This window comes from Caulobacter sp. BE264 (genome assembly GCF_031457805.1).
Taxonomy (GTDB): Bacteria; Pseudomonadota; Alphaproteobacteria; order Caulobacterales; family Caulobacteraceae; genus Caulobacter.
Genome location: NZ_JAVDXI010000003.1, coordinates 221,664 through 333,756 on the forward strand (window position 1 = coordinate 221,664; position 112,093 = coordinate 333,756).

Consider the following 112,093-nt stretch of genomic DNA (forward strand, 5'->3'; position numbering starts at 1 on the left):
GATTGGCCGGCGCGGCGGCCAGCAGCTCATCGTCCTCGACATGGGCCCAGTCCAGACCGCTCATATCGTACGGCAGAGCGATCAGCGCCGCGTCCAGCGCCCCGGTCTTGAGCGCGCTGATCAGGCGATGGGTCAGGTCCTCGCGCAGGAACAGCTTCAGCTTGGGGAAGCGGTCACGCAGAACGGGCAACGCGCGCGGCAGAAGATAGGGCGCCACGGTCGGGATCACGCCCAGCCGGAACCGTCCGGCCAGCGGCTGGCCCGCGCCACGCGCGGCCTGCACCAGATCCTCAGCGCGGGCCAGGATGTCCTCCGCCCGTCGCACGGCCTCCTGGCCGGCGGCGGTCAGGATCACGCCGGATCGCGCACGGTCGACGACCGGCGCGCCCAGGATCTTCTCCAGCTCCTGGATGCCCGCAGACAGCGTCGGCTGGGTGACATGCGCGTTCTCGGCGGCGCGACTGAACGAGCCGTGCTCGGACAGAAGCTTCAAGTACTGGAGTTGGCGAAGCGTGGGTAGAAGCATGGCGTCACATATAGGCCAGATCTATTCACTTTCAAAAAACTATCGATTGGATCAGGGCCCATGCACAGGGCTAGGGTCTGCGTGTCGAAACGTCCGGTGATGTCTCCCCACCCCGACCCGGATGCCGGCGCCTCCCGGTCCGACCGCTTCCCCTCTCGCGGTTCGGACCGGGACGAACGCGCCGCCCGATGCTATCTCCCCCCAAGAGCGTGAAACCGAAACCGTGAACCGGCTTCGGCTTCACGCTCCATATGTTTGATGTGGGGCGATGGAGCATCACGTGTCGATCGAGGCCCTGCGCGCCCGCCTGCCCGAGTACGCCCGCGACCTGGGGACCAACCTCGCCCTGCTGGTCGAAGATCCCGCGCTGGATCCGGAGATGCGCTGGGGATGCCTGCTGGCCAGCGCCTGCGCCGTCGGCGAACCGCAGACGCTTCAGGCGATCGACGCGGCGGCCACGGCTGCGGGCCTGACGGCCGAGGGAAACCTCGCCGCCCGCAAGGCCGCTGCTATGATGGCGATGACCAATATCTATTTCCGCGCGCTGCACCTGATGGCGGCGCCCGAGTATCAGGCCTTGCCCTCCCGGCTTCGCCTGAACCCGCTCGACCACGCTGGGGCGGGGGTCGTGGCCTACGACCTGTTCTGCGTCGCGGTGTCGGCGATCAACGGCTGCGGCGCATGCCTCGACAGCCACGAAGCGGCGCTTCGTCGGCGGGACGTCCAGCCCGGTCAGGTGCAGGCGGCGCTGCGTATCGCGGCGGTTGTGTCGGCGGTCTCACGAACGCTCGCGGCTGAGGCGGCGCTTCGTCCCCAGAATTCGGACGCTTGAGCCGCGCCGCGACGCCCGGTCGCGGCGTCGGCCCCTCGACATTCATCTTGTCCGTAAACTAAGTTGTTAACCTCTGGGTAACAGATTCGCGGCGTCCGCCGAGCCGTCCCGTTCAGGACGCCGAGGACTCGCATGGGGCGAAGGTGGGCCGAATGAGACTGCTGTCGAAGAACGCGCGCGACACGAAGAACGGCAAGCCGACCGTTCTGGGCGATGAAGCCCGATCCGAGACCATGCAGCACCAGATCGAGTCCACCCAGGCCATCGGTCAACGCTACGAGACCATTCACGGCGGTCTCGACAGCATCGGCCGGGTCATGGAGCACCTGAAGGCGATCGAGCCGCTGATCGCCGAAATCCGCGGCCCCGTCAGCCAGGAGTTCGAGGCCCGCCGCGCCGAGCACGCCGAACTGATCGCCGTCCGCGCCAATCTCGACCAGGCCCAGCGCCAGATCGCCCTGATCCAGGCCGAGGAGCGCGAAGTGTCCGCCCGCCTCGCCGCCGCCGAAACCGCGCTCGGCGAGTCCGAAGCCCGACGCCAGACCCAGGACGCGGCTCTCGAGGACAACGCCCTCGAGATCGACCGCCTGCGCAACGCCCTGCTGCAGTCGGACCTCAAGGTCTCCAGCCTCGACGCTTCGCTGCGCGACGCCACCGCCCGCATCGAGCACCTGGTGCAAGACGTCGAGGGCCTGCGGATCCAGGCCCAGGACATCGACGCCCGTCGCGGCGACGCCGAGGCCGCTCTGGCCCGCGCCAACCAAGACAACGCCCTGCTGGGCGAGGAAGCCGCGACGCTGAAGAAGCGCGTCGACCAGGCCGGCCTGGACCTGGCCCGCCTGTCGCGCATCGAAACCGACCTCGAGGCCCAGCTCGCCGCCGAACGCGCGCGTGTGCAGGCCGTCGAGAACGCCCTGGCCGCTCACCAGGCCGACAGCGGCCGCACGATCCGCGGCCTGGAAAGCCAGGTCGAGGCCAACCGCGCCGAGATCTCGGCCCTGCAGACCCGCCTGGAGACCGCGACCGGTCGCGCCGACAAGCTGGAAGAGATGAACGGCCAGATTTCGGCCCGCCTCGCCGACTCCAGCGCCCAGCAAAAGGCGGTGGAGCGCCGCGCCGGCGACCTCAATGTCGCCCTGGAACGCGCCCTCGACCGGATCCGCGCCCTGGAAGAAGAGGCCGACGGCCTGCGCCAGCGTCACGCCGGCGTCGACACCGCCCGCGCCACGGCCATCGAGCGCGCCGACCAGCTGGCCAAGAGCGCCGTCGCCCAGGAAAAGGCGCTCAAGCGCGCCGAGGAGCGCGCCCAGCAGCTGCGCGCCCGTCTCGATGCGATGCAGGAAGCGCAGGACCAGGCCCGCCGCGATCACGAGGCCAAGGTCGCCGAACTGCAGGCGACCATCGAGCGCCTGACCTCCGAGGCCGCCCTGGCCGAAGGGGCTCTGGAAGCCGCCCGCCGCGACCGCTCGCGCCTGCAGATGGCCCTCCTGGGCGCCAGCGACGAGGGCGTGGCCGCGAGCGCCTAAGCCTTCGCGACTTCATGACAAGCAAAACGCCCGCGACCGAGAGGTTCGCGGGCGTTTCTTTTGATCTTGAGACGGCGCGCCTAGAGCATTTCACGACCTGACTGCGTCAGGCCGTGAGCTCTAATCTTATGTTTTGGCGCGTTTTTCTTCACGCGAACCGGAACCACTTCGCTCGAAAAAGGCTCTAGCGCGCCTCGACGGCGGCCTTGAGCCCCTGGACCTGCTGGCCCAGCACCATGTCGACGGGCGCGGACAGCTTATCGAGACCGCCTTTGAAATAGCCGCCGACGTCATAGGTGACCGTCACGGTCGTCGCGCCGTCCTTTTCCGTCAGGATGATGGTCATGGCGCCGCTCGCCCCCGACGACTGCAACGGACCAAGCCCCCCGCTCAGCACCAGCTTCTGGCTCGGCGCAGCGTGGACGGTGGTCATGTGCAGGACAGAGCCGCCGTTCGGCAAACGCTCGCAGAAGCAGCCGCCCGAGGCCGCGCCCAGGGACAGGTTGGCCGCCGAACCCGACCAGGTATGGGCCGACGACCACCACTTCGACGGCTGGACCAGCGCCGCCCAGACCGTAGCAGCGGGCGCGGCGATCGACGCCTGATGGCGCACCTGGAATCCGAACGGCTGAGCGTCCGTCACCTCGGCCCGCGCGCCGCCAGCGACCAGCAGCGCCAACGCGGCCACACCGATCATTGTCTTCATGTGCTTATCCTCCCGACACCAGCTTGGTCGGCGCAAGGTTCGGGCGTCAACACGCCACGCTATTCGACGGGCGAGGTGATCGTCGCGCCTCGGGCCTTGAGCCGATCCAGAACCCCGTCCGCCGGGAGCAGGAAGCCCAGATCCACCACCGCCACCGTGACCCCCGGCCGCTTGAGCGCCTCGGTCATCGCCTCGGTTGTCTGGACGAGGCCCTTCTCCAGCAGGGCCGCGCCGCCTGGAACATGGGTCAGGCACCGCTGGGCGGCGCTGGCGCGGTAACGCGCGCGCACCGAGGCCAGGTCGCCCTCGGCCCAATCCCGCCCGATCGTGGTGGAATGGGCGCCGTCATAGGCCACCTCGTCCAGGGCCACGCGCAGGCAATAGAGCTGGTCCTCGGGCGAGAGCTTGCCCGCGATGGCGGTGACCGCGCTCATCCGGTACTGCCCCACGGCCTTGACCTTCAGCTTCCGCGCCTTGGCCATGCGCTCGATCGTGCTGACCGGCTTGGCCTCGGAGAGACCGGCGGCCTGACGGAAGTCCGACAGCAGCAGGAACCCGGCCACCGCCGGCTTCCAGTTCCTGTATTCGCCGGCGCCCTTTCGCGCCTGGGTGCGGGACTCGACGAACCGCGCCTTCAGGTCCGGCGGCAGCTGGTCCTCCAGCGACTTGCCCAGCGGCTGGCGCAGACCGGCCCCAAACCTGAGGATGAAGCCCGCCATCTGGGTGACGCCGACGGCCGCCTCGGGCGGAACCAGAACGAGGCTGGCCTTGTCCAGCGCCTTGTTCAGGCGGGGGCTGTTCCATTTCAACTGATGTGGCAGCGGCGGGGCGGACCCCAGGATGTAGAGCTTGGCCCCGTCCTTCTCGACCAGCCACACCGCCGGCCCCGGCGGCTTGGCCATGATCGTCAGCTCGGCGACGACGGCGCTTTCGTCCGGCGCGGGGGCCTGGCCCAACGCGACGGTCGGCGCGGGCGTCGTCTGGGCGACGGCGGGGGCGGAGACGACCAGAGCCAAGGCCAGCGGCAGGTGCTTAAGCGCGATCATCGATACTCCTTTAGCCCCCGAGTCCTCTAGCGTGTGCTCCGTCGGGCGAGAAGGTACGGTCGTCGCGGCGAGGGCGCTTACAGAAACGCCGCGACGGCCGAAAGGCTGTCGCGGCGTTCCAACTTTTAGCGTGTCGCTCAAGCCCCTGGCGGAACCGGGAAGCCGCGCTTGCGCATCAGGGCGCCGATCTTCACGTCACGGCCTCGGAAGGCGCGGAACTGCTCGACCGGATCGATCGTGTTGCCCGCCGACATGATGTCCTCGTAGAGGCGCTTGGCGACGGCCTTGTCGTAGAACCCGCCCGGCGCCTCCTGGAAAGCCTCGGCGGCGTCGGCGGTCAGGGTGTCGGACCACAGGTAGCTGTAGTAGCCGGCCGAATAGCCGTCGCCCGAGAACACGTGACCGAACTGCGGCGTGCGGTGCCGCATGACGATCTCCTTGGGCATGTTCAGCTTGGCCAGCTCATCGCGCTCGAACGCATCCGGATCGATGTCCACGTCGCCGGCCAGGTGCAGCTTCATGTCGATCAGGGCGCTGGCCAGATACTCGGTGGTGCCGAAGCCCTGGCCGAACTTCCCGGCCGCCTCGATCTTCTTGACCAGCTCGGCCGGGATCGGCTTGCCGGTCTGATAGTGCAGGGCGAACTGGTTCAGCACCTGCGGCGTCGACAGCCAGTGCTCGTTCAGTTGGCTCGGGAACTCGACATAGTCGCGCGCCACGGCCGTGCCCGACACCGACGGATAGGTCGCATTGGCGTTGAGGCCGTGGATCGCGTGGCCGAACTCGTGGAACAGAGTCGTGGCGTCGTCCCACGAGATCAGCACCGGCTCGCCGGGCTTGCCCTTGATGAAGTTGGAGTTGTTCGAGACGATCGTGGTGATCTCGCCCTTGAACCGCTCCTGCGTGCGGTAGGCGTTCATCCACGCGCCCGAGCGCTTGCCGGGGCGGGCGTAGGGGTCGAAGTACCACAGGCCCACATGCTTGCCGCCGCGGGTCACCTCGTAGACCGTCACGTCCTCGTGGAAGACGGGAATGCCCGACAGCTTCTTGAACTCGAAGCCGTAAAGCTGGCCCGAGGCCCAGAACATGCCCTCGCGCAGCTTGTCCAGCTGCAGGTACGGCTTCACCTCGTTCATATCGAGGTCGTACTTCGCCTTGCGCACCTTCTCGGCGTAGAAGCGGTAGTCCCAGGGCTCGAGCTTGAAGCCGCCGCCCTCTTTATCAATGATCGCCTGCATGTCGGCGACGTCGATCGCCACCTGGGCGATGGCCGGCCTCCAGACCGCCTCCATCAGCGCCATAGCGTTTTCCGGCGTCTTGGCCATGGCGTTCTCGAGGCGCCAGTGGGCGTGGGTCTTGTAGCCCAGGAGCTTGGCCCGCTCGACGCGCAGCTTCAGGATCTTGCGGATGATGGCGTTGTTGTCGGTCGCCCCGCCGTTGTCGCCGCGATTGACGAAAGCGCGCCAGACCTTCTCGCGCGCGCTGCGCACTGGCGACTCGGTGAGGAACGGATCAACGCTGGAGCGGGTGTTGACGATCACATGCTTGCCCGGGAGCTTGCGCGTCGCGGCGTTCGAGGCGGCGGCGGCCTTGAGCCCCTCGGGCAGACCGACGAGATCGGCGTCGGAGAGCTCGATCCAGGTGTTCTCGTCGGCCAAGAGGTTCTGGCTGAACTTGGTGTAGAGGCCCGCCAGCTCGGTGTTAATCGCGCCGACCCGGGCCTTGGCCTCGGGCGAGAGCTTGGCGCCTGAGCGCACGAAGTTGGTGTAGTAGATCCACAGCACGCGCTGCTGTTCGGGCGTCAGCTTGGCCTTGTCCGGCGAGTCATAGACAGCCTGGATGCGGGCGAAGAGCGCGGCGTTCTGGTTGATCTTATCGTAGTGGGCCGACAGCGCCGGATCCATCACCTCCTCGACCTTCTGGAACTCGGCCGTGCTCATGTTCGAGCCCCAGATCCCGTAATAGGTCTGAACGTCGTTCAGCATCCGGCCGGCGTCTTCCAGCGCCGCGATGGTGTTTTCGAAGGTCGGCGCGGCCTTGTTGGCGGTGATCGCGTCGATCTCGGCCAGGTTCTTGGCCATGGCCGCCTCGAGCGCCGGCTTGAAGTCGGCGACCTTCACCTTGTCGAAAGCGGGCACGCCGCCGAAGGGTCCGGCCCACTTCTGGGTCAGGGGATTCATGGTCTCCGCGAGGGTCATGCTGGGATGGAGGACGGCCATGGCGCCGGTGACAGCGGCCGAGGCGAGAAAGGTACGACGTTGCACGGAGGATCTCCGGTGGAAGTGTTAGTCCCGAACCTAGGATATGGGCGGCCGGCCTGTCACATGACAGCCGCGTAACCTTCTTTCTTCACCCCGCCCTCCGTGGACGGGCCGAGGTTTGGCGGCTACAGCTTGGCGCCATGATCGGCGTCTTTGACTCTGGCGTGGGCGGCCTCTCGGTCCACCGCGCCCTCGTGCAGCGTCTGCCCCAGGCGGACTTCACCTATCTGGCCGACCAGGCCAACGCGCCCTACGGCGTGCGGACCGGCGAGGACATCGTCGAGCTGACCAAGGCCGGCTGCGTGCGCCTGTTCGAGCGCGGCGCCAGTCTGGTCGTTTTGGCCTGCAACACCGCCTCGGCCATCGCCCTGCGCCGCCTGCAGCAGACCTGGCTGCCCGGCTATCGCAAGGAAGTGGGCCGTCCGGTCAACATCCTCGGCATCATCGTGCCCACCATCGAGAAGGCCACAGGCCTGCCCTGGGAGCACGAGGCCGAGCGTCGCGGCGAAAAGGTCCAGGCTCTGGACATCCTGGGCGTCTTCGCCACCCAGGCCACGGTGCGCTCGCGCGTCTATGAGATCGAGATCGACAAGCGCAAGCAGGACCTGGCCGTCTTTTCGGAGGCCTGCCCGGAACTGGTCCCGCTGATCGAGGGCGACGCCAGCGTCGTCGAGATCGCCAAGGCGGTCGAAGGCCACGTCCAGGCGCTGAAGACCCGTATCGGCCGCTATCCCGACCGCGTCGTGCTGGGCTGCACCCACTACGAGATCATCGCCGACGTCTTCCGCGCCGCCCTGCCGGCGGGCACCCCGCTGATCCAGCAGCCGGCGGCCACCGCCGAGGGTCTGGCGCTCTATCTGGAACGGCATCCCGAGTATGATCCGGGGACGGGCGCAAGCCGCGTGTTCCTGACCACCGGAACGCCGGGCCCGCAAAACGGCCTGGTCCAGAGCTTCTGGGGCGCCCCGCTGGCGTTCGAGGCGGCTTAGGGCGCGGGCAGGTCCGCTTTCAGCGGCGATGTTTGAGACGGCTTTCGACCCCAGTCGGACGTTCGGAAAATCCTCCCCCCAGCGGGGGAGGAGGCCGAAGGCCGGAGGGGGAAGTGCTGCCGAGCCGGCTTCTTCCCCCTCCGTCGGCTTCGCCGACACCTCCCCCGCTGGGGGGAGGATTTGATCTGCCATCAACCATACTTGCCCCCTCCGCGCCTTCGGCGCTCCTCCCCCGGAGGGGGAAGAAGGAAGCGCACCTTCTGCCCCCTATGGGGGCGGACGACCATGCGAAGCATGGTCCGGTGGGGGCCTGCGGCCTGTCCGACTTCCACCCTTGGGCGACATCCGGAACGTCCGAATCGGGCGATGCCGCCTCAGGGTTCAAAGCGCCCCTGACGCGGGCTAACAGCAATTCCCCCCGCTCGACGGGCGAACAACGCCTCGGTGAATAAACATGTTTACGGGGATTGGCGGGCGCGAACGCTCGGAATTGGCGAAGTGGAAGCCAGCAAAATCAACGCCTTCTCACTTTTACGCGCCAACTTGTCCCCGGCGCTGAATCCTGCCGCACAATCATAGCCATCCCCGTCGCGGGGGAGGGCGTATGGATCCGGCCCAATACGGCGGCGGGGCTAGGTTGAGCGGGGCCGCGTGGTCTCGAAGCGGTTTCGACCGGGGTCTGTTCGTTGGATAGATCCGGGATCCCGGAAGAGGCCGCAGAGAGGCGAGCGCGGAGCGACAGGGCGGTGATCGTACAAGCCGCCTATCGTGGATCGTCGGGCTGGACACGGATGTAGCCGCTCCAGTTGGTCCGCGCCCGTCCGGGGGCTCCTGGGGTCCCGAGCTGAAAGACGCTCACGCCCCCCATCCTCACGGGCAAGAACAACCTGGCGGAGCGGACTGTCGAACCGAAACGCAAACACACACTCACGGTCTCCGGGTTCGCCCGGCCGCTCCGTCGCCTCCCCATGAGCCTTCAGCGGTCACGCCGCGTGAAGCGGCGGACGCACGCCCCAAATCCTCCCCCCCAGCGGGGGAGGTGTCGGCCCGGAGGGACGACGGAGGGGGAAGAGGCCGGGCCAGGAGAACTTCCCCCTCCGGTCCTGCGGACCACCTCCCCCGCGATGGGGAGGATTGTTCACCCCGCCCTTCCCCATCGAGGGGAAGGGAGCATTTCTTGAAGTCGCGACGTCATGACCGCCGTCCTAACGGACGTCGTAAACAGCCCTTAACGGTCTTGAGGCACAACATGGCGGTTCGACCGGTTCCACCGGTCCCGAGATACGACGTTGAGTTCGGAGACTTTTCATGGCGCGAGCCGCGCGGCGATCCACGACGGAGCTCCTTTGGGATGCGATCCGTTATGGCTGGGTCCAGCCCTGGACGGCCCGGTTCCGGGGCGGGATCGTCACCGTCGTCGGGGCGGTGCTGCTGCTGGCCATCGCCACCTATAACGCCACCGATCCGAGCTTCAACGCCGTCACGGACGAGCCGGCCCGCAACGCTTTGGGGGGCCTCGGCGCGGCGATTTCCGACATCCTGATGCAGTCTCTGGGCCTGTCGGCTTGGGGCATCGCGCTGTTGATGCTGGTGTTCGGAGTCACCCGGGTGGCCCAGGCCGACCCGGACGCCGAGCGCAAGGACCTGCGCCAGCGGGCGCTGGTCGGCGCGCTGGGCCTCTTGGCGCTGTCGGCCGTGCTGGCCGCGCCGCCGCCGCCGGCCATCTGGCAGCTGGAAAAGGGCCTGGGCGGCTTCTGGGGCGACTCCCTGCTGCACATGGTGGCGGCGGTTTTGAGCTTCGCCCACATCCCCGGCGCGACCATCATCTCGGCCATCCTGTTCGGCGTCGCCGCCATCGCCGCGCTCGGCTTCGCCATCGGCGTGCGCGAGGTCGATCCCGACGCGATCCACGCCGCCGTCAGCAACGCGCTGCAACCGCGCGCGCGCCCTGAGCCGGAACCAGAGCCTGCGCCCGTCGCCAAGCCGGCCCGCGCCAAGCGCGAGAAGGCTGAGCCCACCCCGAAGCGCGCCGGCCGCCTTCCGCCTCTGGAGGCCGAAGACGACGAGACCCCGATCGCGGCGCCGCAGGCCGCTCCCGCCCAGCGCGCCTATACGCCGCCGCCCGCCGTCCAGGACGACGAGGACGACTTCGAGGACACGCTGGACGCCCGGCCGATGGCGATCGCCAAGCCCAAGAGCACGCCCAAGGAGTCCGGCCGCGAGGCGCGCGAGCAGCAGAAGGCGTTCGACTTCGAGGAAGACGCCGGCTTCCAGCTGCCGGAACTAGCCATGCTGGCCAAGTCTAAGCCGCGTTCGTCCGAGGTGGACGCCGGCGCGTTGCGCCAGAACGCCCGCCTGCTGGAAAGCGTGCTGGCCGAGTTCGGCGTGAAGGGCCAGATCGACCAGATCCGTCCCGGCCCTGTGGTCACCATGTACGAGCTGGTGCCTGCGCCGGGCGTGAAGACCGCGCGCGTCGTGGCTTTGGCCGACGACATCGCCCGCTCAATGAGCGTGATCTCGTGCCGCGTCGCCGTGGCCCAGGGCCGCAACGCCATCGGCATCGAAATGCCCAACCAGCGCCGCGAGACCGTCTATCTGCGCGACCTGCTCTCCAGCGCCGACTACGAGAAGGCCAGCCAGATCCTGCCGATGGCGCTGGGTGAGACCATCGGCGGCGAGCCCTATATCGCCGACCTGGCCAAGATGCCCCACCTCCTGATCGCCGGCACCACCGGCTCGGGCAAGTCGGTCGGCGTCAACGCCATGATCCTGTCGATCCTGTACAAGCTGCCGCCCGAGAAGTGCCGCTTCATCATGGTCGATCCCAAGATGCTGGAACTGTCGGTCTATGACGGCATCCCGCACCTCCTGGCCCCCGTCGTGACCGATCCGAAGAAGGCTGTCGTGGCCCTGAAATGGACGGTCCGCGAGATGGAGGACCGCTATCGCCGGATGTCCAAGATCGGCGTGCGCAACATCGGCGGCTACAACGAAAAGGCCAACGAGGCCGCCGCCAAGGGCGAACACTTCGAGCGCACCGTGCAAACGGGCTTCGACGACGCCGGCCGTCCGATCTATGAGACCGAACAGATCCGCCCCGAGCCGATGCCCTATCTCGTCGTGGTCATCGACGAGGTGGCCGACCTGATGATGGTGGCCGGCAAGGACATCGAAGGCGCCGTGCAGCGCCTGGCCCAGATGGCCCGCGCCGCCGGCATCCACCTGATCATGGCCACCCAGCGCCCATCGGTGGACGTCATCACCGGCACCATCAAGGCCAACTTCCCGACCCGGATCAGCTTCCAGGTCACGTCGAAGATCGACGCCCGCACCATCCTGGGCGAACAGGGCGCCGAGCAGCTGCTGGGCCAGGGCGACATGCTCTACATGGCCGGCGGTGGGCGTATCACCCGCCTGCACGGTCCGTTCGTGTCGGACGGCGAGGTGGAGGCCGTGGCCAAGTTCCTGCGCGACCAGGGCATCCCGCAGTATCTCGAGGAAGTCACCGCCGGCGGCGACGAGGAGCAGGAAGAGGCCATCGAGGGCGCGTTCTCGGGCGAGGGCGGCGCCAACGATCTCTACGATCACGCCGTGGCCGTGGTCACCCGCGACCGCAAGGCCTCGACCAGCTACATCCAGCGCCGGCTGCAGATTGGCTACAACCGCGCGGCCTCGCTGATGGAGCGGATGGAGAAAGAGGGCGTCGTCGGGGCCGCAAACCACGCCGGCAAGCGCGAGATCCTCGCGCCGCCGCCGCCACCGCTCTAGGCAACCGCAGATGCGGCTACGGCGTTTCGGACGCTCCCAACCTGAACGCGGCTTCATCGGGCCGCCGGAAAATGGCCTTGCGGCGGCCTTCGCGGCGGCCAAGGTAGGGGCTAAGGAGTCCAGATGACGACACGCCGTACCCTCCTGGCGGCCGGCCTCGCCGCCGCCCTCGCCTCGCCCGCCCTGATCACGCCTGTATGGGCCCAGACCTCAACCGCCCCGGTTCCGGCCAAGCTGAGCGCCGAGCAGAAGGCCCTTCTGGACAAGGCGACCGCCTATATCCAGGGCCTGTCCTCGGCCAAGGGTCGCTTCGTGCAGACCGATCAGCGGGGAACCCAGACGCAAGGGACCTTCTATCTGCAGCGTCCCGGCAAGGCGCGGTTCGCCTATGACCCTCCGGCGGGCCTGCTGGTCGTCAGCAACGGCAATAACGTCAACATCTTCGACAACCGGCTGAAGACCTACGAGAGCTATCCGCTCAGCAAGACGCCGCTGAACCTCTTGCTGGCGCGCGAAGTGCGGCTGGATCGCGGCGTGGTGATCACCGATGTCCGCCCGCTGGCCGACGGCTTCACGATCGTGGCGCAGGACGCCAAGCGTCAGGCGCTGGGCCGCATCTCGATCGACTTTTCCAATGGCCCCACCGCCCTGATGGGCTGGACTGTGACTGACATCAAGGGCGGCCAGATCCGGGTCCGCCTGAGCGACTTCGCCGAGACCGCCGATCTTGATCCCAAGCTCTTCGTGCTGACAGATCCCCGCCGAAAGGTCGGCAAGCCCTAGCGGGCCCCGATTTGTGACATTCTCACAACAGGCAACAATCAACCGCGTTGCCGCTTGACTAAAAATTAGGACGTGGCATATTTAACACGCATGGCGAAGGGCGACCGACCCGCTCTTCGCGAACCGTGCCGGATCCTATCCCCTCCCGGCGGCGGCATGAGAGACTAGACTTTCGCCCAGATGCTCGATGCGTCTGGGCGTTTTTCTTTCCGGCTTTGGAAAACCGCGATACAGCCCGGCCATGCGCCTCCGTATCGCCACCTGGAACGTCAATTCCGTCCGTCTCCGCGCCGAGCAGGCCGCCCGCTTCGTCGACGAGCAGGCGCCGGACGTGCTCTGCATGCAGGAGATCAAGTGCCAGGAGGGCGAGTTCCCGCGGGAAGCCTTCGAGGCCATGGGCCTGCCGCACCTGAAGATCGCCGGCCAGAAGGGCTGGCACGGGGTGGCTATCGCCTCGCGCCTGCCGATCGAGGACGTTCCGACCCTGATGAACTGCCGCGAGGGCCACGCGCGCTGCGTGGCGGTCAAGGTGGCCGGCGTCGAGATCCAGAACTTCTACATCCCGGCCGGCGGCGACCTGCCTGATCGCCTCGCCAATCCGAAGTTCGACCACAAGCTCGACTTCTACGAAACGTTGACCGCCGCGCTGAAGCGACGCGACCCCAAGGATCCGCTGATCGTCACTGGCGACCTGAACATCGCGCCTGGCGAGAACGACGTCTGGAGCCACCGCCAGATGCTGAAAGTGGTCAGCCACACGCCGCCGGAGCTGGAAGCCTTCGACGCGCTGATCAAGTCGATGGACCTGCTGGACCTGCCGCGCCTGGCGACGCCGGAGCCGGAGAAGCTGTTCTCCTGGTGGAGCTACCGCGCCGCCGACTTCCGCAAGTCGAACCGAGGCCTGCGCCTGGACCACATCCTGGCCAGCCCCGGCCTGCGAGACGCCGCCATCCTCGACGGCAAGGTCTCCTCGCGAGTCCACGACGATGTCCGCGAATGGGAGCGCCCCAGCGACCACGCGCCGGTCACGGCCGACCTCAAAGTCTGACGTCGTCGACGCTCAGCGTTGACAGACGGGGCAATAGAACGTCGAGCGCCCCGCCTGGACCTCGCGGGCGATCACGCCCTTGCAGCCCGACGTCGGGCAGGGCTCGCCCTCGCGGTCGTAGACGCGGAACCGGTGCTGGAAATAGCCCAGCGCGCCGTCGGCGGCGGCGAAGTCCTTCAGCGTGGAGCCGCCGACCGCCACCGCCTCGGCCAGCACGTCCTTGATCGCCACGGTCAGTGGCCCGAGCCGCTTTTTGGCGATGCCGCCTGAAGGCTTGAACGGCGAAATGCCCGACCGGTGCAGGGCTTCACAGACATAGATGTTGCCCAGACCCGCGACCGTCCGCTGATCGAGCAGTAGGGTCTTGGGACCTTGCTTGCGGTTGGCGAAGGCCTTTTCCAGCGTGCCTGCGTCGAAACCCTCGCCCAGCGGCTCTGGCCCCATCGTTGCGAACCACGGGTGATGGGTGAGGCGGTCGGTCGGGATCAGGTCCATGAAGCCGAACCGGCGCGGGTCGAAGTAGGTGACCGTCGCCCCGCCCTCGGTCTGAAACACCACATGGGCGTGCTTGTCTTCGGGCGTGACCTCGCGGGCGAAATCGCCGGGCCTGACGGTCCCCTCCGGCGCGGCGATCTCGAAGCGACCGGTCATGCCCAGATGCATCACCAGGGTGTCGCCTCGATCGAGCGGAGCCAGGATGTACTTGGCGCGGCGATCCAGCCGCAAAATCCGCGCGCCCGTCAGTCGCTGCACAAAGCCGTCGGGTAGCGGAAACCGAAGGTCGGGCCGGTTGGCGCGGACGCTGGACAGGCGCGCGCCGGAAAGAACAGGCTCAAGGCCCCGGCGGACGGTCTCGACTTCGGGCAATTCAGGCACAGGGGACCTTCGGCGGATGACGGCGCGCGTGTCGCGGGCTAATAGCGGACCTACATATAGAAAGTCCGGCCCAAAGACGTCATGAGCAACACCTCCGCCAGCTTCGGTTTCAAGGATGTCGACGCCTCGCAGAAGGCGGGTCTGGTGCGCGGGGTCTTCGACCGCGTCGCCAAGAACTACGACATCATGAACGACCTGATGAGCGGCGGCGTCCACCGGCTGTGGAAGGACGCGGTCGCCGCGCGCCTCAACCCGCAGCCGGGCGAAGTGATCATCGACTGCGCCGGCGGCACGGGCGACATGGCCCGTCGGTTCGCCAAGATGGCCCGCAAGGCGCAGGAACGCCGGGGCGGTCCGGACGCGACGATCAACATCGTCGACTACAACGCCGAAATGATCATGGCCGGCATCGAGCGCGGCGGCGAACCCGAGATCACCTGGACCGTCGGCGACGCCCAGCGCCTGCCGCTGCCCGACGCCTATGCCGACGCCTATGTGATCTCGTTCGGCATCCGCAACGTGACCGATATCGACGCGGCCCTGCGCGAGGCGCGCCGGGTGCTCAAGCCGGGCGGCCGCTTCCTGTGCCTGGAATTCTCACGCCCGGTGACCGAGCCGCTGGCCAAGGCCTATGACGCCTATAGCTTCAAGGTCATCCCGCAGGTCGGCGAATGGGTGGCCAAGGATCGCGACGCCTACCAATACCTGGTCGAAAGCATCCGTCGCTTCCCCGACCAACGCACCTTCGCGGCCATGATCGAGGCTGCGGGCTTCAAGCGCGTCACCTTCACCAACTTTACGGGCGGCGTCGCGGCCCTGCACCAGGGATGGGCGATCTAGGATCGTGGCGACGCTCGAAGCCCTCTGGCGCCTGACCGGGGCGGGCTGGGCCCTGGTCCGGGCCGACGCCCTGATCCCCCGTGAACTGGAGCCGCTGCTCCCCCCCGGCGCCAAGCTGGCGGGGCGTGTCTTGCGCCTCTTCGCCGGCTCGGCCGCCCGCAAGGGACGCCCGGGCGAACGCCTGGCGGCGGTGCTGGAGCGGCAGGGGCCCGCCGCAATCAAGATGGGCCAGTTCCTGTCGACCCGGGCAGACATCTTTGGCGCGGCCTTCGCCGAGGACCTCTCGCGCCTCAAGGACCGACTGCCGGCCTTTCCGCTGAACGTCGCCAAGGCCGAGATCGCCCGCAACCTCGGCAAGCCGCTGGACGAAATCTTCGCCGAGATCGGCGAAGCCGTCGCCGCCGCCTCTCTGGCCCAGGCCCACCCCGCGACGCTGATTGATGGCCGCAAGGTCGCAGTCAAGGTTCTGCGCCCCAGCATCGAGCGACAGGTGGCCCGCGATAGCGCGGTTTTGCGACTCGCCGCGCGTCTCGCCGAAGCCCTCGCGCCCGCCTCGCGCCGACTGCGTCCGACCGAGTTCGTCGAGGTCGTGATCCGTGCGCTCGATCTGGAGATGGACCTGCGCTTTGAGGCCGCCGGTTGCGCCGAGCTGGGCGAGGCCATGGCCAAGGACCCCTATATGCGCGCCCCGGCCGTCTGCTGGGAAGGCGTGGGCAAGCGCGTCCTGACCCTGACCTGGGCGGAAGGCGCGCCCCTCTCCGATCCCGCCGCACTGGATCTGCCAGGCCTGGACCGTAAGGCCCTGGCCGAGAACGTCACGCGCGGCTTCCTGGCCCAGGCTCTGGACCACGGCCTGTTCCACGCCGACCTTCACGAAGGCAACCTGTTCGTGGCCGCGCCGTCGACGATCACCGCCGTGGACTATGGCATTGTCGGCAGGCTCGGACCCGGCGAGCGACGCTATCTGGCCGAGATCCTCTACGGCTTTCTCAATCGCGACTATGCGCGCGTGGCCAAGATCCATTTCGACGCTGGCTACGTACCCGCGCACCAGGACATGGACGCCTTCGCCCAGGCCTTGCGCGCGGTCGGCGAGCCGGTCTTCGGTCGCAATGCTCGCGAGGTCTCGATGGGACGTCTTCTGGCGCAACTGTTCGAGATCACCGCCCTGTTCGATATGGCGCTGCGTCCTGAACTGGTCCTGCTGCAGAAGACCATGGTGACGGTCGAAGGCGTCGCTCGCCGCATCGACCCGACCCACGATCTGTGGGCCGCCGCCGATCCCGTGGTGCGACGCTGGATCGGCCGCGAGCTTTCACCCGCCGCCAAGGCGCGCGATTTCGCTGAGGAAGCTCTGCGCGCCATCATGGCGCTGGCCCGCTTGGCCGACGCGCCTCCCGCTGCGCGAGTGATCGTCGAGCGACCGCACACCTGGCCGCTGATCTGGTTCCTCGTCGGGGCGGCAACCGCAGGCGCCGCGTTCGTCACGGGCCTGCTGCTGGCCCGATAGGCCTTCAGCCCAGTCCGGCGGGCTTGTCTCCCGTTCGCTGGGCCGTCGGCATCGTCGCCTCAACATCGAAGCTGCCGATGGTCGCGTCATACAGCGCCGCCCGAGGGCCTATCCCCTCGGCGGAGAGCGCGTTGGCGACGTGGCCCGCCATGTCAGCGAGGATGACGCCCCAGGCTGTGGTCTCCATCACTACCCCTTGGCCGGCATAGAGGCCGCACTTGAGCGAATAGTGGAGCCCCCTCCGCGATCCGGATCCGCGCCAGTCCGATCGCGCTCGAGTCGCGAAGCGCGGCGTACGGCATAATCCGTACGTCCGTCACAACCTATCCGAGAGATCACAAGCGATCGCGAGGCGAGACTAACCCTCCGCCTGATCTCGACTGCGCGCCTTCGACGCCGACGCCCGGCGGGCTTCTCGGGCCTTCTGCTCGTCCCAATAGGCGAGGCCCTCGTCGGGTTTGAACATCGTACGCGGCGCGCCTTCGCGCGACACCACCGCAAAGACGTTGGCCTTCGGATCGTAGATCAAGAGGTCGCCGTTCGCGCGCTTCAAGGTCTCAGCGCCTCTGGGCGGATCGCTGACGAAGGCGTGGACCTTGGAGACATAGTCATCAACCGACTTCGCGGAGAAAGTGGCCCCGTTTCGCTCGAAGGATCGTCGGGCGTTCTCGTCGGCGGAGCGGGTGCGGTTAGCGGCCCAGTACGGCTTGCCGGCGATCAACTTGACCGGTGCGTCCCGGGGATCATCCCGGCGGCTTTCCGTAGCCACGCCGGCGACAGAAACCGCCCCGGCGTCGGACGAAGCTCGGTCCCCGCCGGTGGGGGCCTTGACCGCTGACGCGCCGCTGTCGCAGGCCGCGAGTCCCAACAAGAGAAGGCTCGCCAGGGCCCCGGCGGATGCTTGCGTGATAACCTTCATGATCGCAAATGCCCCATTGCTCTACCTTGACGTTTAATGAACGAAAGCGGAACGCGAGTCGAGTCTCTTTTTCCCGCCACGATTGGCTCTGGCGCTTTGGCGCGCGGATGGGCATGTGCTGGAGCGTTCAAGCCAAGCGCGGAGCGAAACGTGGGCGAGAAGCGAGTTCTTCTGATCGTCGGCGGCGGCGTGGCGGCCTACAAGGCGCTGCCGCTAGCCCGGCTTCTGCGCAAGGCCGGCGTCGCCGTACGGCCCATTCTGACGAAGGGCGGCGCCGAGTTCGTCACACCGCTCTCCCTCGCGGCCTTGGCCGAGGACAAGGTTTACCAGGACCTGTTCTCGCTCACGGACGAACACGAGATGGGCCATATTGAACTGTCGCGGTCAGCCGATCTGGTGGTGGTCGCACCCGCGACCGCCGACCTGATCGCCAAGGCGGCGAACGGCCTGGCGGGCGATCTGGCCTCGACCGTCCTGCTGGCGACCGACAAGCCTGTGCTGATGGCGCCCGCGATGAACGTGCGCATGTGGTTGCACCCCGCGACTCAGCGCAACATCGCGACCCTCAAGGCTGACGGCGTGACCTTCGTAGGACCTGCGGACGGCGCCATGGCGTGCGGCGAGTTCGGTCCCGGCCGTCTGGAAGAGCCCGAGGAAATCTTCGCCGCCATCATGGCCGCGTTGGAGGGGTCCGCCGCGCGCCCTCTCGAAGGAAAGCGTGCGCTCGTCACCGCTGGCCCGACGTTCGAGCCCATCGATCCCGTGCGGGGGATCACCAACCGCTCGAGCGGAAAGCAGGGCTTCGCGATCGCCGAGGCCTTGGCCGGGCTCGGCGCTGAGGTGACCCTCGTCGCGGGCCCCGTCGCCTTGCCGACGCCGCCCGGCGTGCGCAGGGTTGATGTCGAGACCGCCCGGCAGATGCTGGCCGCCAGCCAAGCTGCGCTTCCCGCGGATGTCGGCGTGTTCGTCGCAGCCGTCGCCGACTGGCGGGTCGACGAAGCCTTCGGCAGCAAGTTGAAGAAGGAAAAGGGCGGCCCTCCCGCCCTGACCTTCGTGGAAAACCCTGACATCCTGGCGACGCTATCGGCGTCAGGCCCACATCGGCCCAGGCTGGTCGTCGGCTTCGCGGCTGAGACCGACCATGTCGAGGAGCACGCCCGCGCCAAGCTGGCCCGCAAGGGCTGCGACTGGATCATCGCCAACGACGTGACAGAGCCCGGTGTCATGGGCGGCGGCGAAAACGCGGTGCTTTTGGTGACGAAGTCTGGAACGGAACGCTGGGAGCGCGCCGCGAAGGATCGTGTCGCAGCTCAGATCGCGGCCCGGATCGCAGACGTCCTGTCTTAGCCTTCAGGATAGCCGGCAAATCAGCTACAGCCGGGGCGACCCCTCGAGGAGCCTCGCATGTCCGCCATTCCCGCCGGTCTCTCCATCCGTTTCAAGCGCTGGGAAGGCAATTCCGACCTGCCGGTCCCCGCCTACGCGACGGCGGGGGCGGCCGGGTTCGATCTTCGGGCGGCCGTACCGGAAGATGAGCCAATCGTCCTCAAGCCTGGCGCGCGGTGCATGGCCCCCACCGGCTTTTCTGTGGCGATCCCCGACAGCTATGAAATGCAACTGCGCCCGCGGTCGGGCCTAGCGTTCAAGAACGGCGTGACGGTCGTCAATGCGCCGGGCACCGTGGACAGCGACTATCGCGGGCAGGTCTGCGTGCTGCTGATCAATCTGGGCGAGGAAGACTTCATCATCCGCCGGGGCGACCGCATCGCCCAGGGTGTCATCGCCGCCGCACCGCAGTGGCCGATGGTCGAGGTTGACGACCTCGACGTCACCGAGCGGGGCGTAGGGGGCTTCGGGTCGACCGGCGTCTAGTTGATCAGCGGGCGCATGGTCCGAAGGCCAAGCACAAAATAACCGCCAAAGCCCGCCGCGAAAGCGACGGCGGCCATCCACAAGACCGGACGGATCATGTCGAGCGGCGTTTGGCCGATCGGAGACGAAGACTTCACGAGAACCTCCTGCGGCCAATAGGCGAGACCGGCGGACACACGCCGGAGGAGATACGCGCTCCCGGACCCTTGGTTGCGATGGGGAGCGGCTTTTAATCTGTCGTGATTCCGACGCAAGTGGAAATTGTGGCGCGGTGTCGCAGGTTGGCGGCCGAACAGCGCGCCGAGGTCGAGCGGGCCCGAGAGCTCACGGAGGCCGAGCGCCATAGCAACGCGCGCGAGCAGACCATCGTCGTCGGCCGTGTGGGCGAAGGGCTGGAAGCCCTTGCGGCGGGCGATCTGACCTACCGGCTGCATGAGGCGTTTCCGCCCGCCTATCAGAAGCTGCAGGCCGCCAGCCTCGAGGAGACGGCCGCCGCCCTGGACGAGATCACCGTGACGGTCCGAAAGACCGCGGAAGGCGCGGGCAGCGCCCGCCGCAACGTCGAGGCCGCGCGCCAGGACGCCGAGAAGGGCGGCGAGGTTGTGGAGCGCGCCGTGGCCGCCATGGGTCAGATTGAGGCCAGCTCCCATGAGATCGGGGCCATTATCGGCGTCATCGACGAAATCGCGTTCCAGACGAACCTTCTGGCTCTCAACGCGGGCGTCGAGGCCGCGCGCGCCGGCGACGCCGGAAAGGGGTTTGCGGTGGTCGCTCAGGGGGTGCGCGCCCTGGCGCAGCGCTCGGCTGAGGCCGCCAAAGAGATCAAGACGCTGATCTCGAACTCGACCAACCAAGTCAATGAAGGCGTCAGCCTGGTGGGCGAAACCGGGCAAGCTTTGCACCGCATCATCGCCGGCGTGCAGGATCTCAATCGCATTGTCGCGGAGATCGCCGCCTCGGCTAACGAGCAGGCGACAGGACTGCATCAGGTCAACACCGCCGTGAACCAGATGGATCAGGCCACACAGCAAAACGCGGCCATGGTCGAGCAGAGCACGGCGGCCAGTCACGCCCTGTCGAACGAGGCTCGCCAGTTGGGCCGTCTGGTCGAGCGGTTCCGCCTCACGGAAGACGGCAAAAAGCGTCGCGCGGCCTGAGACGAGAAATCGCCGCAGCCGTCGTTGATTTTTGGACGTCTGCGTCCATTTATCCCTTGAACCGCGCGCCAGACCCCTCTATCCGGCGCGCTTGTTGTCTTTTGACAAGGGTCTGGGCATGGCGGCCGAGAAGAAGAAGCTGGTTCCTCTAATTGTGGGCGGTGCGACGCTGGTCGCGGTCCTGGTCGGCGGAACGCTCTGGTTCCTGGACAAGCAGCACTTCGAAAGCACAGACAACGCCTTCGTACAGGCCGACACCGTGCAGGTGAGCCCGCAGGTGTCCGGCTATGTCGCCGAGGTTCTCGTCACCGACAATCAGCGCGTCGATCCGGGCCAGGTGCTGGCCAAGATCGACCCCTCCACCTTCCAGGCCAGGGTCGATCAGGCCGTCGCCAACGCCGCAGCGGCCGACGCCGCTGTGCGTTCGATCGACGACAAGAGCAATCTTGAATTGGCCGTGATCGCCCAGAAGGCCGCTGGCGTAACCAGCGCCCAGGCCGACGCCAGCCGGGCCAAGGCCGATTTCGACCGTTATAACGCCTTGGCCGGACAGGGCTGGGTCTCGCAACAGAAGGTCCAGACCACCAAAGCCGCCGCCACCCAGACCGCCGCCGGCGTCGCCAGCGCCCAAGCCGCGCTGGAGGCCGAAAAGCGCGCCGCGCAATCGCTGGGCTCCGCCAAGGCCCAGGCCGTGGCCCAGGCCGCCGCCGCCCACGCCGCGGTCGATCAGGCCAAGCTGGACCTCGAACGCACCGTCATTCGCGCCCCGGTCGGCGGCGTGGTCGGCGCCCGTTCGGTTCGTCCGGGCCAGTTGGTTCAGCCGGGCGTCGCCCTGATGTCGGTGGTGCCGCTGGGCCAGGCCTATGTTGTGGCCAACTTCAAAGAAACCCAGGTCGCGCGCCTGCGGATCGGCCAACCGGTCGAGATCAAGGCCGACGCGTTCGGTAAGCAAAAGATTATCGGCAAGGTCGACAGCTTCGCCCCCGCGACGGGCCAGGAGTTCGCCCTGATCCCGGTGGAGAACGCCGTGGGCAACTTCACCAAGATCACCCAGCGCCTACCGGTGAAGATCGCCGTCGACCGCAGCCAGCTTGGCGCGGCGCTGCGCCCCGGCCTGTCGGTTGAGATCAAGGTCGACGTCCGCGACCGTTCGGGCCTCTCATTCGCGGAAGCCGCCCAGGTGACGCCGCAGATGGCCCGACAGGGCGCGGCCCGCTAGTCGGTCCCGCCCGCCATGGCTGACGCCGCCCTCCCCGCCGACGCGCTCGGCAAGACAGCATCCGACGGCGCGACGGCCGCGCCGGTCGACTGGACCAAGCTGTTCCTCGGCTTCGGCGCCATGGTCATCGGCCAGTTCATGGCCATCCTGGACATCCAGATCGTCGCGGCCTCGTTGCCGCAGATCCAGGCCGGGGTCGGCGCCAGCACCGACCAGGTCAGCTGGATCCAGACCGCCTATCTGATCCCAGAAGTCGTGATGATCCCGCTCTCGGGATACCTGTCGCGGCTGTGGGGGACGCAGCGCCTATACCTAGCCTCATGCACGGGTTTCATCGTCATGAGCGTGCTGACGGGCCTGTCCACGTCGATCGACATGATGATCCTGACGCGGGCGCTGCAGGGCTTTATCGGCGGTGCGATGATCCCGACGGTTTTCGCCGTGGCCTTCACCGCCTTTCCGCCCGAGCGGCGGGTGACGGCCAGCGTGATCATGGGCCTGATCGTCACCCTGGCGCCGACGGTTGGTCCCACGCTGGGCGGCCATCTGACCGAGTGGCTGAGCTGGCGATGGCTGTTCTTCATCAACGTGCCGACGGGCCTGATCGTGCTGTTTGGCGTGGCGCGCTGGGGCGATTTCGACAAGGGCGATCCCAGCCTCGCCAAGGGCTTCGACTGGTTCGGGTTGGCCGTGATGGCGGTCTTCCTGATGAGCATGCAGTACGTGCTGGAGGAAGGCGCCAAGGAGGATTGGTTCTCCGACAGCCTGATCTTGTGGCTGACCGTCGTAGCGGTCCTCGGCGGGGTCGCGTTTGTGTGGCGGCAGCTGACCTATCGCAACCCGATCGTGGAGCTGCGCGCCTTTTCCAATCGCAATTTCACCGTCGGCGTCCTGATGACGGCGGTGTCGGGCGCGAGCCTGTTTGGCGGCACCTTCCTGCTGCCGCAGTTCCTGGGCCGCGTGCGGCAATACTCGGCGTCCGAGGTCGGCACGACCATGGTCATATCGGGCCTGTCGATGTTCCTGACCGGTCCCATCGCCGGACGCCTGGTCCGCAAGACCGATCCGCGCATTCCCATGTGCATCGGCTTCCTTCTGGCGGGCTTTGGCATGTACATGGCCCACGGCGTGACCAAGGACTGGGGTTTCTGGGAGTTCGCCAGCGTTCAGGCTTGCCGTGGCGTCGGCGTCATGATCGCCATGATCGCCACCCAGCAGATCACGATGAGCACCCTGCCCCCGCACATGGTCAAGAACGCCTCCGGGCTCGTGAACCTGTCGCGCAACACCGGCGGCGCGATCGGTCTTGCGCTGCTCGCCACCTCGATCACGCAACAGACGGCGCTGTACTATGACGACATGACGTCCAAGGTGATCCAGGGCAGTCCCGCGGCCGGCATGATCGCCGGTTTGACCGAGCGGATGATGCAGCTGGGCGTCGCCGATCCCGCCGGCGCGGCGCGCAAGGCGGTGAGCGGCATGATGCAACAGCAAGCCACGGTGATGGCGTTTGGCGACAGCTTCACGCTGTTGGCGATCGGCTGCTTCATCGCCGCAGCGGTTTCATTGCTGGCGTCGCCGGTCAAGAACGCCCCGCGGCCTCCGTCCGACGCCCACTGACGCCCGGAGTTTCCCGATGCCTCGCATTCCCGGACAGATCGATGTCGCCAAGACCGAGGCGATTCTGGACGCGGCCGTCGAGGTCATGGGCGAACGCGGTCTGGCCGCGCCCATGGCGGCGATCGCCCGCCATGCCGGGGTCTCCAAGCAGACGGTGTACAATCACTACGGCTCAAAGGCTGAGCTCATGCGGGCGCTGATGCAGCGGCGGGTCGAGAGCATCACCGCCTCGCTGCGCGAACCCGGCGCTGTCGACAATCCGACCGAGGCGCTCGAGGCCTATGCGCGGTCGGTTCTGGAGACGGTGATCACCACCAAGAGCTACTCGATGATGCGGGTGATCATTCTGGGCTCGGGCGAAATGCCCGACATCGCCCAGGAAGTCTTCGAGGCCGGCCCGCTGAACGCCCGTCGCCAACTCGCGGCCTTTCTGGAAACCGAAACGCGGCTGGGCCGGATGAAGGTGGAGGACTTCGACCAAGCGGCGGAGTTCTTCTCCGGCATGGTCATGGGCCACAGCCAGCTGCGGTCCCTCCTGCGCTTGCCGTCCGACAAGAGCCAGGAACAGTTCGGCCGCCTCGCACGGGAAGCGGCCGAACGATTCATGCGGGCCTACGCGCCGTAGGCCGGTTGGTGCACGCTTACGCTTCTTCGGCGTCAGGCATGCCCATCATGTGGAAGCCGGCGTCGACGTGGACGACTTCGCCCGTGGTCGACTTGCCAAGATCCGAAGCCAGCCACAGGGCGCAACCGGCGACGCCTTCCATAGAGGTGTCTTCCTTCATGGCGCTGAACGCGCGGCCCTGGGCGATCATGCCGCGGCCGCCCGCGATGCCCGCCAGGGCCAGGGTGCGCATCGCGCCGGCCGAGATGGCGTTGCAGCGGATGCCCTTGGGGCCTAGGTCACGGGCGATATAGCGGGTCGAGGCCTCAAGCGCGGCCTTGGCCACGCCCATGGTGTTGTAGTTCGGGATGGTCCGCTCGGAGCCCAGATAGGTCATGGTGATCAGCGAACCGCCGTTCGGCATGATCTTCGAGGCGCGCTTGGCGACGTCCACAAAGCTGAAGGCCGAGATGTTCATGGCCAGCAGGAAGCCCTCGCGGGTGGTGTTGTCGACGAACGAGCCCTTCAGCTCGTTCTTGTTGGCGAAGGCCACCGAGTGCACCACAAAGTCGATCGTCCCGAACGCCTTTTCGATCTCGGCGAAGGCGGCGTCCATCGAGGCGTCGTTGGTCACGTCGCACGGGATCATCGTCTTGACGCCGATGCTCTCAGCCAGCGGGCGCACGCGGCGCTCCAGTTCCTCGCCCTGGTAGGTGAAGGCCATCTCGGCGCCTTGGGCGGCCAGCTGGCTGGCGATGCCCCAGGCGATCGAGTTGTGGTTGGCCACGCCCATGACGAGGCCCTTCTTGCCCCGCATCAGCTCGCCTTTGGGGAACGCGTAATCGTCGGCCATGTGTGGGGCCCTCTTTCGCAAATCGTTGTCCGCTGGTTAGCAGGCGCCGCCGCCCGGCGGAACCCTTCAGCGACGGACCAGAGCGGCGTAGGCGGCCTCAAGAGACTGGGCGAAGGCGACAGGATCGAAGAGGGTCGAGCGCCGGACAGCCTCCGCGACGCGGGCCTTGAGGGTCTGGTCGGCCGCCAAAACCAGCGCCCTGGCGACGTAATCGGCTTTCGACGTCGCGATCAGATCGGCCATGTCGATGGCGGTCAATAGGCTGGCTCCAACCCGGCTGGCGAAGCTCTCCCCCGGCAGGGTGAGAACCGGAACTCCCATGCGCAGCGCGTCGCTGGCGGTGGTGTGAGCTCCGTAAGGCCAAGTGTCGAGCACTAGATCCGCCAACGCATGGCGAGCCAGATGCCGGTTGTGCGGCGCAGGATCGGCGAAGACCAGCCGCTCCGGCGCGACGCCGGCCTTGATCGCCTCGGCGCGAAGATTTTCGGCGGCGCCAGGCGCCCCCGCGTAGAGCCAAAGGACGCTCTGGGGCGCGCCGCGGAGGATCTCCATCCAGATCTCGAACACCTCCGGCGTGATCTTGGCCGGATTGTTGAAGCAGCAGAAGACGCGCGCACCCTCCGGCAAGCCGACCTCGGCGCGGCTCGGGGGCGGTATGGCCGCCGCCAGGGCGTCGTTAGGCTGGTAGTGCGGCAAGCGCACCACCGCCTCGGACCAATGGGCCTCGGCGCCCGGCGGAATCGTCACGGCGTCCGCCAGGACAATGTCGGCGTGCGCGCCCAGGGTGCCGGGATAGCCAAGCCAGATGACCTGAACGGGCGCCGCGCGATGGGCCAGGATCCCGGGTCGTCCGTCTTGAGTGTAGCCCTTGAGATCTACAGCGATATCAAGCCCTTGCTCGCGACACTTCAGAGCGATCTCAGCGTCGGAAAGCCGGCGCGCCTCGATCCAGTGTTCGCAGGCGGCCTTCAGTCGCGCCTGCATCGCTCCGCCCGTTTCCGGCCCATAGGAAACCGCGAAAATCTCGAAGCGTGACCGATCATGCGCTTCGAGAACGCCCGCCAGAAGCCGCGCCGTCGCATGCTCGTGCAGGTCGGAGGATAGGTAGCCGACGCGAATCCGATCACCGACCGGCCGGGCAGGCCATACCGGCGTCGGCACGCTGGGCGGCGCCGACAGCGTCGCACAGCGGCGATGCAGAGCGGGAAGATCGAACAGAGCCAGGGCTGCAAAGGGCGCTACACCCGCGCGGCCCAGCTTCAGATCCGCCTTGACCAGCATGTCCAGCGCCGCGTCTTCCCGCCAGTCACAGGTCTGGCGACGGGCCCACAACAGATCTGCGGCTAGGCGCGGATGACCGGGATTCAGCTCGAACAACGCCTCGAGATCACGCGCGGCGTCGGCCGGCCGGTTGAGCAGGGTCAGCAACGCGGCGCGGCGCGCGCGGTAAGCCGGTTCGCGGGGCGCCGCCCTGACGGCATGATCGATCGCCGCCAACGCTTCGGTGAACCCGCCCGACCTCTGAAGCGAAGCCGCCAAGGCGTTGAACACCGGCGGATTGTCGGGGTCGACCGCTAGGGCCGCGCGCGCCGCGACCACCGCCTCGTCGTCTTGCCGCAGGGCGGTCAGGGCCAGGGTTCTCGCCGACAGCAAGCCCGGGCGAACAGGGTCCAGCGCCAAGCCTGCGTCCAGGGCCGCCAGCGCCGCTTCGGCAGAGCCCAGTTCGAGGCGGGTCACGCCCAGCAGGTGCCAGGCCTCCACGCTCGGCGCCTCCGCGACCAGCCGCTCGCACAAGGCGGCGGCCTCTGCCGAGTGTCCGGCGCGATAAAGGTCGAAGGCCTCGCGGGCGCTGGTCAACGCCCGCCGGCTCTAGACGCGGCTGAAGATCAGCGTGCCGTTGGTGCCGCCAAAGCCGAAGCTGTTGGACATCACCGTCTCCAGCGGCTTGTCCACGCGCTGGCGCAGGATCGGCAGGTCGGCGAATTCGGGATCGAGCTCTTCGATATTGGCGCTCTCGGCCGCGAAGTCGTTGTTGAGCATCAGAATCGAATAGATCGCCTCCTGAGCGCCGGCGGCGCCCAGGCTATGGCCGGTCAGCGACTTGGTCGACGAGATCATCGGGGCCTTGTCGCCGAACACCTCGCGCACCGCGCCCATCTCCTTGCTGTCGCCGACCGGCGTCGAGGTGCCGTGCGGGTTGAGATAGTCGATGGCGCGGTTCCCCGCTTCGGCCATGGCCAGTCGCATGCAGCGCGCCGCGCCCTCGCCCGACGGAGCCACCATGTCATAACCGTCGGAATTGGCGGCATAGCCGACCACTTCCCCATAGATCTTGGCGCCGCGCGCCTTGGCGTGTTCGTACTCTTCCAGAACCACGATCCCGGCGCCGCCGGCGATCACGAAGCCGTCGCGGTTCTTGTCATAGGCGCGGCTGGCCACGGCCGGACGGTCGTTGAAGTTGCTGCTCATGGCGCCCATGGCGTCGAACAGGTTCGACAGGCTCCAGTCCAGCTCTTCGCAGCCGCCGGCGAAGATCACGTCCTGCTTGCCCATCTGGATCTGTTCGGCGGCCGCGCCGATGCAGTGGGCGCTGGTCGCGCAGGCCGAGCTGATCGAATAGTTGATTCCGCGGATCTTGAACCAGGTCGACAGCACTGCCGAAGGGCCCGAGCTCATGGCCTTGGGCACGGCGAACGGGCCGATCCGCTTGGGACCCTTTTCCTTGGTGATCGCCGCCGCGTCGATGATGACGCGGGTCGAGGGGCCGCCCGAACCGACGATGAGGCCGGTGCGCTCGTGGGAGATCTCGCTCTCCGACAGACCGGAATCGGCGATCGCCTGCTCCATGGCGATGTGAGCATAGGCCGTGCCCGGGGCCAGGAAGCGCGCCGCACGGCGATCGACCAGCGACTCCCAGTCGATCTGGGGCGCGGCATGAACCTGACAGCGGAAGCCGAGCTCGGCGTATTCGGGCGCGGCGATCACGCCGGACTTGGCTTCGCGCAGCGAGGCCAAGACCTCATTGGCGTTGTTGCCGATGGACGAGACGATCCCCAGTCCGGTGACGACGACGCGACGCATATTCTAAATCCTCTTCTCCCCCTACGATCCGACAGGGGCCAGCTCTCTAGGGCCGGTCTCGTCTAACGGATCAAGCCATTTGTTCGGGCGTGAACAGGCCAACCTTCAGGTCACTGGTTTCGTAGATCACCTTGCCGTCCGCTTCCAGGACGCCGTCGGCGATGCCCATGACCAGCTTGCGCATGATCACCCGCTTCAGGTCGATCTTATAGACGACCTTCTTGATGTCGGGCGTGACCTGGCCTGTGAATTTCACCTCGCCGACGCCCAGGGCGCGACCGCGGCCGGGACCACCCGACCAGCCCAGGAAAAAGCCGACCAGCTGCCACATGGCGTCCAGGCCCAGACAACCGGGCATGACGGGATCGCCGATGAAGTGGCAGCCGAAGAACCAGAGATCGGGGTTGATGTCGAACTCGGCCTCGACATAGCCCTTGCCGTACTTGCCGCCCTCGGCCTCGATCCGGACAATCCGGTCGAACATGAGCATCGGCGGCGCCGGCAGCTGGGCGTTGCCGGGGCCAAACATCTCGCCGCGGCCGCAGGCCAGGAGTTCTTCGAAGGTATAGGCGTTCTTCTGCATGGCGCACGCCCTAGCACGGCGGTGGGTGAGGCCTCAACGTTTCCCTACGCGAAGGCGATCCAAAGCGCCCCTAGCGTTTGCGACACTGGACGGCGGGATCAGCGCCCCAGATCTCGCCTTCTCGCGCCCAGCCTGACGATCCGTCAGCCCGCAGTCTGCACCAGCCTTCTTCGCACTTTTCCAGCGAGGCTACCGACCGGGCCTTCAGATAGGCGGTGACCTTGGCCCCGTCTTTCGGCGCGCTGAGCAAGGGAAGATTGGACGGCTGGACCCGCATAGCCGAGCGTCGGCCATCGGTTGTGCGCTTGTGGACCCATGCCAGCCCGCCCTCCGGATCGCAGATCCGGCGCCACTCACGGGTTTCGGCCACCACCTGAACCGGAAGGCCCTTGGCGTGATAGACCCACAAAAGCTGATGGTCCTCATCCGGGCCATTGCGGGCGTTGACCTCGGCGTACTTCAACGAGACGTAGCGCGGCACCTCCAGGCCCGAGGGCGTGACCCTGGGCGCCTGGGCGGCCGCCGAACTGGCCAGCAACGCCGCTCCCGCCGCAATTCCGACCATGACGCGCGTCAAACCCATCCGAGACGAACCTTGTTCTGTTTTTGACCGCATGTTGCTTGGCCCCCAACGGCCCCTTTGCTACAGCTTTCAAACGCCTGTCAGAGAGAGCTTTTCAAACCGCCCATGGCCGCCCGCAAGCTCAAAGTCATCGTCACCCGCAAACTCCCCGATCCGGTGGAGACGCGGATGTGCGAACTGTTCGACACCGAACTGAACGTCTCCGACAAGCCCATGACGTCGGACGAGCTGGTCGACGCGATGAGCCGCGCCGACGTCCTCGTGCCGACGATCACCGACCGCATCGACTCGCGCCTTCTGTCGCGATCCGGCGATCGGCTCAAGCTGATCGCCAATTTTGGCGCCGGCGTGGACAATATTGACGTCGCTACGGCCAACGCCCGCGGCATCATCGTCACCAACACCCCCGGCGTCCTGACCGAAGACACCGCCGACCTGACCATGACCCTGATCATGGCCGCCTCGCGCCGGATCGTCGAAGGCGCCGAGGTGGTCAAGGCGGGCGGTTTCCATGGCTGGTCGCCGACCTGGATGCTGGGCCGTCGCCTCTGGGGCAAGCGCCTGGGCATTATCGGCATGGGCCGCATCGGCCAGGCGGTCGCCCGTCGCGCCAAGGCGTTCGGCATGCAGGTTCACTACCATAACCGCAAGCCCGTCAGCCCGCGCATCGCCGAGGAGCTGGGCTGCACCTACTGGGAAAGCCTCGACCAGATGCTGGCCCGGATGGACTTCGTGTCCGTGAACTGCCCGCACACCCCGGCCACCTATCACCTGCTGTCGGCCCGTCGCCTGAAGCTGCTGCGCCCTCACGCCGTGGTCGTCAACACCGCGCGCGGCGAGGTGATCGACGAGGGGGCGCTGGCGAACATGCTGGCCAAGGGCGAGATCGCCGGCGCCGGCCTTGACGTCTACGAGCACGAACCCGCCATCAATCCCAAGCTCCTGAAGCTGCCCAATGTCGTACTGCTGCCCCACATGGGCTCGGCGACGGTTGAGGGGCGCATCGACATGGGCGAGAAGGTCATCGTCAACGTGAAGACCTTCATGGATGGGCACCGCCCACCGGACCGGGTGATCCCGGCGATGCTGTAAGGGCTCAGCGCGTGGTCATGTTGGCCGACATCCGGCCGAAGACCTCGCTGAGGGCATCGGCCATGTCCGGTTCGACATCCGCCTGAGCCATCGCGCGCGTCATGGCCTCGACCCATTGCCGTCCCAGTTCGGCGTCGATCGGCATGGCGCGGTGCAGCGACATCATGCAGGCGCCTGGCCGTTGAACGAACCAGTCGCGGGGCCCGCCCAGCCAGCCGGTGATGAACCCGGCCAGCGAGGCCCGCATTGGCGTCAGATCCTGCGCATGGATCGCCCGCAGGCGCGCATAGGCGGGGTCAGTATCCATCAGGTCGTAGAAGGCGTTGACCATCGCCGCGACCGGTGCGGCGCCGCCGATCTGGTCGAAGGCGGTCTGGTGCTCGGCGTCGGTCATGGCGAACTCCTAGAGCCTCGCGCGTCAAAACGGAATCGGTTCGACGCGATAAATAGATTATAAATCAAATACTTAGAGCGTAACTGTCGCCGAAACCGGTTCCCACTTTCGGCGTCACGCTCTGTCGAAGGCGGCAGATGGCGGAGCGAGGTCCTGCGGCGCCTTGATCCTCCGCAACCTCAGCCGCGCATGTCGCCGGTTTCGATGAACCGCTGGTGCCAGGCGAACGCTTCCATCAGAAGAGTCGGCGACTGCTGACCGTAGGAGTCCCGTCGGGCGCGGGCGAGATAGTCCTTCAGGGCTGGGCGATAGTCCGGATGAGCGCAGTTCTCGATGATCACCTCGGCGCGCTGCCGCGGCGACAGGGCCCGCAGATCGGCCAGGCCTTTCTCGGTGACCAGCACCTGGACATCCTGGTTGATGTGATCGACATGCGGTGTCTTCGGGACAATGGTCGAGATCTTGCCGCCCTTGGCCGTCGAAGGGGCCATGAAGATCGAGACATAGGCGTTGCGGGCGAAATCGCCGCTGCCGCCAATGCCGTTCTGGATGCGCGAGCCCATCAGATGGGTCGAGTTCACCGCCCCATGGATGTCGGCCTCGATCATGCCGTTCATGGCGATGCAGCCCAGGCGTCGGATCAGCTCTGGATGGTTGCTGATCTCCTGAGGCCGCAGCACCAAGCGATCGCGGAGCCGGTCAAGGTCAGCGTTCAGCGTGTGCGCCGCCTCGGGACTGAGCGAGAAGGCCGTCGACGAGGCGCTGAGCAGCTTGCCGGACTCCAGCAGCGCCAGCATCCCGTCCTGCAGGACCTCGGTATAGGCGGTCATACCGTCGAAGGGGCCGTCCACCAGGCCAAACATCACCGCATTGGCGATGTTGCCGACGCCCGATTGCAACGGCAGCAGATTGGCTGGAAGCCGACCCCGCGCCACCTCATGGCGGAAGAACTCCAGAAGGTGGCCGGCGATGGCGCGGTGATCCTCGCCCGGCGCATCAAAGGGCAGATTCCGATCGGGCGTGTCGGTTTCAACCACCGCCACGATCTTCGCCGGATCACAGCGGAAATAGGTCTCGCCGATCCGCTGATCGGGCCGCGTCAGCGGAATGGGACGCCGGTCCGGCGGCAGCGCCGTGCCGTAGTAGATGTCGTGCATCCCCTCCAGGGCGGGGTTTTGCCAACGGTTCACCTCAAGGATCACTTTCGAGGCGCGGTCGATCCAGGTCTTATTGTTGCCTACCGACGAGGACGGGATCAGCGACCCGTCTGGTCGGATTCCGGTGACTTCGATGACGGCCGTGTCGAGCGGACCCAGGAACCCCTGCCAGGCCATTGGAGCCACCTGCGACAGGTGCATGTCGAAATAGTCCATCTCGCCGCGATTGATCATTTCGCGGGCGATGGGGTCAGAGTTGTAGGGCAGCCGAAACTCGATGCCATTAGCCTTCGCCAGCGCGCCGTCCAGCTCCGGACCGGTTGAGGCGCCGGTCCAGACGCGCAGCTTGAAGGGATTTCCGGCCGCATGCTCGGCCTCGATACGACGCGCCAGGGCCGTGGGCACGGCCTTGGGATAGCCTGAGCCTGTGAAGCCGCTCATGCCGACGGTCTCGCCCGGACCGATCAACGCCGCGGCGCCTTCGGGCGACATCACCTTGGTCTTGAGCGCGCCCAGCCCGATCCGAGATCCGTTCATCGTCGCCCCACGCGCTTTGCCTGACCGTATATGGCCGGCCTGCTGCGACGCTGTCAGGTCCGTATGAACCCGAAGACAGCGTTATTCGACCGGATGGGCGGCCAGCCAGGCCTCAAGATCCGCCGCCGAGCGGTCGGGGATCTGCTCCATCGGCACGTGAGCCACGCCCGGGTAGAGGATCAAGGTCGCTCCCGGTATGGCCTTGTGGAACTTCTCACCATCGCCGGCGGGAATGATCCGGTCTTCCTGACCAAACATGATCAGCGTCGGGGCGTGGATCGTCGAGAGTTCGGCGACGGTGGCGTCGCGACGGGGTCCGCTCTGCAGCGAGAGCAGGACATCGCGATGACCAGGTCCGCGGGAGAGCTCGACATACCGATCGATCAGGGCCGGCGTGACCAGCTTCTGGTCCCAGTACCCAGAGCGCAGCCCCTGAGCGACCAGCGGGCGGGTATCGACGTCCTTCAGCAGCGCACGGCCAATAGGGGTGCGAAGTATGGTGAAGATCAAGGCGCCGCTCGATTTCTCGGACGGCCATCCCGCCGCATCGACCAGCACGAGCCTCTGAACTTTGTCGGGATGATCGACCGCATAGGTCCAGGCCACCGCGCCGCCCATCGAATTGCCGGCCAGGGTGAACCGCGTCAGGCCCAGCCGGCCCGTCAGCGCGTCGACCACCGCCACGAATCCCTGGCGGCCCGCGAGATAGGGACCAGAAGTCCGCGTCAGGCCGTGGCCCGGGAGATCCAGCACCACCACGCGGTAGGACTTGGACAGACGCGCGGCCCACGCATCCCAGGCATGGGTCGAGGCGGAATAGCCGTGCACCAGCACGATCGCCGGTGCGTCGCGAGGTCCCAGATCGCGATAGTGCGCCCGCACGCCGCCGGGCAGATCCATGTACTGCGAGTCCGGATAGCCGTACTTGGCCTCTAGCGTAGCGTAGGGGATGTCGGGCCGCTGCAGCACCAGCCACGCCCCAGCCGCCACGACGACCAGCAGGCCCAGCGTGATCGCCAGACCGCGCGCAAAGGTCTTCATCTCAATGCTCCCGGGAAACGCTTGCCTATAGCGAACGGCGTTACGCTGGGGAGGTCAAGCGCCGCAGGACGGGCATTGCGGGTCGCGACCGATCCGCACCGTGCGGGTTTCACCGGCCAGGGCGTCATAGATGAGGAGGCGGCCGGAAAGCGGCTGACCGGCGCCGGTGAGGAGCTTTACCGCCTCCAGGGCCATCATGGAGCCGATCACGCCGGCGAGCGCTCCGATCACGCCGACCAGTGAACAGGTTTCCGCATCCGGCGGCACGTCCGGCACCAGACATCGATAGCAGGGCTGTCCGTGGAACACGCCGACTTGGCCCGTCCAGCGCCCCAGGGCGCCGCTGACCAGCGGCTTGTCCTGCACGAGGCATGCGTCGCTGACGGCGAAGCGGGTCGCAAAATCGTCGGTGCCGTCCAGAACGAGGTCATACCCCGAGACCACCGCCTCAGCGTTGGCGGCGTTCAGCCATACCGGATGGGTCTCGACGGTCGTGTTCGGATTGAGCGCGCGCAGGTGCTCGGTGGCCGCCTCCACCTTGGGTCGGCCCACATCGGCGGTGGCGTACAGAACCTGACGCTGCAGGTTCGACAGCGAGACGGTGTCTGGATCGACCAGCCCGATCGTCCCGACCCCCGCGGCGGCCAGATACAGCGCGGCGGGCGCGCCGAGGCCGCCCGCCCCCACCACCAGAACCCTAGCTGCCTTGAGCTTCTGCTGGCCCGGGCCGCCGACCTCGCGCAGCACCAGGTGGCGGGCGTAGCGCTCGACCTCGGCTTCCGAAAAACTCATGGCGCTTGACCCTCCGGCCCGGCCTCGCCACATGCGAAGCCATGCAAAGCAACAGCTCTTCCTTTCCCGACTGGCACGGCACGACCATTCTGGCGGTGCGCAAGAACGGTTCGACCGTGATCGCCGGCGACGGACAGGTCTCCATGGGCCCAACCGTCGTCAAGGGCAACGCCCGCAAGGTGCGACGCTTGGCCGGCGGCAAGGTGGTCGCGGGCTTCGCCGGCGCCACGGCCGACGCCTTCACGCTCATTGAGCGGTTGGAAGCCAAGCTGGAGCAGTATCCCCACCAGTTGGCCCGCGCCTGCGTGGACCTGGCCAAGGACTGGCGGACTGACCGCTATCTGCGCAAGCTGGAAGCGATGCTGCTGGTAGCCGATAAGACCGCCATCTACACCGTCACCGGCGTCGGCGACGTGCTGGAGCCAGGCGAAAGTCTTGGCGGCGGCGCGGTCGCGGCGATCGGCTCGGGCGGCAACTACGCCCTGGCGGCCGGCAAGGCGTTGATTGATCTGGATCTTTCCGCCGAGGACATCGCGCGCAAGGCGATGGGCATCGCCGCCGAGATCTGCGTCTATACGAACGGTAACCTGACGGTCGAAAGCCTTTAGGCTTTAACTCCCGCCGGGAGGACCTTCGAATGCTCAGGACCATGCTGATCGCCGGGCTCGCCGCTGCGTGCTGGACGACACCCACAATGGCCGACCCGGGCGTCGCCGCTCAGGTTGAAGCCGCCGAACGCGCTTTCGCTGCGGATGGTCTGGCGTTGGGGATCCGGGATTCGTTTCTCAAGCACATGGCCGATGACGCGATCATGTTCGCGCCGTGGCCCGTGAACGCCAGGACGCTTTACGAGAAGCGGCCCTCCAGCAAGACGCCGAAACTGGAGTGGTGGCCCCAGAGGATCGTCGCGGCCCGGTCGGGCGATCTCGCGCTCTCGGTCGGCCCCTCCGAGATCAACGACAAGCGCGGCGGCTACTTCGCGACCATCTGGCGCAAGGCGCCGGACGGGCGGTGGACATGGATCTATGACGGCGGAGCCGCCGCCGACGCCGCCAGCGCCCCGGGTCCGGATGCGCCGACCACGCTCGACCCCATCGCAAAGTCCGGCGAGCGATCGCCGGCCCTCGCCTTCGACAAGGTCCGAACCGCCGAGAGCGCCTTGGCCAAGGCGGCCGAGAGCGACGCGCCCGCCGCCTATCGGCGCGCCCTGGCCGCTGACGCCTGGATGCTTGGGCCTAAAGGGACCGAAGGCCTGACCCCCGCCGCCGTCGCCGAACGCACCGACGCACGACCCCAGCGCATGGTCCTCACCCTGCGCGGCGGCGGCGCCTCCAAGGCGGGCGACTTCGTCTGGACCCATGGCGAGGCCGGTTGGGCCGACCACCAGGAAATCATCGAACACGCGCACTATATGCATGTCTGGCAGAAGCGCCCCGAAGGGTGGCGCTTGATCTTCGAGGCCCTGATCAACGACCGATGACTGAGTTTTCCCCCCGCGAGATCGTTTCCGAACTGGACCGCTACATCGTCGGCCACGCCGAGGCCAAGAAGGCCGTGGCCGTAGCGCTGCGCAACCGCTGGCGCCGCCGCCGCGTGCCCGCTGATCTGCGCGATGAGGTCACCCCCAAGAACATCCTGCTGATCGGGCCCACGGGCGTCGGCAAGACCGAGATCGCCCGTCGTCTCGCCAAGCTGGCCCAAGCGCCGTTCCTGAAGGTCGAGGCCACCAAGTTCACCGAGGTCGGCTATGTCGGCCGCGACGTGGACCAGATCGTCCGCGATCTCGTCGAGAGCGCCCTGGCCATGGTGCGCGACAAGCGCCGCGCCGCCGTGAAGGCCAAGGCCGAGGGCGCCGCCGAGGAGCGCATCCTCGACGCGCTGACCGGTCCGGGCTCGACGGCCGCGCGAGAATCCTTCCGCAAGAAGCTGCGCGCTGGCGAACTGGACGACAAGGAGGTGGAGCTGCAGCTGGCCGACACCGGTGGACCCAGCTTCGACATCCCGGGCCAGCCGGGTGCGGCGGTGTTCAACCTGTCGGACATGATGAAGTCTCTGGGCGGCGGTCGCACCAAGACCCACAAGACCACCGTCTCGGGCGCCTGGGCGCCGCTGATCGCCGAGGAAAGCGACAAGCTGCTGGACCAGGAGGCCCTGACCCAGGAGGCGCTGGAGCTGGCCGAGAACCACGGCATCGTGTTCCTGGACGAGATCGACAAGGTCGCCAGCTCGTCTCAGCGCTCCGGCGCTGACGTATCCCGTGAGGGCGTGCAGCGGGATCTCCTGCCGCTGATCGAGGGCACGACGGTCTCGACCAAGCACGGTCCGGTCAAAACCGACCATATCCTGTTCATCGCCTCCGGCGCCTTCCACGTCGCCAAGCCCTCCGACCTCTTGCCCGAACTTCAGGGCCGCCTGCCGATCCGCGTAGAGCTGAAGGGCCTGTCGCGCGACGACATGCGCCGGATCCTGACCGAGCCGGAAGCCAACCTGATCCGCCAGCATCAAGCGCTGATGGCGACCGAAGAGGTCGCGTTGGTCTTCACCGACGAGGCGATCGACGCCCTGGCCGACGCGGCCGTGGCCGTGAACGGATCGGTCGAGAACATCGGCGCCCGCCGCCTGCAGACGATTATGGAGAAGGTCGTCGAAGAGATCAGCTTCAGCGCGGCTGATCGCGGCGGCGAGACCGTGACGATCGACGCAGCCTATGTGCAGGAGCGGGTGGGCGCGCTAGCGGCGAATGCGGATCTGAGCCGGTTTATTTTGTAGCTCTTGGAGAAATCCTCTCCCCAAGGGAGAGGTGTCGGCGAAGCCGACGGAGAGGGAAGCCGCAGGCTCAACAGCACTTCCCTCTCCGGTCGCTTCGCGACCACCTCCCCCGCTAGGGGGAGGACTAGGAAGCCGCCGCCACCGCCTCCATGCCCAGAATCGCCGCCTTGCGGGCGAGGCCCCAGTGATACCCCGTCAACCGCCCGTCCTTGGCGATGGCGCGGTGGCACGGGATCAGCAGCGAAATCGGATTGGCCCCGATGGCGCCGCCGGTCGCCTGGAAGGCCTTGGGCTTGCCGGCCCAGGCGGCCACCTGACCATAGGTGGCGGTCTCACCGGCCTTTATGTTCAGCAGGGCCTTCCAGACCTGGATGTGGAACGGCGAGCCGATCAGCACCACCGGCAAGGGCCCCTCCCCTCCCGAGAAAGCCCGCAGGGCCATCGTCTGAGCGGCGCGATCATCCTGGATCCAGTCGGCGGCGGGAAAGCGACGATGCATGTCGGCGAAGCTCGCCGTGTCGTCACCATCGGAGAAGGCCAGGCCCGCGAGACCTCGGTCGGCGATCACGAACAGACCCTTGCCAAACGGGGTCGGCGCCCAGCCCCAGCGCAGCCGCATGCCCGCACCGCGTCGGCGCACCTCGCCGGGCGTCGCCGCCTCCTGGGCGATGAACAGGTCGTGCAGGCGCGAGGGTCCGGAAAGCCCCGCGTCGAAGGCGGCGTCCAGCACTGTGCCGCCAGCCTCCAGCGAGCGCCGCGCCTCGGCGTGGGCGATGGCTGAGACAAAGGTCTTGGGGCTCACCCCCGCCCAACGCGTGAAAATGCGCTGGAAGTGGAACGGCGATAAGTCGACGGCCTGGGCGGCGTCGTCCAGCGACGGATGGTCCGACCACCGCTCGGCCAGCCAGTCGAGCGCCTTGGCCATGCGGTGGTAGTCAACCGATCGCTCGGCCAGGCGGGCCAGCTCCTGGCGCGCGGCCTCGGAGATGGCGTCGGAAAGAGGGGATGCGTCGTAAGCCATGGTCACAGGCTAGACACCCGACCACGCGCCGTCCGCCCGGTTCTTGCGGCGGTCACGACCAGCGCTCGCTGCGGGCCGCGCGGATCGCGTCCTTCAGTGCATCGGCGAGCTCCGCGCGCTGATCCGGGCCGAGCGCGCGGGCAAGGGTCAAACGCTTGCGATGGATCATCAAACGAACCCGCACGTCGTGCTCTCCGGGATGGTCGAGGTCCACACGGGTAAAGGCCGTCGGCGAGGTCCAGACCGTACGCGCGCCCTTCTCGTCCTCGCGGCTGACCGTCACGGCCTCGGCGGTGACCTGAATCCGCTCGACCCGTCTTGCGGCCCGTTCGCTGGCGCGCAAGGCGATCCACAGCGCCAGGACGTCTAGCCCCAGGAACGGCAGAACCGGCGGCGCGCGGACCACGACCAGAAAGATCGCCACCAGCACGTTGAACGCCATCACGACGGCCAACAGCACCGCGCCGCCCTGCGGGCTCAGCGAGCGATGGGGGGCGATCACCCGGTCCATGTAGATCGGCTTGGCCATGGCGGGAATTTAGGTCTCCGGCGCGCTCTTGGCGAGCGGAGTCACCCACGGCATGGTCGCCCCATGGTCAAAACTCCCCGCAAAGCCGCTTCGGTCAGCAAGACGCCGGTCCGGAAGGCCGCCAAGAAACCCGTCAAACGCCTGTCGCCGGCCCAGCGCGAACGCGTCGCCATCCTGTTCGATAGGTTCGAGGGCCTCGACCTGCATCCCAAGACCGAGCTGAACTATTCCAACCCCTATGAGCTGGTCACGGCCGTCGCCCTGTCGGCCCAGGCCACCGATGTTCAGGTCAACAAGGCCACCGGCCCGCTGTTCCAGGTCGCCAACAGCGCCGAGGCGATGCTGGCGCTCGGGGAAGAGGGGCTGATCAAGTACATCGCCTCGATCGGCCTGTTCCGCAGCAAGGCCAAGAACGTCATCGCCGCCGCCCGGATCATCATGGACAAGCATGGCGGCCAGGTTCCGCTGAACCGTGAGGATCTTGAGGCCCTGCCCGGCGTTGGCCGCAAGACCGCCAGCGTGGTGCTGAACGAACTGGACATCGAACCCGCCATCGCCGTCGACACCCACGTCTTCCGGGTCTCGCACCGCCTGAAGCTGTCGGCCGGCAAGACCCCGGACGCGGTCGAACAGGACCTGATGCGGGTGGTTCCTCCGCCCTACCAGACCCGCGCCCACCACTGGCTGATCCTGCACGGCCGCTATGTCTGCGTGGCGAGGAAGCCCAAGTGCGAGGTGTGCAAGATCAGCGACCTGTGTCCGTCGCGGGAGCTGTTCCTGGGGGCGTGAGCCCAAAAATCCTCTCCGTGTGGGAGAGGTGTCGGCGCAGCCGACGGAGAGGGGGGAGGCCAGGTCAGGACAACTTCCCCCTCCGGTCACTCCGCGACCACCTCCCCCGCTAGGGGGAGGATTTATCTCATCCCATCGCCCGCATCACCGCCGCCGCGAAGGCCGCGCCCTGGTCGTGGGCGTGTTCCAGGAAGAGGTCAGGTTCGATGACCTCAAGCTCCATCAGCTGGGGCGTGTGGTCGAGGCCCCGGATCAGATCAACGCGGGCATAGGTCAGAGGCGGTGCGGCGGCTTCCAGCACCATGGCGGCCGCGCGCAGGGCTTCGGGCTCGGGCGCGACCTCGCTGACCCGGCCGCCGAACTGCGGCTGGACGCGGAAATCACCGTCGACGGCGACCTTGGCGACGGCATGGCTGAACCGGCCGTCGAAGAAGAACAGCGAGAGCTCCCCCTCCTCGCCCACCGCCGGCAGGAACGGCTGGATCAGCGCCGGACCGGTCGGGCCGCCGTCCAGCGAGCCTCGACGCTTCACCCGGATGGTCTCGTGCGAACCGGCCGAGACCTGCGGCTTGACCACCACCTCGTCGACCCCGAAGGCGTCGAAGGCAGCCTCAACCGCTTCGGATGTCAGTCGGTCGTGCGCGTGGGTCGGCACAACGGGCGCGCCCTTTGATGCCAGCTCGACCAGATAGGTCTTCGTGGTGTTCCAGCGCAGCACCGACGGCGGGTTCACCATCCGCACGCCCTTCGCCTCGAAGGCGTCGAGCTGCGCGAACCAGTCGGCCTGCCGGGCATGATAACCCCAGGCGAGGGATGGCATGACCAGGCGCGCCTGGCTCGGTGCGACCGGATCGGTCCAGGGCTGAGCCTCGACCGTCAAACCGTGGGCGCGAAGCGGCGCGGCCAGGCGTTCGAACAGGGTCGACCAGCTGTCGCCGTAGCGATGCTCGTCGCGGGCGGGCACCAGGAGCAGGACGTCGACCATCGGTTTACCCATGCTTGCTAGAAGAGCGCAGCTAGGATGTCGCGGGCCTTTGGGCAACCCTCGCGTTGCCACGGCCGACCACATCCTTTAATCGCAACGCTGCTTGGACCTTCGGTCCTGTTCTTTCAAAGGTTTTTCCGTCCCATGACCGCGCTCTACGACGTCGCCGCCATCGGCAACGCCATCGTCGACGTCATCGCCCAGTGCGACGACGCCTTCCTCGAGCGCGAGGGCCTGGTGAAGGGCTCGATGGCCCTGATCGATCCGGGCCGAGCCGCCAGCCTGTACGACGTGATGTCGGCGGCGATCGAAGCGTCGGGCGGCAGCGCCGCCAACACGGTGGCCGGCGTCGCCAGCTTCGGCGGCAAGGCCGCCTTCCTGGGCAAGGTGGCGGACGACCAGCTGGGTCGGGTGTTCCGCCACGACATGAACGCCATCGGCTGCGTGTTCACAACGCCCCCGCTGGCGGAGGGTCCGGCGACGGCCCAGAGCCTGATCAATGTCACGCCGGACGCCCAGCGCACGATGTCGACCTATCTGGGCGCCTGCGTCGAGCTGAACCCGGCTGATGTCGATCCAGAGATCATCGAGGCCGCCCAAATCTCCTATCTGGAAGGCTATCTGTTCGACCCGCCCGAAGCGCGCCGCGCCTTCGCCAAGGCGGCCGCCCTGGCCCACGGCGCGGGCCGCAAGATCGCCCTGACCCTATCGGACAGCTTCGTCGTCGATCGCCACCGCGGGGCCCTGCTGGGCTTTGTCGAAACCCAGTGCGACATCGTCTTCGCCAACGCCGCCGAAGTCTGCGCCCTGTTCGAGACCGACAATTTCGACGCCGCCGTGAAGGCCTTGGCTGAACGCTGCGAGATCGCCGCCGTCACCCGCAGCGAAAAGGGCTCGGTCGTCGCCGCGAACGGGCAGTTGCACGAAATCTCGGCCTACCCCGTGGAAAAAGTCGTGGACACGACCGGCGCGGGCGACCAATACGCGGCGGGTTTCCTCTTCGGCCTTTCCCACGGCCGTCCTCTGCCTATCTGTGGCCAGCTGGGCAGCCTGGCGGCCGCCGAGGTGATCGACCACTACGGTCCGCGCCCGCAGGTCTCCCTGCGCCAGCTGGCCGAAAAGAACGGACTTTAGAGCTTAAGATGGCCCGCACCGCTGAAGTGGTCCGCGAGACGAAGGAGACCCAGATCCGGGTCTGGATCGATCTCGACGGGACCGGCGTCTCGACGATCGCCACCGGCATCGGTTTCTACGACCATATGCTGGAAAGCTTCGCGCGCCATGGCGGCTTCGACCTGAAGGTCGAGACCAAGGGCGATCTGCACATCGACATGCACCACACGGTCGAGGACACCGGCATCGTTTTGGGTCAGGCGATCCACAAGGCGCTGGATGGCTTCAAGGGCATCCGACGCTTCGGATCGGCCTACATCCCGATGGACGAGACCCTGACCCGCTGCGCCATCGACCTGTCGAACCGGCCGTATCTGATCTGGAAGGTCGAGTTCAAGCGGCCCAAGGTCGGCGAGATGGACACCGAGCTCTTCAAGGAGTTCCACCACGCGTTCGCCATGAACAGCGGGGCGTGCGTCCATCTGGAGACCCTGTACGGCGACAACACCCACCATGTCGCCGAAAGCGGCTTCAAGGCCCTCGCCCGGGCGCTGCGTCAGGCGGTCGAGATCGACCCCAAGACCGGCGGCCAGGCTCCGTCCACCAAGGGCGTGCTGTAGGAACCTGATTTCATGCAGACCGTCGCCCTGATCGATTACGGGTCGGGCAACCTGCGTTCGGCCGAGAAGGCCCTGCGTGAGGCGGCCCGACGCCGCGCGCTGGACGCCGACATCGTTGTCACCGCCGACCCCGACCTTGTCGCCAGGGCCGATCGCGTCTTCCTGCCCGGCGTTGGGGCCTTCGCCTCGTGCCGTGCGGGCCTGGACGCCACCGGCGTCTATGAGGCGATGAACCAGGCCGTCCATGGACGGGGCGTCCCGTTCATGGGCATCTGCGTCGGCCACCAGCTTCTGGCCACCGAAGGCCTGGAGTTCGGTGTAACCCCGGGCTTGGACTGGATCTCCGGCCAGGTGAAAAAGCTTGAGCCGAACGACCCATCGCTGACCATCCCGCACATGGGCTGGAACGCGATCAGCTTCCTGCGCGCCCATGCCCTCTTCGCGGGCATCGAGGACGGCGCCCACATGTATTTCGCCAACTCGTTCGCCCTGACGGCTTCCCATGTGGAAGATGTCGTCGCGACCGCCGATCACGGCGGACCGTTCACGGCCGCTGTGGCCAAGGACAATGTCGCAGGCGTACAGTTCCACCCCGAAAAATCACAAGCTTCAGGGCTCGCCCTGCTCGCCAACTTCCTGGAATGGCGCCCATGATCCTCTATCCGGCCATCGACCTGAAGGACGGCCAGTGCGTGCGCCTGCTGCATGGCGACATGGACAAGGCCACGGTCTTCAACACCTCACCCGCCGATCAGGCCCAGCGCTTCGTCCAGGACGGCTTTTCCTGGCTGCACGTCGTCGACCTGAACGGCGCGATCGAGGGCAAGTCGGTCAACACCGCCGCCGTCGAACAGATCCTGGAATCGATCTCTATCCCGGTGCAGCTGGGCGGCGGCATCCGCACGCTGGAAGGCGTCGAGGCCTGGATCGAGGCGGGTGTCTCGCGCGTGATCCTCGGCACCGTGGCCGTGCACGATCCTGAACTGGTCAAGAAGGCCGCCCGCCTGTGGCCCGAGCAGATCGCCGTGGCGGTCGACGTGCGCGACGGCAAGGTCGCGGTCGACGGCTGGACGGGCCTCTCGGACATCGACGCCATCACCCTGGGCAAGCGCTTCGAGGATGCGGGCGTCGCAGCCCTCATCGTCACCGACATCAGCCGCGACGGCGCCCTGACCGGCGTCAATGTCGAGGGCGTGGGCGAGCTGGCTGACGCCGTCTCGATCCCCGTGATCGCTTCAGGCGGCGTCGCCGCCGTGGCGGACATCGAGCGCCTGAAGGCCCGCAAGGGCGTCGAGATCGCCGGCGCGATCCTGGGCCGTTCGCTCTACGCCGGCACCATCAAGCCGTCCGAAGCCCTGATCGCGGCGGCCGCCTGATGCTGAAGACCCGGATCATTCCCTGCCTCGACGTGAAGGACGGGCGGGTGGTCAAGGGGGTCAACTTCGTCTCCCTGCGCGACGCCGGCGATCCGGTGGAGCAGGCCCGCGCCTATGACGCCGCCGGCGCCGACGAGCTGATGTTCCTGGACATCACCGCCTCCAGCGAGGGCCGGGGCCTGATCCTGGACGTCATCTCGCGCACCGCGGAGGTTTGCTTCATGCCCGTCTCCGTGGGCGGCGGCGTGCGGCAGGTGTCGGACATGCGCCGCCTCCTGCTGGCTGGCGCTGACAAGGTGTCGGTCAACACCGCCGCCGTCGAAAACCCCGACCTGATCGCCGGCGGCGCCGACGCCTTCGGGGCCCAGTGCGTGGTCGTGGCTATCGACGCCAAGGCGCGCGAGGACGGCTCGGGCTGGAACGTCTGGACCTATGGCGGTCGCAAGGACACCGGCATCGACGTGGTCGAATGGGCCGCCAAGGTCGTCGAGCGCGGCGCGGGCGAGATCCTGCTGACCTCGATGGACCGCGACGGCGCCAAGATCGGCTACGATATCCCGCTGCTGAAGGCCGTGACGGCCGAGGTCACCGTGCCGGTGATCGCCTCGGGCGGAGCCGGCAAGACCGAGCACCTCGTGGAAGCCGCCCGCGACGGCCACGCCGCCGCCGTGCTGGCCGCCTCGATCTTCCACTTCGGTGAGATCTCGATCGGCGAGGCCAAGCAGGCCATGGCTGACGCCGGCATCCCGGTGCGCCTGGACGCTCTGAAGGGGGCCGCATGAGCCAGCGCCTGACCGACGTCCTGCAACGCCTCTCCGCGACCATCGAGGCCCGCAAGGGCGGCGATCCGTCGGTGTCCTACACGGCGAAGCTCCTGAACGACCCGGCCCTCGCCGCCAAGAAGCTCGGCGAAGAAGCCGTCGAGACGGTGATCGCCGCCGTGGCGCAAGGCCCGGACGCTCTGGCCGCCGAAAGCGCCGACCTGCTCTACCACTGGCTGGCTCTGATGGCCGCTTCCGGCGTCTCCCTGGACGCCGTGGCCGAGAAGCTGGAGGCCCGCGAAGGCACCTCCGGCATCACCGAGAAGGCGTCGCGAAAGGGCTAAACCCGCCGTTTCAGCGCCACGTACAGCGCGCCCTCGCCGCCGTGGCGGCGGTCGGCGGTGGAGACGCCGGCGACCATCTCGCGCAGGGACGGGTCGGTCAGCCATTCCGGCGTCCGGGTGCGCAGGACCCCCTGCCCCACCTTGCCCTTGCCGGTGATGACCAGAACCGCCCGATGGCCCTGGCTGAACGAGCGACGGATGAAGGCCTCAAGCGTGGCGCGGGCCTGGTCCTGATCCAGGCCGTGCATGTCCAGCCGCGCGCCGATCGGGTCGCGCTCCTTGACGATCCGCAGCTTGCGATTGGGCTCGATGTGGCCCGCCGGGCCCTTCATCGGCTTGGGCGCGGCCGGCTTCAGGTCCTCGGGATGCAGCCGCAGCGGCGCGATCGAGGCCAGGCGCGTGGGCGGCTCGGCCGGCAGGGCGGTGTCGGCCTTCAGCGAAGGCCGGATCCGCGCCTTGCTGCGCATCTTCTCGGGCTTGACCGGCGCGCGCGGGGTCACGGTCGAGGCGACCAGCCGCCAAAGGCGCTTGTCGTCTTCCGGTCCGGGCGGTGGCTTCTTGCTCACGCTAAGGGTTCGGCGCGAGCCGATAGAGGCGCAGGGTATGGCGCACGCGACCGGCCTCGACGCCGGCGGCGGCGCCTGAGCCCATATAGAGATCGGCCCGCACCTGGCCCTTGATCGCGCCGCCGGTGTCCAGCGCCGTCACCGCCCGTCGATAGACCGGGAAGGCGCCAGCCAGTTTCGGCGCCGCGGCGTCCAGCCAATAGAAGCCGCCATAGGCGTGATGGCCAGGATCGACGGCGATCGCGCGGCCCGGCAGCAGGGCCACGCCGGCGGCCCCGGCAGGCTCCTTGCCGTCGTCGGGGACAGTGCGGAAGAACACATAGCGCGGGTTCAGCCGCATGATCGCATCGGCTTCGGGACCCCGATGCTCGGCCAACCAGGCCCGGATGGACTCGGCTGAGGTATTGTTGTCGGCGAGCAGACCCTTGTCGCGCATGGCGATCGCGATGCCGACGAACGGCTTGCCGTTCGTGCCGGCGAACACAGCGCGGACCCGGCGACCGTCCGGCAGCACCAGAATGCCCGAACCTTGGATCTGCAGGAAGAACAGCTCCTCCGGCCGCATCCAGGCCAAGGGCTTGTCGGTGGGTGCGGCCTCGATCTCAGCCCGGTCAGGATAGGGAACGAAGGTCGAGCCCTCGACATGGCCGGTGATCTTCTTGCCGATCAGAGCCGGCTCGAAGGGTCCGAGATCCAGCACCACCAGGTCGGCGGGCAGGCCGCGCAGGGGCGCGCTGAATTCGGCGTTGCGCGACATCCGCGCCTCGTACTGGGGCGCGAAATAGGCCGTCAGCAGGCCGTCCTCGCCCGCCCCGTCGCCGCCGACGGGTTCGATCCGGAAATTGGCCTCGATGAACGCCCGGGCGCCAGAGCGGTCAAGGTCCTTTGCGGCCCTGGACAACCCGCATGCGCGTGCCACGGCCGGATCCTTCGACACGCCACAGCCGACGCGGAAGGCGTCCAGCGCCGCAAGATGGTCCTCCTGCGCCCAGCCGGCGAGTTTCTCGAACGACAACCCGGACGGCGCAGGGTCTTGCGGGACGGGCGGCGCAGTGGGCGGAGGCGTCAGAGTCGGGGCGGGCGAGGCGGCCGCCGGGGGCGTTGCGGGCGTGCTGGCGCACGCGCTGAGCAGCAACGCCGCCAGGGCCAGCGGCGCCAAAGGAGAAAGGGACAAACGGATCATCAGGCCTCAGCGGCGGCCACGAACGAGAGGTTCCAGTTCGGGTCGGTGCTCTTGACCTCGCGCTCGAACGTCCAGAGTTCGGCGGTGCGGCGGTCATCGACACCCTCGCCGCGCTCGTCCTTGGTGCGGGTGCGAACTTCCGCCAGGATGCGCACCACCGCCTTGGCGGTGTCGCCCACCACATCGACGCGCTCGAGGTCAACGCGCGGCGGCGTCAGGAACTCGACCTTCTCAGTGCGGCCAGCCGCTTCGCGGGCGGCCATGGCGCGCTCGAAGTTATCCATCACGTCCGGCGCCAGCAGCGGCTTGAGCGTCTCGCGATCGCCTTCGGCGTAGGCCTTGACGATCTGCTCATAGGCGGCGCGGGCCCCCGTCAGGAAGCGGCTCGGATCAAAGTCGGGTTGGCGCGCCTTGAGGGTGGCCACGCCCTCGGCTTGCAGGATCGGGTCTACCGGCGCTGATGCGGCGCCCGACGTCGCGGTCACAGCGACGTCTTCGGGTTGCCGGCCGACGCGACGCCCCAGGGTCGCGTACAGCTGGTAGAGGACAATGGCGGCCACGGCGGCAAGGAACAGGATCTGGAACACGTCGGGGTCCGGCAGCGGGCTTTGGGCCCTGGAGATAGTATCTATATAGGTGAGACAGGTTCGCCCGTCAGGCGCCTGACGTTGCGCCAGACCAACCCTCATGGTAGCAGCGCCCACCTTTCTTTTGGCGTTCTAGCCGCCGATTACGGATTTTATCCTAATGACCGACACCACCGCCCCCGAGGCGACCCCGGACGGCGCCGAGGCCGGCCAAGCGGGCATCCGCATCCTGGCTCAGTTCGTTCGCGACTTCTCGTTCGAGAACCCGCTGGCCCCCGACGCCTTGCGCGCCGGCGGCGCCCAACCCGCGATCGACATGGGTGTCGAAATGAACGCCCGCGGCCGCGCTGATGGCCTGTTCGAAGTGGACCTGAAGCTTTCGGCGCGCGCCGAACGCGAAGGCCAGGCCGTGTTCCACGTCGAAGTGGTCTATGGCGGCCTGTTCCACATCGCCGGCATCCCAGAGCAAGACCTGGAGCCGGTGCTGCTGATCGAGTGCCCGCGCTTCCTGTTCCCCTACGCCCGTCGTCTGATCTCGGACGTGACCGCGGAGGGTGGTTTCCCGCCCTTCCTCATCGATCCGATCGACTTCGCCGGCGTCTACGCGGCGCGCAAGGCCCAGGCCGAAGGTCAAGTGGTTGGCAACGCGTAAGACACGCGCCGTTTCCAGAACGAAAGAGGCCCAGTCGTCACCGACTGGGCCTTTTGTTTTTCGGCTACGGCTGCAACCGGTAGCCACCCATTTCGGTGATCAGGATGCGCGCCACAGTGGGATCGGGTTCGATCTTCTGACGGAGGCGGTAGACGTGCGTCTCCAGCGTGTGGGTCGTGACCCCGGCGTTATAGCCCCACACCTCGGTCAGCAGCTCCTCGCGTGACACGGGCTTGGAGCCCGCGCGATAGAGGTATTTGAGGATATTGGTTTCCTTCTCGGTCAACCGCACCTTTTTCTGCTTCTCGTCGACCAGAAGCTTGGCGGACGGGCGGAACTCGTAGGGACCGATACGGAACAGCGCGTCTTCCGAAGCCTCATAGCTGCGCAACTGGGCGCGGATGCGGGCCAGCAGCACGCCGAAGCGGAAGGGCTTGGTCACATAGTCGTTGGCGCCGGACTCCAGGCCCAGGATCGTGTCGCTGTCGCTGGCGGCCGCCGTCAGCATGATCACCGGCGCGGTCACGCCGTTCTTGCGCATCAGGCGGCAGGCCTCGCGGCCGTCCATATCGGGCAGATCGACGTCCAGCAGGATCAGGTCTGGCTTGAGCTCGCGCGACAGCTTCACGCCCTCGCCCGCGCTGGAGGCCTCATTGACCGCAAACTCTTCGTGCAGGGCCAGCTGTTCCGCCAGCGCTCCGCGCAGGTCGTCGTCGTCGTCGATCAGGAGAAGCGTCTTGCGTTGCGCCATGCGCCGGAACATGCACCGCTGCGCCCCCCGGGGACAACCCCGCGCGCGGCCTTAAGTCGAGGAGTCGCCGCTTATGCTGTTTCGAGCCCACGCCGACGGTCGTTTCGAGCTGGATGGGCGCATGGTGCGCTGTGCGGTCGGCAAGGCCGGCGCGATCGCCGCCGATGAAAAGCGCGAGGGCGACAACCAGAGCCCAATCGGCGTCTGGGCCATGCGCGAGGTCTGGTATCGACCCGATGTCTATCCTGAAGGCCCGAAGACAGCCCTGCCCATCCGCGCCACGCGGCCGGACGACGGCTGGTGCGACGCCCCTGGCGACCCGAATTATAACCGCCCAGTCAGCCTGCCCTATCCGGCCAGCGCCGAGCGGATGTGGCGCGACGATCATGTCTACGATCTGGTCGTGATCCTCGGATACAACGACGATCCGCCGGTTGCAGGGATGGGTTCGGCGATCTTCATGCACCTGGCCCGCGACGGTTATCCAGGCACGGAGGGCTGCGTAGCGCTGGCCCGCGCCGATCTGGAGGGGATTCTGGCGGCGGCGCGGCCAGGTGATGCGGTCGAGATTATGGCGGACTAGCCGTAGTTTCGGCTTCCGAAGAGCGCCGAGCCTACGCGCACCGAGGTGGCCCCTTGCGCGATGGCGATCTCGAAATCGTCGCTCATGCCCATGGAGAGCTTGTCGAGGCCATTCCTCGCGGCGATTGCGGCGAGGTTGGCGAAATACGGTGCGGGATCCTGGTCGAAGGGCGGGATGCACATCAGGCCCTCAATCGTCAGGCCGTAGGTCGCTCGACACGCGGCGATGAAATCATCCGCCTCGCTTGGCGCGACGCCGGCTTTCTGCGGCTCCTCGCCGATATTGACCTGGACGTAGAGGCGCGGCGCCTTGCCTGCGCGCTGGATCTCATCAGCCATGACACGGGCCAGCTTTTCCCGATCGAGCGTTTCGATGACATCGAAGAACCCGACCGCCTCGCGGGCCTTGTTGGTTTGCAGCGGACCGATCAGCCGCAGCTCCAGAGCCTCCCGACGGTCACCCCATCGCTCGATCGCCTCCTGAACGCGGTTCTCGCCGAACACTTTCTGTCCCGCGTCGAGCACGGGCGCGATATGGTTCCAGGGCTGGGTCTTGGACACCGCCACCAGGGTCACGCTTCCCGCCGGACGACCGGCGCGCATCTCGGCGGCGGCGATGCGGGCGCGAATCTCGACGAGCGCTTTCGACATGAGGGGACGAGCCTTGAACGGTGTGAGCGAACTGGAAGCTCTCTCTAGTGCGGCCCGCGCCCTTTCGCCAAGAATCGTGCGAGGCGCCGCGCTGCCGCGGCTGCTGTTCTTCACCGATCCGGCGCGCGTTCCGGACCCCGAAGCCGTTGCGCAACGTCTTCCAGAAGGCTCGGGGATCGTGTTTCGGGCTTTTGGCGCAAGCGACGCCGTCGAACAGGGGCGCCGCCTGCGCGACATCGCCACCCAGCATCGGCTGACCTTGTTGGTTGGGGCGTCCGCTAGTCTGGCCGAGGGCGTGGGCGCTGACGGAGTCCATCTGCCCGAGCGAATGGTCGCGAGCCTTCCGCGACTACGGGCCGAGCACCCCCGCTATTTGATCACGGCGGCAGCCCACGATCTGGCGGCGGTGCGGAACGCTGGGCGCTGCGGAGCGGATGCGACTGTGGTTTCGCCGGTCTTCGCCAGCAACAGTCCCTCGGCAGGCGAACCTCTAGGAGTTGATGGACTGGCGATGCTGATGAGGGCCACCGCGCTGCCTGTTTATGCGCTGGGTGGGATAAGCGCCAAAACTGTCGACCAGTTAGCGGGCGCAGGCGTCGCGGGAATCGCGGCGGTCGAAGGGTTGGCGGGCTGAGACCGATCTAGAACTTGAAGGCCGTTTCCAGGCGCACGCGCGGCGCCGGATCGGCTTGCTGGGCCTTGCGCGCAGCGAGCGCCGGATTGGTCTCGCCCAGACTGACGGCGCCACCAACGCGAATGGACGGCGTGACCTTGAAGTAGGCGCCCGCCTTGACGTCCTGCAGTTCCATTTCACGGCTGGAGGGCTGGTCGAGGTCGAGCTTCAGGCCCCAACGACCCTTCTTGGCGTCCCACCGCAGGGTGCGCTTGTCATCCCGCGGATACTGGACGCCCGAGGCGGCGCTGGTGAAGTCGTTCTTGACGGTGAAATCGGGGGCGACCGCGTGCGGCTTGGCCTGAGCGAACGCCGTCGCGGCCGATCCCGTCAGGATCAGCGCGGCAGTCCCCGCCAAGAAGAAACGCTTCGCGACCATCGCTACTCGCCGCCTATACTCAGTTGTCCCCACCCGCTCCATGTAGGATCAGGCCCCTTGCTTAGCGATTACAGGCCTCGCTGGAACGCGGTCAACCGGCGTTTGGTCGCACGGGGTCGTACAATCGACGATTCAATCGACTCCTGTGGCGGTGAGGTCACGCGATTCCTGTTTTGAGGCGGCGCTGCCATGGTATAGACCGGCTCCCGGCCGCGGGGGCGCGCCTGGACGCGCGAACAGCGTCGGCGAGACATTGGAGCGAGGTACTATGGCGTTTGAGCGTGGGTCTGTGATGCGCGGCGTCGCCGCGGGCGTCCTGGCTCTGTCGGTGCTGGGCGTTTCGGCCTGCGCCAGCGACAAGGCCCCAAAGACGTTCTCCACGCAGAGCGATGAACCGGGATTCAACCCGTTCAAGCGTCTGGGCGGCGGCGCCAAGGCCCCGGCCACCGAAGGTTCGATTGGCGTCAACGGTTATCTGTGGCGCGCGAGCCTGGATACGCTGGCGTTCATGCCGCTGGCCTCGGCGGACCCCTACGGCGGCGTCATTGTCACCGACTGGTATGTGAACCCCGAGACCCCCGCCGAGCGCTTCAAGGCCACGGTCTATATCCTGGACACGCGACTGCGCGCTGACGGTCTGAACGTGACCGTGTTCAAGCAGACTAAGGATATCAACGGAGCCTGGGTCGACGCACCGGTCTCCGACCAGACGGCCGCTGATATTGAGAACGCGATCCTGACGCGCGCGCGCCAGCTTCGACTTTCGAACATCAAGGGCTAAGGCCCGTTCGGGTCCTGGCCTTCAGGCTGGGACCCGCTTCATCTCCGATTTTCCGCGCGCCTGGACCGCGAAACCGCTTATGACATCGCGGACGCTCCTTCCGGGCGCGCTTTCCGCCGATCAAGACCTGGTTTCCGATGGCCCGCTACAATCCCAAAGACACCGAACCCAAATGGCGTGAAGCCTGGGCGAAGGCCGACGTCTTCAAGACCGGCGAAATCAACGACGGCCGTCCGAAATACTACGTGCTCGAGATGTTCCCGTACCCTTCGGGCCGCATCCATATGGGCCACGTCCGCAACTACGCCATGGGCGACGTGGTGGCCCGCTATAAGCGCGCCCAGGGCTTCAACGTTCTGCACCCGATGGGCTGGGACGCCTTTGGCATGCCGGCCGAGAACGCGGCGATGGAACGCGGCGTCCACCCCAAGGGCTGGACCTACGACAATATCGCCGCCATGCGCGAGCAGCTGAAGTCCCTGGGCATCTCGGTCGACTGGTCGCGCGAGTTCGCCACCTGCGACCCGGAGTACTACGGCAAGCAGCAAGCTTGGTTCCTGCGCCTGCTGAAGCGCGGCCTGGTCTATCGCAAGGAAGCCTCGGTCAACTGGGATCCGGTCGATATGACCGTCCTGGCCAACGAACAGGTCATCGACGGCAAGGGCTGGCGCTCGGGCGCCACGGTCGAGAAGCGCAAGCTGACTCAGTGGTTCCTGCGTATCACCGACTACGCTGACGCCCTGATCGACGGACTGAAAACCTTGGACCGCTGGCCCGACAAGGTTCGCCTGATGCAGGAGAACTGGATTGGCCGCTCCAAGGGGCTGCGCTTCAAGTTCCAGTTCGATGGTGAGGCGCCCGACGGACTGGCCGAGGGGCTGGAGGTCTACACCACACGTCCCGACACCCTGTTCGGCGCCAGCTTCGTCGGCATCGCCCCGGAGCATCCGCTGGCCGAGCAGCTGGCGGTCGAGAACCCGCAGATCCAGCAGTTCATCGCCGACTGCCGCAAGGGAGGCACCTCGGAAGCCGAGATCGAGAGCGCCGAAAAGCTGGGCTACGACACCGGCCTGCGGGTGAAACACCCGCTGGACCCGTCGATCACCCTGCCGGTCTGGATCGCCAACTTCATCCTGATGGACTACGGCACGGGCGCGATCTTCGCCTGCCCGGCCCACGACCAGCGCGACCTCGATTTCGCCCGCAAGTACGACCTGCCCGTCCTGCCTGTGGTGCTGCCGAACGGCGAGGATCCGGCGACCTTCACGGTCGGCAAAGAGGCCTATGTCGGACCCGGCAAGATCTTCAATTCGAAGTTCTTGGATGGTCTGGACGTTGAGGCGGCCAAGGCCGAGGCCGTGGCGCGGATCGAAGCGGCTGGCCAGGGCCAGGGCGCGACGGTCTATCGCCTGCGCGACTGGGGCGTCTCACGCCAGCGCTACTGGGGCTGCCCGATCCCGGTGATCCACTGCCAGGCCTGCGGCGTCGTACCGGTGCCGGAAGAGCAGCTGCCCGTGGCTCTGCCTGAGGACGTCACCTTCGACAAGCCGGGCAACCCGCTGCTGCGTCACCCGACCTGGCGGCACACCACCTGCCCGTACTGCGGCGGAGCGGCCGAGCGTGAAACCGATACGCTGGACACCTTCATCGACTCCAGCTGGTACTTCGCCCGCTTCGCGGACACCCAGGCCGCCGAGCCGGTCGGGAAAGAAGCCGCCGATCACTGGATGCCGGTCGATCAGTATATCGGCGGCGTCGAGCACGCGATCCTGCACCTGCTGTACGCGCGTTTCATCACCCGCGCCCTGAAGGACGAGGGTTTGCTCTCGGTTGAAGAGCCCTTCGCGGGCCTGTTCACCCAGGGGATGGTCACTCACGAGGCCTACAAGAACGTGGGCGGCGAGTGGGTGGAGCCGTCGGACGTGGTCATTACGACCGAAGGCAATGTGCGTACGGCGAAGCACGCCAAGACCGGCGCGCCGATCATCATCGGCGACATCGAAAAGATGTCGAAGTCTAAGAAGAACGTCGTCGCCCCAGAGGACATCTTCGAAGCCTATGGCGTCGACAGCGCTCGCCTGTTCGTGATGAGCGACAGCCCGCCCGAGCGCGATGTCCAGTGGACCAATTCCGGCGTGGAGGGCAGCTGGCGCTTCACGCACCGTCTGTGGAACGAGTTCGACAGCCAGCCTGCCGGCGACTTCGCCCATGACGCCTCGGACGAAACGGCCATGGCTTTGCGCAAGGCGGCGCACAAGCTGATCGGCTTCGTCACCGACAGCATCGAGGGCTTCCGCTTCAACAGCGGCGTGGCGCGCCTCTACGAATTCCTGAACACCTTGAGGGCCGCACCGGCCGAAGGCGCTTCGGAGGCCGTTCTGGCCGCGCGCGCTGAGGCGTTGAACATCCTCGCGCGCCTGGTGGCCCCCTTCACGCCCCACCTCGCCGAGGAAGCTTGGGCGCGCATCGGCGGCGAGGGCATGGTCGTTAACGCGCCCTGGCCCAAGGCCGACCCCGAACTCGCCGCTGATGATGAACGGGTCCTGCCGATCCAGATCAACGGCAAGCGCCGTGGCGAGATCAAGGTCAAGGCGGGCGCGGCGGAGGATGAGGTTCAGAAAATCGCTCTGGCGGATCCCAACGTCATGGCCCACCTTGAGGGCCTGACGGTTCGCAAGGTGATCGTGGTCAAGGACCGTATCGTCAATATCGTGGCCAATTGAGACCCCAAGCGATGAAGCGCACCCTGGCGGCGGCCGGCCTGGCCCTTTCGACAATGGCTCTGTCGGCCTGCGCCGGCTTCACGCCCCTGTACGGCCGTCCTGGCGTCGAGGGCGGGCTCTCGAGCATTGAGACGGTCGCCGCCGAGGGGCGCGGCGGTTACCTGTTGCGCGAGCAACTCGACGACGCCCTGGCGCACCGTCCCGGTTCTGCGGCCGCCTACAAGCTCTATTTCTCGGTCAATGAGCAGCGCTTCGCCCGCGGTGTCCGCCTGGACAATGTCGCCAACCGCTACGAGCTGCGCATGAGCGTCGACTGGCGGCTTCTCGACGCCAAGACCGGCGGCGAGGTTCACAAGGGCCGCACGGACGTGTCTGTGACCTACGACTCGGCTGACCAACCCTATGCCGCCATCGCCGCCCAGCAGGACGGCCAAGAGCGCGCCGCCGCCGAAGCCGCGCGTAAGATCCAGCTGGATCTCGCCACCTGGCTGGCGGGAAAGAAGCCGGCCTAAGCCCTATGATCCTGTCCAAGCGTCCGGACGTCGAACGCTTCCTCAAGGAGCCGACCCCGGACATCCGGGCCGTGGTGATCTACGGCAAGGATCGGGGCGTGGTGCGTGACCGGGCCAACGCGCTCGCGCGGCGCGTCGTCGAGCGACCGGACGATCCGTTCGACACCGCACAGCTTACCGATGGCGATCTCGACGCCGATCCGGCCAAGCTGGAGGACGAGCTTTCGGCCATGTCGCTGATGGGCGGGCGCCGTTTGGTGCGCCTGCGGCTCTCGGGAGAGAAAGCCGGCCCGGACAAGCAGGCCGCCGAAGCGCTGACCCGGCATGTCGAAGGCCAGCTGAACCCGGACGCCTTCTTTCTGGTCGAAGCGGGCGCCCTGGGTCGAGACTCCCAGCTTCGGAAGGTCGGCGAGAAAGCCAGCGGGTGCGCCGTCATCCCCTGCTACGAGGACGAGGCCGGCGATCTGGCCCGCCTGACGCGCGACACGCTGGCGAATGACAAGGTCAGCCTGAACAGCGAAGCGTTGGAGCTCTTCGTTTCGCGACTGCCCAAGGAGCGCGGCGTCGCCCGCGCCGAGATTGAACGCCTGGCCCTCTATCTGGGCCCGGGCAGCGGCATCAACGCCACAGCCGCGGATCTGACCGACTTTCTCGGCGTGGAGCCGGAAGCGTCGCTCAGCGACGCTGCGGCGGACGCCTTTGGCGGAAAGCTGGGCGCCGCCCAGCAGGCGCTCCGCCGGGCGGCCGCCGAGGGTGAAGGCGGGCCCGCCGCCGTCCGGGCCATGGGCTACTATCTGGGACGCCTTCGGCGCGTCCTCACCCTGCACAAGAATGGCGTCGACCTACAGGCCGCCGCCAAGGCCGCCGGCGTCTTCTGGAAACAGGAGCGCGAATTCCTCCGCCAGGCGCGCGCCTGGAACCTGGAAGCCATCCTCGAGATCCAGGGCGAGATTCTGATCGCCGACCGCGCTTGCAAGACCTCTGGATCCCCGGACCAGCTGATCGCCGAGCGTTTGGCCTTGATGATCGCCGGTCGCGCACGCCGATTGGGCCTTTAGTCAGCGTGAGCGCGTTCAGGCCCGAATTTGGGGCCTTTGCGCCGCTGTGGATGCTTTCCGAGAAAGCCTTATCCGGCAATCGCTTGCGCCCGATATCCTGAGAGGGAGCCCTCGCCTCACGAAAACGGCGCCTCCCCTGCTACGGAAAGGCGCCGCTGCGTGCGCGACAGAGGCGATTTTGAAAGGGTGATTTTGCACCGGAAAACCGGGCGATCGCACCCTTTTGTGTGCGCCTGATCACATTCCGCGCGTCAGTCGGTTGCAGAGGTCATCGAGTTGCTCGAGCGTGGCGTAGGTGATGGTCAGCGTTCCAGTGGCCCCACGATGGTCGATCGAGACATCAAGGCCGAGGACGGAGGACAGATCGGACTCAAGCGCTTGGGTGTCGGTGTCCTTCACGCGCGGCGGCCGCCCGCCCTTGCTTTTCCCTGCGGGACCAGCGTTCGGGGATTTGCGCGCCAGAGCCTCGGTCTCGCGCACCGACAGCCCGCCCTCAATGATCTGCTTGGCCAGAGCAACCGGGTCTGCGGCGGCCGCGATGGCGCGCGCGTGACCGGCCGTCAGCTCGCCGCTGACCAGGTACGACTGGACCTCATCCGGTAGGGCCAGCAGGCGCATGGTGTTGGCCACGTGGCTGCGGCTCTTGCCGATCGTCTGGGCGATGTTCTCCTGGGTGCGCTCGAACTTCTCCATCAGCACCTTGTAGGAAAGCGCCTCTTCCAGGACGTTCAGATCCGCCCGCTGGACGTTCTCGATGATGCCGATCTCCAGCACCGCCAGGTCGTCCAGCTCGCGCACCATGATCGGTACAGTCTTCAGGCCCGCGCGCTGAGCCGCCCGCCAGCGACGCTCACCGGCGACGATCTGGTATTCCCCAGCGGTGTCGGGCGACGGCCGCACCAGGATCGGCTGCAGCACGCCCTTCTCGCGGATCGAGTTGGACAGGTCCTCGAGGTCTTCCTCACGGAAGGTCCGGCGGGGCTGGTCGGGATTGCGCTGCAGAACCTCGATGGGCGCTTCACGTGAGCCGCCCAACTGCTCGCCCGGGGCCTGAGCCGGGGCGGCGTCGACCTCGCCCAGCAAGGCGGAAAGTCCTCGCCCCAGACCACGACGCCCTTCGGACATACCGGGCTCTCCCACCACGACGGACTCCATCACAATCTCAGTCAAGCTACGGTTCTAACGGTTGGGTTCAGGCGGCCTTGGCCTGGCGATCGCGTTCTCGGCTGATCACTTCACGGGCCAGCTTCAGGTAGGCCTGGCTGCCGGCGCATTTGAGGTCGTACAGCAGCACAGGCTTGCCGAACGACGGAGCCTCGGAAACGCGAACATTGCGCGGGATCACCGCGTCATAGACCTTGTCGCCAAAGTGCTCCCGAACGTCCTTGGCGACCTGTTCCGACAAGCTGTTGCGGCGGTCATACATCGTCAGCACAACGCCTTGAATCTCGAGGCGCGGATTGAGGCTTCCGCGCACCCGCTCGATCGTCCGCATCAACTGCGTCAGGCCTTCCAGGGCGAAGAATTCGCACTGAAGCGGAACGAACACCGCGTCGGCGGCGGTCATGGCGTTGACGGTCAGCACGTTGAGCGACGGCGGGCAGTCAATCAGTACGTAGGTATAGGGGCCATTGGCGCGGATCGCCTCCAGCGCGTCGCGCAGCCGGTAGGACCGCCGGGCGGTCTGACCCAGTTCGATCTCCACCCCCGACAGATCAGCGTCGGCAGGTATGACGTCCAGCCCCGGAAGCTCGGTCTTCACGGCCGCGTCGACCACCGGCGCCTCGCCCATCAACACGTCATAGAGCGTGGTGCGACGCTGGGTGCGCCCGATGCCAAGCCCCGTGGAACAGTTGCCTTGCGGATCGGCGTCGATCAGCAGAACGCGCTCGCCGCAGGCGGCCAGGGCGGTGCCCAGATTGATTGCGGTCGTGGTCTTCCCCACCCCGCCCTTCTGATTGGCGATGGCCAGTACGCGGAGAGGATTAACGGACACGGGAAAGCCTCTTCACTTGAACGATGCGGCCCCGAGGGTCGCTTTGACTGGTGCGCAGATCGGCGTCGAACGTCCAGACCTTGCGGGCCTCGGAGAGTTCGGCCTCGACATCCTGCCCTTTCAAGAACAGTCCGACGGCGCCGCTGCGCAGATAAGGCTCGGCGAAGCCGAGCAGCTTCGTCATCGGCGCGCAGGCGCGGGCGGTGACGATATCGACCTTCAGCTTCAGATCCTCGGCCCGGGCGTTGTGGATCTGGACGGGGAGGTCGAGATCCTTGGCCACGACCTCGAGAAAGCGGCAGCGCTTGGTCATCGACTCGACCAGATGCACCTTGGCGCCGGCCCTACCCTTCAGAAGTATGGCCAGGATAACGCCGGGCAGACCCGCGCCGGCGCCCAGATCGGCCCAGGTGACCGCCTCCGGCGCCAGGGGGATCAGCTGGGCGCTGTCCAGGGCGTGACGGGTCCAGTAGGTCGCGATGGTCAGCGGCCCCACCAGGTTCATGACCTCGTTCCATTCGGCCAGCAGTTCCTGGAAGCGCGCCAGGTCTTCGATCTGGGCGTCGGTGGCGCCAACCCGGGCCTGAAAGCCGGCGGCGTCCAGGATGGTTTCAGGTGCAAGGGCGAGATCAGGCTGCACGGCCGCGCCTCACGTGGGCCAGCAGCGCCGTCAGCGCGCCGGGGGTCACGCCCTCGATCCGCGCCGCCTGGCCCAGAGTTAAAGGACGCACGCGCGCCAGCTTCTCGCGCACCTCGTTGGAGAGGCTACCGATGTCGGCATAGTCGAGGTCGGCCGGCAGGCGCAGGTCCTCGTCCCTGCGAAGCGATTCAGCATCGGCCCGCTGGCGATCCAGATAGCCGGCATAGGCGGCCTCGATCTCGATCTGCTCGCGGACATCGGTGTTCCACGTGAAAACCTCGGGCCAGATCCGGCCGAGGTCATCGAGCTTCACATCGGGATAGGCTAGCATGGCGAAGACATCCCGCCGTACGCCATCGCTATTGACCTTGAAGCCCGCCTTCACCGCCTCGTTCGGCGTCAGAGTGACAGAGCGCGCGAACGCCCGGGCAGCCTCGAGACGAGCCTTCTTCTCGGCCCACGCCTTCGCACGCCGCTCGCCAACCACACCCAAGCCGATCCCGCGATCAGTCAGGCGCTGGTCGGCGTTGTCGGCGCGCAGGGTCAGGCGGAACTCGGCCCGGCTCGTGAACATCCGATAGGGTTCTGTGACACCACGGGTGACGAGATCGTCGATCATCACGCCGATATAGGCCTCATCGCGCGCAAAGATCGCGGGCTCGCGACCTTGGACCGCCAAGGCTGCGTTGAGACCGGCGACCAGACCTTGGGCGCCCGCCTCCTCATAGCCCGTCGTGCCGTTGATCTGCCCCGCCAGATACAGGCCCGGCAAGCGCTTGGTCTCAAGGGTCGGATACAGCTCGCGCGGGTCGACATAATCGTACTCGATCGCATAGCCGTAGCGGATGACCTCCACCTGCTCCAGACCAGGGATGGTCCGCAGGAACAGCAGCTGGGTCTCTTCCGAAACCGAGGTCGAGATGCCGTTCGGATAAACGGTGTCGTCGTCCAGGCCCTCGGGTTCGAGGAAGATCTGGTGGCTGGTCTTGTCGGCGAAGCGGACGACCTTGTCCTCGATCGACGGGCAATAGCGCGGACCGACACCCGTGGCGCGGCCGCTATAGACCAGCGACTCACCGATCCGCTCGGCGATGATCCGATGGGTCTCTTCGGTGGTGTAAGTCACGCCGCAGGCGATCTGCGGCACGTCGATCTTGTCGTTCAGGTATGAGAACGGCGTTGGCGTGTCGTCCGCCGCCTGGCTCTCCAGGCGCTCCCAGGCGATGGTCTTGCCGTTGAGACGCGCGGGCGTCCCGGTCTTCAGCCGCGCCATCTGGAAGCCCAGACCATACAGACGGTCGGAAAGACCGATCGCGGGCTGGTCGCCGACCCGGCCCGCCGGGATGCGATCCTCGCCCCGGTGGATGACGCCCTTCAGGAAGGTGCCGGTCGTGAGGATCACGCGCGACGCGCGATAGGCTTGGCCGGCCGCGTCCAACGCGCCAGCCACCTTGCCATCCTCAACAATCAAGTCCTCGGCGGCCGCGGCGATGATCTCGAGGTTTCCCGTGGAAGACAGCTCAGCCTGCATCGCCTCGCGATACAGCCGCCGATCAATCTGAGACCGCGGCCCGCGCACGGCAGGTCCCTTGGAGCGGTTCAGCATCCGGAACTGAATGCCGGCCTTGTCAGCCATCCGTCCCATGACGCCGTCCAGGGCGTCGATCTCGCGGACCAGATGCCCCTTGCCCAGACCGCCGATGGCCGGGTTGCAAGACATTTCGCCGATGGTTTCCAGCTTATGGGTCAGAAGCAGGGTGCGCGCGCCGGTACGCGCCGCAGCGGCCGCCGCCTCGCAGCCGGCGTGACCGCCGCCGATGACAATGACATCCCAAGACTTGGACAAGACGCTCGCCTCAATGCGAACGCCCCCGGGCTTGAGCGGGGGCGCTGGACTCGATCTATACGCCAATCAGGCGAGCGGGTCGATGTGACTCATCGGCGTTTCACGTGAAACACCCCCGCCACAGCTGTGAGCGTGCTGTGGACAATATGGGGGATGTTCCACGTGAAACATCATTTGCCGATACAGAAGGTCGAGAAAACCCGACCCAGCACGTCCTCAGGATCAATGCGTCCTGAGATTTTCTCCAAGGCGCGCGCTGCGAGCCGAACATCCTCGGCGGCAAGCTCAACCTCCAACCCGACGTCGGACAAGGCGCGCTCAAGATAACACTTGGCCTCCACCAGCCGTTCGGCGTGCCTCAGGCGGGTCGCTGCTGGGAACTCGGCGCCCGACAGCGCCTCAGCCACGTGTAAGGCGAGCGCGTTACGAAGGGTGGCGGCGCCCTCCTCGGACTTGCCCGTCAGGCGCAGGACCGAAAGCCCCTGCCCGGCCCACTGATCGGCGGCGGCCGCCAAGTTGGCTGCATCTGCGATGTCGGCTTTGTTGAGGATCAGCCAATCCCCGGCGCGAATAGCGTCCGGACGATGCTCAGCCTGTTTCACGTGAAAACCATCCACGACCCACAGACGCAGATCCGCATCCTCGGCCCAGGCCTTGGCCCGGCGAACGCCCTCGGCCTCGATCGCGTCAGAAGTCTCGCGAAGCCCCGCCGTGTCGCCGAGCAGCACCTTGTAACCGCCGAGCACGAGAGGAACCTCGATCACGTCGCGAGTGGTGCCGGCGACGTCGGTTACAATCGCCGCGTCTCTTTCGGCAAGCCCATTGAGCAGCGTGCTCTTGCCGGCGTTGGGGGCCCCCACAAGCGCGATCCTGAAACCGTCCCGGACACGCCGTCCCCGGGAAACGTCCGAAAGCGCCGCGTCCAGTTCGGCGCTGAGCTGGCGAAGGCCGGGTCGCGCGCGTTCCGCGACTTCCTCCGGAAGATCCTCGTCCGGGAAATCGACCGCGGCCTCGAGCATCGCCAGGGCCTGGACCAGCAAGTCGCGCCAACGGTCATAACGCTGGCTCAGAGCCCCACCCAACTGCCCCAGCGCCTGGCGTCGCTGCGCCTCGGTCTCCGCATCGATCAAATCGGCTACGCCCTCGGCCTGGGCCAGATCCAGCTTGCCGTTCTCGAACGCCCGCCGTGTGAATTCGCCAGGCTCAGCCAGGCGCGCGCCCAGCTCGGCCAGGGCCTTCAGCAACGCCTCCACCACGGCCCGGCCGCCGTGCACGTGAAACTCCGCGCTGTCCTCGCCCGTGTAGCTGGCCGGCCCCTCGAAGCGGAGAACCAGAGCCTCGTCGATAACCACCCCGTCGTGACGCAGCTTGCGCACGGCCGCCTGACGCGGGGCCGGCGGTCGGCCGCAGAGCGCCGTGACAATGTCATGGGATCGCGGGCCGGAAATGCGCACCACGGCGACCGCCGCCCGCCCCGCCGCGGTGGCCAGGGCGAAGATCGTATCCGTCATGGCCTCAGTCGCGCTTTGGAGTCGCGCCGCCGACCGCCGCGCCGGCCGCCGCCGTCATCAGCTTCCGGAAGGATTCCTGGGCGCCCGCCCCGAAAGCCATCCAGTTTTTCATCAGTTCCTCGGGCGCCAGCATCGCCATGTTGGCGTCCATGCGGTTCTGCATCTCCTTGACCAGGTGCTCGTTCAGGGCGCTCACGTCGGGCAGGCCTAGAAAGGCGCGCGCCTCGACCGGTGTGCAGTCAATCTCGATCGTCATCTTCATCAGAGTTCCCTTCGGTCAGGGCACGATTTTGTTATGGGGCAAGCCCGCCGGGTCAGGGTAGAGCGCTTCGGTCGAAAGTCACATTGGTCCTGTGGACCCGAAAGCGACGGAGAGCCCCGATGAGCGAGACCCTCACGATCAACACCGCCGATGGCGCCTTCTCGGCCTATGTGGCGCGCCCGAAGGCGGGCCGCGCCCCAGCCATCGTCGTGATCCAGGAGATCTTTGGCGTCAACAAGGTGATGCGCGACATCTGCGACGGCCTCGCCGCTCAGGGCTTCGTGGCTATCTGTCCGGACCTATTCTGGCGGATCGAGCCCGGTATCGACATCACCGACCAGAGCGAAGCCGAATGGAAGAAGGCTTTTGAACTGTTCAACGCGTTTGACGTGGACGCCGGTGTTTCGGACATCGCCGCGACCATCGCCGCTACGCGCAAGCTGGACGGCGTCAACGGCAAGGTGGGCGCGGTCGGTTATTGCCTGGGGGGCCTACTCGCCTTCCTGACCGCGACCCGCACCGACATCGACGCCGCCGTCTCCTATTACGGCGTCGGGATCGAGAAGCATGTCGGCGAGGCCGAAAAGCTGGCCCGCCCACTGCTGATGCACATCGCCGAGAAGGACCAGTTCGTGCCGCCCGAAGCGCAGCAGTTGATCCTCAACGCCCTGAAGGATCACCCGCAGATCGAGATCCATACCTACGAAGGCCGCGACCACGCCTTCGCCCGCGAGGGCGGCGCCCACTATGACGCGGCTGACGCGGCCAAGGCCAACGGCCGCAGCCTGAGCTTCTTCCAGAAGGCGCTCGCCTAATGCTCGCCATCCAAGCCGTCAGAGCCGGAGGGCCCGAGGTTCTGGAGGTCGTCGATCTGCCCCTGCCCTCGGCTGGTCCCGGTCAGATCCTGGTTCGCCATCACGCCGTCGGTCTGAACTACATCGACACCTACCATCGGTCGGGTCTTTATCCTGTGAAAACCCCGCTGGTGATCGGGCTGGAAGCCGCCGGTGTGGTTGAGGCTGTGGGCGAAGGGGTCAACCGATTTAACTGCGGCGATCGTGTCGCCTACAACGGGACCATGGGCGCGTACGCCGAAGCGGCGGTCGTTCCTGCCGACCGCGCCGTCAAGGTTCCGGACGACGTCAGTCTGGACGTCGCCGCAGCGGCGCTGTTGAAGGGCATGACCGCCGAGTTTCTAGTTCGTCGGTGTTTTCACGTGAAACAAGGCGATTGGGTTCTCGTCCACGCAGCCGCTGGCGGCGTCGGACAGATCCTCGTTCAATGGTGCAAGGCCCTCGGCGCGACGGTGGTCGCTACCGTCGGCTCGGCGGCGAAGGCGGATATCGCCCGCGATCTCGGCGCCGATCATGTAATCAACTACAGCCACGAAGATGTGGCGGCTCGGGTGGCCGAACTCACAGGTGGCCAAGGCGTGGCGGTCGTCTATGACGGCGTCGGCAAGGATACCTGGGAGGCCAGCCTGGCCAGCCTGGCCCGGCGCGGGATGCTGGTGACCTTCGGCAACGCCTCCGGTCCAGCGCCGGCGTTCCCCCCGCTCGCCTTGGCGCCGAAGTCCGCCTTCGTCACCCGGCCAAAGCTGTTCGACTACATCGTGACGACCGAGGAACTGGACGAGAGCGCCGAGGCGCTGTTCTCGGTGCTCGCCTCTGGCGCCGTCAAGATCGACATCGGCCAGACCTTCCCTCTCGCCGAGGCGCGCGCCGCCCACGAAGCTCTGGAGGGGCGTAGGACTGTCGGCGCCACCCTGCTGGTTCCGTAGGGCCTTACCAGTACGACCCAACAAAAAAGGCGCCGGGTAGCACCGGCGCCTTTTCTATTTCGGTATGAGTCTATTTGGACTCAGGTGTTCATCGACTGGAAGAAGTCGCCGTTCGTCTTCGACTGGCGCAGCTTGTCGAGCAGGAACTCGATCGCGTCCGACGCGCCCATCGGGTTGAGGATGCGGCGCAGGACATAGGTCTTCTGCAGCTGGTCGCGCGGCGTGATGAGCTCTTCCTTACGGGTGCCCGACTTGAGCACATCGATGGCCGGGAAGATGCGCTTGTCGGCCACCTTGCGGTCCAGGACGATTTCCGAGTTACCGGTGCCCTTGAACTCTTCGAAGATGACTTCGTCCATCCGGCTGCCGGTATCGATCAGGGCCGTGGCGATGATCGAGAGCGAGCCGCCCTCCTCCACATTCCGCGCCGCGCCGAAGAAGCGCTTGGGACGCTGCAGGGCGTTGGCGTCGACGCCGCCGGTCAGCACCTTGCCTGAGGACGGAACGGTGGTGTTGTAGGCGCGGCCCAGACGGGTGACGGAGTCCAGCAGGATGACAACGTCGCGCTTGTGCTCAACGAGGCGCTTGGCTTTCTCGATGACCATCTCGGCCACCTGGACGTGACGGGTCGCCGGCTCGTCGAAGGTCGAGGCGATCACCTCGCCCTTCACCGTGCGCTGCATGTCGGTGACTTCTTCAGGGCGCTCGTCGATCAGGAGGACGATCAGGTAGCACTCGGGGTGGTTGGTCTCGATCGACTTGGCGATGTTCTGCAGCATCACCGTCTTACCGACGCGCGGCGGGGCGACGATCAGGCAGCGCTGGCCCTTGCCCAGCGGGGCGACGATGTCGATCACGCGGCCCGAGCGATCCTTCACCGTCGGATCGGGCAGCTCCATGTTCAGGCGCTCTTCGGGATAGAGCGGCGTCAGGTTGTCGAAGTGCACCTTGTGGCGCACGTTATCGGGGCTCTCGAAATTGATCTTCGAAACGCTGGTCAGGGCGAAGTAGCGCTCGCCCTCGCGCGGCGACCGGATGGCGCCTTCGACGCTGTCGCCCGTGCGCAGGCCATACTTCCGGATCTGCGACGGCGAGACATAGATGTCGTCCGGACCCGGCAGGTAATTGGCTTCAGGCGAGCGCAGGAAACCGAAGCCGTCCTGCAGCACCTCCATCGTGCCCGACCCCGAAATCTCCACGCCTTCCTCGGCGAGGGTCTTCAGGATCGCGAACATCATGTCCTGCTTGCGCATGGAGTTGGCGTTCTCGACCTCGAAGGTCTCGGCGAACGCCAGCAGGTCGGCCGGGGATTTTTCCTTCAGCTCCTGCAGGGACATGGACTTCAGGCCGAGCGCTGCGACGGCGGCGGCGATGTCGCTGCCTTCGTCGTCGCCCTCGCCTTCCGCTCCGGCGTCGACTGCGGCTTCGGTGGTGACGTCAACCGTATCCGCGACGGTGTCTGCAATGGTCGCCTCTTCGGCGGCCGGGACCTGGTTTTCGGTTTCTTCGGTCATGACAAGACTCAAGAATAGGCGCGGTCCCCACAACGGAGTCCGGCCGATAGAATGGCGATGGTCACATCCGGTGCACCGGATATGCGCGTCTGTTGACGATGACGCGGATCGTTCGGGGAACGGACTTGCGGCGGGATCGCTCGCGGGCGCGCCAGGACGGGCGCCAGTCCGTGGGAGAAGAGGCCCGGCGAGCGCCGAACCGACCGTGGATGCAAACCACGCGGACGGCGGCGGGTCAAGCGCCGCCGCCGAAAGCTCAGTGGTTGAAGTACTTCGTCGTCACCGAGATCACGATGATGATCGCCAGCACGAACGGGATCTCGTTGACCATCCGCCAGAACTTTTCGGAGCGGACATTCTCGCCCTTCTCGAATTTCTTGCGCGAGGCCGACAGGAAACCGTGGAAGCCGTAGAGGCCAACCAGGGCCGTCAGCTTGGCGATCATCCAGGGCTGCAGCAGGAAATCCCACCCTCGGATCTGGCCATCGGCCAGGATCAAGCCCAGGCCAAACACCGCCGTGGCGATCGAGGCCGGATTGATGATGCCCTTCAGGAGACGACGCTCCATCACCTTGAAGGTCTCGTCCATCTGCGACCCGGGCTGCGCCTGGGTGTGGTAGACGAACAGACGGGGCAGATAGAGCATGCCCGCCATGAAGGCGATGACCGCCAGAATGTGCAGACCGCGCACTAGGTTGAAGTGCGCCACCAGGAAATCGGTCACGTCGAAGCTCCTTGCCGGCACGGGCACTTGGACCATTCCGGTCCGCACCGCCAGCCGCAGGCCGAGCTCGTCGTTCCAGGTTTGCTGTCGACGGCTTGCCGGACAGCCTTCGCAAGACCGTCGATGAAGGCCGGCGCCGTGCCCAGGGCCGCGACTCGCAGATAGGGCGCCGCGCCGACCTCTTCGGCCAGTTCGGCATATTCGTGATCCAGCTCGACCAGGGTCTCGACATGTTCGGAGACGAAGGCGATCGGGGTGATCATGACCCCCTTGCCTTCCCCGCCGGCGCGGCGGATCTCGTCATCGGTGGAGGGTCCGATCCACTTCAGCGGTCCGACGCGGCTCTGGTAGCAGACGGTCCATTCGATCTGCGCCGGCAGAAGCGCGGCGACCGCCGCGGCCGTGGCCTCGACCTGCTTCTGGTAGGGATCGCCGGCCAGGATGACCTTTTCAGGAAGACCGTGAGCCGAGAACAGCAAACGGATGTTGGTCGGCGACCCGGCCTTTTCCCAGGTTTCGCGGATCATTCGCGCATGGGCTTCGATCAGACCCGTCTCGGTCGGATAGCAGCCCACCGTCGTCTGAACGCCTGAGCCCTTGTAAGCCTTCTTCCACGCCTTCAGCGATGAACCCGTCGTGGTCGTCGAGAACTGCGGGTACAGCGGGAGCAGAACCACCTGGTCGGGCGCGAAGTCCGCTACCTGACGCGCGGTCTCGCCGGTCAGCGGATGCCAGTAGCGCATGGCGATGAAGCACTTGGCTTCGACGCCCGGCATCGAAACCGCCAAGGCGGCTTCGAGGGCGCTGGCCTGCTTTTCCGTTTCGGGCAGCAAGGGCGAGCCTCCGCCCATGATGGCGTAGTTGGCCTTGGCGGACTTCTCGCGCGTGGTCGAGATCAAGGCCGCCAGCGGATAGCGGATCGGCGCCGGCGCCCCGATGATCGCGGGATCACGGAAGAGGTTGAACAGAAATGGCCGGACGGCGTCAGGGCCATCGGGCCCGCCGAGATTGAAGAGAACGACGGCGAGCTTCTGCGTCACTGGCCCACCTTCTGTCCCGTCACCCGCTCAAGCACCGCCTCGACATGCGCAATCGGCGTGTCGGGAAGAATGCCATGGCCGAGGTTGAAGATATAAGGGCCGTTGTTCCACTGCTCGAGCATTTCATCGACCCGTTTGAGCAAGGCGTCTCCGCCGGCGCGGAGCAAAAGTGGATCCAGCGCGCCCTGAATGGTCTTGGTCTTCTGAATCGTCTTTCCCAGCTTCGCGGAAGCTGAGGTGTCCAGCGCCACGCCTTGCACCGGCGTCTTGTCGGCGTAGTCCTCGACCAAGGTCCCAGCGCCACGCGGAAAACCGATAATCGGGACCGTGACACCGCGCGCCCGAAGGCCCTCGACGATGCGGATATGCGGCTGCGTAACCAGTCGGTCAAAGAGCGGCTCCGACAAGCCCTCGGCCCAGCTCTCGAAAAGCTTCAACGCCTGAGCGCCAGCGTCGACCTGCATGGCCAGGTAATCGATCGTGGCGTCGACCAGCACCTGGATCAGCGCGTCCAGCGTCTCGGCGTTCTGATAGGCGAAGGTCCGCGCGCCGCTACGGTCGCTGGATCCCTTTTCGATCATATAGGTCGCCACGGTCCAGGGCGCCCCGGCGAACCCGATCAGGGCCTTATCCGGATCCAGCGCTGAGCGAACCCGGGTCAGCGTCTCCCCGACGAGCGAAAGGGCCTTACCCGCCTCCCCGGCTCTCTCAGCCATGGACTCCACAGACGGCATATCACCCAGCTTCGGCCCCTCGCCGGCCTCGAACCAGACCTTCTGGCCCAAAGCGCCCGGGATCAGCAGGATGTCTGCGAAAACAATCGACGCGTCGAACGGAAACCGACGCATGGGCTGCAAGGTGACTTCGGCGGCCTTCTCAGGATCAAAGCAAAAGCTGATGAAGTCCGGCGCTGTCGCGCGCACCGCGCGATACTCCGGCAGGTACCGGCCCGCCTGACGCATGAACCACACCGGAGGGTTCGCATGGGCCTCGCCTTGCAGCGCGGAGAGAAATTTCGGGGTCTGTGCGGGAGACGTCATGGCTGGCGTTAAAGCCCGGCGCGGGCTTCGGCTCAAGCCCGGACGTCCCTTAAGATCTTTCTAACATATCTTAATAAGAAATTAAGATTGAAGGAGGGAGCGGAAGGGCAACTGCAAAGTGGGGAAAACGCCTGAGAGGCGAGTGACTCGCACACCCCGTCCCGCGTTTCCCCCAGCCCTTCCCACATGGGGTTAACGCTCTGTTAATCATGTGGATGATCCAGCAGCGCCTTGAAGGCCTTAATAAATTCTTAACGCAGGGGGGCGTGCGAAAAACCCCGCGAGGGACTCGCCCCACGTCTTTGGACAACCCGGATTCAGACTTCTGGGGATGCGGCGCAGGCCTGGGGATGATAGGCGAGCAATGCGACCGTTGATCACAGCGGCGCCATGTCACGACGTCTTCGGGGCCGTTCGGCGCCCGGACGTCCCCAGAGGCAGGGCAAGTGGTTAAGCAACCGTTAACGGATGATCCACAGGAGAGTCTGGCTCAGGGTGAAGGCGAGAGGCTGCCGCCCCGTTTCGCCACCTACTTCCATATCCACCTGGTTTCGGACTCCACCGGCGAGACCCTGAACGCCATGGCTCGGGCGGTATGCGCCCGGTTCACGGACATCCTGCCGATCGAACACATCTATGCGCTGGTCCGTTCCACTCGGCAGTTGGATCGAGCGCTTGAGGAGATCGCTGGCGCGCCAGGCGTTGTGATGCACACCATCGTCGACCCTGGCCTGCGCGCCGCGCTCGAAGACGGCTGTCGCAAGCTGGAGATGCCGTGCATCGCCGCCTTGGATCCGGTGATCAGCGCCATGTCCCGCTATCTGGGCGCGCGAATCTCGACACGGGTCGGCGCCCAACACGCCTTGACCAACGACTATTTCGACCGGATCGAGGCGCTGGACTACGCCATCGCCCACGATGACGGTCAGGGCGGACAGGACCTGACCCAAGCCGACGTCATCCTGGTGGGGGTGTCGCGAACCTCCAAGACGCCGACCTGCATCTATCTGGCGCATCGCGGCGTGCGCGCGGCCAATGTGCCCCTGGTGCCAGGCCGCCCGCCGCCGCCCGAGTTGTTCGAGTTGAAGAACACCTTGATCGTCGGCCTTATCACCTCTCCTGATCGTCTGATCCAGATCCGGCGTAACCGCCTGCTCTCCCTCAAGGAGAACCGCGAAAGCGACTATGTCGACGGCGACGCGGTCCGCCAGGAGATCATCGCCGCGCGCCGTCTGTTCGAGCGTCAGAACTGGCCCGTGATCGACATCACCCGTCGCTCCGTGGAGGAGACCGCTGCGGCGGTCATCAACCTGCTTTCCGGAGGACGCGGCAAGGTCGAGGTCCTGGGATGAGCCTGATCCCCGTCACGCTCGCCTCGCAAAGCTCGGCGCGCCAGATGATCCTCCGTAACGCTGGTGTCGCCTTCGAGGCCGTCAGTCCGGGCGTCGACGAGGACGCGGCCAAGGCCGGGCTGCTGGCCGAAGAGGTCACGCCCCGCGACATCGCCGACGCCCTGGCCGAGATGAAAGCCGTCAAGGTCTCGACCAAGCGTCCGGGACTAGTCATCGGCGCGGACCAGACCCTCGACCTGAAGGGCCAGCTGATCGACAAGGCCAACTCGCTCGAAGAAGCCCGCGCGCGTCTTCTGGCGCTGCGCGGCGCCACCCACAAGCTGCACTCGGCCGTGGTGGTGGCGCGCGACGGCCAGCCGATCTGGCGGATTGTCGAAAGTGCGAAACTTTCGGTGCGTCCGTTCAGCGACGCCTGGCTCGACGCCTATATCGAACGCCGCGGCGAGGCCCTCCTCTGGTCGGTCGGCTGCTATGAACTGGAGAGCGAGGGCGTTCAGCTGTTCGACCAGATCGATGGCGACTACTTCACGATCCTGGGTCTGCCGCTGATCGGTCTGCTGGATTTCCTGCGTCTTCATGGAGCCCTGTCGGCATGAGCAATTCCCTGACAGGGGCGGCCATTGTTGGCGGCGTCTGCGGCCAGCCGATCAAGCACTCGATGAGCCCGGTGATCCATAACGCCTGGATCGCCGCCGCCGGTCTCGATGCGGCCTATGTTCCGTTTGCGCCCGCCGCCGACCGGTTCGAGACCTTTATCGACGGACTTCGAGGCGGCGCGGTGCGCGGCCTCAATGTCACCATTCCTTTCAAGGAGCGCGCCCTCGCGGCGGCCGACACCGCCAGCGATCTGGCGCGGATGGCCGGCGCCGCCAATCTGCTGCTCTTCGGGGACGATGGTCGGATCCACGCAGACAACACGGATGGTCCGGGTCTGCTGGGCGCGATTGCGGTTCAGACGCCGGGCTTCGACGTGACCGCCGCCCCACTGGTCATCCTGGGCGCAGGCGGCGCGGCGCGTGGCGCGGTGGCGGCCCTGCTGCTGGCCGGCGCGCCTGAAGTGTCTGTCGTGAACCGCACCGTCGCGCGGGCCCGGGACTTGGCCGACGCATTCGGGGAGAAGGTCCTCGCCCACGGCGAGGACTCCCTTCCCGACCTGCTACGGCGAGCGGGTCTGGTGATCAACGCCACCTCGCTGGGTCTGGGCGGCGACGCGGGACCTGCGGCCGACCTGACCTTGACCCCCGAAAGCGCTGTCGTAATGGACATGGTGTACAAGCCGCTGCGAACCGAGTTCCTGCGCCGCGCTCAGGCCGCTGGCCGCCGCACGGTGGACGGGCTGGAGATGCTGCTGCGCCAGGCGATCCCGACGTTCGAGGCGATCTATGGCCAGGCCCCCTCCTCCGCAGTCGACGTCAGGAGCTTGGCGCTCAAGCTGTTGGGAGAGGCCTGACATGTTGATCCTTGGGCTGACCGGTTCGATCGGCATGGGTAAGTCGACAACCTCCAGGATGTTCCAGGACGAAGGCGTGCCGGTCTACGACGCCGACGCGGCTGTCCACGCCCTCTACGCGACGGGCGGAGCCGCCGTCGCGCCGGTGGAGGCGGCCTTTCCCGGGGTCGTCGTGAATGGCGCGATCGACCGGGCCAAGCTCAGCGCGGAGGTCGTTGGAAACGCCGAAGCCCTGGCCAAGCTGGAGGCGATCGTTCACCCGCTCGTCGGCGCCCACCGCATAGGCTTCTTCGAGGAGGCCAAGGCGAAGGGCCATGAGATCGTGGTGCTCGACATCCCGCTACTGTTCGAAACGGGCGGCGAGAAGCGTGTCGACAAGGTGGTTGTGGTGTCAGCTCCCGCAGACGTTCAGCGGGAGCGCGTCCTGGCCCGTCCGGAGATGACGGCGGAAAAGTTCGAAGCCATCCTGGCGCGCCAGACGCCAGATGCGGAAAAGCGTGCGCGCGCTGATTTCGTCATCGACACAGGGCAAGGCCTAGACCACGCGCGCCGGCAGGTCCGCGACCTTCTGACTCTGTTGAGAACCGCTCCCTCGGCTTGAAGCGGGCCGCGAACGGCTCCATTGAAGGGCCATGGCCCGCGAGATCATCCTCGATACCGAAACCACCGGTTTCGACCCCAAGACCGGCGACCGCCTGGTCGAAATCGGCTGCATCGAGGTGGTCGACTTCATGCCGACCGGGCGATCGTTCCACGAGTATTGCGACCCGCTGCGTGACATGCCGGCCGAGGCCGAGAAGGTGCACGGCCTGTCCAGCGCCTTTCTGACCGGCAAGCCGAAATTTCACGAGATCGCCGACCGGTTTCTCGACTTCGTCGGCGATAGCGTGGTCGTGGCGCACAACGCCGCCTTCGACCGGCAGTTCGTGAATTTCGAACTGGAGAAATGCGGCAAGGCGCCGATCCTGGAAGAGCGCTGGGTCGACACCCTGGCCATGGCCAAGAAGCGCTTTCCAGGCATGTACAACTCGCTCGACGCGCTCTGTAAGCGCTTCAAGATCAGCCTGGACAGCCGCGACAAGCACGGCGCCTTGATCGACGCCCACCTTTTGGCCGAGGTGTATTTGGAGCTGCAGGGCGGCAAGGAGCGCGCCCTCGAACTCACCCACTCCGTCGGGGTGTTGGCCGTCTCTGCTGCGGTCCAGGGTTCGTATGGCGCCCGTTCCAGGCCTTTGGCGCCGCGCTCCACCGACGCTGAGCGCGAAGTCCACGCCGCGTGGGTTCGCAAGAACCTCAAGGACAAAGCGCTCTGGATCCAGTTTGGCGTCGTCGCGGCCGAGGGTTAGGCCTCGCGTATCTTGGAGCGCGTGCGGCTTTGAAGCCGGGGGCTCGCCAAGGCGTCAGCCCACTCTATAACTGCGCCGGTTCAAGCAGGAGAACCCGATGGCCCAGTTCCAGACCCTGATCGTCGAAGCGCCGGAGAGCGCGCCTGGCGTCACCCTGATCCGTCTCAACCGCCCGGAGGCGTTGAACGCACTCAACACCGTCCTGCTGGGCGAGCTGGCCCAGGCGCTGGCGACCGCCGAGGCCGATGATGGGGTGGGCTGCATCGTCCTGACGGGATCGGCCAAGGCCTTCGCCGCGGGCGCTGACATCAAGGAGATGTCGGACAAGAGCTACGCCCAGATGTTCAAGGCCGACTTCTTCACGGCCGGGGCTCGCGCGATCGAGCAGTGCCGCAAGCCAATCATCGCCGCGGTGGCAGGCTACGCCCTGGGCGGCGGCTGCGAGCTGGCGATGATGTGCGACTTCATCCTGGCCGCCGACACCGCCAAGTTCGGTCAGCCCGAAATCAATCTGGGCGTCGCCCCTGGCATTGGCGGCACCCAGCGCCTGACCCGCTTTGTGGGGAAGTCCAAGGCCATGGACATGATCCTGACCGGCCGAATGATGGGCGCGGAAGAAGCCGAGCGGTCGGGCCTGGTCTCGCGCATCTTCCCCGCCGACAGCTTGGTCGATGAGACCTTGGCGATCGCCGCGAAGATCGCCAGTCAATCGCCGCTGGCTGTGGCGATGAACAAGGAGCTCGTCGAAGCCGCCTATGAAACGACGCTGACAACCGGCGTCGCCTTGGAGCGCCGACTGTTTCATTCGCTGTTCGCGTTCGAAGATCAGAAGGAAGGCATGACAGCCTTCGTCGAGAAGCGTAAACCCGCGTTCAAGGGCGTGTGATCCTGAACCGAAACGGTGACGGCGAAGCGACCTCGGGAATCCTGCCTGTGGACCGTTGACCCCGGCCAGCGCTTCCCGTATATCCGCGCGCTCACATTTCCACCTGCTTCGCGGCCGCCCGCGCGGCTGTCCGTTTGAAGGTCCGACCAATGGCCAATAATCCCGGCGCCAAGAAAGCGATCCGCAAGATCGCTCGCCGCACTGAAGTCAACACCGCTCGCCGCTCGCGCGTCCGCACCTTCCTGCGCAAGTTTGAAGACGCGATCGCCAAGGGTGACGTCGCCGTCGCCAAGGCCGCGTTCGTAGAGGCCCAGTCCGAGCTGATGCGCGCCGTTTCGAAGGGCGTGGTTCACCCCAACACGGGCTCGCGGAAGGTCTCGCGCCTGGCCGCCCGCCTGAAGAAGCTGGACAAGGCCGCCGCCTAGTCAAGATTCTGGACGAACCCCGTTCGTTCAATCTTTTCAAAGATTTACAAAGGCCGATCAGGGCAACCTGGTCGGCTTTTGCTTTGAATCCAACGTTCTATTCCTAGTGTTGCAATCTGTGATCTGAGTAGTCGAAGACGCTATTCCCTTGCGGGGCGAGGGCCTCTCGCGAGTCAACAGAAATATCCGCGATCGGACGCAAGTTTTCCGTTTGACCGGCCCGGACCGCTAGCTAGTTTAAGGGTCTCAACGCTCTTCCAGTCTTGGACAAAACAAGGCGGCGGCGGACCGATCGTGTTCGCCGAGTAAGAACCTGTGCGCGTTGGGAAAAACGGTCGCGCGCCATGGGGGGCGGCGGCTGAGATGCGGCGATTGTTTTTGTGCAAGGCGGTGAACGAATGACCATGAAGGGCGGGGTTGCCAGCCAGGACTTCTCGGCGGCGATCGCGACGGCGTGCGAGCCGTCGGCGAGCGTGTGGTCGAAGGTTTGCGTGGCTTTGAAGCGCGAGCTGGGTGATGCGGCCTTTGGGTCGTGGATCGCTCCGGCGATGCTGCGCGAGGCCGCCACCGGCGACGTCGTTCTTGTTACCTCGACGGGCATCGCCCGCGACTGGATTCGTCGCAGCGCCTGGCGTCGGATCGGTGAGCTTTGGACCGCGCATGATGCGACAGGTCGTCGCATCGAGCTGAAGTCGCGCCTGGAATTCGAGGCTGCGGCGGGTGTCTATGTCGAGGCCGCCCCCAAGGCCGTCGCCGCCGAACCGATCGAGATTGTCCTTCCCGTGTCGACCGACGCCCCGAGCGTCGTTGCGCCCAGCGCGAAGTCGCCGCGCACTCAGGGCCTGCAGGAACGCTTCACCTTCGAGACCTTCGTACCCGGTCCGGCCAACGAATTCGCGCACGCGGTTGCGCGTCGGATCGCCAACTGGGCTGACGGTCACTTCAATCCCGTGCTGTTCCATGGCCCCTATGGCTTCGGCAAGACGCACCTGCTGAACGCCCTCGCCTGGGAAGCCATGCGCAACGCGCCCGACAAGCGCGTGGTCTATCTGACCGCAGAACGTTTCCTCTCGACGTTCGTGCGCGCGGTCATGGACCGCCAGACCGCAGCCTTCAAGGAAGAGCTGCGCGCTGCGGACCTTCTGATCATCGACGATGTCCACTTCATCGCCGGCAAGCAGTCGACCCAGGAAGAGCTGTTCCACACTTTGACCGCGCTGGTGGGAGAGGGCGGCCGCGTCGTTTTCTCAGCTGATCGTCCGCCGTCGGCGATGACCGAGATGGACGCGCACCTCCGCTCGCACCTGTCGGCGGGTCTGGTCTGCGGCCTCGAGCCGGCCGACCGCAATCTGCGGCTTGGGATCCTGGAGCGTAAGATCCAGACCTTGGCGGCGGCGCACGGTTTTGACCCGACCATGCGGCCCGAAGTCATGCAGTTCCTCGCCGATCGTTTCACGGACAGCGTCCGCGAGCTGGAAGGCGCCTTGAACACGCTGTCGGCCCGGGCCGGCGAGGGGCTTTCGCGGATGACGCTGGACGAGGTGCAGGCGATCCTGCGTCCGCACCTGCGTTCGGGTGAAAAGCGCATCACCATCGACGACATCCAGAAGGCCACCGCCGAGCACTACGGTATGAAGCAGGCCGACCTGCTGAGCGAGCGCCGCAACCGCGCCGTCGCCCGTCCCCGGCAGGCCGCCATGTGGTTGGCCAAGCAGCTCACCACCCGCTCGCTGCCGGACATCGGCCGTCGGTTTGGCGGCCGCGATCACACGACGGTACTCCACGCCGTGCGTCGGATCGAAGCGCTGCGCGCCGAGGACAGCGCCTTGAGCCACGATCTCGAGACGCTGACTCGCAAGCTCCGGGGCTAGAGCGCCCGACGCTTCCAAGAGCAGGCTCTAAAAAAGGGATCGCGCCGAAAGCGCGGTCCTTTTTTTCTGGTCGCATGGTCACCCCGTACGGCTGACGACGTGACGTTTCTGCGATTGACCGAAAACTATTTTGGGTTGAGCCTTGTCCTCAGGTTGAATGGTGAGACGGGGGTTTACGGTGGGCGCAGCGACAAAGGGACTGGCGTTGGTATTAGCCCTGGGGCTTTCGGCGGCCACAGGCGCGCAGGCCAGAGACGCCAAGGGCGAAGCGAAGTTGGCCAAGTTGCTGGAGGGGCGAACGGTTCGCGCCGGGCTGCCTTGCCTTGAGGTCCGCAAGATCATCACCACCGAGATCATCACGGGCACGGCGATTGTCTACCGGCTTCGCGGCAGCCCAACCCTGTATGTGAACCGTCCCACGGCGGGTCTCGAAGACCTGAACTCGAACAACGCGCTGATGCTCAATCAGGCGGTGACCCTCTGCGAAGGCAATAACCTGCCGACCGGGGATAACGGCGGGCGTGGAGCGGGCCCTGGCTACAACGGCGGCGTTCGACTCGGCGAATTTGTCCCCTACGTGAAGGACAACTAGTTTCGACATTGCCTAGGGCCACGCCGATCAATCGCTGTGCGAGGGGCGTCTAACGCGCTCTGCGCAGGGTCAGGTTGATCCGGCCGCCGCCGGGGATCAGCCGGGATGAGCCCGGCAGGATACGGTCGACCCCGTGGAAGGACAGTCGCGCGGGCCCCGACAGGCGACATATATCCCCTGAAACCAACTTTAGACTTCTGGTGGGATCCTTGCGATTGGCGCCCCCGATCCTGAAGACGGCCGTATCGCCCAGAGAGATCGAGAGCACCGGAAATCGTGGGTCCGCCTCGTCACGGTCCTGGTGAAGTCCCATCCGGGCGCCGTCTCGATAGAGATTGACCAGGCAGGAGTCCGGGGGTGTCTCCGGGTCGCCAAGCGCGCGCCAGAGATCCAGCAGCGCCTGCGGCATGCTCGGCCACGGTCTGCCCGTACCCGGATGACGATCCAGATAGCGATAGCCGCCGGCGTCGCTGGTCCAACCAACGGCTCCCAGGGCGGTCATCGCCACGCTCATGGGTTTTCCGTAGGCGGTCGCATAGTGGTTGAAGGGCGCCTCACGCGCTGCGGCGAAAACCGCCTGGACCAGCGTGTCCTGCGCGGAAGCGTCAAGAAAGCCTGGCCAGACGTCAAAACCAGGCGTGACGACGAGGGGCTTTGCCATGATCGGGGTTCACGTCGAAGCGTCTGGCGACGATCCGCAAAGGTTGCACGGGACGCCTGTGAGGGGGGCGCATCATCCTGGCCCTCTCGAGACAGCCTTTACCTAGGCGGCGAGCCGCGCCTGCGCACCGGGTGCGGCCATTTTTCTTCACCCGGAAGCCAGATTCCCCCTCCCTGCGAGGGGTTATGGGCTTGCGCGGCGGCGCCCATCCCCCATATCCGGCTTCGAAGCGGGGTTGACGGGCTCGTCAACTTCGCACAACGCATTCCGCCCGTTCGATTTTCGTCGACGGCGCGGAGCGCGGAACTTGAACCGTAATGAGTGCGAAGCCACTGGGGACGGAGCGAGAAAAACCGGGGCGCTTCTGAGAAGGCCCTTGTCACCGCCGTCCGCCTAAAGGAGCGACAGGTACGAAGATGAGCAAGATTATCGGTATCGACCTTGGCACCACGAACTCGTGCGTGGCCATCATGGACGGCAAGAACCCCAAGGTGATCGAGAACGCCGAGGGCGCTCGCACCACCCCGTCGGTCGTCGCCTTCCTCGAGGACGGCGAGCGCCTGATCGGCCAGCCCGCCAAGCGCCAAGCCGTCACCAATCCGACCAACACGCTGTTCGCGATTAAGCGCCTGATCGGCCGCACCGCCAGCGATCCGGTGGTCGAGAAGGACAAGGGCATGGTGCCCTATGAGATCATCAAGGGCCCGACCGGCGACGCCTGGGTCAAGGCGCACGGCAAGGACTACAGCCCGCAGGAAGTGTCGGCCTTCATCCTGCAAAAGATGAAGGAAGCCGCCGAAGCCCATCTGGGCGAGCCGGTGACCAAGGCGGTCATCACCGTTCCGGCTTACTTCAACGACGCCCAGCGTCAGGCCACCAAGGACGCCGGCAAGATCGCCGGCCTGGAAGTCCTGCGCATCATCAACGAACCGACCGCCGCGGCCCTGGCCTATGGTCTGGACAAGAACGACGGCAAAAAGATCGCGGTCTACGACCTGGGCGGCGGCACCTTCGACGTGTCGATCCTGGAAATCGGCGACGGCGTCTTCGAGGTGAAGTCGACGAACGGCGACACCTTCCTGGGCGGTGAAGACTTCGACCTTCGGATCGTCGACTACCTGGCCGACGAGTTCAAGAAGGAGCAGGGCGTCGACCTGCGCAAGGACAAGCTGGCCCTCCAGCGCCTGCGCGAAGAGGCGGAAAAGGCCAAGAAGGAGCTGTCCTCGACGGCTCAGTACGAGGTCAACCTGCCGTTCATCAGCATGAACGCCTCGGGTCCGCTGCACCTGAACATCAAGCTGTCGCGCGCCAAGCTGGAAGCCCTGGTCGACGACCTGATCGCCCGCACCATCGGTCCGTGCGAACAGGCGCTGAAAGACGCTGGCCTGAAGAAGAGCGACATCGACGAAGTAATCCTGGTCGGCGGCATGAGCCGCATGCCCAAGGTCCAGCAGGCGGTGCAGGACTTCTTCGGTCGCGAGCCCCACAAGGGCGTGAACCCCGATGAAGTCGTGGCGCTGGGCGCAGCCGTTCAGGCTGGCGTCCTGCAAGGCGACGTCAAGGACGTTCTGCTGCTGGACGTGACCCCGCTGACCCTGGGCATCGAGACCCTCGGCGGTGTGTTCACCCCGCTGATCGAACGCAACACCACGATCCCGACCAAGCGCTCGCAGACCTTCTCGACCGCCGACGACAACCAGTCGGCTGTGACGATCCGCGTGTTCCAGGGCGAACGTCCGATGGCCGCCGACAACAAGATCCTGGGTCAGTTCGACCTGGTCGGCATTCCGCCGGCGCCGCGCGGCGTGCCGCAGATCGAGGTCACCTTCGACATCGACGCCAACGGCATCGTCCAGGTCCACGCCAAGGACAAGGCGACCAACAAGGAGCACTCGATCCGCATCCAGGCCAATGGCGGCCTCTCGGACGCGGACATCGAGCGCATGGTCAAGGAAGCCGAGGCCAACAAGGCTGCGGACGAAAACAAGAAGAAGCTGGTCGAAGCCAAGAACCAGGGCGAGGCCATCGTGCACTCGACTGAGAAGGCCCTGGCCGAGCATGGCGACAAGGTCGGCGCGACCGAAAAGACCGCGATCGAGACCGGGATCACCGAGCTGAAGACCGCTCTGGAAGGCGAAGACGTCGAGGCCATCCAGGCCAAGACCCAAGCCCTGATCCAAGCCTCGATGAAGCTGGGCGAGGCCATGTACGCCGCCCAACAGGGTTCGGCCGACGGCGCTGACGCCAAGGCCGAGGACGACGGCGTGGTCGACGCCGAGTTCGAGGAAGTCGACGACAACAAGCCGGCGGCCTAAAGTCGCCATGCGCGCGCCGCGGGACAATCCTGATCGATCTGTTCCGCGGCCGCGACCTTCTGTCTCCCCTCCCGCGAGCGCCTTGCGCCGGGCTCGGAGCTATCCCACCTCTCTCCCTGTAATCACCACTCCCGTGGGCCTTTTGGGCGCCAGACGCTGACAATGCGCGACTATTACGAAATTCTCGGCGTGACCCGGACTGTCGATGAGGCAGGTCTGAAGTCCGCGTTCCGCAAGCTGGCGATGGAGCATCACCCTGACCGCAACGGCGGTTGCGAAAACGCAGCCGGGCGGTTCAAGGAGATCAACGAAGCCTATTCGGTCCTTTCCGATCCCCAGAAGCGTGCGGCCTATGACCGCTTTGGTCATGCCGGCGTCAATGGTCCGCAAGGCGGCCCAGGCGGGTTCGGCGGCCAGGGCTTCGACGCCAGCGATATTTTCAACGACGTCTTCGGAGACGTGTTCGGCGAGATGTTCGGCGGCGGTCGTCGCCAGTCGAACGGTCCCCAGCGCGGCCAAGACCTGCGCTACGACCTGGAAATCAGCCTCGAGCAGGCCTATGCGGGCGCCGAGGTCGAGATCACCGTCCCTGCCGCCATGACCTGTGAGGTCTGCGAGGGTTCTGGCGCCAAGCCAGGCACCAGTCCCACGGTCTGCGGCACCTGCGGCGGCGCCGGCCGGGTTCGCGCCACCCAGGGCTTTTTCGCAGTCGAGCGCGGCTGTCCCCGCTGCGGCGGCTCGGGCCGCATGGTGCTCGACCCCTGCTCCAACTGTCACGGTCATGGCCAGGTGCGCCGCGAGCGCGTCCTGTCGGTCCGCATCCCCGCCGGCGTCGATGACGGGGCCCGCATCCGCCTGGCCGGAGAAGGTGATGCAGGCGCGCGCGGCGGCCCGCGCGGCGACCTCTACATTTTCCTCTCGGTGACGCCGCACGAGCTTTTCGAGCGCGATGGCCTTGACCTGCTCTGCACCGTGCCGGTCCCGATGACGACCGCCGCCCTGGGCGGTGAGATCGAGGCGCCGTGCCTGTTGGGCGGCGAGTCCTGTGACGGCCAATGCAAGGTCATGGTCCAGGTGCCGGAAGGCGCCCAGACCGGCAAGACCGTGCGTCTCAAGGGCAAGGGCATGCCGTCCCTGCGCAGCCGCCAGCGCGGCGACCTTGTGGTCGAGCTGTTCGTCGAAACCCCGACCCACCTGTCGGCGCGTCAGAAGGAACTGATGCGCGAGCTGGCGGGCCTGTGCGGCGAGAAACAGAATCCCAAGTCCGCAAACTTCGTCGGCAAGGCCAAGCGCTTCTGGGAAGAGGTCACGGGGAGCTAGAGCATTTTTCGAGCGAAGTGGTTCCGGTTCGCGTGAAGAAAAATGCGTCAAAACAAAAGATTAGAGCTCACGGCCTGACGCAGTCAGGTCGTGAAATGCTCTAGCGCCGCGTCGCCGCGCGATTGTGATAGCGGCCAAGGATCCGGATGATCGCGACCAAGAGAACGGTCGATACGATCGCGACGGTGGCCCCGCCCTGAACCAGAAACTTCGCCTCCTGTCCGGTTGCCCAGCCCACTGTCGAGCCCTCTGGAGTCTGGAAGACCAGCGGAATGGTCACCTCACCGGCGTTCGCGCGGAGATCATCGGGCGGGATCATCCGGAATTTCGGCGCCAAGCGTAGTGCGGCTTGCCCAAACTGTTCGCCTGCGGGTGTTTCGCTGGCGATGCGACATTCGGAAAGCCGCCCGTCGCCCTTGACCTGACAGACCATCGTCACCTTGCCCGATATGTCTCGGCGAGCTGCTCGGGGAGGGTAGAAGGCCGCCATGTCATCCCCCGAGGGTTTTTCCAACCAGTCTGGTCGGTAGATCCCCATGGCCTCTGGCCTCGGCGGTAGTGATTGGCGCGCGGCGTTCATGGCGCAAGCTCAACCCTTGAGCGATAGATCGTCAAGCACGCTTCTTGCGGTGACTGAACGCCACCCCCTGAATTCCTTAACGCCGACTCTTAACGCGAGGCGCGACGCTCTGTAGTTTCCGCAGCGATGAACGCCCACGCCACGCCGACCCCTGCCCACGAGATCGACCCCACCGGCGCAACGCCGGTGATGGCGCAGTTCTTCGAGATGAAGGCGCGTCAGCCCGATGCGCTGATCTTCTTCCGCATGGGCGACTTCTACGAGCTGTTCTTCGACGACGCCTACAAGGCCGCCGCCGCTCTGGGCATCAGCCAGACGTTCCGGGGGACGCACAACGGCCAGCCTATCCCGATGGCGGGCGTGCCGCAGCACGCGGCCGAGGCTTATCTCTCCAAGCTGATCCGCCTGGGCTTCAAGGTCGCCGTCTGCGAGCAGATGGAAGACCCCGCCGAGGCCAAGAAGCGCGGCTCCAAGGCGGTAGTGCGCCGCGACATCGTCCGGGTCGTGACACCGGGCACCCTGACCGAGGATGGGCTCCTGGACGCCCGTGGCGCCAATCGTCTGGCGGCGGTCGCCCTGCGCGCAGGACAAGCGGCCGTAGCGTCGGTGGAACTCTCCACCGGCGAGGTCGAGGTCTTCGCCTTGGCCAAGGAGGGCGTCGCCCCGATCCTCGCGGCCCTGGCTCCGTCCGAGACCCTGGTCGCCGACCGCCTGCTGTCCGACGACAGTCTGTCCCAGGCCCTGAAGATTTGCGGCGGCCTCGTGCAGCCCATGCCGTCGGCCCTCTCCGAGCCGCAGGCCTCTGAAACCCGGGTCAAGCGGCTCTACGGGGTTGAAACTCTGGACGGCTTCGGTGGCCTGTCTCCGGCCGAGATCGGCGCCCTGGGCCTGATCGCCGCCCACCTGGAAATGACCCAGGCTGGCCGGTTGCCGGCGCTGCGCGCGCCTCGGCGGGCGGCTGACGCTGACGTGATGGCGATTGATCCTGCCACCCGATCCAGCCTCGAGATCGACCGCACCCAAAGTGGCGATCGCAACGGTTCGCTGCTGGCGGCGATCGACCGCACGGTCACGGCCGGCGGCGCGCGCCTGCTGGCCTCGCGCTTGGCCCGTCCGCTGCTGGATGTCGCCGCCATCGACCAGCGCCTGGATGCGGTCGAATGGTTTGTCGAGCACCGCCAGCTGCGCCAACGTCTGCGCGAGGTGCTCAAGGGCGCGGGTGATATGGCTCGGGCGCTTTCGCGTCTGGCCCTGGGCCGCGGCGGTCCGCGTGATCTGGGCTGCATCCGCGACACGCTAAAGGTGGGTGAGCGACTCGCCGGCATGGCCGGCGGATCTCCCGATCCGCTGTCGCCGCCGCCCTTTGAATTGGAGCACGTCTTCAAGGCCCTGACGCCGGCCCTGCATGAGGGTCTGTCGTCGTTTCTGAACACGCTGGAGCAGGGTCTGGGCGCCGACCTTCCGGCGCTAGCCCGCGACGGCGGTTTCGTCGCCTCGGGTGTGCGGCCCGAACTGGATCAAGCCCGCAGTCTGCGCGACGACAGCCGCAAGGTCATCGCCGCCCTGGAGTCCCAGCTCGCCCTGGAAAGCGGCGTGCCGCTCAAGATCCGCCACAACGGCGTGCTGGGCTACTTCGTCGAGGCGACCGCCGGCAAGGCCGACCCGCTGTTCCAGCCGCCGCTGAACGCCACCTTTATCCACCGTCAAACCTTGGCCAATCAGGTGCGGTTCACCACGGTGGAGCTCGCCGACCTCGACGCCCGGATCGCTCAGGCCGCCGAGCGGGCGCTGGCGATGGAAGTGGCCGCCTTCGAGGACTGGCGCGAACAGGCCCGCATGCTGGCCGACGCGATCCAGATCGCCTCTGAGGCCCTGGCCCGCCTGGACGTCGCTTCCAGCCTGGCTGAATGGGCCGAGGACGCCGGCGCCGTGCGCCCGATCGTGGACAGGTCCCTGGCCTTCGACGCCAAGGCCGCCCGCCACCCGGTGGTCGAGGCCGCCGTCAAGCGCGCGGGCGAGCCCTACACGCCCAACGATTGCTGTCTGGACGCCTCGGGCGAGACGGGCGCGCGTCTTTCGATCGTCACCGGCCCGAACATGGCCGGTAAGTCGACCTTCCTGCGCCAGAACGCCCTGCTGGCGATCCTGGCCCAGTCGGGCTGCTACGTGCCCGCCGCCAGCTTCCGGCTGGGCGTGGTCGATCGCCTGTTCAGCCGCGTCGGCGCGGGCGATGACCTGGCGCGCGGCCGCTCGACCTTCATGATGGAGATGGTCGAGACTGCGGCGATCCTGACCCAGGCGGGACCGCGCAGCCTGGTGATCCTGGACGAGATTGGCCGGGGCACGGCCACCTATGATGGTCTGGCGATCGCCTGGGCGTGCGCCGAGGCCCTGCACGACGTGAACCGTTGCCGCGCCCTGTTCGCCACGCACTATCATGAGCTGGCGACGCTGGAGGAGCGGATGAGCTTCGTCTCCAACCTCTCCCTGCGCGCCAAGGAGTGGAACGGCGATCTGGTCTTCCTTCACGAAGCCGCGCCAGGACCCGCCGATCGCTCTTACGGCGTCCAGGTGGCCAAGCTGGCCGGTGTTCCGGCGCCCGTGGTGGTTCGCGCCCGAGAAGTTCTCGATCGCCTGGAGAGCAAGGACCAGTCGCCGGCCAAGCTGGATGACCTGCCGCTGTTCGCCATGAGTCAGGCCGTGACCCAGGCGCCCGCCAAGGCGGCGCCAAGCGCCGTCGAGACCTCTCTGGCGGACCTCGACATTGACGGCATGAGCCCGCGCGAGGCCTTGGAGGCGCTTTATCGTCTTAAGGGTCTGCTCAGGGCCTAGGATGTAACCATATTACCCGCATGCCCCGTCGCCTTCGCCCCACCCGCCTGGAACACGTCGTCGACGGTCACGCCCTGCGGGCGAGACTCTCGGCCGCCGCCTTGGACTCGATCGGCAACGAGGCCGAACAGCGCGCTCGCGCCATCGACATCCTCAAACAGGCCCTGTTCCGTGGCCGGATGATCGCCAAGGAGCGCCTGGAGAACGGCGCCAGCGGCGTTGAGACCAGCCGCCTGCTCAGCGGGGTCACCGACGAGGTGATCACGGCTCTGTACGACTTCACGACCGTGCACGTCTTCCGGGCTCGCAATCCCACCGAAGGCGAGCGCCTCTGTCTTCTGGCCGTCGGCGGCTATGGCCGGGGAACCCTGGCGCCGTTCAGCGACATCGATCTGCTCTTCCTGCGTCCCTACAAGCAGACGCCGCACGCCGAGAGCGTGATCGAGTATATGCTGTATGCGCTGTGGGATCTGGGCTTCAAGGTCGGCCACGCCTCGCGGACCATCGAGGAGTGCGTTCGCCTCTCGAAGGAAGACTTCACGATCCGCACGTCGATCCTGGAGGCGCGGCGCCTGACCGGCGACGAGCGCCTGGCTGAGGATCTGAAGAAGCGTTTCCGCGACGAGGTGATGAAGGGCACCGGGGCCCAGTTCGTCGCCGCGAAGCTCAAGGAGCGCGACGACCGCCAGGCCCGCGCCGGCGCCAGCCGCTACATGGTCGAGCCCAACGTCAAGGAAGGGAAGGGGGGTCTGCGCGACCTCCACACCCTGATGTGGATCGCCGAGTATCTGCATCCTGTCGACCGGCCCGAGGACGTCTTCAAGATGGAAGTGTTCTCGATCCGCGAGACCAAGGCCTTCATCCGCGCCTTTGACTTCCTGCATGCGGTGCGCGCGCACCTTCACTTCACGACAGGTCGGCCAGAGGAGCGGCTGACCTTCGACCTTCAGCCCGAGATCGCCCGCCGGATGGGTTATGGCGACCGTGGCGACGCGCCCGCGGTCGAGCGTTTCATGCGGCGCTACTTCCTGATCGCCAAGGAGGTTGGGACCCTTACCCGGGCCTTCTCGGCAAAACTGGAAGCCGAGCATTTCAAGAACGAGCCCAAGGGAATCTCGCGTTTCCTTCCTGGCGCGCGGCCCAAGCGCAAGGCGCTGGATGTCGAAGGCTTCTACGAGGATGGCGGTCGCCTGAACATCGAGGGCCAGGAGATCTTCGAGGCCGATCCGGTCAACCTCATCCGTCTGTTCAAGATCGCCGACGAGCGCGACCTTGATCTGCATCCCGACGCTTTCACCGCTGTTACGCGCAGCCTGCCGTTGATCACCTCGAAGGTGCGCCGCGATCCTGAGGCCTGCCGCGCGTTCCTGCATCTGCTGGCCCGCGGCAAGCGCAGCTACCGCACCCTGACCCTGATGAACGACGCCGGCGTTCTGGGCCGCTTCATCCCGGAGTTCGGCCGTGTCGTCGCTCAGATGCAGTTCAACATGTACCATTCCTACACGGTGGACGAGCATACCCTGCGCGCCGTCGGCGTGATCGGCGACATGGCGGCCGGTCAACTGGTCGAGGACCATCCGCTGTCGGTTTCGATCATGCCTCTGATCGAGGACCGCGAGTCGCTGTTCCTGGCCATGCTGCTGCACGACACCGGCAAGGGCGGGGTTGGCGGACAGGAGAAGGCCGGCGCCCGTAGCGCCCGCAGCGCCTGCGAACGCCTGGGCGTAGAGCGCAGCAAGGTCGAACTGGTCGCCTGGCTGGTCGAGAACCACCTCGTCATGAGCGACTTTGCCCAGAAGCGGGATGTCTCCGATCCCGGCACCGTCGCGGCCTTCGCACGGATCGTCGAGAACCCCGAGCGGTTGCGCCTGCTTCTGGTCATCACCGTGGCCGACATTCGCGCCGTGGGGCCGGGGGTCTGGAACGGCTGGAAGGGCCAGTTGCTGCGCGAGCTTTACAACGCCACCGAAGCGGTCTTCCGCGGAGGGCGAGGCAGCGACGCCGCCGCGAATGTTCAACGCCATCAGGAAAACACGGCCGAGGTCGCCCGGGCGGCGCTGCTGGAAACCGACCCCGCCGCCAAGGGCTGGGTCGCGGCGATGGAGAACGCCTATTTCAGCGCCTTCGCACAGGACGATCTCTTTCATCACGCCGAACTGGCGCGCCGTGCGGCGATACAGGGCGGGGCGGCCGCTGAAGGTCAGGTCCGCCCAGGCAGCAACGCGGCCGAGGTGGTCGTCGCCGCCAAGGACCGGCGCGGTTTGTTCGCCGATCTTGCTCTCGCGATTTCGTCGCTTGGCGGCAACGTGGTCGGGGCCCGCGTGTTCACCTCTCGCCAGGGCCAAGCGCTGGATGTCTTCTACGTCCAGGACGTGATGGGCGCGCCGTTTGGCTGCGAAAATCCTCGCGCTTTGCGTCGGCTGGCTGACGCCCTGGAAGCGGCCGGGAAGGGGGACGCGCTGGCCGTTGAACCTCGCCGTGGCTCGGAGCTCTCGCGCGCGGCGGCCTTCGCGATCGCGCCTTCGGTCACCATCGACAATGACGCCTCCAACGACGCTACGGTGGTCGAGGCTTCAGGACGCGATCGTCCCGGTCTTTTGCACGCCTTGGCCAAGACCCTGGCCGACAGCGCCTTGTCCATCCAGTCAGCGCATATCGACGGCTATGGCGAGCGCGCGGTCGACGCCTTCTATGTGCAGACCGCCGAGGGCGGCAAGATCACGGATACGCGCAAGCTCAATGCGCTGAAGACGGACTTGCTGGCCGCGCTGGAGCAGAACGAAGCCAGCGCTCCAGCGGCTCGCCCGGGACTCAAGCGGGCCCGGGCCAGCGTCGCGCGGTAGGCTTAGTCCGCCTTCCAGTCGCCCGACTTGCCGCCGGACTTTTCCAGAAGGCGGATAGCTTCGATGACCATGCCTTTCTCGGCGGCCTTGAGCATGTCGTAGATGGTCAGGCAGGCCACTGAGGCGGCCGTGAGGGCCTCCATCTCGACGCCGGTGGGGCCGGTCGTCCTGACCCGAGCCGTGACGGCCAGCCCGCTTTCGACTGGTTCCACTGCCACCTCGACCTTCGACAGGGCCAAGGGATGGCAGAGTGGGATCAGGTCAGACGTTCGCTTGGCGGCCATCACGCCGGCCAACTCGGCCACAGCGCGGACATCGCCCTTGCGACCCGAGCCCGAGATCGCCAGCGCCAGGGTTTCAGGGCGCATCCGTACAAAGCCCGCTGCGACAGCCTCGCGCGCGGTCGCCGGCTTGTCGGAGACGTCGACCATGCGCGCCCGACCCTGGTCGTCGATGTGGGTAAGCTTGCTCAACGTTCCAGCAGCCTTGGCATCAGTTCCACCATGTTGCAGGGCTTGTGGCGGCTGTCCAACTGGGCGGCGATCACCTTGTCCCAGCCGTCCTTCACCGCGCCATTGCTGCCCGGCAGGCAGAAGACGAAGACGCCGTCGATCAGGCCCGCCGTCGCTCGCGACTGCAGGGTCGAAAGGCCGACCGAAGCGTAGCTGATGAGGTGGAACACGACGGAAAAGCCGTCGATCTTCTTATCGAACAGGGGCTCCAGCGCCTCGACGGTCACATCGCGACCGGTCAGGCCGGTCCCGCCGGTGGTGACGATCGCATCCACTGTCTTGCCGTCGATCCACGACCGGACCTGGGCCCGGATCTGCTCGATATCGTCGCGAACCACTACGCGGCCGCCCAGCTCATGGCCGGCGGCCTTGACGCGCTCGACCAGGATCTGACCCGAGGTGTCGCTGGCCTCATCTCGGGTGTCGGAGATCGTCAGCACCGCCACGCGAACGGGAGTGAAGGGCAGGTCGGGCTTGATCCCGCCGCCGGGCTTCAGCGCTTCTGACACTCAGACCTCCTCATCCCAGCGTTCGGCGTCGGTCCTATCGCGCGCGGTCGGTTCGATCCAGCGCGGGCCGCCGGGACCATGCTCCTTCTTCCAGAAAGGGGCGCGGCTCTTCAGATAGTCCATCAGGTAGTCGCAAGCCTCGAAAGCTTCACGGCGATGGGCGGCGGCTGTCGCCACGAAGACGATCGCCTCGCCCGGCGCGATGCGACCGACGCGATGCACGATGTGGACGTCCTGAAGGGCGAAGCGCGTCACCGCGCCTTGAACGATCTCCGCGATCGCGGCGTCGGTGAAGCCAGGATAGGCCTCGAGTTCCAGAGCGCTGGCTGCGCCCTTTTCGGCGCGCGCGAGTCCGATAAAGGTCGCCACCGCACCGGTCTCTTGGCGGTCCGCGCAGAACGCAGTCACCAGCGCGCCGGGCTCGAACGGCTGGTCGGTCAGGGTGACGATCATCCGCCGCTCATCGGCGGCAGGAAAGCGACCTCGCTGGCGGGCGACAACGCCGCCTCGCCACGGACGATGGCCTTGTCCACGGCGACCTGAACGCCAGGCGCGGCCAGGGCTTCGCCGAGCATCGGGTCCGCCAAGCCGATAGCAGCGCGTAGGGCGTCCAGGCTCGGGGCCTCGACCTCGCGCTCGCGCCAGCCGGCTTGGTCGGCCAGGCGCCCGAACAGAAGAACCTGCGCCATCTAGCCCCCGGTCGTCGACATGTGGCGGGCCACGGCGGGGCGCCCGGCGGCGATCTGGAAGTCGTGACCCTGGGGCTTAGCGCCGATCGCCAAGTGGATCGCCTCGACAAGGTCCGCGTCGCTGGCCCCGTTTCGGATCACCGCCCGCAGGTCGCTGGCGTCGTCGCGGCCCAGGCACGTGTGCAGCGTGCCCGTGCAGGTCAGACGGACACGATTGCACGTGTCGCAGAAATGGTTGCTGAGCGGCGTGATCAGGCCCAGCCGACCGCCAGTCTCGGCCACGCGCACATAGCGGGCGGGCCCGCCGGTGGCATCCGGAATGTCCTCCAGGGTCCAGAACGCCGACAGGTCCTGGCGCACGTCCTTCAATGAGAGGAACTGATCCGTTCGGTCCTGGTTGACCTCGCCCAAGGGCATAGTCTCAATCAGGGTGATGTCGCAGCCACGCCCGTGCGCCCACTGGATCAGCGCGGGGATTTCATCGGCGTTGTCGTGCCTGAGCGCGACGGTGTTGATCTTGACCGCCATGCCCGCCGCCTGGGCCGCCTCGATCCCGGCGATGACCCGGGCGACATCGCCGCCCCGCGTCAGGGCTCGGAAGAGCTCGGGCTTGAGGGTGTCGAGCGAGACGTTGATCCGCTTGACGCCATGGCGCGCCAGATCGGGGGCGTAGCGTTCGAGCTGTGACCCATTGGTTGTCAGGGTGAGTTCGTCCAGGGCTCCGGTGCGCAGATGCCGTGACAGGCCGGCCACAAGATCCATGAAACCCTTGCGCACCAGGGGCTCGCCGCCGGTGAGCCGCAGCTTACGGACCCCCAGGCCGACGAACGCCGAGGCCAGGCGATCCAGCTCCTCAAGCGTCAGAACCTGCGCCTTGGGCAGGAATGTCATGTGCTCGGCCATGCAATAGACACAGCGCAGGTCGCAGCGATCGGTGACGGAGACCCGCAAATAGGTGACCGCGCGCCCAAAGCCGTCGATCAGGGACGGCCCGGGCGTTCGGGAAGCGGTTGCGACCGCTTGCGCGGGACTGTCGTCGTAGGGCGTCATGTCGGAAGACTAGAATAGGGGCTGCGACCGATGACGCAAAGAGCTACGAGCGACCTCGACGCCATCGTCCTCGCGGCGGGTCGCGGTGTTCGCTTCGGCGGCGGCAAGCTGACGGCGCCGCTGGACGACGCGCCCCTCGTCGCGGGGGCCCTGCTCACCGCGTTTCTGTCGCCGGTCCGCCAGGTCTTTGTGGCTGTGGGTCCGGATCCAGGTGTCCTTGAGGCGGTGAGGGCGACCGCAACGCGCCTGGCGGTGAACGATCGGCTGGTGGTCGTGCCGATCTCGGACCCCTCGGCTGGAATGGGGGCCTCGCTGACGGCCGCCGCGCGCGCCGTTCCTGATGATACAGGGGGCGTCTTCATCTTTTTGGGGGACATGCCAAGAATTGATCCGGCTACGCCCGCCCATCTGGCCAGGATGCTTCGTGATCCGAACGACATCGTCGCGCCCACCCATCTGGGCCGCCGGGGTCATCCGGTTCTGTTCGGCGCGACCTGGTTGCCGGCGCTCCGCGCACAATCAGGCGACGAAGGCGCACGCGGGATTATCGACAGCGCGGGCCAAAGACTGATCCGCGTCCCGGTGGAGGACCCGGGTATTCATATGGATGTCGATCGGCCTGGCGATCTCGCGTCCATCGCGGCGAGACGCTAGAAGCCTCTTTTGGGGGGAAAAGTCTATATGGGACAACGGGTTGAGGCCTGGCGCGTGGAGCGCCTGCGCGACCTCGGCGGGCTATCCGCTTTGCTGACGTCTACTGCTCCGGCTGCTCCGGAGACGTGACGATCGCTCGGATCTCCTTGATCAGCCGGAGGGCCCCGACGATGTCGCCGCGCTCCTCGAGCGCCGCCAAACGGGGGATCAGCAAGCTCAGAACACGACGATAGTCCACGCCGACCCTGGCCAGCGCCTCGATAAACAGCGCGACGTCTTCCTGGTCAGCGATCGTCTCGAGATCAGCGTCGGAACACGGCCTCACAGGTTCATTCCCCTGCGAGCGCCGATAGAGTCGGCGACCATGGCGGATGGGCCCTTGAGGAGGTTCAGGGGCCTGCCAATCGCCAAGCCTTTAGGGGCGCCCGCTCCGGCGCTCCAAGCGAGGAGCCACCGGACGCGGGCTTCCGCCGCCTTGAACGACGAACCCAGAAATCGCGCAACTTCCCGAACGCGAGGATCCGACACGATCAGCTGTAAAGCTTCCCGCCCGGTCGAATTCGGCCCGCCCAAACAAGTACTGAGACGCTCACCCATGGCCATAGGATGATCGGGGAATTTCTTCCCGTCCAGCGTGTATTTCAAGAACGGCGATCGATCAGGCGTCGGACCTGACGAACGGCAATCGCGACGTTGCGATCTTGTTCAACGAAAAGAGGGCGTTGGCCACGGCTGGCGCGATCACGGGCGTTCCGGGTTCGCCAACTCCGCTCGGTCGGTTACCCGAGGGAACGATATGGGTCTCGACCGAAGGCGCCTCATTGATCCTGAGCACCCGGTAGCCGTCGAAGTTGGTCTGGTCGACCTGACCGTCCGTCAGGGTGACCTCGCCGAACAGAGCCGCCGACAGGCCATAGCAGGTGCCGCCCTCCATCTGAGCCGCGATCTGGTCAGGCGAAATCGCCACGCCACAGTCGATCGCGGTGACCACGCGGCCGACGCGCGGCGCGCCGTTCTCGAGCTTCACTTCGGCGATCTGCGCCACGACGGAGCCGAAGCTTTCGTGGACAGCCACGCCGCGCGTCCAGCCCGCAGTGGCCTTGGGACCCGCCTTTTCCAAGGCCAGGTTCAACACCGCCAGGTGACGATCTGCGCCCGCCTTGGCGTACAACGCCTGGCGGTAGGCCACCGGGTCCTTGCCGGCCTTGGCGGCCAGCTGGTCGATGGTGTGCTCCATCACGAAGGCGGTGTGCGTGGCGCCCACCGAGCGCCACCAGAGCACCGGGACGCCGATATCCGGGAACGCCACCTGGGCGTCGACCACCGGCGTCGCTTTCAGATAGGGCGAGTCGTTGATGCCCTCGAACGCCGAGGAGTCGGGACCCTTGCCCATCGGCATGGGCGCGCCCTTCATGATCGACTGGGTTACGATCCGGTGGCGCCACGCCGCTGGCAGGCCGTCCTTGTCCAGCTTCACCTTCAGGGCATGCAGGACGATCGGCCGGAAGTAGCCCGACCGCATGTCGTCCTCGCGCGTCCAGACCAGCTTCACCGGGCGGCCCTTGCCGACCTTCTTGGCGATATGGACGCATTCGACGGCGTAGTCCGACTGGAAGGTGGCGCGGCGACCAAATGAGCCGCCCGCGAACAGGGTTTCGATCTCGACCGAACCGGGCAGGCAACCGACGACCTTGGCGACGTTCAGCTGGTCCAGCGTCGGACCCTGCGAACCGAAGGTCAGCTTGACCTTGTTGCCGTCGACAGCCGCCACGCAGTTCATCGGCTCCATGGTGGCGTGGGCCAGATACGGGAACTCGTAGTTCAGCTCGACCACGTCGGCGCCCTTGGCCGCGTCCAGGGCGGCCGCGTCGCCGCGCTGGTCGAAGGGCTCCCATTTGACCGAGGCGTCCTTGCCGGACAACACGTCGCGATAGCCCTGGATGATCGCCGGGCTGCCGCGCTTCTCGGCCTTCTCCTCGTCCCATTCGACTTTCAGGGCCTCGCGGCCCATGCGGGCGGCGTAGGTGTTCTGGGCGACGACGGCGATCCCGGTGGGGATCTCGAAAACATCGACGACCCCCGGGATCTTCTTGGCCTCGCCGGCGTCGAAGCTTTTCACCTTGCCGCCGAACCGGGGCGGATGGGCGACCATCGCCGTTAGCATGTCGGGCAGGCGGACGTCCTGAGTGTAGCGCGCCGTACCGTCGCTCTTGGCTTGCGAGTCCTTGCGGCGCACGCGGTCGGAGCCGATGAGCGTGAACGCCTTCGGATCCTTCAGCTTGGGATCGGCGGGCGGATTGACCTTGGCGGCGTCGTTCAGGAGCTCGCCAAAGGTGGCGGTCTTGCCCGACGTGTGGGTCAGGACGCTGTCCTTGACCGTGATCTCGCCGACAGGGACGTTCCAGCGGTTGGCGGCGGCCTGGACGAACATCGCCCGAGCGCCGGCGCCGGCCTTGCGAAGCTGATCCCATGAGTTCGAGATCGCCGATGATCCGCCCGTAAGCTGCGCGCCCATCGTCCCATTGGCGTAAAGTTTAGCGTTGGCGGGGGCCTGCTCGACCTTCACCTTGCTCCAGTCGGCGTCCAGCTCCTCGGCGACGATGGCCGCCAGGCCCGCGTGATTGCCCTGGCCAAATTCGATGTGCTTGGAGATCACCGTCACCGCGCCGTCGGGCGCGATCTTGATGAAGGGGCCAAAGGCGCCGACCTCGACCTTCGAGCCGGCGCTCATCAGGTCGGCGGGAGAACACCCGACCACGAGCGCGCCGCCGACGAGGGTCGAGGCGACCACGACATCGCGGCGGCTGGGTTGAACGGCCTTCAGGCCTTTGGGATCGACTGGAGCGTTCATCGGCCGGCTCCCCGGTGCGTCGCGCCCGAGGCGGCGACGATGGCTTCATCGATGTCGGCGTGCGCTTCGCCCGTGGGCGGGCCGAAATCGGCGGCGTCCTTGATCGCGGCGCGGATGCGTTGGTAGGCGCCGCAGCGGCAGATGTTGCCCGCCATGGCCTCATCGATGTCCTGGTCGGTGGGCTTGGGTTTCTGGGCCAGGAGCGCACAGGCCGACATCACCTGGCCCGACTGGCAATAGCCGCACTGGGGAACGTCGTGACGCACCCAGGCCTGCTGCACCGGATGCTGACCGCCCAGGCCCTCGATCGTCGTGACCTTGGCTCCGCCCACGGCCTCAATCGGCGTAACGCATGACCGGATCGGCTGGCCGTCCAGGTGCACCGTGCAGGCGCCGCATTGCGCGACGCCGCAGCCGAACTTGGTGCCGGTCATGCCGAGCTCATCGCGCAGCACCCACAGCAGAGGCGTCTCGGGCGCGGCTTGCACCGAGACCGGCTTGCCGTTGATGTCCAGGGTCATGGCCATGCGTCTTCGCCTCCCAACGAAAGACGGGACGCATCGCGCCCCAAACGAAACCTAACACTGTTCACACATGGCTTGGCCAGAAGGATTTTCAACCGCGCGGCTCGCAAGCTTTCCGACCGCGAAAATCGCGATCCGAACGCGGGTTAGGAGGGCGCCGAGCGCGAAACGGGCTATGCTGCCCAGCGTCCAGGAGTTCGCGTCATGCGCCGCATCGTCATCACCGCCGCCATCCTATCCGTTGCGCTTGCAGGGTGCGTGACGGTCAAGCCGATGGACTCCACCGATGCGCCCATCCGTTACAGCTGCAAGGCGGGCAAGCGGTTCACCGCCGCATACGCGCTACACGGCAAGCGGGTCGTCGTGACCGCTGGCGGCGCGACCAAGACGCTCAAATTGGCGCGTTCGGCTTCCGGCGCGCGCTACACGGCGGGTAAAGCCGAGATCTGGAGCAAGGGCGCCGACGCCATGCTGACCGGGTTCCCCGGCGGCCCCTACGACGACTGCCGTTCGCAATAAACTCGAGGTTTCGTGTTGGATTCGTTTCCCGCTTTCTTCCCCTTGGCTGGTCGCAAGGTGGTGATCGCCGGTTCCGGCGAAGCCGCCGAAGCCAAGGCGCGGTTGTTCGAAGGCTCGCCCGCGACGCTGGTCCGCCTGGATGGCCATGCGGCCTATCTGCCGGGATCCTACAGCGGCGCGGCCTTCGCCTTCATCGCCAGTCCGGACGAGGTGTTCGTCCAGGCCGCCGCCGGCGCGGCGCGAGCGGCGCGGGTTCTGGTCAATGTCGTGGATCGGCCTGAGCTCTGCGACTTCAACACGCCCGCGGTGATCGACAGAGGCCAGGTCGTAGCAGCTGTCGGAACCGGCGGCGGGGCGCCGGTCCTGGCCACCATGCTGCGCAACGACATCGAGGCTCAGGTGCCGGAGGGCACGGGCCGGGTGGCGGCGTTGCTCGCCAAGTTCCAGAGCGAGGTGCGCAAGACCTTGCCCGCCTTGCACGAGCGCCGCGCGTTCCTGCGCGACGCGGTGATGGGCGAGGCGGCCGTCGCTGCTCGGGCGGGCGACATGGACCGCGCCGGCCAATTGTTCCGCGAGGCCCTGGCCAAGGGCGGCGCGCGCAAGGGCGTCGTGCGCTTCATCGCCGGCAAGGGGCCGGCCGACCTGCTGACGCTCCGTGCGCTCCGCGCGCTCGGCGCAGCCGATGTCTTGGTGATCGACGCCGACGTCGAGCCCGAGGTGCTGAAGATGGCGCGACGCGACGCCGAGCGGCTGGACCCCGAGGGCGCCGACGCCGAACATCTGATCCAACTGGCCCGTGAGGGGCGTCAGATCGTCCGGCTGATCACCCATCCGGTGGATCCGGCTCTGGTGCACGCCCTCACCCAGGCCGAGGTCGCGGTCGAGGTTATCCCCGTCGCGACCTGACCGTTTGGGTCAGTTCAGCGGCCGTTCCTTCGTCTCCGGCAGCAGGAAGGCGGTGGTGAGCACGCTGAGCAGGGTGAAGGCGACAGGGTACCACAGGCCCGCATAGATGTTGCCGACCGCCGCCACGATGGCGAAGGCGAAGAACGGCACGAAGCCGCCGACCCAGCCCGTGCCGATATGGTAGGGCAGCGACAGCGCCGTGTAGCGGACGCGGGTCGGGAACAGCTCGACCAGGCATGCAGCCAGTGGCCCGAACAGCGCCGTTGCCGCGATCACAAAGACGAACAGCACGCCCAGGATCATCGGGATATTCATCCGCGCGGGATCGGCCTTGGCCGGGTAGCCCGCCTCGACAAGCGCGGCCTTGATCCGGGTCTCCACCTCGGCCTTCGTCGCCTTGACCTCATCCTTGCCAAGACCGGCGGCGCTCTTGGAGGCGACTTCGGCGCCGCCAATACGCATCACCGCGACAGCGCCGGCCGGCGCAGCCTCGTTCGCGTAGGAGACGCCGGCGTTGGCCAGGGTGCTCTTGACGATGTCGCACGAGGTCACGAAGGCGGTCTTGCCGACGGGATCGAATTGCAGCGAGCAGTCCTTGGGATCGGCGAACACGACCACCGGCGCCTTGGCGCTGGCTTCGGCGAGCGCCGGATTGGCGGCCTTTTCCAACAGGTGGAAGCCAGGGAAGTAAAACAACAGCGCCAGGGTCATGCCGCCCAGCATCACCGGCTTGCGGCCGATCTTGTCCGACAGCCAGCCAAAGACGACATAGAAGATGGCGCTGATCGCCGTCGCGATCATCATCAACTCGTTGATCGTCACCGGATCGACCTTCAGGAACTTTTCCATGAAGGTCTGGACGTAGAAGAAGCTCGTGTACCAGACCGCGCCCTGGGCGCACATCATCGAGACGAAAGCCAGGATCACCAGCTTGAGGTTGCTCCACTGACCGAAGGCTTCGGCGTAGGGCGCCTTGGAGGCCTGTCCCTCGGCTTTCATGGCTTCGAAGGTAGGGCTTTCGGTCAGCTTGAGGCGCATCCAGACCGAGACGCCCAAAAGGCCGATCGAGACGGCGAACGGGATCCGCCAGCCCCAGGCGTCGAAGGCGTCGGGCCCGACATACTTGCCGAGCACCCAGCGGGTGGCCAGGATCACGAGCAGCGCGCCGAACAGGCCAAACGCGGCCGAGGTCTGCACCCAAGAGGTCGACCAGCCGCGCTTGTTGGCGGGGGAGTGCTCGGCGACATAGATAGCCGCGCCGCCGTACTCGCCGCCCAGGGCGAAGCCCTGCAGGCAGCGCATGATGATCAACAGGATCGGCGCGATGATCCCGGCCTGCGCGTAGGTCGGCAGGAAGGCGATAGCGAAGGTCGCGCCGCCCATCAGCAGAACGGTCGCCAGGAACGCGCCCTTGCGGCCGGCCTGGTCGCCGATCTTGCCGAACACCAGGGCGCCCAGCGGCCGGAACGCGAATCCGACGCCAAACAGGGCGAGGGCGGCGATATAGCCGGCGGTCTCGTTCAGGCCGGCGAAGAAGGTCTTCGAGATCACCTGGGTCAGGCTGCCGAAGATGAAGAAGTCGTACCACTCGAAGGCCGTGCCGGCCGATGAGGCCGCGACCACCGTACGCATCGACGCGCGTTCCTGACCTTCTTCCGCCATCTCATTCCCCCAATTTTGGACCTGCTTAGCGTGGTTCAGGGTTTGGGGGAACGGGGTTAGGCGACCGCAGCCTTGTTGTCCGGTTCCTTCTTGGACAGGCGCAGGATCTCGGCCACCAAGGCCGTCGGCGAGATCGGTTTGGCGGCGACCCCGTCCATGCCCGCCGCGCGGTAGGCCGCTCGCTGATGAGCCATCACATTGGCGGTCAGGGCGATGATCGGCGCGCGACCGGCCGGACCGGGGAAGGCGCGAATATGTCGCGAGGCTTCCAGGCCATCCATGCCCGGCATCTGCACATCCATCAGGATCAGGTCGAAGGCGCCGCTTGCGGCCGCCGCGACGCCCGCTGCGCCGTCGTCGGCCACGCTGACCTCTGCGCCCAGCTGCTCAAGAATCCGCCGAGCGACCAGTTGGTTCGTACGATTGTCCTCCACGACCAACACCCGGAGCCCCATCAGCAGGTCCAGGCTCTCGCCGGGCTCGACGTTCGGCGGCGCCGCCGGCGGTGCTGCGATGCTCAACGAGAATGTCGAGCCCTCGCCCGGGATCGAACTGAAGGCGACTTCGCCGCCCAACATGCGGGCCAGCTTGCGCGTGATCGCCAGCCCAAGACCCGAGCCCCCAAACCGGCGGGTGGTCCCCGCATCAGCCTGTTGAAAGCGCTCGAAGAGCCTGCCTTGCGCTTCAAGAGGCACGCCCACGCCGGTGTCGATGACGTTAAACACAAGCTGTGGCCCCGCATCGGTGATCACGCGTCGCGCGCGCACCGTCACCGAGCCCTTCAAGGTGAACTTCACGGCGTTGCCCACGAGGTTGAACAGCGCCTGACGGACCCGGGTGGGGTCAGTCTCAATCCATCCCATGTCCTCGGGGAGGTCCAGCTCCAGACGCAGGCCCTTGTGCGACGCCTGGGCGGCCAGGAGCCGGGCCACGCCCCGTACGAGCTCGCAGGGATCGACGGGTTCGCGGTTGAGGTCGAGACGCCCCGCCTCAATGCGAGAGATGTCGATGACGTCGTCGAGCAAGGTTGAGAGCATCTGACCGGCGGCGAGCGCTTCGCCCAAGAGATCGGCGCTGTCGCCGGGCGGGAGCTCGCGCTTGAGCACATGCATCACGCCCAGAACGCCGTTCATGGGCGTGCGAATCTCGTGACTCATATTGGCCAGGAACTGCGCCTTGGCCTCGTTGGCGGCCTGGGCGGCGCGCTCGGCCGCGATCAAGGCCAGCTCGGCCTTCTTCTTTTCGTCGATGTCCAGGATCAGGCCCACGGCCTTGCGCGCCTGACCCTGTCCGTCGCGCCGGACCTCGTGGAAAATCCGGACCCAGCGCGTTTCGCCCTCGGGCGAGATCAGTCGGACCTCGTAGTGTTGGGGCCCCGTGCGCCCCTCGCGCCACCAGACGGCGGCGGTTTCATAAAGCTGGGCCCTGTCGTCGGGATGCACCATCGGCCAGACCGCGTCCTGGACGTCCCGATAGGCGATCCGACGGCCCATCATGCGATGGAACTCCGGAGAGCCCCAGAAGGCCTGCTTCTCGTGATCGATCTCGTAGACGCCCGCCCGGGCTGCGCCCAAGGCCACTTTCAGCCGCCGCGCATTGTTTCGAGCGTCGCGCCGCGCCTCGGTGAGGGCGGTGATCTCGTCCATGTAGGTGATGACGCCGACAATTTCGCCGGCGACGTCACGCCAGGGCCGTGCCTCCCAGCGGAACGCGCGCTCGACGCCTTCGGCGTCGTAGAGGCGGTCTTCCCGTCGCTTCACGATCTCGCCTGAGAGCGCGCGGGTGACCCGGGTCACGAACCGTTGGCGCGCTCCGTTCGTCAGCTCGGTCAGGGTCTTGCCGATGACCTGGTCTTCGGTCGACCGGAAGATCTCCAGGAACCGCGGGCTGACCATCCTCAGCCGCATGTCCAGGTCGTAAACCGCCACGGCGAAGGGCGCGTCCTCGATCAGGCGGCGGGCGCGACGCTCGCTCCAGATCGCCTTGTCGCGGCTGCGGGCTACGTCGGTGATGTTCTGCGAAACGCCTTTGAGCGCAAACAGCGACCCAGGCGTCGCTTCGGCGCGATAGGTCGCGCGCAGCGTGAACCAGCGGCCGTCATTGGCCCGAAGTCTATACTCCAGCGAGCCCCCTTCTCCGGTCAGGACGGCGCGTGCGAAGGCCGCCTGGACACTGGCGCGCTGGTCGTCTGGCAGGCGGGCGAGGAACAGCTCGGCGGTGGCGACATCTTCCGGCGACACGCCCATCAGGGCCAGCGCGTCCGGCGCCCAGTCGATGCGTCCCGTCTCGGGATCATAGCTCCAGACGCCGATCCCGGCTTTCTCGGCGAGCAAGGCCTGGGTCCGCCGCGCTGCGTCCAGCTCGAGACGCGCCTGAACTTCGGCGGAGATGTCGTGCATGACGCCGACCATCTCGCCGTTCGGGCCAAGACGTGAGCGGCCTTGTAGCCAGATCCAGCGGCCGTCCCTGCAGCGGATCTTCAGCTCATTGATCGCCGACCCTGTCTCGCGAAGCCGGTGACCTGTGTCGACGAGCTCGGCCTGACTGTCTGGGTGGACGAACTTGATCGTGGGTTGTCCCACCAGTTCGTGCTGCGCCCAGCCGGTCAATTGCGACCAGGCCTCGTTGACGCTGATGAACCGGCCGTCTGCGGACACGACCGTGAAGAGATCGCTGGCGTGGGCGAAGAACCAGCGCGCAGCCTCGACCTCGTCAAAGGACGAGGCGGGAGGGGGCGCAGGAGTCGACACCTTGGACATCCGGTCTCCAAAAAGTTGGGCGGATGTTGGGGCGCAACCGTAAACTTATGGTTCGCGCGGCGTAGCAATGTTCGGCGAACGAGGAGGGGCGCGCGGTTTCAGACCTCGGCCCATTGCCGCAACAGGTTATGATAGACGCCCGTGAGCGACAGGATTGCGTCGTCGTCCCGCTCGATCTTTCGGGACAACCGCTGGATGGCGACGTCCATGTCCAGCAGCAGGGTGCGCCTGGCGTCGTCGCGGATCAGGCTCTGGATCCAGAAGAAGCTCGCCGTACGGCGGCCGCGGGTCACGGGCGTGACGTGGTGCAGGCTGGTGCTGGGGTAGAGGATGGCGTCTCCGGCAGCCAGCTTGACGACATGGTCGCCATAAAGGTCGTTCACCACCAGTTCGCCGCCGTCATAGTCTTCGGGCTCGGCCAGGAAGAGGGTGCATGACAGGTCGGTGCGCAGGCGCCGCCCGGTCACAGGGTCGCGTCGGATGGCGTTGTCGACATGATCCCGAAAACCCATGCCCTCGCCATAGCGGTTGAACATCGGCGACAGGATGGTCTGGGGCAGGGCGGCCGAGACGAACAAGGGATTGGCTTCCAAGGCCTGGACGATGATCGCCCCGACATGACGCGCCTCGGCGCTGTCCTGCGGCAACTGTTCGTTGTTCTTGGCCATCGCAGCCTGAAACCCCGAGGTGACGTTTCCATCCACCCAAGGTCCGGCGTCGAGGATCGCGCGGCACTCGGCCACCTGCGTTTTGGTCAGCACCTCGGGAATCTGCAGCATCATCAGCGACATCCTATTTGCGAACCATTCCTATCTGGCCGGCCTTGTCGATCCTTTGATCCGGATCAGATCATCGCCGGTCCCGAAAGAAAAAGCGCCCCGGCCGGACTTGGGCCGGACGGGGCGCTGGGTGAAGTCCTTCGAGGGGAGGTCAGTACTTCACGTTGACGGTCAAGATCGCCTGCCGACCGGGCGCCGGGTCGGCGTGGTGGACGCCGTTGGTTCGCAGGATGTAGCGCTCATCCGTCAGGTTCTGGACGTTGAGCTGCAGGTCGATCGTCTTGCTCAGCGACCAGGACGCAAAGGCGTCGTAACGGGTGTAGGACGGTGCGAAGACCTTGTTGGCCCCGCCGCCGGCCCCGCCCTGATTGCCGCCGAAGCTCTTGGAGACGTAGTAGGCGCCGCCGCCCACCGACAGCTGCGGCGTCACCCGGTAGGTCGAGAACAGGCTGACGGTATGCTTGGGCGTATTGGCCAGCGGATCACCGACGTTGACGCTGGTGTAGGGGCCCCGGACCAGCTCGCTGTCCATGTAGGTGTAGCCGCCGAAGACCTGCCAGGCGCGGGTGACAGACCCCGAGACGCCCAGCTCGACGCCCTGCACCCGAACTTCGCCCGCCTGCTCGGTCTGGGTCGCGCTGACGGCGATCACCGCGTTCTTGCGCTCGGTCCGGAAGACCGCGCCCGACAACGCCAGCTTGTCGCCGAACACGTTCCACTTGGCGCCCGCTTCAAGGCTGGTGGTGTCCTCAGGATCGAGCAGCGCCTGGGCTGGTGTGGCGGCGGTGTTCTGGTCGCCGGCGGCGATCGTCGGTGGGGTCGAGGCCGTCGCATACGACACATAGAGGCTGCTTGACGGCGTCGGCTTGTAGTTCAGCCCGATCTGATAGTTGACGAAGTCCCAGCTGGCCTTGGCCAGGCTGGCGTAGGTCACGCCGGTGACCACGCCATTGGCGGAGGTCGCGGTCGCGTTGAAGCCCTGCGTGGAATAGTCGTCGTAGCGGACGCCCAGGTTCAGCAGCAGCTTCTGCGTCAGGTCGATCGTATCGAACGCATAGATCGAGCCGCTGCGGGTCTTGGACTGGGAGGCGGGGCCGCGATTGATCACGCCGGTCCAGGCGTCGTTCGGATTGGGAGCGTAGAGCCGCGTGCAGTCGCCCGTGCCCGCGCCGGTGAAGCCGGTCGGACAGGTCGACCCCGCCGTCGTGAAGATCACGTAGGTGGCGTTGTCGTTGATCTCGCGCGACAGCTCCAGGCCGAGGTTGAAGCGGTTCTTGAGGCCGGCCAGTTCGAACTTGCCCGTCAGGTCGGTGACGAAGGCGGTGGTCTCGGTCTCGTTCCAGCGCGACTTGGTCCCGCGCTTCATCCACCATTCGCCGGCCACGAACTGGGCCGCGCCGCCGTCGCCGGGGTTGGTGACCAGATAGTCGTTCAGCGTCTTGCCGTAGCGGATCACCTGGCGGACGGCGAGGTTCTCGTTGATCTCGTGACGGACGGCGACCGTGGCGATGTCGGCCTTGGTCTTCATCCAGTCGCGATCCAGGCCGTAATAGGCGTTGCGCGAGACATCCAGGATGCCATCGGCCGGGCGCGAGCGGCCGTCGGTGCCTGCCACGCCCCAGGTGCGCTTTGCCGCCAGCGGAATCCCGTAGTCCGGATCCTGGTCGCTATCGAGGTGATAATAGCTGAGCGTGGCCTGGGTTTGGGTGTCGATGCCGAAGGCCAGGGACGGCGCCAAGCCCCAGCGCTTGAAGTCAACGCTGTCGCGCCCGGGCGTATCGCCGCCGGTCGCCATCAGGTTCAGACGGAAGGCGGCGTTCTTGCCAAAGGCGTAATTGCCGTCGGCGGTGACGCGGTAATAGTTGTCCGTGCCGCCAGCGGCTGAGCCGGCCACGAAGGTGTCGAGCTTGGGCGACTTGGACGACAGATTGATGCTGCCGCCGCCCGAACCGCGACCGCTGTAGACCGAGTCCGGCCCCTTGATCACTTCGACCTGCTCGAGGTTGAACACCTCGCGGGTCTGGCCGCCCGTATCGCGGACGCCGTCGACGAACACGTTGTTGCCCGAGCTCTGGCCGCGGATGAACGGCCGGTCGGCCAGCGGCTGTCCGCCTTCGCCCGCGCCGAACGTGATGCCCGGCGAGGTGCGCAGGATATCCGCCAGCGAGGTGGCGGCGGTCTGCTCGATGATCTTCGAGGGAATGACCGTCACCGACCGCGGGGTGTCCAGGAGCGGCGCGGTGAACTTGCTCGACGAGGGGTCGGCCACCCGCTTGGCGTCGATCTTGACGCCGGAGACTTCCGTGCCGTCGGCGGTCGACGCCGTGGCGATCGGCGCAGCGGCGTCCAGCTCGGTCGCCGAGACGGCTTGGGCCAGGCCAAGTCCCGCGAGCCCGGCGACAGCGGCGGCGCCCAAGGCGCGGCGGGGCCGGCTTACAACGCCAGCGAAGTTCGGATTACGCATATTGATTGTCCCCAGAGAGCGCCAACACCGCTCTTCTTGAAATTGCGAGGCGTTCTTAGCGATCTTGCAATGCATTCGCAATGATAATCGTTCGCAATTGCGGCGCGTGCGCCGTGGACCAAGCAAAGGCTTGGGCCCTCCCAACCCTCTCGCGCTCGTGATAAGCCGCTAAGGGCCGCGCGACTGGCGTTCGGAGGGAAACGACCCTCGGGAAGCGCGACCTGTCAGAGCCGTTCGCCTGGGCGCCCCATCGAACCCGAGAGAGGATGCGCACCCATGCCCGAAGCTAAGACCTGGATCGCCTTTACACTTGTCTGCCTAGGCATGGCCCTGACGCCGGGGCCGAACATGCTCTACCTGGTCAGCCGTTCGATCTGTCAGGGCCGCTGGGCTGGGATCGTGTCGCTGATTGGCACGGGGGCGGGCTTCGTCGTCTACCTGCTGTGCGCGGCGCTGGGCATCACCGCGCTCCTGATGGCCGCGCCGATCGCCTACGACCTGCTTCGCTTCGGCGGAGCCTTGTATCTTGCCTGGCTGGCGTGGCAGGCGATCCGCCCCGGCGGCGCCTCGCCGTTCCAGGTGCGCGAGTTGCCCAAGGACAGCCCCGCCAAGCTGATCACGATGGGTTTCGTCACCAACATGCTCAATCCCAAGGCCGCGATGCTTTACCTGTCGCTGCTGCCCCAGTTCATCAAGCCCGAGCAAGGCGGCGTCTTCAGCCAGTCTCTGGCGCTGGGCCTGACCCAGATCGGCGTCAGCCTGACCGTCAACGGCGCGATCTGTCTCGCCGCCGGAACCATCGCCGGTTTTCTCGCCACCCGGCCGAGCTTTGCGCTTGTGCAGCGCTGGCTGATGGCCACGGTGCTCGGCGGGCTGGCCGTGCGGATGGCCACGGAAGCGCGGCGCTGATCACGGGCTTGACGCTCCGGCAGGGGGCGGGCCTATCGAGGCGTTCTCTGGAGTCGCCGATGAAGACCGTCCCCGCCGCCATCCTGGCCGCCGCTCTGACCCTCACGGCCGCCGCTGCGGAGGCTTCCAGCCTCCAGGCGTGCGCTGTGCCCAAGGATGTCACGCCATCGCCGACCGAGATCCCGCCGCCTGACGAGATCCATCCCAACGTGCCGATCGCGGCCTATCTGCTGGCGCTCTACTGGTCGCCCGAGGCCTGCCGCGCCGGCATCCCGGAGTCCGACAAGGCGATCCAGTGTGAGGCCAACCGCTTCGGGTTCACCGTGCACGGCCTGTGGCCCAACGGACCCGACAAGGTGCATCCGCGCTATTGCCGCATGAGTCCGCCGATGCGGGTGAAGACGGTGAAAGCCAATCTGTGCATGACCCCTTCACCCTGGCTTCTGCAGCACGAGTGGCAGGCGCACGGAACCTGTAACTGGAAGACGCCGGAGGCCTACTTCAAGAAGACCCGCCAGATCCGGGACCGGCTGAACATTCCCGATCTGGACCCGGGCGCCGACGAAACCATGACCGCCGGAGAGATTCGCCAAGCCTTCATCGCACGCAATCGGGGGATGACCCGCGAGGGTCTGAACGTCCGGGTCAAGCAAGGCCGTTTGACCGAGGTCTGGGTCTGCATGGATCTGAAGTACACACTCGCGGCCTGCCGGGGCGACAATGGCGCGCAGGACGGGGCGGTGGTGAAGGTGACGCCCAAGCGCTAATTACAGCGCGGCCGGCGGCCGGATGCGGCGTGACAGCGCTTCGACGAAGCCGAACAAGCCGAAGGCGACCAGCCCCAGCGCGACAAGGCCCAGGATCCAGGGACCGGCGGGCTGTTGTTCGACGACCTGTAGCGCGTCGCCCCAGCTGCGAGCCTGGCTCGCACGCACCTCAAGCCCGGCGACCACCAGGAAAGCGCCGAGCGGTAAGGTGGCGAGACCGCGCGCTGCATAGCCGATCTTGGCCAGCGGAACGACCCGCGCGCAGGTGTCTGCGTCGCAAGAGAGGCGTTTGGCGAAGTCCTGCATCAGACCCTGGATCACATTGCCGATCCCGAAGCCCAGCACGATCAGGCCCGCGACGACGAGGATGCGGTCACCCCCGGGCCAGCCCAGGATCGCTTCGGCGTACTGGTGAGCGCTCTGGGTCTCGTCCGCCTCGCCGACGTCCTCGAAGACGTCCAGAAGCTCCAGCGCCGACCATGCGAGACCACCGTAGACCAACCCGCTCAGGGCCTGTCCGCCCCGGATCGCCCAGCCCTTGAGCGTCGTCCCGTGTCGATCAGCATCGAAGAGCGCCTGCACGCCGCGCCAGACCGCGAAGCCCACCAGACCTGCGGCGACAATCACGATCAGGACGCCGCCGAGCGGCCAGGCCGCCCACGTCTCAAGCACCTCGCGCGCGCCTTTGGCCCTCGGGGTCAGATCGAGCGCCGCCAGAAAGGCCATCGCACCCAGCCCCACGTAGACGGCGCCGCGGGCGGCGTAGCCGATGCGGGCCGACCATTGCAGGACCGTGGCAAGTTCGGGCGGCGCACCCAAAAAGGCGGCGCGTCGGATCATGATGCGGTTTCTCCCTGCTCTGGGGCGAAACGCAGGACAGGGGCGGGGGCTCCAAACGCAAAACGGGCGGCCCCTTTCGGAGCCGCCCGCCTGATAGCGTCCGGAATGGGAAGCTGAAAAAGCCTTAGGCTTCTTCGGCCGCCGCTTCCTTCTTCGACAGGTCTTCGCCGGTTTCCTGGTCGACGACCTTCATCGACAGCTTGGTCTTGCCGCGGTCGTCGAAGCCCAGGAGCTTCACCTTGACCATCTGGCCTTCCTTCAGCACGTCCGACGGCTTGGCGACGCGTTCGTTGCTGATCTGGCTGACGTGAACCAGACCGTCCTTGGCGCCGAAGAAGTTCACGAAGGCGCCGAAGTCGACGACCTTCACGACCTTGCCGTCGTAGATCTTGCCCACTTCAGCTTCGTCGGTGATCGACTTGATCCAGTCGATCGCGGCCTTGATCTTGGCGCCGTCCGACGCCGAGACCTTAACGGTGCCTTCGTCGTTGATGTCGACCTTGGCGCCGGTGGTGGCGACGATCTCGCGGATCACCTTGCCGCCCGAACCAATCACTTCACGGATCTTGTCGGTCGGGATGGTGATGGTCTCGATCTTCGGCGCGAAGTCGCCCACGTCCGCGCGCGGCGCGTCCATGGCCTTGTTCATTTCGCCCAGGATGTGCGCGCGGCCTTCCTTGGCTTGCGCCAGGGCCTGCTCCATGATCGCGGGCGTGATGCCGGCGATCTTGATGTCCATCTGCAGCGAGGTCAGGCCTTCGCTGGTGCCGGCGACCTTGAAGTCCATGTCACCCAGGTGATCTTCATCACCCAGGATGTCCGACAGAACCGCAAAGCCGTCCTTTTCCAGGATCAGGCCCATGGCGATGCCCGAGACCGGACGGACCAGCGGCACGCCGGCGTCCATCATGGCCAGCGACGAACCGCAGACCGTGGCCATCGAGGACGAACCGTTCGACTCGGTGATCTCCGAGACCAGACGGATCGTGTAGGGGAAGTCTTCCTTGCTCGGCAGCATCGGGCGCAGGGCGCGCCAGGCCAGCTTGCCGTGACCGATCTCGCGACGGCCCGGCGAGCCCATGCGGCCCGTCTCACCGACCGAGTAGGGCGGGAAGTTGTAGTGCAGCAGGAAGGACTCCTTGTAGGTCCCTTCCAGGGCGTCGATGAACTGCTCGTCGTCGCCGGTGCCCAGGGTGGCGACCACGATCGCCTGGGTCTCGCCGCGGGTGAACAGGGCCGAACCGTGGGTGCGCGGCAGGATGCCGACTTCGCCCAGGATCGGACGGACGGTCTTCACGTCACGGCCGTCGATGCGCAGGCCGGTGTCCAGGATGCCGCGACGCACGACGTCGGCTTCCAGTTCCTTGAAGATCGCGCCCAGCTTCAGCGGGTCGTAGCCAGTCGGGTTCTCTTCCGAGAGGCCCAGTGCCGCGACGGCCTTCTTCTTGGCGGCGCCGACCGCTTCATAGCGGTCCTGCTTCTTCTGGATCTTGTAGGCGGCGGCGATGTCGGCGCCCACGAGGTCCTTCATCTTGGCCTTGATCGCGTCGGTGTCTTCCGGCTCGAACGCGAAGGGCTCCTTGGCGGCGTGCTCGGCCAGGTCGATGATCGCGTCGATCACGGCCTGCATCTGCTGGTGGGCGAAGTTGACGCCGCCCAGCACGATCTCTTCCGAGAGCTCCTGGATTTCCGATTCAACCATCATCACGGCGTCGGCGGTGCCGGCCACGACGAGGTCCATCTTGCTTTCCTTCATCTCATCGAGAGTCGGGTTCAGCACGTAGGCGCTGTCGACCCAGCCCACGCGGGCCGCGCCGATCGGGCCCATGAACGGGGCGCCCGACAGGGTCAGGGCGGCCGAGGCGGCGACCATGCCCAGGATGTCGGGATCGTTCTCGAGGTCGTGCTGCAGCACGGTGACGACGACCTGGACTTCGTTCTTGAAGCCCTTGACGAACAGCGGGCGGATCGGACGGTCGATCAGGCGGGAGACCAGGGTCTCCTTTTCCGACGGACGGCCTTCGCGCTTGAAGAAGCCGCCGGGGATCTTGCCGGCCGCGAAGGTCTTTTCCTGATAGTTGACCGTCAGCGGGAAGAAGTCTTGGCCCGGCTTCTGGCTCTTGGCGAACACGGCGGTGGCCAGGACGACGGTTTCGCCCATGGTGGCCAGGACAGCGCCGTCGGCTTGACGGGCGATGCGACCGGTTTCGAGGACCAGCGTCTTGCCGCCCCACTCGATCGTCTTGCGTTTGATATCGAACATTTTTCTTCTTTCGGTTCCCGCGGGCGGATTCCCGTCGGGGCGGACAGGGGCGGACGGCTAACGGAAGCCGGCCCGATGATCCTCATCCAGTGTGACAGGCGGGTTTGAGGACGTGAACCCTCGGACAGTCGGACAATCCGTTTTGAGCGGACCACCCTGGGGTAATCCGGCGTTCGGCCTGTCTCGGCCGCCGGATCCCAAATACGCGATCCGCCGCCCTGCCGGAGCGGGGCGGCGGATCTTGATGCCTTAGCGACGCAGACCCAGCTTTTCGATCAGGGACTGATAGCGACCGGCGTCGGACTTCTTCAGGTGGTCGAGAAGCCGGCGACGCTGGGAAACCAGCTTCAGCAGGCCACGACGGCTGTGGTTGTCCTTCTTGTGCGTCTTGAAGTGCTCGGTCAGGTTCGAGATGCGTTCCGAGAGGATCGCGACCTGGACTTCAGCGCTGCCGGTGTCACCCGCGCCGCGGGCGTGTTCGGCGATGAGAGCGGCCTTGCGCTCGATAGTGATCGACATCGGGTTGTCTCCGCTCAGGTGAGTTGGAAGACCCGCACGGGATTGAGCTTCCCAGCGCGCATCTCGCACAGGGCCACCAACCTGTCGCCGGACATGGCGGAAACAGTGCGATCGCCGGGCGGAAGCTCGGCTTTCAACGTTTCCACCTGACGCGGAAGCAGGACGATGGCGCGTCCCTGTGCAAGCCGGAAGGCGTCTTCATCGGTCACGGCCAACGCCGGGATGTCGTCCAGCGCGGTCTCGACCGGAAGCAATGCCTCCGACAGCCGGGCCTCATAGCTCAAATTCTCCAGAGTTTCCAGCGCTATCGCCGAAGCCTCGGAGAACCCGCCCACCCGCGTGCGGCGAAGGTCGGCGACGTGACCGCAGGTTCCCAAGGCCTTGGCCAGGTCCCGGACCACGGCGCGCACATAGGTGCCCTTGCCGCATTCCATCGTGAGCGTCACGTGATCGGCGTCTGGCTGGTCCACGACCTTGAGGTCGAAGATGCTGACCTTTCGGGTCGGCAGCTCGAATTCAACGCCGTCGCGGGCCAGATCATAGGCCCGTTCCCCGTCGACCTTGATGGCCGAGAAGTTGGGCGGAACCTGATCGACCTCGCCGATGAAGGCGGGCAGCGCCGCCTCCACCGCTTCGCGGGTCGGACGCACGTCGGAGGTCGCGGTGGTCTCGCCCTCGCGATCCAGCGTCGTTGTGTCGCGGCCCCAGGCGATGGTGAAGCGATAGGCCTTGTCGGCGTCCATCAGGAACGGGACGGTCTTGGTCGCCTCGCCCAGGGCGATGGGCAGGATTCCCGTCGCCAGCGGATCCAGCGTGCCGGCGTGGCCGCCCTTCTGGGCGTTGAACGCGCGGCGCACGCGGGAGACGGCCGTCGTCGAGGTCAGGTCGTAGGGCTTGTCCAGGCAAAGCCAGCCCGAGACGGCGTCGCCCTTTTTGCGGCGGGCCACGCTCAGGCCTCGTCTTCGTCGTAGACCACGTCGGACAGGCGGCGGGTGTCCTGCTGAACGCGCGGATCCAGGAACAGCTTGTCCATATAGGCGGCCGTGCCGAAGCTCTCGTCGTGGATGAACTTCAGGTCCGGCGTGAACTTCATGTCGATACTGCGGCCGAGGCGCCCGCGCAGGAACTTCGACACCCGGTTCAGGCCCTTGATGATGTCCGTCGTATCCTGGCCGGTCAGGCCAGCGCCGAGCGGCTCGACGAAGCAGATGGCGTGCTTCAGGTCGGGGCTCATTCGTACCTCGGACACGGTGACCGAGACGTTCTGTAGCGCCTCGTCCTGCAGTTCTTCCTCGCGGAGGATCTCCACGAGAGCGTGGCGAATGAGCTCGCCGGCGCGAAGCTGGCGTTGCGAGGGACCCGTCAGAGCCCCCTTCTTGGTGTCGGTGTGGCGCTTCATGGCGCGGATGTCCTTGCGGCCCGGCCGGCGGATCGAACGCCGGTGCGCGGGGAAAATCGGAAGGCGCGGTGTCTAGGCTTCCCAGCCGCGAATGTCCAGCCGCGCCTCAGACTGCCGTCTTCGCCTTGAAGAACGCGATCACCTTGTCGCGCGCCTTCATGCTGCCGCTGGAGGGGACCGAGCGATGCAGGTGCAGGGTCAGCACCGAGTGGGGATCCATCGGCTGGCCGGGCGCAGCGTCCGTGTCGGCCAGCTCCACCACCTCGACCTTGTCGCCGAACTCGGCTTTCAGGCGGGCGATGCGGGCGTCGGGCACCAGCTTGTCGGATGTGAAGCGCATGGCGATCAGCGACAGGTTCTCGTCTTGGAACCGCTTCTTGGCGCAGGCGATCTCGGACGCTGAGCAATCGAGGCCGCCCCGATCCTTGAACGGCAGCGAGGGCTGGGACAGCACCGGCGCCACCACCGAGGGCTCGGTCATCATCGCCAGCGCAAAGCCGCCGGTGAAGCACATGCCGACCGCCCCGACGCCCTTGCCGCCACAGTCGGCGTGAGCCTGGCGGGCCAGGGCGCGCAGCCAGTCGACGATCGGGCTGGAGCGGCCATCCTTCCAAACGCTGAACTCGCGCCGCACGCAGATGTTCTTGAGAATCTCGCCGATCGCATAGCCGCGTGACACCTGCTTGCCCGGCTTGCCGAACAGGCTCGGGCAGTAGGCGGTGAGGCCGGCGTCAGCCAGGTCGCGGGCGAAGGCCAGTACGCCCGGATGCAGGCCCGGAACCTCGTGGATGACGATGACGGCGGGACCTGACCCGATCTTGTAGACCTCGCGTGACCAGCGACCATCGTCGAAAGCAAAGCACTCAAAACCCGCCAGCGCCGTGTCGTTCGCCATCTCGCCCCCTCCGCTTTGGGACGAGGCTAGACCTTGGCCGCGCGGCTGGCGAGACACCTAGTTTGAGACGTCGGGACGCTGGGGGTTGTCGGTCCAATCCGACATCGGATCGGGCGTGCGGTTGTCCGGCAGGCGCCATTCGCCGCGATAGGAGAAGTCCAGCGTCCCGCACAGACCCGCCTGGCCCGCCGCCTTGGGGTCATCGCCGAACGCCTGGATGCGCAGATCGCGCCGCACCGCGATGGGGCTGAAGGACAGCCAAAGCCGCGTGGAGCCCGGACAGAAGGCGCGCAGATAGATCTTGCCCTGCGCCGCCGAGGCGTCGACTTCGTAGAGAGCGGCGTTGGCGTCGACGCCGCTCATCGCCGACAGGCCGCCGGGGCCGAGGTCCTTCGACCGCGCGGATTTCAGCATCGCCTGGGCCGGAACGCCTGTGGCCAGCACCTTGATGGGCCGACTGGCGCCCAAGAACCCGTCCTTGAACAGGAGCGTCACCCCCGCCCCCGTCAGCCGCTTGGCGTCGGGCGAGATCGGATCGTACGAGAACATCCGCGTCTCGGCGTGGGCGGCGGACGACGCCGCGCCGATAAGGGCGGCGGCGAGGATCGCGCTGCGGACGAGCGAGCGACGCATTATTTGCCGCGAAGATTGGCCGCCGAGGCGTCAAAGCCCGACAGCCGCCAGCGATCGCCTTCGCGGCTGAAGGTCAACAGGCAGGGGCCGTCCTTGCGCGCAGCGCAGACGCGACCGTCGCCAGTAGGGCGCAGGGCGGCGGCGATCGCCACGCGGCCCGGGATCGGCTTGTCGGGGGTGTAGCCGTAGTAGTTGGCCGCCGCCCGGAAAGTCGCCGGACGGATCAGCGCTTCGCCCGCCGCGTCGGCCAGCGGGCCGGCGGCGATCGCGGCCAGGGCCATGGCGCTGTTGCTCTGGCCGGCGCGCTGCCGGGCCTCCGCCATCAATCGCGCCTCGATCTGGCCCTTGAGGGCTTGCCGATCGACGTGCGCGTCAAAGGTCGCGCGATCATTGTCGCGGATCGCGACCAACAGATCATGGACATCGCCGCCGGCGTCCAGGCGGTTGGCGGTGGCGCAAGCGCTCAGGGTCGCGGCGACAACGGTGAGGGCGAGAAGGGCTTTAAGGCGCATCCCCAAGGCGTAGCCAGAGAATGGGGCGATTTCCAGTCTGAGCGTTCGCCAAGAAAAAGGGCGCGAGCCTTTCGACCCGCGCCCCTATTTTCCGATCTTGCGTCGCTCTTAGTCGAGCTGGCGCTTGATCTCTTCGACGGTGAAGCACTCGATCGTGTCGCCGACTTTGATGTCCTGGAAGCCCTGGAACATCATGCCGCACTCCTGACCGACGGGGACTTCGTTGACCTCGTCCTTGAAGCGCTTGAGCGTTTGCAGGGTGCCCAGTTCGAGAACGACGATGTCCTGACGGATGATCCGGACCTTGGCGCCCTTGCGGACCACGCCTTCGGTGACCTTACAGCCGGCGACCTTGCCGATCTTCGAGATGTCGAAGGCCTGCAGCACCTCGGCGTTGCCGAGGAAGGTTTCGCGCTGGATCGGGGCCAGCATGCCCGAGAGCACGCCTTTGATGTCGTCCAGCAGGTCGTAGATGATCGCGTAGTAGCGGATCTCGACGCCTTCGCGTTCGGCCAGGGCTCGCGCCTGCGCCGAGGCGCGGACGTTGAAGCCGATGACTGGCGCGCCGGCGCCCTTGGCCAGCATGACGTCGCTTTCGCTGATCGCGCCGGCGCCCGACAGGATGATCCGCGCGCGGACCTCGTCGGTGGCCATCTTGTCCAGGGAACCGATGATCGCCTCGGCCGAACCTTGCACGTCGGCCTTGATGATCAGCGGAAGCTCCTTGAGCTTCTTGTCCTGCAGCTTGGCCATCATGTCGGCCATCGAAGCGCCCGCGCCGATCGGCGCCAGCGACTTCTCGCGCTTCTGGCGGATGCGGTACTCGGTCAGCTCGCGAGCGCGGGCCTCGTTCTCGACCACGGCGAAGGCTTCGCCCGGCGAGGGCACGCCGTCCAGGCCGAGGATCTCGACCGGGGTGGCGGGACCCGCTTCGGTCAGCTGCTCGTTGCGCTCGTTCAGCAGGGCGCGAACCCGACCGAACTGGGCGCCGGCGACGACGATGTCGCCACGCTTCAGCGTACCGCGGTTGAC

General features: G+C 66.6%; 109 protein-coding genes, 5 pseudogenes and 1 riboswitch (2 of these 115 only partly in view). Of the genes and pseudogenes, 54 read left to right on the top strand and 60 right to left on the bottom strand.

What is annotated here, in order from left to right:
• Positions 1–526 carry the 5' portion of a hydrogen peroxide-inducible genes activator gene (locus J2X45_RS09345; RefSeq protein WP_310213986.1) on the bottom strand. It extends 377 nt beyond the left edge of the window, so only the first 526 of its 903 coding nucleotides appear in the window; it begins with the start codon at positions 524–526; the stop codon falls past the left edge of the window.
• Positions 527–806: 280 nt separating this feature from the next.
• On the opposite strand from J2X45_RS09345, the gene J2X45_RS09350 reads away from it, so the two are divergent.
• Together J2X45_RS09350 and creS are read left to right on the top strand one after the other, a co-directional pair.
• Complete coding sequence (locus J2X45_RS09350; RefSeq protein ID WP_310213988.1) at positions 807–1,358, top strand: carboxymuconolactone decarboxylase family protein; 552 nt, start codon at positions 807–809, stop codon at positions 1,356–1,358.
• 152 nt (positions 1,359–1,510) lie between these two features.
• Complete coding sequence (gene creS, locus J2X45_RS09355) at positions 1,511–2,884, top strand: crescentin (RefSeq protein ID WP_310213990.1); 1,374 nt, start codon at positions 1,511–1,513, stop codon at positions 2,882–2,884.
• 184 nt (positions 2,885–3,068) lie between these two features.
• Here creS and J2X45_RS09360 read toward each other — a convergent pair whose 3' ends face one another.
• The 3 genes from J2X45_RS09360 to J2X45_RS09370 form a co-directional block, all read right to left on the bottom strand.
• The gene (locus J2X45_RS09360; RefSeq protein ID WP_310213992.1) at positions 3,069–3,590 is read right to left on the bottom strand and encodes an SRPBCC family protein; all 522 of its coding nucleotides are present in this window, start codon (positions 3,588–3,590) and stop codon (positions 3,069–3,071) included.
• Positions 3,591–3,649: 59 nt separating this feature from the next.
• Positions 3,650–4,636 carry a TraB/GumN family protein gene (locus J2X45_RS09365; RefSeq protein WP_310213993.1) on the bottom strand — a complete coding sequence of 329 codons (987 nt, stop codon included), beginning with the start codon at positions 4,634–4,636 and terminating at the stop codon, positions 3,650–3,652.
• Positions 4,637–4,773: 137 nt separating this feature from the next.
• Positions 4,774–6,900, bottom strand: coding sequence for a M3 family metallopeptidase (locus J2X45_RS09370; RefSeq protein WP_310213995.1), 2,127 nt, complete (start codon positions 6,898–6,900; stop codon positions 4,774–4,776).
• 137 nt (positions 6,901–7,037) lie between these two features.
• Here J2X45_RS09370 and murI point away from each other — a divergent pair, with 137 nt between their 5' ends.
• The 3 genes and pseudogenes from murI to J2X45_RS09385 all read left to right on the top strand — a co-directional run.
• Positions 7,038–7,886: a glutamate racemase gene (murI, locus tag J2X45_RS09375; RefSeq protein ID WP_310213997.1), complete on the top strand. Its 849-nt coding sequence runs from the start codon at positions 7,038–7,040 to the stop codon at positions 7,884–7,886.
• 34 nt (positions 7,887–7,920) lie between these two features.
• Positions 7,921–8,067 (top strand): annotated as a pseudogene (locus J2X45_RS09380) (hypothetical protein); the annotation flags it as partial.
• A 271-nt stretch (positions 8,068–8,338) separates the two neighbouring features.
• Positions 8,339–8,580, top strand: a pseudogene (locus J2X45_RS09385) (hypothetical protein); the annotation flags it as partial.
• Between the two features lie 330 nt (positions 8,581–8,910).
• Here J2X45_RS09385 and J2X45_RS09390 read toward each other — a convergent pair.
• Positions 8,911–9,035: pseudogene (locus J2X45_RS09390) on the bottom strand (peptidase); the annotation flags it as partial.
• 140 nt (positions 9,036–9,175) lie between these two features.
• Between J2X45_RS09390 and J2X45_RS09395 the strand changes: the two are divergent.
• The 3 genes and pseudogenes from J2X45_RS09395 to xth all read left to right on the top strand — a co-directional run bounded on the left by J2X45_RS09395 (position 9,176) and on the right by xth (position 13,485).
• Positions 9,176–11,654 (top strand): annotated as a pseudogene (locus tag J2X45_RS09395) (DNA translocase FtsK 4TM domain-containing protein).
• 123 nt (positions 11,655–11,777) lie between these two features.
• Positions 11,778–12,437: an outer membrane lipoprotein carrier protein LolA gene (locus J2X45_RS09400; RefSeq protein WP_310214000.1), complete on the top strand. Its 660-nt coding sequence runs from the start codon at positions 11,778–11,780 to the stop codon at positions 12,435–12,437.
• Between the two features lie 241 nt (positions 12,438–12,678).
• A complete protein-coding gene (gene xth, locus J2X45_RS09405; protein ID WP_310214002.1) occupies positions 12,679–13,485 on the top strand; it encodes an exodeoxyribonuclease III in 807 nt (268 codons plus the stop codon).
• Between the two features lie 12 nt (positions 13,486–13,497).
• Here xth and mutM read toward each other — a convergent pair whose 3' ends face one another.
• Positions 13,498–14,361 (bottom strand): bifunctional DNA-formamidopyrimidine glycosylase/DNA-(apurinic or apyrimidinic site) lyase, encoded by an 864-nt coding sequence (gene mutM / locus J2X45_RS09410; RefSeq protein ID WP_310214004.1) that lies wholly within the window; start codon positions 14,359–14,361, stop codon positions 13,498–13,500.
• 81 nt (positions 14,362–14,442) lie between these two features.
• Here mutM and J2X45_RS09415 point away from each other — a divergent pair, with 81 nt between their 5' ends.
• Together J2X45_RS09415 and ubiB are read left to right on the top strand one after the other, a co-directional pair.
• The gene (locus tag J2X45_RS09415) at positions 14,443–15,201 is read left to right on the top strand and encodes a class I SAM-dependent methyltransferase (RefSeq protein WP_310214006.1); all 759 of its coding nucleotides are present in this window, start codon (positions 14,443–14,445) and stop codon (positions 15,199–15,201) included.
• A 4-nt stretch (positions 15,202–15,205) separates the two neighbouring features.
• On the top strand, positions 15,206–16,711 hold the full coding sequence (gene ubiB / locus J2X45_RS09420; RefSeq protein ID WP_310214008.1) for a 2-polyprenylphenol 6-hydroxylase: 1,506 nt from the start codon (positions 15,206–15,208) through the stop codon (positions 16,709–16,711).
• A 4-nt stretch (positions 16,712–16,715) separates the two neighbouring features.
• On the opposite strand, the gene J2X45_RS09425 is transcribed toward ubiB, so the two are convergent.
• Positions 16,716–16,898 (bottom strand): DUF5076 domain-containing protein, encoded by a 183-nt coding sequence (locus J2X45_RS09425; RefSeq protein ID WP_310214009.1) that lies wholly within the window; start codon positions 16,896–16,898, stop codon positions 16,716–16,718.
• Between the two features lie 171 nt (positions 16,899–17,069).
• The gene (locus J2X45_RS09430) at positions 17,070–17,630 is read right to left on the bottom strand and encodes a hypothetical protein (protein ID WP_310214010.1); all 561 of its coding nucleotides are present in this window, start codon (positions 17,628–17,630) and stop codon (positions 17,070–17,072) included.
• Positions 17,631–17,780: 150 nt separating this feature from the next.
• Here J2X45_RS09430 and coaBC point away from each other — a divergent pair, with 150 nt between their 5' ends.
• Together coaBC and dut are read left to right on the top strand one after the other, a co-directional pair.
• Entirely contained in the window at positions 17,781–18,977 is a 1,197-nt protein-coding gene (gene coaBC, locus J2X45_RS09435; RefSeq protein ID WP_310214011.1) for a bifunctional phosphopantothenoylcysteine decarboxylase/phosphopantothenate--cysteine ligase CoaBC, read from the top strand.
• A 57-nt stretch (positions 18,978–19,034) separates the two neighbouring features.
• The gene (dut, locus tag J2X45_RS09440) at positions 19,035–19,502 is read left to right on the top strand and encodes a dUTP diphosphatase (RefSeq protein WP_310214013.1); all 468 of its coding nucleotides are present in this window, start codon (positions 19,035–19,037) and stop codon (positions 19,500–19,502) included.
• On the opposite strand, the gene J2X45_RS09445 is transcribed toward dut, so the two are convergent.
• On the bottom strand, positions 19,499–19,639 hold the full coding sequence (locus J2X45_RS09445) for a hypothetical protein (RefSeq protein WP_310214014.1): 141 nt from the start codon (positions 19,637–19,639) through the stop codon (positions 19,499–19,501). The genes dut and J2X45_RS09445 overlap by 4 nt on opposite strands.
• Positions 19,640–19,777: 138 nt before the next feature.
• On the opposite strand from J2X45_RS09445, the pseudogene J2X45_RS09450 reads away from it, so the two are divergent.
• From J2X45_RS09450 to J2X45_RS09465, 4 genes and pseudogenes are all read left to right on the top strand, one after another.
• Positions 19,778–20,659 (top strand): annotated as a pseudogene (locus J2X45_RS09450) (methyl-accepting chemotaxis protein); the annotation flags it as partial.
• 112 nt (positions 20,660–20,771) lie between these two features.
• On the top strand, positions 20,772–21,878 hold the full coding sequence (locus tag J2X45_RS09455; protein ID WP_310214406.1) for an HlyD family secretion protein: 1,107 nt from the start codon (positions 20,772–20,774) through the stop codon (positions 21,876–21,878).
• Positions 21,879–21,893: 15 nt separating this feature from the next.
• A complete protein-coding gene (locus J2X45_RS09460; protein ID WP_310214015.1) occupies positions 21,894–23,498 on the top strand; it encodes a DHA2 family efflux MFS transporter permease subunit in 1,605 nt (534 codons plus the stop codon).
• Between the two features lie 16 nt (positions 23,499–23,514).
• The gene (locus tag J2X45_RS09465) at positions 23,515–24,123 is read left to right on the top strand and encodes a TetR/AcrR family transcriptional regulator (protein WP_310214016.1); all 609 of its coding nucleotides are present in this window, start codon (positions 23,515–23,517) and stop codon (positions 24,121–24,123) included.
• 16 nt (positions 24,124–24,139) lie between these two features.
• Here the strand turns inward: J2X45_RS09465 and J2X45_RS09470 are convergent, their stop codons facing one another.
• From J2X45_RS09470 to J2X45_RS09490, 5 genes are all read right to left on the bottom strand, one after another.
• Positions 24,140–24,955, bottom strand: coding sequence for an enoyl-ACP reductase (locus tag J2X45_RS09470; RefSeq protein WP_310214018.1), 816 nt, complete (start codon positions 24,953–24,955; stop codon positions 24,140–24,142).
• Between the two features lie 66 nt (positions 24,956–25,021).
• Entirely contained in the window at positions 25,022–26,812 is a 1,791-nt protein-coding gene (locus J2X45_RS09475; RefSeq protein ID WP_310214019.1) for a hypothetical protein, read from the bottom strand.
• Between the two features lie 12 nt (positions 26,813–26,824).
• Complete coding sequence (fabB, locus tag J2X45_RS09480) at positions 26,825–28,036, bottom strand: beta-ketoacyl-ACP synthase I (protein WP_310214020.1); 1,212 nt, start codon at positions 28,034–28,036, stop codon at positions 26,825–26,827.
• Between the two features lie 70 nt (positions 28,037–28,106).
• Entirely contained in the window at positions 28,107–28,619 is a 513-nt protein-coding gene (gene fabA / locus J2X45_RS09485) for a 3-hydroxyacyl-[acyl-carrier-protein] dehydratase FabA (RefSeq protein ID WP_310214021.1), read from the bottom strand.
• 70 nt (positions 28,620–28,689) lie between these two features.
• On the bottom strand, positions 28,690–29,235 hold the full coding sequence (locus tag J2X45_RS09490) for an SH3 domain-containing protein (RefSeq protein WP_310214023.1): 546 nt from the start codon (positions 29,233–29,235) through the stop codon (positions 28,690–28,692).
• Positions 29,236–29,307: 72 nt separating this feature from the next.
• On the opposite strand from J2X45_RS09490, the gene J2X45_RS09495 reads away from it, so the two are divergent.
• The gene (locus J2X45_RS09495) at positions 29,308–30,294 is read left to right on the top strand and encodes a D-glycerate dehydrogenase (RefSeq protein ID WP_310214024.1); all 987 of its coding nucleotides are present in this window, start codon (positions 29,308–29,310) and stop codon (positions 30,292–30,294) included.
• A 4-nt stretch (positions 30,295–30,298) separates the two neighbouring features.
• Here the strand turns inward: J2X45_RS09495 and J2X45_RS09500 are convergent, their stop codons facing one another.
• The 4 genes from J2X45_RS09500 to J2X45_RS09515 all read right to left on the bottom strand — a co-directional run bounded on the left by J2X45_RS09500 (position 30,299) and on the right by J2X45_RS09515 (position 34,215).
• Entirely contained in the window at positions 30,299–30,688 is a 390-nt protein-coding gene (locus J2X45_RS09500) for a group II truncated hemoglobin (RefSeq protein ID WP_310214026.1), read from the bottom strand.
• Between the two features lie 179 nt (positions 30,689–30,867).
• On the bottom strand, positions 30,868–32,412 hold the full coding sequence (locus J2X45_RS09505; protein WP_310214408.1) for an acetyl-CoA hydrolase/transferase family protein: 1,545 nt from the start codon (positions 32,410–32,412) through the stop codon (positions 30,868–30,870).
• Positions 32,413–32,463: 51 nt separating this feature from the next.
• Positions 32,464–33,423 (bottom strand): alpha/beta hydrolase, encoded by a 960-nt coding sequence (locus J2X45_RS09510; protein ID WP_310214027.1) that lies wholly within the window; start codon positions 33,421–33,423, stop codon positions 32,464–32,466.
• A 54-nt stretch (positions 33,424–33,477) separates the two neighbouring features.
• Positions 33,478–34,215, bottom strand: coding sequence for a HesA/MoeB/ThiF family protein (locus tag J2X45_RS09515; protein ID WP_310214028.1), 738 nt, complete (start codon positions 34,213–34,215; stop codon positions 33,478–33,480).
• A 5-nt stretch (positions 34,216–34,220) separates the two neighbouring features.
• Here J2X45_RS09515 and hslV point away from each other — a divergent pair, with 5 nt between their 5' ends.
• From hslV to hslU, 3 genes are read left to right on the top strand one after another with little or no spacing between them, the layout of a single operon-like run.
• On the top strand, positions 34,221–34,823 hold the full coding sequence (hslV, locus tag J2X45_RS09520) for an ATP-dependent protease subunit HslV (RefSeq protein ID WP_310214029.1): 603 nt from the start codon (positions 34,221–34,223) through the stop codon (positions 34,821–34,823).
• Between the two features lie 29 nt (positions 34,824–34,852).
• Complete coding sequence (locus J2X45_RS09525; RefSeq protein ID WP_310214030.1) at positions 34,853–35,695, top strand: DUF4440 domain-containing protein; 843 nt, start codon at positions 34,853–34,855, stop codon at positions 35,693–35,695.
• A complete protein-coding gene (gene hslU / locus J2X45_RS09530; RefSeq protein ID WP_310214031.1) occupies positions 35,692–36,984 on the top strand; it encodes an ATP-dependent protease ATPase subunit HslU in 1,293 nt (430 codons plus the stop codon). The genes J2X45_RS09525 and hslU overlap by 4 nt, the downstream gene beginning before the upstream one ends.
• Positions 36,985–37,108: 124 nt before the next feature.
• Here the strand turns inward: hslU and J2X45_RS09535 are convergent, their stop codons facing one another.
• Entirely contained in the window at positions 37,109–38,011 is a 903-nt protein-coding gene (locus J2X45_RS09535; RefSeq protein WP_310214033.1) for a bifunctional helix-turn-helix domain-containing protein/methylated-DNA--[protein]-cysteine S-methyltransferase, read from the bottom strand.
• Between the two features lie 46 nt (positions 38,012–38,057).
• Positions 38,058–38,534 (bottom strand): DUF2244 domain-containing protein, encoded by a 477-nt coding sequence (locus J2X45_RS09540; RefSeq protein ID WP_310214034.1) that lies wholly within the window; start codon positions 38,532–38,534, stop codon positions 38,058–38,060.
• A gap of 63 nt (positions 38,535–38,597) precedes the next feature.
• On the opposite strand from J2X45_RS09540, the gene nth reads away from it, so the two are divergent.
• Complete coding sequence (nth, locus tag J2X45_RS09545) at positions 38,598–39,323, top strand: endonuclease III (protein ID WP_310214035.1); 726 nt, start codon at positions 38,598–38,600, stop codon at positions 39,321–39,323.
• A 127-nt stretch (positions 39,324–39,450) separates the two neighbouring features.
• On the opposite strand, the gene J2X45_RS09550 is transcribed toward nth, so the two are convergent.
• Positions 39,451–40,308, bottom strand: a complete 858-nt coding sequence (locus J2X45_RS09550) for a transporter (protein ID WP_310214037.1) — start codon at positions 40,306–40,308, stop codon at positions 39,451–39,453.
• A 144-nt stretch (positions 40,309–40,452) separates the two neighbouring features.
• Between J2X45_RS09550 and J2X45_RS09555 the strand changes: the two genes are divergently transcribed.
• The 6 genes from J2X45_RS09555 to J2X45_RS09580 are packed head-to-tail and all read left to right on the top strand — an operon-like array spanning position 40,453 to position 44,522.
• Entirely contained in the window at positions 40,453–41,442 is a 990-nt protein-coding gene (locus tag J2X45_RS09555) for an adenosine kinase (protein WP_310214039.1), read from the top strand.
• A gap of 8 nt (positions 41,443–41,450) precedes the next feature.
• The gene (gene hisB, locus J2X45_RS09560) at positions 41,451–42,041 is read left to right on the top strand and encodes an imidazoleglycerol-phosphate dehydratase HisB (RefSeq protein WP_310214041.1); all 591 of its coding nucleotides are present in this window, start codon (positions 41,451–41,453) and stop codon (positions 42,039–42,041) included.
• A gap of 12 nt (positions 42,042–42,053) precedes the next feature.
• Positions 42,054–42,695 (top strand): imidazole glycerol phosphate synthase subunit HisH, encoded by a 642-nt coding sequence (gene hisH / locus J2X45_RS09565; RefSeq protein ID WP_310214043.1) that lies wholly within the window; start codon positions 42,054–42,056, stop codon positions 42,693–42,695.
• Positions 42,683–43,417, top strand: a complete 735-nt coding sequence (gene hisA, locus J2X45_RS09570; RefSeq protein ID WP_310214046.1) for a 1-(5-phosphoribosyl)-5-[(5-phosphoribosylamino)methylideneamino]imidazole-4-carboxamide isomerase — start codon at positions 42,683–42,685, stop codon at positions 43,415–43,417. Before hisH ends, hisA begins: the two co-directional genes overlap by 13 nt.
• The gene (gene hisF / locus J2X45_RS09575) at positions 43,417–44,199 is read left to right on the top strand and encodes an imidazole glycerol phosphate synthase subunit HisF (protein ID WP_310214047.1); all 783 of its coding nucleotides are present in this window, start codon (positions 43,417–43,419) and stop codon (positions 44,197–44,199) included. The genes hisA and hisF overlap by 1 nt, the downstream gene beginning before the upstream one ends.
• The gene (locus J2X45_RS09580) at positions 44,196–44,522 is read left to right on the top strand and encodes a phosphoribosyl-ATP diphosphatase (protein WP_310214048.1); all 327 of its coding nucleotides are present in this window, start codon (positions 44,196–44,198) and stop codon (positions 44,520–44,522) included. The genes hisF and J2X45_RS09580 overlap by 4 nt, the downstream gene beginning before the upstream one ends.
• Here the strand turns inward: J2X45_RS09580 and J2X45_RS09585 are convergent.
• From J2X45_RS09585 to timA, 3 genes are read right to left on the bottom strand one after another with little or no spacing between them, the layout of a single operon-like run.
• A complete protein-coding gene (locus J2X45_RS09585) occupies positions 44,519–45,088 on the bottom strand; it encodes a Smr/MutS family protein (protein WP_310214050.1) in 570 nt (189 codons plus the stop codon). The genes J2X45_RS09580 and J2X45_RS09585 overlap by 4 nt on opposite strands.
• Position 45,089: 1 nt before the next feature.
• A complete protein-coding gene (locus tag J2X45_RS09590; RefSeq protein ID WP_310214051.1) occupies positions 45,090–46,271 on the bottom strand; it encodes an MltA domain-containing protein in 1,182 nt (393 codons plus the stop codon).
• Positions 46,271–46,873, bottom strand: coding sequence for a TIM44-related membrane protein TimA (gene timA, locus J2X45_RS09595; protein WP_310214409.1), 603 nt, complete (start codon positions 46,871–46,873; stop codon positions 46,271–46,273). Before timA ends, J2X45_RS09590 begins: the two co-directional genes overlap by 1 nt.
• Positions 46,874–47,018: 145 nt before the next feature.
• On the opposite strand from timA, the gene secB reads away from it, so the two are divergent.
• The gene (gene secB, locus J2X45_RS09600; protein ID WP_310214052.1) at positions 47,019–47,510 is read left to right on the top strand and encodes a protein-export chaperone SecB; all 492 of its coding nucleotides are present in this window, start codon (positions 47,019–47,021) and stop codon (positions 47,508–47,510) included.
• Between the two features lie 64 nt (positions 47,511–47,574).
• Here the strand turns inward: secB and J2X45_RS09605 are convergent, their stop codons facing one another.
• Positions 47,575–48,261, bottom strand: a complete 687-nt coding sequence (locus tag J2X45_RS09605) for a response regulator transcription factor (RefSeq protein ID WP_024266002.1) — start codon at positions 48,259–48,261, stop codon at positions 47,575–47,577.
• 73 nt (positions 48,262–48,334) lie between these two features.
• Here J2X45_RS09605 and J2X45_RS09610 point away from each other — a divergent pair, with 73 nt between their 5' ends.
• Positions 48,335–48,844 (top strand): L,D-transpeptidase family protein, encoded by a 510-nt coding sequence (locus J2X45_RS09610; RefSeq protein WP_310214054.1) that lies wholly within the window; start codon positions 48,335–48,337, stop codon positions 48,842–48,844.
• Here the strand turns inward: J2X45_RS09610 and J2X45_RS09615 are convergent.
• The gene (locus tag J2X45_RS09615) at positions 48,841–49,494 is read right to left on the bottom strand and encodes a YggS family pyridoxal phosphate-dependent enzyme (protein ID WP_310214057.1); all 654 of its coding nucleotides are present in this window, start codon (positions 49,492–49,494) and stop codon (positions 48,841–48,843) included. The two genes, J2X45_RS09610 and J2X45_RS09615, sit on opposite strands and share 4 nt — an antisense overlap.
• Positions 49,495–49,507: 13 nt before the next feature.
• On the opposite strand from J2X45_RS09615, the gene J2X45_RS09620 reads away from it, so the two are divergent.
• On the top strand, positions 49,508–50,128 hold the full coding sequence (locus J2X45_RS09620) for a thiamine phosphate synthase (protein ID WP_310214059.1): 621 nt from the start codon (positions 49,508–49,510) through the stop codon (positions 50,126–50,128).
• A gap of 7 nt (positions 50,129–50,135) precedes the next feature.
• Here the strand turns inward: J2X45_RS09620 and J2X45_RS09625 are convergent, their stop codons facing one another.
• Complete coding sequence (locus tag J2X45_RS09625; RefSeq protein WP_310214062.1) at positions 50,136–50,546, bottom strand: NtrZ family periplasmic regulatory protein; 411 nt, start codon at positions 50,544–50,546, stop codon at positions 50,136–50,138.
• 253 nt (positions 50,547–50,799) lie between these two features.
• On the opposite strand from J2X45_RS09625, the gene J2X45_RS09630 reads away from it, so the two are divergent.
• From J2X45_RS09630 to holA, 4 genes are all read left to right on the top strand, one after another.
• Entirely contained in the window at positions 50,800–51,327 is a 528-nt protein-coding gene (locus J2X45_RS09630; protein ID WP_310214064.1) for a DUF3576 domain-containing protein, read from the top strand.
• Between the two features lie 137 nt (positions 51,328–51,464).
• Entirely contained in the window at positions 51,465–54,050 is a 2,586-nt protein-coding gene (gene leuS, locus J2X45_RS09635; RefSeq protein ID WP_310214065.1) for a leucine--tRNA ligase, read from the top strand.
• 11 nt (positions 54,051–54,061) lie between these two features.
• The gene (lptE, locus tag J2X45_RS09640) at positions 54,062–54,562 is read left to right on the top strand and encodes an LPS assembly lipoprotein LptE (RefSeq protein WP_310214067.1); all 501 of its coding nucleotides are present in this window, start codon (positions 54,062–54,064) and stop codon (positions 54,560–54,562) included.
• Positions 54,563–54,567: 5 nt separating this feature from the next.
• The gene (gene holA / locus J2X45_RS09645) at positions 54,568–55,620 is read left to right on the top strand and encodes a DNA polymerase III subunit delta (protein ID WP_310214069.1); all 1,053 of its coding nucleotides are present in this window, start codon (positions 54,568–54,570) and stop codon (positions 55,618–55,620) included.
• 237 nt (positions 55,621–55,857) lie between these two features.
• Here holA and J2X45_RS09650 read toward each other — a convergent pair whose 3' ends face one another.
• The 6 genes from J2X45_RS09650 to J2X45_RS09675 form a co-directional block, all read right to left on the bottom strand.
• Complete coding sequence (locus J2X45_RS09650; protein ID WP_310214410.1) at positions 55,858–56,775, bottom strand: ParB/RepB/Spo0J family partition protein; 918 nt, start codon at positions 56,773–56,775, stop codon at positions 55,858–55,860.
• 37 nt (positions 56,776–56,812) lie between these two features.
• On the bottom strand, positions 56,813–57,616 hold the full coding sequence (locus tag J2X45_RS09655; RefSeq protein WP_310214070.1) for a ParA family protein: 804 nt from the start codon (positions 57,614–57,616) through the stop codon (positions 56,813–56,815).
• Positions 57,606–58,256 carry a 16S rRNA (guanine(527)-N(7))-methyltransferase RsmG gene (gene rsmG, locus J2X45_RS09660; RefSeq protein ID WP_310214072.1) on the bottom strand — a complete coding sequence of 217 codons (651 nt, stop codon included), beginning with the start codon at positions 58,254–58,256 and terminating at the stop codon, positions 57,606–57,608. The genes J2X45_RS09655 and rsmG overlap by 11 nt, the downstream gene beginning before the upstream one ends.
• Positions 58,246–60,102, bottom strand: coding sequence for a tRNA uridine-5-carboxymethylaminomethyl(34) synthesis enzyme MnmG (mnmG, locus tag J2X45_RS09665; protein WP_310214074.1), 1,857 nt, complete (start codon positions 60,100–60,102; stop codon positions 58,246–58,248). Before mnmG ends, rsmG begins: the two co-directional genes overlap by 11 nt.
• Before the next feature lie 170 nt (positions 60,103–60,272).
• Positions 60,273–61,613: a tRNA uridine-5-carboxymethylaminomethyl(34) synthesis GTPase MnmE gene (gene mnmE / locus J2X45_RS09670; RefSeq protein ID WP_310214076.1), complete on the bottom strand. Its 1,341-nt coding sequence runs from the start codon at positions 61,611–61,613 to the stop codon at positions 60,273–60,275.
• A gap of 4 nt (positions 61,614–61,617) precedes the next feature.
• Complete coding sequence (locus J2X45_RS09675; RefSeq protein WP_310214077.1) at positions 61,618–61,875, bottom strand: DUF6489 family protein; 258 nt, start codon at positions 61,873–61,875, stop codon at positions 61,618–61,620.
• Positions 61,876–61,994: 119 nt separating this feature from the next.
• Between J2X45_RS09675 and J2X45_RS09680 the strand changes: the two genes are divergently transcribed.
• Entirely contained in the window at positions 61,995–62,690 is a 696-nt protein-coding gene (locus tag J2X45_RS09680) for a dienelactone hydrolase family protein (protein ID WP_310214078.1), read from the top strand.
• On the top strand, positions 62,690–63,655 hold the full coding sequence (locus J2X45_RS09685; protein WP_310214079.1) for a quinone oxidoreductase: 966 nt from the start codon (positions 62,690–62,692) through the stop codon (positions 63,653–63,655). The genes J2X45_RS09680 and J2X45_RS09685 overlap by 1 nt, the downstream gene beginning before the upstream one ends.
• Before the next feature lie 80 nt (positions 63,656–63,735).
• Here the strand turns inward: J2X45_RS09685 and rho are convergent, their stop codons facing one another.
• The 4 genes from rho to hemE all read right to left on the bottom strand — a co-directional run bounded on the left by rho (position 63,736) and on the right by hemE (position 67,973).
• The gene (gene rho / locus J2X45_RS09690; protein ID WP_310214081.1) at positions 63,736–65,169 is read right to left on the bottom strand and encodes a transcription termination factor Rho; all 1,434 of its coding nucleotides are present in this window, start codon (positions 65,167–65,169) and stop codon (positions 63,736–63,738) included.
• 256 nt (positions 65,170–65,425) lie between these two features.
• Complete coding sequence (locus tag J2X45_RS09695; protein ID WP_404980034.1) at positions 65,426–65,929, bottom strand: CopD family protein; 504 nt, start codon at positions 65,927–65,929, stop codon at positions 65,426–65,428.
• On the bottom strand, positions 65,890–66,933 hold the full coding sequence (hemH, locus tag J2X45_RS09700) for a ferrochelatase (RefSeq protein ID WP_310214085.1): 1,044 nt from the start codon (positions 66,931–66,933) through the stop codon (positions 65,890–65,892). The genes J2X45_RS09695 and hemH overlap by 40 nt, the downstream gene beginning before the upstream one ends.
• Positions 66,930–67,973 (bottom strand): uroporphyrinogen decarboxylase, encoded by a 1,044-nt coding sequence (hemE, locus tag J2X45_RS09705; RefSeq protein WP_310214087.1) that lies wholly within the window; start codon positions 67,971–67,973, stop codon positions 66,930–66,932. Before hemE ends, hemH begins: the two co-directional genes overlap by 4 nt.
• A 446-nt stretch (positions 67,974–68,419) precedes the next feature.
• Here hemE and J2X45_RS09710 point away from each other — a divergent pair, with 446 nt between their 5' ends.
• The 9 genes from J2X45_RS09710 to J2X45_RS09750 all read left to right on the top strand — a co-directional run bounded on the left by J2X45_RS09710 (position 68,420) and on the right by J2X45_RS09750 (position 75,895).
• A complete protein-coding gene (locus J2X45_RS09710) occupies positions 68,420–69,325 on the top strand; it encodes a pyruvate, water dikinase regulatory protein (protein ID WP_310214089.1) in 906 nt (301 codons plus the stop codon).
• Positions 69,322–69,921, top strand: a complete 600-nt coding sequence (locus J2X45_RS09715; RefSeq protein ID WP_310214091.1) for a Maf family protein — start codon at positions 69,322–69,324, stop codon at positions 69,919–69,921. The genes J2X45_RS09710 and J2X45_RS09715 overlap by 4 nt, the downstream gene beginning before the upstream one ends.
• The gene (gene aroE / locus J2X45_RS09720; protein WP_310214092.1) at positions 69,918–70,775 is read left to right on the top strand and encodes a shikimate dehydrogenase; all 858 of its coding nucleotides are present in this window, start codon (positions 69,918–69,920) and stop codon (positions 70,773–70,775) included. The genes J2X45_RS09715 and aroE overlap by 4 nt, the downstream gene beginning before the upstream one ends.
• 1 nt (position 70,776) lies before the next feature.
• Complete coding sequence (coaE, locus tag J2X45_RS09725; RefSeq protein ID WP_310214093.1) at positions 70,777–71,376, top strand: dephospho-CoA kinase; 600 nt, start codon at positions 70,777–70,779, stop codon at positions 71,374–71,376.
• A gap of 31 nt (positions 71,377–71,407) precedes the next feature.
• Positions 71,408–72,121 (top strand): DNA polymerase III subunit epsilon, encoded by a 714-nt coding sequence (gene dnaQ / locus J2X45_RS09730; protein ID WP_310214094.1) that lies wholly within the window; start codon positions 71,408–71,410, stop codon positions 72,119–72,121.
• Between the two features lie 97 nt (positions 72,122–72,218).
• Complete coding sequence (locus tag J2X45_RS09735) at positions 72,219–73,007, top strand: enoyl-CoA hydratase (RefSeq protein ID WP_310214095.1); 789 nt, start codon at positions 72,219–72,221, stop codon at positions 73,005–73,007.
• Positions 73,008–73,156: 149 nt separating this feature from the next.
• Complete coding sequence (rpsT, locus tag J2X45_RS09740; RefSeq protein ID WP_004617408.1) at positions 73,157–73,432, top strand: 30S ribosomal protein S20; 276 nt, start codon at positions 73,157–73,159, stop codon at positions 73,430–73,432.
• Positions 73,433–73,830: 398 nt separating this feature from the next.
• A complete protein-coding gene (dnaA, locus tag J2X45_RS09745; RefSeq protein WP_310214096.1) occupies positions 73,831–75,303 on the top strand; it encodes a chromosomal replication initiator protein DnaA in 1,473 nt (490 codons plus the stop codon).
• Between the two features lie 178 nt (positions 75,304–75,481).
• The gene (locus J2X45_RS09750) at positions 75,482–75,895 is read left to right on the top strand and encodes a hypothetical protein (RefSeq protein WP_310214097.1); all 414 of its coding nucleotides are present in this window, start codon (positions 75,482–75,484) and stop codon (positions 75,893–75,895) included.
• A 49-nt stretch (positions 75,896–75,944) separates the two neighbouring features.
• On the opposite strand, the gene J2X45_RS09755 is transcribed toward J2X45_RS09750, so the two are convergent.
• Positions 75,945–76,559, bottom strand: coding sequence for an alpha-ketoglutarate-dependent dioxygenase AlkB (locus J2X45_RS09755; RefSeq protein WP_310214412.1), 615 nt, complete (start codon positions 76,557–76,559; stop codon positions 75,945–75,947).
• Between the two features lie 413 nt (positions 76,560–76,972).
• Here J2X45_RS09755 and dnaK point away from each other — a divergent pair, with 413 nt between their 5' ends.
• Both dnaK and dnaJ read left to right on the top strand, forming a co-directional pair.
• The gene (dnaK, locus tag J2X45_RS09760; protein ID WP_310214098.1) at positions 76,973–78,871 is read left to right on the top strand and encodes a molecular chaperone DnaK; all 1,899 of its coding nucleotides are present in this window, start codon (positions 76,973–76,975) and stop codon (positions 78,869–78,871) included.
• A 162-nt stretch (positions 78,872–79,033) separates the two neighbouring features.
• A complete protein-coding gene (gene dnaJ / locus J2X45_RS09765; protein WP_310214099.1) occupies positions 79,034–80,191 on the top strand; it encodes a molecular chaperone DnaJ in 1,158 nt (385 codons plus the stop codon).
• Positions 80,192–80,291: 100 nt separating this feature from the next.
• On the opposite strand, the gene J2X45_RS09770 is transcribed toward dnaJ, so the two are convergent.
• Positions 80,292–80,771, bottom strand: coding sequence for a TonB family protein (locus tag J2X45_RS09770; RefSeq protein ID WP_310214100.1), 480 nt, complete (start codon positions 80,769–80,771; stop codon positions 80,292–80,294).
• Positions 80,772–80,897: 126 nt separating this feature from the next.
• Here J2X45_RS09770 and mutS point away from each other — a divergent pair, with 126 nt between their 5' ends.
• Complete coding sequence (gene mutS / locus J2X45_RS09775) at positions 80,898–83,603, top strand: DNA mismatch repair protein MutS (RefSeq protein WP_310214101.1); 2,706 nt, start codon at positions 80,898–80,900, stop codon at positions 83,601–83,603.
• A gap of 20 nt (positions 83,604–83,623) precedes the next feature.
• Entirely contained in the window at positions 83,624–86,446 is a 2,823-nt protein-coding gene (locus J2X45_RS09780) for a [protein-PII] uridylyltransferase (protein WP_310214103.1), read from the top strand.
• A gap of 2 nt (positions 86,447–86,448) precedes the next feature.
• Here J2X45_RS09780 and moaC read toward each other — a convergent pair whose 3' ends face one another.
• The 5 genes from moaC to moaA are packed head-to-tail and all read right to left on the bottom strand — an operon-like array spanning position 86,449 to position 89,206.
• The gene (gene moaC / locus J2X45_RS09785) at positions 86,449–86,919 is read right to left on the bottom strand and encodes a cyclic pyranopterin monophosphate synthase MoaC (RefSeq protein WP_310214104.1); all 471 of its coding nucleotides are present in this window, start codon (positions 86,917–86,919) and stop codon (positions 86,449–86,451) included.
• Complete coding sequence (moaB, locus tag J2X45_RS09790) at positions 86,916–87,467, bottom strand: molybdenum cofactor biosynthesis protein B (RefSeq protein WP_310214106.1); 552 nt, start codon at positions 87,465–87,467, stop codon at positions 86,916–86,918. The genes moaC and moaB overlap by 4 nt, the downstream gene beginning before the upstream one ends.
• Complete coding sequence (locus J2X45_RS09795) at positions 87,468–87,920, bottom strand: molybdenum cofactor biosynthesis protein MoaE (RefSeq protein ID WP_310214107.1); 453 nt, start codon at positions 87,918–87,920, stop codon at positions 87,468–87,470.
• Positions 87,917–88,156: a MoaD/ThiS family protein gene (locus J2X45_RS09800; RefSeq protein ID WP_310214108.1), complete on the bottom strand. Its 240-nt coding sequence runs from the start codon at positions 88,154–88,156 to the stop codon at positions 87,917–87,919. The genes J2X45_RS09795 and J2X45_RS09800 overlap by 4 nt, the downstream gene beginning before the upstream one ends.
• Entirely contained in the window at positions 88,157–89,206 is a 1,050-nt protein-coding gene (gene moaA / locus J2X45_RS09805) for a GTP 3',8-cyclase MoaA (protein ID WP_310214109.1), read from the bottom strand.
• Between the two features lie 30 nt (positions 89,207–89,236).
• On the opposite strand from moaA, the gene J2X45_RS09810 reads away from it, so the two are divergent.
• Complete coding sequence (locus J2X45_RS09810; protein ID WP_310214110.1) at positions 89,237–89,860, top strand: nucleotidyltransferase family protein; 624 nt, start codon at positions 89,237–89,239, stop codon at positions 89,858–89,860.
• Between the two features lie 100 nt (positions 89,861–89,960).
• Here the strand turns inward: J2X45_RS09810 and J2X45_RS09815 are convergent, their stop codons facing one another.
• The 3 genes from J2X45_RS09815 to J2X45_RS09825 form a co-directional block, all read right to left on the bottom strand.
• Complete coding sequence (locus J2X45_RS09815) at positions 89,961–90,185, bottom strand: hypothetical protein (protein ID WP_310214111.1); 225 nt, start codon at positions 90,183–90,185, stop codon at positions 89,961–89,963.
• Positions 90,186–90,518: 333 nt separating this feature from the next.
• The gene (locus J2X45_RS09820; RefSeq protein WP_310214112.1) at positions 90,519–92,711 is read right to left on the bottom strand and encodes a xanthine dehydrogenase family protein molybdopterin-binding subunit; all 2,193 of its coding nucleotides are present in this window, start codon (positions 92,709–92,711) and stop codon (positions 90,519–90,521) included.
• On the bottom strand, positions 92,708–93,238 hold the full coding sequence (locus J2X45_RS09825) for a 2Fe-2S iron-sulfur cluster-binding protein (protein WP_310214114.1): 531 nt from the start codon (positions 93,236–93,238) through the stop codon (positions 92,708–92,710). Before J2X45_RS09825 ends, J2X45_RS09820 begins: the two co-directional genes overlap by 4 nt.
• Positions 93,239–93,439: 201 nt before the next feature.
• Here J2X45_RS09825 and J2X45_RS09830 point away from each other — a divergent pair, with 201 nt between their 5' ends.
• Positions 93,440–93,754: an MliC family protein gene (locus J2X45_RS09830; RefSeq protein ID WP_310214115.1), complete on the top strand. Its 315-nt coding sequence runs from the start codon at positions 93,440–93,442 to the stop codon at positions 93,752–93,754.
• 15 nt (positions 93,755–93,769) lie between these two features.
• A complete protein-coding gene (locus J2X45_RS09835) occupies positions 93,770–94,660 on the top strand; it encodes an NAD(P)-dependent oxidoreductase (RefSeq protein ID WP_310214116.1) in 891 nt (296 codons plus the stop codon).
• A gap of 9 nt (positions 94,661–94,669) precedes the next feature.
• Here J2X45_RS09835 and J2X45_RS09840 read toward each other — a convergent pair whose 3' ends face one another.
• From J2X45_RS09840 to J2X45_RS09855, 4 genes are all read right to left on the bottom strand, one after another.
• On the bottom strand, positions 94,670–96,322 hold the full coding sequence (locus tag J2X45_RS09840; protein WP_310214118.1) for an MFS transporter: 1,653 nt from the start codon (positions 96,320–96,322) through the stop codon (positions 94,670–94,672).
• A 56-nt stretch (positions 96,323–96,378) separates the two neighbouring features.
• On the bottom strand, positions 96,379–99,081 hold the full coding sequence (locus tag J2X45_RS09845; protein ID WP_310214119.1) for a PAS domain S-box protein: 2,703 nt from the start codon (positions 99,079–99,081) through the stop codon (positions 96,379–96,381).
• Between the two features lie 98 nt (positions 99,082–99,179).
• Complete coding sequence (locus tag J2X45_RS09850) at positions 99,180–99,863, bottom strand: Fe2+-dependent dioxygenase (RefSeq protein ID WP_310214121.1); 684 nt, start codon at positions 99,861–99,863, stop codon at positions 99,180–99,182.
• Between the two features lie 148 nt (positions 99,864–100,011).
• Positions 100,012–102,324 (bottom strand): TonB-dependent siderophore receptor, encoded by a 2,313-nt coding sequence (locus J2X45_RS09855; RefSeq protein WP_310214122.1) that lies wholly within the window; start codon positions 102,322–102,324, stop codon positions 100,012–100,014.
• 169 nt (positions 102,325–102,493) lie between these two features.
• Positions 102,494–102,575, top strand: a riboswitch (ZMP/ZTP riboswitch).
• A gap of 25 nt (positions 102,576–102,600) precedes the next feature.
• On the opposite strand from J2X45_RS09855, the gene J2X45_RS09860 reads away from it, so the two are divergent.
• Complete coding sequence (locus J2X45_RS09860) at positions 102,601–103,233, top strand: LysE family translocator (protein WP_310214124.1); 633 nt, start codon at positions 102,601–102,603, stop codon at positions 103,231–103,233.
• A gap of 47 nt (positions 103,234–103,280) precedes the next feature.
• The gene (locus J2X45_RS09865) at positions 103,281–104,000 is read left to right on the top strand and encodes a ribonuclease T2 family protein (protein WP_310214415.1); all 720 of its coding nucleotides are present in this window, start codon (positions 103,281–103,283) and stop codon (positions 103,998–104,000) included.
• On the opposite strand, the gene J2X45_RS09870 is transcribed toward J2X45_RS09865, so the two are convergent.
• From J2X45_RS09870 to infB, 9 genes are all read right to left on the bottom strand, one after another.
• Positions 104,001–104,840, bottom strand: coding sequence for a DUF1206 domain-containing protein (locus tag J2X45_RS09870; RefSeq protein WP_310214126.1), 840 nt, complete (start codon positions 104,838–104,840; stop codon positions 104,001–104,003).
• Between the two features lie 124 nt (positions 104,841–104,964).
• Positions 104,965–107,103, bottom strand: coding sequence for a polyribonucleotide nucleotidyltransferase (pnp, locus tag J2X45_RS09875; protein ID WP_310214127.1), 2,139 nt, complete (start codon positions 107,101–107,103; stop codon positions 104,965–104,967).
• Between the two features lie 249 nt (positions 107,104–107,352).
• Positions 107,353–107,622, bottom strand: a complete 270-nt coding sequence (gene rpsO, locus J2X45_RS09880) for a 30S ribosomal protein S15 (protein WP_013077242.1) — start codon at positions 107,620–107,622, stop codon at positions 107,353–107,355.
• Between the two features lie 14 nt (positions 107,623–107,636).
• Positions 107,637–108,569: a tRNA pseudouridine(55) synthase TruB gene (truB, locus tag J2X45_RS09885; RefSeq protein WP_310214130.1), complete on the bottom strand. Its 933-nt coding sequence runs from the start codon at positions 108,567–108,569 to the stop codon at positions 107,637–107,639.
• A gap of 2 nt (positions 108,570–108,571) precedes the next feature.
• Positions 108,572–109,021, bottom strand: a complete 450-nt coding sequence (rbfA, locus tag J2X45_RS09890) for a 30S ribosome-binding factor RbfA (RefSeq protein WP_310214132.1) — start codon at positions 109,019–109,021, stop codon at positions 108,572–108,574.
• 106 nt (positions 109,022–109,127) lie between these two features.
• The gene (locus J2X45_RS09895; protein WP_310214133.1) at positions 109,128–109,916 is read right to left on the bottom strand and encodes a dienelactone hydrolase family protein; all 789 of its coding nucleotides are present in this window, start codon (positions 109,914–109,916) and stop codon (positions 109,128–109,130) included.
• Positions 109,917–109,973: 57 nt separating this feature from the next.
• On the bottom strand, positions 109,974–110,549 hold the full coding sequence (locus tag J2X45_RS09900) for a hypothetical protein (protein ID WP_310214136.1): 576 nt from the start codon (positions 110,547–110,549) through the stop codon (positions 109,974–109,976).
• Positions 110,549–111,067 (bottom strand): DUF2939 domain-containing protein, encoded by a 519-nt coding sequence (locus J2X45_RS09905; protein ID WP_310214137.1) that lies wholly within the window; start codon positions 111,065–111,067, stop codon positions 110,549–110,551. Before J2X45_RS09905 ends, J2X45_RS09900 begins: the two co-directional genes overlap by 1 nt.
• 102 nt (positions 111,068–111,169) lie before the next feature.
• Positions 111,170–112,093: the end of a translation initiation factor IF-2 gene (infB, locus tag J2X45_RS09910; protein ID WP_310214138.1), read on the bottom strand. 2,103 nt of this gene lie beyond the right edge of the window; 924 of the gene's 3,027 nt are visible here — the last part of the coding sequence; its start codon lies off the right edge, out of view; it ends in the stop codon at positions 111,170–111,172.

Excerpts from the sequence above, each read along its gene's own strand:
- creS (WP_310213990.1), top strand. The coding sequence starts at position 1,511 with ATGAGACTGCTGTCGAAGAACGCGCGCGACACGAAGAACGGCAAGCCG.
- J2X45_RS09360 (WP_310213992.1), bottom strand. The coding sequence starts at position 3,590 with ATGAAGACAATGATCGGTGTGGCCGCGTTGGCGCTGCTGGTCGCTGGC.
- J2X45_RS09365 (WP_310213993.1), bottom strand. The coding sequence starts at position 4,636 with ATGATCGCGCTTAAGCACCTGCCGCTGGCCTTGGCTCTGGTCGTCTCC.
- murI (WP_310213997.1), top strand. The coding sequence starts at position 7,038 with ATGATCGGCGTCTTTGACTCTGGCGTGGGCGGCCTCTCGGTCCACCGC.
- J2X45_RS09400 (WP_310214000.1), top strand. The coding sequence starts at position 11,778 with ATGACGACACGCCGTACCCTCCTGGCGGCCGGCCTCGCCGCCGCCCTC.
- xth (WP_310214002.1), top strand. The coding sequence starts at position 12,679 with ATGCGCCTCCGTATCGCCACCTGGAACGTCAATTCCGTCCGTCTCCGC.
- J2X45_RS09415 (WP_310214006.1), top strand. The coding sequence starts at position 14,443 with ATGAGCAACACCTCCGCCAGCTTCGGTTTCAAGGATGTCGACGCCTCG.
- J2X45_RS09425 (WP_310214009.1), bottom strand. The coding sequence starts at position 16,898 with ATGGAGACCACAGCCTGGGGCGTCATCCTCGCTGACATGGCGGGCCAC.
- J2X45_RS09430 (WP_310214010.1), bottom strand. The coding sequence starts at position 17,630 with ATGAAGGTTATCACGCAAGCATCCGCCGGGGCCCTGGCGAGCCTTCTC.
- dut (WP_310214013.1), top strand. The coding sequence starts at position 19,035 with ATGTCCGCCATTCCCGCCGGTCTCTCCATCCGTTTCAAGCGCTGGGAA.
- J2X45_RS09460 (WP_310214015.1), top strand. The coding sequence starts at position 21,894 with ATGGCTGACGCCGCCCTCCCCGCCGACGCGCTCGGCAAGACAGCATCC.
- J2X45_RS09465 (WP_310214016.1), top strand. The coding sequence starts at position 23,515 with ATGCCTCGCATTCCCGGACAGATCGATGTCGCCAAGACCGAGGCGATT.
- J2X45_RS09470 (WP_310214018.1), bottom strand. The coding sequence starts at position 24,955 with ATGGCCGACGATTACGCGTTCCCCAAAGGCGAGCTGATGCGGGGCAAG.
- fabB (WP_310214020.1), bottom strand. The coding sequence starts at position 28,036 with ATGCGTCGCGTCGTCGTCACCGGACTGGGGATCGTCTCGTCCATCGGC.
- fabA (WP_310214021.1), bottom strand. The coding sequence starts at position 28,619 with ATGCAGAAGAACGCCTATACCTTCGAAGAACTCCTGGCCTGCGGCCGC.
- J2X45_RS09490 (WP_310214023.1), bottom strand. The coding sequence starts at position 29,235 with ATGCGGTCAAAAACAGAACAAGGTTCGTCTCGGATGGGTTTGACGCGC.
- J2X45_RS09495 (WP_310214024.1), top strand. The coding sequence starts at position 29,308 with ATGGCCGCCCGCAAGCTCAAAGTCATCGTCACCCGCAAACTCCCCGAT.
- J2X45_RS09500 (WP_310214026.1), bottom strand. The coding sequence starts at position 30,688 with ATGACCGACGCCGAGCACCAGACCGCCTTCGACCAGATCGGCGGCGCC.
- J2X45_RS09510 (WP_310214027.1), bottom strand. The coding sequence starts at position 33,423 with ATGAAGACCTTTGCGCGCGGTCTGGCGATCACGCTGGGCCTGCTGGTC.
- J2X45_RS09515 (WP_310214028.1), bottom strand. The coding sequence starts at position 34,215 with ATGAGTTTTTCGGAAGCCGAGGTCGAGCGCTACGCCCGCCACCTGGTG.
- J2X45_RS09525 (WP_310214030.1), top strand. The coding sequence starts at position 34,853 with ATGCTCAGGACCATGCTGATCGCCGGGCTCGCCGCTGCGTGCTGGACG.
- hslU (WP_310214031.1), top strand. The coding sequence starts at position 35,692 with ATGACTGAGTTTTCCCCCCGCGAGATCGTTTCCGAACTGGACCGCTAC.
- J2X45_RS09540 (WP_310214034.1), bottom strand. The coding sequence starts at position 38,534 with ATGGCCAAGCCGATCTACATGGACCGGGTGATCGCCCCCCATCGCTCG.
- nth (WP_310214035.1), top strand. The coding sequence starts at position 38,598 with ATGGTCAAAACTCCCCGCAAAGCCGCTTCGGTCAGCAAGACGCCGGTC.
- J2X45_RS09550 (WP_310214037.1), bottom strand. The coding sequence starts at position 40,308 with ATGGTCGACGTCCTGCTCCTGGTGCCCGCCCGCGACGAGCATCGCTAC.
- J2X45_RS09555 (WP_310214039.1), top strand. The coding sequence starts at position 40,453 with ATGACCGCGCTCTACGACGTCGCCGCCATCGGCAACGCCATCGTCGAC.
- hisB (WP_310214041.1), top strand. The coding sequence starts at position 41,451 with ATGGCCCGCACCGCTGAAGTGGTCCGCGAGACGAAGGAGACCCAGATC.
- hisH (WP_310214043.1), top strand. The coding sequence starts at position 42,054 with ATGCAGACCGTCGCCCTGATCGATTACGGGTCGGGCAACCTGCGTTCG.
- hisA (WP_310214046.1), top strand. The coding sequence starts at position 42,683 with ATGGCGCCCATGATCCTCTATCCGGCCATCGACCTGAAGGACGGCCAG.
- hisF (WP_310214047.1), top strand. The coding sequence starts at position 43,417 with ATGCTGAAGACCCGGATCATTCCCTGCCTCGACGTGAAGGACGGGCGG.
- J2X45_RS09580 (WP_310214048.1), top strand. The coding sequence starts at position 44,196 with ATGAGCCAGCGCCTGACCGACGTCCTGCAACGCCTCTCCGCGACCATC.
- J2X45_RS09590 (WP_310214051.1), bottom strand. The coding sequence starts at position 46,271 with ATGATCCGTTTGTCCCTTTCTCCTTTGGCGCCGCTGGCCCTGGCGGCG.
- secB (WP_310214052.1), top strand. The coding sequence starts at position 47,019 with ATGACCGACACCACCGCCCCCGAGGCGACCCCGGACGGCGCCGAGGCC.
- J2X45_RS09605 (WP_024266002.1), bottom strand. The coding sequence starts at position 48,261 with ATGGCGCAACGCAAGACGCTTCTCCTGATCGACGACGACGACGACCTG.
- J2X45_RS09610 (WP_310214054.1), top strand. The coding sequence starts at position 48,335 with ATGCTGTTTCGAGCCCACGCCGACGGTCGTTTCGAGCTGGATGGGCGC.
- J2X45_RS09615 (WP_310214057.1), bottom strand. The coding sequence starts at position 49,494 with ATGTCGAAAGCGCTCGTCGAGATTCGCGCCCGCATCGCCGCCGCCGAG.
- J2X45_RS09625 (WP_310214062.1), bottom strand. The coding sequence starts at position 50,546 with ATGGTCGCGAAGCGTTTCTTCTTGGCGGGGACTGCCGCGCTGATCCTG.
- leuS (WP_310214065.1), top strand. The coding sequence starts at position 51,465 with ATGGCCCGCTACAATCCCAAAGACACCGAACCCAAATGGCGTGAAGCC.
- lptE (WP_310214067.1), top strand. The coding sequence starts at position 54,062 with ATGAAGCGCACCCTGGCGGCGGCCGGCCTGGCCCTTTCGACAATGGCT.
- holA (WP_310214069.1), top strand. The coding sequence starts at position 54,568 with ATGATCCTGTCCAAGCGTCCGGACGTCGAACGCTTCCTCAAGGAGCCG.
- J2X45_RS09650 (WP_310214410.1), bottom strand. The coding sequence starts at position 56,775 with ATGGAGTCCGTCGTGGTGGGAGAGCCCGGTATGTCCGAAGGGCGTCGT.
- mnmE (WP_310214076.1), bottom strand. The coding sequence starts at position 61,613 with ATGACGGATACGATCTTCGCCCTGGCCACCGCGGCGGGGCGGGCGGCG.
- J2X45_RS09675 (WP_310214077.1), bottom strand. The coding sequence starts at position 61,875 with ATGAAGATGACGATCGAGATTGACTGCACACCGGTCGAGGCGCGCGCC.
- J2X45_RS09680 (WP_310214078.1), top strand. The coding sequence starts at position 61,995 with ATGAGCGAGACCCTCACGATCAACACCGCCGATGGCGCCTTCTCGGCC.
- J2X45_RS09685 (WP_310214079.1), top strand. The coding sequence starts at position 62,690 with ATGCTCGCCATCCAAGCCGTCAGAGCCGGAGGGCCCGAGGTTCTGGAG.
- rho (WP_310214081.1), bottom strand. The coding sequence starts at position 65,169 with ATGACCGAAGAAACCGAAAACCAGGTCCCGGCCGCCGAAGAGGCGACC.
- J2X45_RS09695 (WP_404980034.1), bottom strand. The coding sequence starts at position 65,929 with ATGGTCCAAGTGCCCGTGCCGGCAAGGAGCTTCGACGTGACCGATTTC.
- hemE (WP_310214087.1), bottom strand. The coding sequence starts at position 67,973 with ATGACGTCTCCCGCACAGACCCCGAAATTTCTCTCCGCGCTGCAAGGC.
- J2X45_RS09715 (WP_310214091.1), top strand. The coding sequence starts at position 69,322 with ATGAGCCTGATCCCCGTCACGCTCGCCTCGCAAAGCTCGGCGCGCCAG.
- aroE (WP_310214092.1), top strand. The coding sequence starts at position 69,918 with ATGAGCAATTCCCTGACAGGGGCGGCCATTGTTGGCGGCGTCTGCGGC.
- coaE (WP_310214093.1), top strand. The coding sequence starts at position 70,777 with ATGTTGATCCTTGGGCTGACCGGTTCGATCGGCATGGGTAAGTCGACA.
- dnaQ (WP_310214094.1), top strand. The coding sequence starts at position 71,408 with ATGGCCCGCGAGATCATCCTCGATACCGAAACCACCGGTTTCGACCCC.
- J2X45_RS09735 (WP_310214095.1), top strand. The coding sequence starts at position 72,219 with ATGGCCCAGTTCCAGACCCTGATCGTCGAAGCGCCGGAGAGCGCGCCT.
- rpsT (WP_004617408.1), top strand. The coding sequence starts at position 73,157 with ATGGCCAATAATCCCGGCGCCAAGAAAGCGATCCGCAAGATCGCTCGC.
- dnaA (WP_310214096.1), top strand. The coding sequence starts at position 73,831 with ATGACCATGAAGGGCGGGGTTGCCAGCCAGGACTTCTCGGCGGCGATC.
- dnaK (WP_310214098.1), top strand. The coding sequence starts at position 76,973 with ATGAGCAAGATTATCGGTATCGACCTTGGCACCACGAACTCGTGCGTG.
- dnaJ (WP_310214099.1), top strand. The coding sequence starts at position 79,034 with ATGCGCGACTATTACGAAATTCTCGGCGTGACCCGGACTGTCGATGAG.
- J2X45_RS09770 (WP_310214100.1), bottom strand. The coding sequence starts at position 80,771 with ATGAACGCCGCGCGCCAATCACTACCGCCGAGGCCAGAGGCCATGGGG.
- mutS (WP_310214101.1), top strand. The coding sequence starts at position 80,898 with ATGAACGCCCACGCCACGCCGACCCCTGCCCACGAGATCGACCCCACC.
- J2X45_RS09780 (WP_310214103.1), top strand. The coding sequence starts at position 83,624 with ATGCCCCGTCGCCTTCGCCCCACCCGCCTGGAACACGTCGTCGACGGT.
- J2X45_RS09795 (WP_310214107.1), bottom strand. The coding sequence starts at position 87,920 with ATGATCGTCACCCTGACCGACCAGCCGTTCGAGCCCGGCGCGCTGGTG.
- J2X45_RS09800 (WP_310214108.1), bottom strand. The coding sequence starts at position 88,156 with ATGGCGCAGGTTCTTCTGTTCGGGCGCCTGGCCGACCAAGCCGGCTGG.
- moaA (WP_310214109.1), bottom strand. The coding sequence starts at position 89,206 with ATGACGCCCTACGACGACAGTCCCGCGCAAGCGGTCGCAACCGCTTCC.
- J2X45_RS09810 (WP_310214110.1), top strand. The coding sequence starts at position 89,237 with ATGACGCAAAGAGCTACGAGCGACCTCGACGCCATCGTCCTCGCGGCG.
- J2X45_RS09820 (WP_310214112.1), bottom strand. The coding sequence starts at position 92,711 with ATGAACGCTCCAGTCGATCCCAAAGGCCTGAAGGCCGTTCAACCCAGC.
- J2X45_RS09825 (WP_310214114.1), bottom strand. The coding sequence starts at position 93,238 with ATGGCCATGACCCTGGACATCAACGGCAAGCCGGTCTCGGTGCAAGCC.
- J2X45_RS09830 (WP_310214115.1), top strand. The coding sequence starts at position 93,440 with ATGCGCCGCATCGTCATCACCGCCGCCATCCTATCCGTTGCGCTTGCA.
- J2X45_RS09840 (WP_310214118.1), bottom strand. The coding sequence starts at position 96,322 with ATGGCGGAAGAAGGTCAGGAACGCGCGTCGATGCGTACGGTGGTCGCG.
- J2X45_RS09845 (WP_310214119.1), bottom strand. The coding sequence starts at position 99,081 with ATGTCCAAGGTGTCGACTCCTGCGCCCCCTCCCGCCTCGTCCTTTGAC.
- J2X45_RS09850 (WP_310214121.1), bottom strand. The coding sequence starts at position 99,863 with ATGATGCTGCAGATTCCCGAGGTGCTGACCAAAACGCAGGTGGCCGAG.
- J2X45_RS09855 (WP_310214122.1), bottom strand. The coding sequence starts at position 102,324 with ATGCGTAATCCGAACTTCGCTGGCGTTGTAAGCCGGCCCCGCCGCGCC.
- J2X45_RS09860 (WP_310214124.1), top strand. The coding sequence starts at position 102,601 with ATGCCCGAAGCTAAGACCTGGATCGCCTTTACACTTGTCTGCCTAGGC.
- J2X45_RS09870 (WP_310214126.1), bottom strand. The coding sequence starts at position 104,840 with ATGATCCGACGCGCCGCCTTTTTGGGTGCGCCGCCCGAACTTGCCACG.
- pnp (WP_310214127.1), bottom strand. The coding sequence starts at position 107,103 with ATGTTCGATATCAAACGCAAGACGATCGAGTGGGGCGGCAAGACGCTG.
- rpsO (WP_013077242.1), bottom strand. The coding sequence starts at position 107,622 with ATGTCGATCACTATCGAGCGCAAGGCCGCTCTCATCGCCGAACACGCC.
- rbfA (WP_310214132.1), bottom strand. The coding sequence starts at position 109,021 with ATGAAGCGCCACACCGACACCAAGAAGGGGGCTCTGACGGGTCCCTCG.
- J2X45_RS09895 (WP_310214133.1), bottom strand. The coding sequence starts at position 109,916 with ATGGCGAACGACACGGCGCTGGCGGGTTTTGAGTGCTTTGCTTTCGAC.
- J2X45_RS09900 (WP_310214136.1), bottom strand. The coding sequence starts at position 110,549 with ATGCGTCGCTCGCTCGTCCGCAGCGCGATCCTCGCCGCCGCCCTTATC.